107 protein-coding genes (2 of these 107 only partly in view) are annotated in these 115,343 nt (G+C 52.9%); 58 read left to right on the top strand and 49 right to left on the bottom strand.

Going from position 1 to position 115,343, the window contains the following annotated elements; all coding sequences use genetic code 11:
- Positions 1-743: the 5' portion of a citrate synthase gene (locus AC4IE8_RS10375; RefSeq protein ID WP_068994791.1), read on the bottom strand. The gene continues 559 nt to the left of window position 1, outside the view; the window shows 743 of its 1,302 coding nt (coding positions 1-743); its start codon is at positions 741-743; its stop codon lies off the left edge, out of view.
- A 372-nt stretch (positions 744-1,115) separates the two neighbouring features.
- On the bottom strand, positions 1,116-2,474 hold the full coding sequence (locus AC4IE8_RS10370; protein ID WP_068994844.1) for a KamA family radical SAM protein: 1,359 nt from the start codon (positions 2,472-2,474) through the stop codon (positions 1,116-1,118).
- 800 nt (positions 2,475-3,274) lie between these two features.
- On the opposite strand from AC4IE8_RS10370, the gene sucC reads away from it, so the two are divergent.
- From sucC to AC4IE8_RS10345, 5 genes are all read left to right on the top strand, one after another.
- Positions 3,275-4,435: an ADP-forming succinate--CoA ligase subunit beta gene (gene sucC, locus AC4IE8_RS10365; protein ID WP_490790954.1), complete on the top strand. Its 1,161-nt coding sequence runs from the start codon at positions 3,275-3,277 to the stop codon at positions 4,433-4,435.
- A 27-nt stretch (positions 4,436-4,462) separates the two neighbouring features.
- Positions 4,463-5,332: a succinate--CoA ligase subunit alpha gene (sucD, locus tag AC4IE8_RS10360; protein WP_068994789.1), complete on the top strand. Its 870-nt coding sequence runs from the start codon at positions 4,463-4,465 to the stop codon at positions 5,330-5,332.
- A 49-nt stretch (positions 5,333-5,381) separates the two neighbouring features.
- On the top strand, positions 5,382-6,266 hold the full coding sequence (locus tag AC4IE8_RS10355) for a PPK2 family polyphosphate kinase (protein ID WP_490790953.1): 885 nt from the start codon (positions 5,382-5,384) through the stop codon (positions 6,264-6,266).
- A gap of 124 nt (positions 6,267-6,390) precedes the next feature.
- Complete coding sequence (locus AC4IE8_RS10350; protein WP_068994788.1) at positions 6,391-7,161, top strand: hypothetical protein; 771 nt, start codon at positions 6,391-6,393, stop codon at positions 7,159-7,161.
- The gene (locus AC4IE8_RS10345) at positions 7,134-7,358 is read left to right on the top strand and encodes a CPXCG motif-containing cysteine-rich protein (protein WP_490790952.1); all 225 of its coding nucleotides are present in this window, start codon (positions 7,134-7,136) and stop codon (positions 7,356-7,358) included. Before AC4IE8_RS10350 ends, AC4IE8_RS10345 begins: the two co-directional genes overlap by 28 nt.
- A 70-nt stretch (positions 7,359-7,428) precedes the next feature.
- Here the strand turns inward: AC4IE8_RS10345 and AC4IE8_RS10340 are convergent, their stop codons facing one another.
- The gene (locus AC4IE8_RS10340) at positions 7,429-8,217 is read right to left on the bottom strand and encodes a dienelactone hydrolase family protein (protein ID WP_490790951.1); all 789 of its coding nucleotides are present in this window, start codon (positions 8,215-8,217) and stop codon (positions 7,429-7,431) included.
- Between the two features lie 179 nt (positions 8,218-8,396).
- On the opposite strand from AC4IE8_RS10340, the gene AC4IE8_RS10335 reads away from it, so the two are divergent.
- Positions 8,397-9,638 carry a TlpA disulfide reductase family protein gene (locus AC4IE8_RS10335; protein WP_083226217.1) on the top strand — a complete coding sequence of 414 codons (1,242 nt, stop codon included), beginning with the start codon at positions 8,397-8,399 and terminating at the stop codon, positions 9,636-9,638.
- Between the two features lie 146 nt (positions 9,639-9,784).
- On the top strand, positions 9,785-10,534 hold the full coding sequence (locus AC4IE8_RS10330; RefSeq protein ID WP_490790950.1) for a hypothetical protein: 750 nt from the start codon (positions 9,785-9,787) through the stop codon (positions 10,532-10,534).
- 194 nt (positions 10,535-10,728) lie between these two features.
- Here AC4IE8_RS10330 and AC4IE8_RS10325 read toward each other — a convergent pair whose 3' ends face one another.
- The 5 genes from AC4IE8_RS10325 to AC4IE8_RS10305 form a co-directional block, all read right to left on the bottom strand.
- Positions 10,729-11,853: a 6-phosphofructokinase gene (locus tag AC4IE8_RS10325; RefSeq protein ID WP_068994785.1), complete on the bottom strand. Its 1,125-nt coding sequence runs from the start codon at positions 11,851-11,853 to the stop codon at positions 10,729-10,731.
- A gap of 102 nt (positions 11,854-11,955) precedes the next feature.
- Complete coding sequence (locus tag AC4IE8_RS10320) at positions 11,956-12,738, bottom strand: thermonuclease family protein (protein WP_071892824.1); 783 nt, start codon at positions 12,736-12,738, stop codon at positions 11,956-11,958.
- 40 nt (positions 12,739-12,778) lie between these two features.
- Complete coding sequence (gene rpmE, locus AC4IE8_RS10315) at positions 12,779-12,982, bottom strand: 50S ribosomal protein L31 (RefSeq protein WP_068994784.1); 204 nt, start codon at positions 12,980-12,982, stop codon at positions 12,779-12,781.
- 128 nt (positions 12,983-13,110) lie between these two features.
- Complete coding sequence (locus AC4IE8_RS10310) at positions 13,111-13,452, bottom strand: DUF3135 domain-containing protein (protein WP_068994783.1); 342 nt, start codon at positions 13,450-13,452, stop codon at positions 13,111-13,113.
- 170 nt (positions 13,453-13,622) lie between these two features.
- Positions 13,623-13,886: a hypothetical protein gene (locus AC4IE8_RS10305; RefSeq protein WP_068994782.1), complete on the bottom strand. Its 264-nt coding sequence runs from the start codon at positions 13,884-13,886 to the stop codon at positions 13,623-13,625.
- A gap of 93 nt (positions 13,887-13,979) precedes the next feature.
- On the opposite strand from AC4IE8_RS10305, the gene AC4IE8_RS10300 reads away from it, so the two are divergent.
- Positions 13,980-14,435, top strand: a complete 456-nt coding sequence (locus AC4IE8_RS10300; RefSeq protein ID WP_490790949.1) for a hypothetical protein — start codon at positions 13,980-13,982, stop codon at positions 14,433-14,435.
- A 19-nt stretch (positions 14,436-14,454) separates the two neighbouring features.
- Here AC4IE8_RS10300 and AC4IE8_RS10295 read toward each other — a convergent pair whose 3' ends face one another.
- The 4 genes from AC4IE8_RS10295 to uvrD all read right to left on the bottom strand — a co-directional run bounded on the left by AC4IE8_RS10295 (position 14,455) and on the right by uvrD (position 22,049).
- Entirely contained in the window at positions 14,455-17,139 is a 2,685-nt protein-coding gene (locus AC4IE8_RS10295; RefSeq protein ID WP_490790948.1) for an EAL domain-containing protein, read from the bottom strand.
- A gap of 275 nt (positions 17,140-17,414) precedes the next feature.
- Entirely contained in the window at positions 17,415-18,557 is a 1,143-nt protein-coding gene (hemW, locus tag AC4IE8_RS10290; protein WP_490790947.1) for a radical SAM family heme chaperone HemW, read from the bottom strand.
- Between the two features lie 193 nt (positions 18,558-18,750).
- On the bottom strand, positions 18,751-19,836 hold the full coding sequence (locus tag AC4IE8_RS10285) for a TRAP transporter substrate-binding protein (protein WP_068994778.1): 1,086 nt from the start codon (positions 19,834-19,836) through the stop codon (positions 18,751-18,753).
- Positions 19,837-19,892: 56 nt separating this feature from the next.
- Complete coding sequence (uvrD, locus tag AC4IE8_RS10280) at positions 19,893-22,049, bottom strand: DNA helicase II (protein ID WP_490790946.1); 2,157 nt, start codon at positions 22,047-22,049, stop codon at positions 19,893-19,895.
- A 48-nt stretch (positions 22,050-22,097) separates the two neighbouring features.
- Here uvrD and AC4IE8_RS10275 point away from each other — a divergent pair, with 48 nt between their 5' ends.
- Positions 22,098-23,084: a glucokinase gene (locus AC4IE8_RS10275; RefSeq protein WP_068994776.1), complete on the top strand. Its 987-nt coding sequence runs from the start codon at positions 22,098-22,100 to the stop codon at positions 23,082-23,084.
- 82 nt (positions 23,085-23,166) lie between these two features.
- On the opposite strand, the gene AC4IE8_RS10270 is transcribed toward AC4IE8_RS10275, so the two are convergent.
- The gene (locus AC4IE8_RS10270; RefSeq protein WP_068994775.1) at positions 23,167-24,156 is read right to left on the bottom strand and encodes a cytochrome-c peroxidase; all 990 of its coding nucleotides are present in this window, start codon (positions 24,154-24,156) and stop codon (positions 23,167-23,169) included.
- Positions 24,157-24,462: 306 nt separating this feature from the next.
- Positions 24,463-24,897, bottom strand: a complete 435-nt coding sequence (locus AC4IE8_RS10265; RefSeq protein ID WP_068994774.1) for a Fur family transcriptional regulator — start codon at positions 24,895-24,897, stop codon at positions 24,463-24,465.
- 270 nt (positions 24,898-25,167) lie between these two features.
- Between AC4IE8_RS10265 and AC4IE8_RS10260 the strand changes: the two genes are divergently transcribed.
- The 5 genes from AC4IE8_RS10260 to AC4IE8_RS10240 all read left to right on the top strand — a co-directional run bounded on the left by AC4IE8_RS10260 (position 25,168) and on the right by AC4IE8_RS10240 (position 29,337).
- Positions 25,168-25,584, top strand: coding sequence for a rubrerythrin family protein (locus tag AC4IE8_RS10260; RefSeq protein WP_068994839.1), 417 nt, complete (start codon positions 25,168-25,170; stop codon positions 25,582-25,584).
- Between the two features lie 81 nt (positions 25,585-25,665).
- Complete coding sequence (locus tag AC4IE8_RS10255) at positions 25,666-27,009, top strand: heterodisulfide reductase-related iron-sulfur binding cluster (protein ID WP_068994773.1); 1,344 nt, start codon at positions 25,666-25,668, stop codon at positions 27,007-27,009.
- A 122-nt stretch (positions 27,010-27,131) separates the two neighbouring features.
- Complete coding sequence (locus tag AC4IE8_RS10250) at positions 27,132-27,716, top strand: DUF3501 family protein (RefSeq protein WP_068994772.1); 585 nt, start codon at positions 27,132-27,134, stop codon at positions 27,714-27,716.
- Positions 27,717-28,068: 352 nt separating this feature from the next.
- Entirely contained in the window at positions 28,069-28,464 is a 396-nt protein-coding gene (locus AC4IE8_RS10245; RefSeq protein ID WP_083226215.1) for a DUF4398 domain-containing protein, read from the top strand.
- Positions 28,465-28,503: 39 nt separating this feature from the next.
- Positions 28,504-29,337: an OmpA family protein gene (locus tag AC4IE8_RS10240; RefSeq protein ID WP_068994769.1), complete on the top strand. Its 834-nt coding sequence runs from the start codon at positions 28,504-28,506 to the stop codon at positions 29,335-29,337.
- Between the two features lie 506 nt (positions 29,338-29,843).
- Here AC4IE8_RS10240 and AC4IE8_RS10235 read toward each other — a convergent pair.
- The 4 genes from AC4IE8_RS10235 to cysC all read right to left on the bottom strand — a co-directional run bounded on the left by AC4IE8_RS10235 (position 29,844) and on the right by cysC (position 32,748).
- Entirely contained in the window at positions 29,844-30,494 is a 651-nt protein-coding gene (locus AC4IE8_RS10235) for a PEP-CTERM sorting domain-containing protein (protein ID WP_068994768.1), read from the bottom strand.
- Between the two features lie 194 nt (positions 30,495-30,688).
- Positions 30,689-31,711 (bottom strand): AI-2E family transporter, encoded by a 1,023-nt coding sequence (locus AC4IE8_RS10230; RefSeq protein WP_068994767.1) that lies wholly within the window; start codon positions 31,709-31,711, stop codon positions 30,689-30,691.
- A gap of 14 nt (positions 31,712-31,725) precedes the next feature.
- Positions 31,726-32,124 (bottom strand): hypothetical protein, encoded by a 399-nt coding sequence (locus AC4IE8_RS10225; RefSeq protein ID WP_068994766.1) that lies wholly within the window; start codon positions 32,122-32,124, stop codon positions 31,726-31,728.
- A 15-nt stretch (positions 32,125-32,139) separates the two neighbouring features.
- On the bottom strand, positions 32,140-32,748 hold the full coding sequence (gene cysC, locus AC4IE8_RS10220) for an adenylyl-sulfate kinase (RefSeq protein WP_068994765.1): 609 nt from the start codon (positions 32,746-32,748) through the stop codon (positions 32,140-32,142).
- A 247-nt stretch (positions 32,749-32,995) separates the two neighbouring features.
- On the opposite strand from cysC, the gene AC4IE8_RS10215 reads away from it, so the two are divergent.
- Positions 32,996-34,195: a TraB/GumN family protein gene (locus AC4IE8_RS10215; RefSeq protein ID WP_068994764.1), complete on the top strand. Its 1,200-nt coding sequence runs from the start codon at positions 32,996-32,998 to the stop codon at positions 34,193-34,195.
- Between the two features lie 19 nt (positions 34,196-34,214).
- Here the strand turns inward: AC4IE8_RS10215 and AC4IE8_RS10210 are convergent, their stop codons facing one another.
- The 3 genes from AC4IE8_RS10210 to AC4IE8_RS10200 are packed head-to-tail and all read right to left on the bottom strand — an operon-like array spanning position 34,215 to position 36,351.
- Positions 34,215-34,646, bottom strand: a complete 432-nt coding sequence (locus AC4IE8_RS10210) for a GNAT family N-acetyltransferase (protein WP_068994763.1) — start codon at positions 34,644-34,646, stop codon at positions 34,215-34,217.
- A complete protein-coding gene (locus AC4IE8_RS10205; RefSeq protein ID WP_068994762.1) occupies positions 34,643-35,884 on the bottom strand; it encodes a multifunctional CCA addition/repair protein in 1,242 nt (413 codons plus the stop codon). The genes AC4IE8_RS10210 and AC4IE8_RS10205 overlap by 4 nt, the downstream gene beginning before the upstream one ends.
- Positions 35,884-36,351 carry a DUF4124 domain-containing protein gene (locus tag AC4IE8_RS10200; protein WP_068994761.1) on the bottom strand — a complete coding sequence of 156 codons (468 nt, stop codon included), beginning with the start codon at positions 36,349-36,351 and terminating at the stop codon, positions 35,884-35,886. The genes AC4IE8_RS10205 and AC4IE8_RS10200 overlap by 1 nt, the downstream gene beginning before the upstream one ends.
- 427 nt (positions 36,352-36,778) lie before the next feature.
- Between AC4IE8_RS10200 and AC4IE8_RS10195 the strand changes: the two genes are divergently transcribed.
- The gene (locus AC4IE8_RS10195; RefSeq protein WP_068994760.1) at positions 36,779-37,102 is read left to right on the top strand and encodes a PilZ domain-containing protein; all 324 of its coding nucleotides are present in this window, start codon (positions 36,779-36,781) and stop codon (positions 37,100-37,102) included.
- A gap of 139 nt (positions 37,103-37,241) precedes the next feature.
- Here AC4IE8_RS10195 and AC4IE8_RS10190 read toward each other — a convergent pair whose 3' ends face one another.
- Positions 37,242-37,709 (bottom strand): c-type cytochrome, encoded by a 468-nt coding sequence (locus tag AC4IE8_RS10190; RefSeq protein ID WP_068994759.1) that lies wholly within the window; start codon positions 37,707-37,709, stop codon positions 37,242-37,244.
- 124 nt (positions 37,710-37,833) lie between these two features.
- Between AC4IE8_RS10190 and AC4IE8_RS10185 the strand changes: the two genes are divergently transcribed.
- From AC4IE8_RS10185 to AC4IE8_RS10175, 3 genes are all read left to right on the top strand, one after another.
- The gene (locus AC4IE8_RS10185; RefSeq protein ID WP_490790945.1) at positions 37,834-41,688 is read left to right on the top strand and encodes a DUF3683 domain-containing protein; all 3,855 of its coding nucleotides are present in this window, start codon (positions 37,834-37,836) and stop codon (positions 41,686-41,688) included.
- Between the two features lie 379 nt (positions 41,689-42,067).
- Complete coding sequence (ppc, locus tag AC4IE8_RS10180; protein ID WP_490790963.1) at positions 42,068-44,884, top strand: phosphoenolpyruvate carboxylase; 2,817 nt, start codon at positions 42,068-42,070, stop codon at positions 44,882-44,884.
- A 215-nt stretch (positions 44,885-45,099) separates the two neighbouring features.
- Positions 45,100-46,440, top strand: a complete 1,341-nt coding sequence (locus AC4IE8_RS10175; protein ID WP_490790944.1) for a CAP domain-containing protein — start codon at positions 45,100-45,102, stop codon at positions 46,438-46,440.
- A gap of 95 nt (positions 46,441-46,535) precedes the next feature.
- Here the strand turns inward: AC4IE8_RS10175 and AC4IE8_RS10170 are convergent, their stop codons facing one another.
- The 5 genes from AC4IE8_RS10170 to hemE form a co-directional block, all read right to left on the bottom strand.
- Positions 46,536-47,225, bottom strand: coding sequence for a hypothetical protein (locus tag AC4IE8_RS10170; RefSeq protein WP_490790943.1), 690 nt, complete (start codon positions 47,223-47,225; stop codon positions 46,536-46,538).
- Positions 47,226-47,966: 741 nt separating this feature from the next.
- The gene (locus tag AC4IE8_RS10165; protein WP_068994757.1) at positions 47,967-48,404 is read right to left on the bottom strand and encodes a bacteriohemerythrin; all 438 of its coding nucleotides are present in this window, start codon (positions 48,402-48,404) and stop codon (positions 47,967-47,969) included.
- Positions 48,405-48,628: 224 nt separating this feature from the next.
- On the bottom strand, positions 48,629-50,524 hold the full coding sequence (locus AC4IE8_RS10160; protein ID WP_083226211.1) for an ATP-binding protein: 1,896 nt from the start codon (positions 50,522-50,524) through the stop codon (positions 48,629-48,631).
- Between the two features lie 477 nt (positions 50,525-51,001).
- Positions 51,002-51,889, bottom strand: a complete 888-nt coding sequence (locus AC4IE8_RS10155) for an NAD(P)-dependent oxidoreductase (protein WP_068994754.1) — start codon at positions 51,887-51,889, stop codon at positions 51,002-51,004.
- Positions 51,890-51,901: 12 nt separating this feature from the next.
- Positions 51,902-52,966, bottom strand: a complete 1,065-nt coding sequence (gene hemE, locus AC4IE8_RS10150) for a uroporphyrinogen decarboxylase (RefSeq protein WP_490790942.1) — start codon at positions 52,964-52,966, stop codon at positions 51,902-51,904.
- A gap of 101 nt (positions 52,967-53,067) precedes the next feature.
- Between hemE and AC4IE8_RS10145 the strand changes: the two genes are divergently transcribed.
- The 4 genes from AC4IE8_RS10145 to AC4IE8_RS10130 all read left to right on the top strand — a co-directional run bounded on the left by AC4IE8_RS10145 (position 53,068) and on the right by AC4IE8_RS10130 (position 59,688).
- Positions 53,068-54,015: a hypothetical protein gene (locus tag AC4IE8_RS10145; protein WP_068994752.1), complete on the top strand. Its 948-nt coding sequence runs from the start codon at positions 53,068-53,070 to the stop codon at positions 54,013-54,015.
- Positions 54,016-54,144: 129 nt separating this feature from the next.
- Positions 54,145-54,681: a hypothetical protein gene (locus AC4IE8_RS10140; RefSeq protein WP_490790941.1), complete on the top strand. Its 537-nt coding sequence runs from the start codon at positions 54,145-54,147 to the stop codon at positions 54,679-54,681.
- 117 nt (positions 54,682-54,798) lie between these two features.
- Positions 54,799-57,717 (top strand): chemotaxis protein CheB, encoded by a 2,919-nt coding sequence (locus AC4IE8_RS10135; protein WP_490790940.1) that lies wholly within the window; start codon positions 54,799-54,801, stop codon positions 57,715-57,717.
- An 18-nt stretch (positions 57,718-57,735) separates the two neighbouring features.
- Positions 57,736-59,688 (top strand): putative bifunctional diguanylate cyclase/phosphodiesterase, encoded by a 1,953-nt coding sequence (locus AC4IE8_RS10130; RefSeq protein ID WP_490790939.1) that lies wholly within the window; start codon positions 57,736-57,738, stop codon positions 59,686-59,688.
- Positions 59,689-59,777: 89 nt separating this feature from the next.
- Here AC4IE8_RS10130 and AC4IE8_RS10125 read toward each other — a convergent pair whose 3' ends face one another.
- A complete protein-coding gene (locus tag AC4IE8_RS10125) occupies positions 59,778-60,497 on the bottom strand; it encodes an oxygen-binding di-iron domain-containing protein (protein WP_490790938.1) in 720 nt (239 codons plus the stop codon).
- A 281-nt stretch (positions 60,498-60,778) separates the two neighbouring features.
- Between AC4IE8_RS10125 and nfi the strand changes: the two genes are divergently transcribed.
- Positions 60,779-61,468: a deoxyribonuclease V gene (nfi, locus tag AC4IE8_RS10120; RefSeq protein WP_490790937.1), complete on the top strand. Its 690-nt coding sequence runs from the start codon at positions 60,779-60,781 to the stop codon at positions 61,466-61,468.
- Here nfi and AC4IE8_RS10115 read toward each other — a convergent pair.
- The 8 genes from AC4IE8_RS10115 to AC4IE8_RS10080 form a co-directional block, all read right to left on the bottom strand.
- Complete coding sequence (locus AC4IE8_RS10115; protein ID WP_490790936.1) at positions 61,465-61,863, bottom strand: hypothetical protein; 399 nt, start codon at positions 61,861-61,863, stop codon at positions 61,465-61,467. The two genes, nfi and AC4IE8_RS10115, sit on opposite strands and share 4 nt — an antisense overlap.
- A 170-nt stretch (positions 61,864-62,033) precedes the next feature.
- Positions 62,034-63,440, bottom strand: coding sequence for a nitrogen regulation protein NR(I) (glnG, locus tag AC4IE8_RS10110; RefSeq protein WP_490790935.1), 1,407 nt, complete (start codon positions 63,438-63,440; stop codon positions 62,034-62,036).
- Entirely contained in the window at positions 63,433-64,509 is a 1,077-nt protein-coding gene (gene glnL / locus AC4IE8_RS10105; RefSeq protein WP_490790934.1) for a nitrogen regulation protein NR(II), read from the bottom strand. Before glnL ends, glnG begins: the two co-directional genes overlap by 8 nt.
- A gap of 301 nt (positions 64,510-64,810) precedes the next feature.
- Entirely contained in the window at positions 64,811-65,314 is a 504-nt protein-coding gene (locus AC4IE8_RS10100; RefSeq protein WP_490790933.1) for a DUF4124 domain-containing protein, read from the bottom strand.
- 125 nt (positions 65,315-65,439) lie between these two features.
- Positions 65,440-66,846, bottom strand: coding sequence for a glutamate--ammonia ligase (gene glnA, locus AC4IE8_RS10095; protein ID WP_490790932.1), 1,407 nt, complete (start codon positions 66,844-66,846; stop codon positions 65,440-65,442).
- Positions 66,847-67,073: 227 nt separating this feature from the next.
- On the bottom strand, positions 67,074-68,210 hold the full coding sequence (locus AC4IE8_RS10090; protein WP_490790931.1) for a cation diffusion facilitator family transporter: 1,137 nt from the start codon (positions 68,208-68,210) through the stop codon (positions 67,074-67,076).
- 3 nt (positions 68,211-68,213) lie between these two features.
- On the bottom strand, positions 68,214-68,444 hold the full coding sequence (locus AC4IE8_RS10085) for a sulfurtransferase TusA family protein (RefSeq protein ID WP_068994740.1): 231 nt from the start codon (positions 68,442-68,444) through the stop codon (positions 68,214-68,216).
- Positions 68,441-69,484, bottom strand: coding sequence for a tRNA (5-methylaminomethyl-2-thiouridylate)-methyltransferase (locus tag AC4IE8_RS10080; RefSeq protein WP_490790930.1), 1,044 nt, complete (start codon positions 69,482-69,484; stop codon positions 68,441-68,443). The genes AC4IE8_RS10085 and AC4IE8_RS10080 overlap by 4 nt, the downstream gene beginning before the upstream one ends.
- A gap of 206 nt (positions 69,485-69,690) precedes the next feature.
- On the opposite strand from AC4IE8_RS10080, the gene AC4IE8_RS10075 reads away from it, so the two are divergent.
- From AC4IE8_RS10075 to AC4IE8_RS10050, 6 genes are all read left to right on the top strand, one after another.
- On the top strand, positions 69,691-70,140 hold the full coding sequence (locus AC4IE8_RS10075) for a DUF2780 domain-containing protein (RefSeq protein WP_490790929.1): 450 nt from the start codon (positions 69,691-69,693) through the stop codon (positions 70,138-70,140).
- Between the two features lie 210 nt (positions 70,141-70,350).
- Positions 70,351-71,289, top strand: coding sequence for a glycine--tRNA ligase subunit alpha (gene glyQ / locus AC4IE8_RS10070; RefSeq protein WP_068994738.1), 939 nt, complete (start codon positions 70,351-70,353; stop codon positions 71,287-71,289).
- Positions 71,282-73,372 (top strand): glycine--tRNA ligase subunit beta, encoded by a 2,091-nt coding sequence (gene glyS, locus AC4IE8_RS10065; protein WP_490790928.1) that lies wholly within the window; start codon positions 71,282-71,284, stop codon positions 73,370-73,372. Before glyQ ends, glyS begins: the two co-directional genes overlap by 8 nt.
- Positions 73,369-73,704: a MazG nucleotide pyrophosphohydrolase domain-containing protein gene (locus AC4IE8_RS10060; RefSeq protein WP_068994736.1), complete on the top strand. Its 336-nt coding sequence runs from the start codon at positions 73,369-73,371 to the stop codon at positions 73,702-73,704. The genes glyS and AC4IE8_RS10060 overlap by 4 nt, the downstream gene beginning before the upstream one ends.
- A gap of 17 nt (positions 73,705-73,721) precedes the next feature.
- The gene (gene gmhB / locus AC4IE8_RS10055) at positions 73,722-74,273 is read left to right on the top strand and encodes a D-glycero-beta-D-manno-heptose 1,7-bisphosphate 7-phosphatase (protein WP_490790927.1); all 552 of its coding nucleotides are present in this window, start codon (positions 73,722-73,724) and stop codon (positions 74,271-74,273) included.
- The gene (locus tag AC4IE8_RS10050) at positions 74,270-74,992 is read left to right on the top strand and encodes a lysophospholipid acyltransferase family protein (protein ID WP_490790926.1); all 723 of its coding nucleotides are present in this window, start codon (positions 74,270-74,272) and stop codon (positions 74,990-74,992) included. Before gmhB ends, AC4IE8_RS10050 begins: the two co-directional genes overlap by 4 nt.
- A 62-nt stretch (positions 74,993-75,054) precedes the next feature.
- Here the strand turns inward: AC4IE8_RS10050 and gyrB are convergent, their stop codons facing one another.
- From gyrB to dnaA, 4 genes are all read right to left on the bottom strand, one after another.
- Positions 75,055-77,460 carry a DNA topoisomerase (ATP-hydrolyzing) subunit B gene (gene gyrB, locus AC4IE8_RS10045; protein ID WP_068994733.1) on the bottom strand — a complete coding sequence of 802 codons (2,406 nt, stop codon included), beginning with the start codon at positions 77,458-77,460 and terminating at the stop codon, positions 75,055-75,057.
- Positions 77,461-77,537: 77 nt separating this feature from the next.
- Complete coding sequence (recF, locus tag AC4IE8_RS10040; RefSeq protein ID WP_490790925.1) at positions 77,538-78,608, bottom strand: DNA replication/repair protein RecF; 1,071 nt, start codon at positions 78,606-78,608, stop codon at positions 77,538-77,540.
- 29 nt (positions 78,609-78,637) lie between these two features.
- Positions 78,638-79,738, bottom strand: a complete 1,101-nt coding sequence (gene dnaN, locus AC4IE8_RS10035) for a DNA polymerase III subunit beta (RefSeq protein WP_068994731.1) — start codon at positions 79,736-79,738, stop codon at positions 78,638-78,640.
- A 227-nt stretch (positions 79,739-79,965) separates the two neighbouring features.
- Positions 79,966-81,303 carry a chromosomal replication initiator protein DnaA gene (gene dnaA / locus AC4IE8_RS10030; protein WP_068994730.1) on the bottom strand — a complete coding sequence of 446 codons (1,338 nt, stop codon included), beginning with the start codon at positions 81,301-81,303 and terminating at the stop codon, positions 79,966-79,968.
- Positions 81,304-81,568: 265 nt separating this feature from the next.
- On the opposite strand from dnaA, the gene rpmH reads away from it, so the two are divergent.
- From rpmH to AC4IE8_RS10000, 6 genes are all read left to right on the top strand, one after another.
- Complete coding sequence (gene rpmH / locus AC4IE8_RS10025; RefSeq protein ID WP_071892818.1) at positions 81,569-81,703, top strand: 50S ribosomal protein L34; 135 nt, start codon at positions 81,569-81,571, stop codon at positions 81,701-81,703.
- Positions 81,704-81,714: 11 nt separating this feature from the next.
- Positions 81,715-82,077: a ribonuclease P protein component gene (gene rnpA / locus AC4IE8_RS10020; protein ID WP_071892815.1), complete on the top strand. Its 363-nt coding sequence runs from the start codon at positions 81,715-81,717 to the stop codon at positions 82,075-82,077.
- Positions 82,065-82,301 (top strand): membrane protein insertion efficiency factor YidD, encoded by a 237-nt coding sequence (yidD, locus tag AC4IE8_RS10015; protein ID WP_068994729.1) that lies wholly within the window; start codon positions 82,065-82,067, stop codon positions 82,299-82,301. Before rnpA ends, yidD begins: the two co-directional genes overlap by 13 nt.
- Positions 82,294-83,967 (top strand): membrane protein insertase YidC, encoded by a 1,674-nt coding sequence (gene yidC, locus AC4IE8_RS10010; protein ID WP_490790924.1) that lies wholly within the window; start codon positions 82,294-82,296, stop codon positions 83,965-83,967. Before yidD ends, yidC begins: the two co-directional genes overlap by 8 nt.
- A 25-nt stretch (positions 83,968-83,992) precedes the next feature.
- Complete coding sequence (mnmE, locus tag AC4IE8_RS10005; protein WP_490790923.1) at positions 83,993-85,339, top strand: tRNA uridine-5-carboxymethylaminomethyl(34) synthesis GTPase MnmE; 1,347 nt, start codon at positions 83,993-83,995, stop codon at positions 85,337-85,339.
- Between the two features lie 162 nt (positions 85,340-85,501).
- Positions 85,502-85,741: an HP1242/YdcH family protein gene (locus AC4IE8_RS10000; protein ID WP_490790922.1), complete on the top strand. Its 240-nt coding sequence runs from the start codon at positions 85,502-85,504 to the stop codon at positions 85,739-85,741.
- A 22-nt stretch (positions 85,742-85,763) separates the two neighbouring features.
- On the opposite strand, the gene AC4IE8_RS09995 is transcribed toward AC4IE8_RS10000, so the two are convergent.
- The 3 genes from AC4IE8_RS09995 to AC4IE8_RS09985 are packed head-to-tail and all read right to left on the bottom strand — an operon-like array spanning position 85,764 to position 89,627.
- Positions 85,764-87,746 carry a transglutaminase TgpA family protein gene (locus AC4IE8_RS09995; protein WP_490790921.1) on the bottom strand — a complete coding sequence of 661 codons (1,983 nt, stop codon included), beginning with the start codon at positions 87,744-87,746 and terminating at the stop codon, positions 85,764-85,766.
- Entirely contained in the window at positions 87,733-88,701 is a 969-nt protein-coding gene (locus AC4IE8_RS09990) for a DUF58 domain-containing protein (protein ID WP_490790920.1), read from the bottom strand. Before AC4IE8_RS09990 ends, AC4IE8_RS09995 begins: the two co-directional genes overlap by 14 nt.
- 8 nt (positions 88,702-88,709) lie before the next feature.
- Positions 88,710-89,627, bottom strand: coding sequence for an AAA family ATPase (locus AC4IE8_RS09985; protein ID WP_490790919.1), 918 nt, complete (start codon positions 89,625-89,627; stop codon positions 88,710-88,712).
- 350 nt (positions 89,628-89,977) lie between these two features.
- On the opposite strand from AC4IE8_RS09985, the gene mnmG reads away from it, so the two are divergent.
- From mnmG to glmS, 20 genes are all read left to right on the top strand, one after another.
- A complete protein-coding gene (mnmG, locus tag AC4IE8_RS09980) occupies positions 89,978-91,852 on the top strand; it encodes a tRNA uridine-5-carboxymethylaminomethyl(34) synthesis enzyme MnmG (protein WP_490790962.1) in 1,875 nt (624 codons plus the stop codon).
- 2 nt (positions 91,853-91,854) lie between these two features.
- Positions 91,855-92,514: a 16S rRNA (guanine(527)-N(7))-methyltransferase RsmG gene (rsmG, locus tag AC4IE8_RS09975; RefSeq protein WP_068994722.1), complete on the top strand. Its 660-nt coding sequence runs from the start codon at positions 91,855-91,857 to the stop codon at positions 92,512-92,514.
- 100 nt (positions 92,515-92,614) lie between these two features.
- Positions 92,615-93,406, top strand: a complete 792-nt coding sequence (locus tag AC4IE8_RS09970) for a ParA family protein (RefSeq protein WP_068994721.1) — start codon at positions 92,615-92,617, stop codon at positions 93,404-93,406.
- A gap of 164 nt (positions 93,407-93,570) precedes the next feature.
- Positions 93,571-94,482: a ParB/RepB/Spo0J family partition protein gene (locus AC4IE8_RS09965; RefSeq protein ID WP_490790918.1), complete on the top strand. Its 912-nt coding sequence runs from the start codon at positions 93,571-93,573 to the stop codon at positions 94,480-94,482.
- A 737-nt stretch (positions 94,483-95,219) separates the two neighbouring features.
- A complete protein-coding gene (locus AC4IE8_RS09960; protein ID WP_068994719.1) occupies positions 95,220-95,477 on the top strand; it encodes a BufA1 family periplasmic bufferin-type metallophore in 258 nt (85 codons plus the stop codon).
- Positions 95,478-95,497: 20 nt separating this feature from the next.
- Positions 95,498-96,388, top strand: a complete 891-nt coding sequence (bufB, locus tag AC4IE8_RS09955) for an MNIO family bufferin maturase (protein ID WP_490790917.1) — start codon at positions 95,498-95,500, stop codon at positions 96,386-96,388.
- Entirely contained in the window at positions 96,372-97,136 is a 765-nt protein-coding gene (locus tag AC4IE8_RS09950; protein ID WP_490790916.1) for an HvfC/BufC N-terminal domain-containing protein, read from the top strand. The genes bufB and AC4IE8_RS09950 overlap by 17 nt, the downstream gene beginning before the upstream one ends.
- Before the next feature lie 141 nt (positions 97,137-97,277).
- Positions 97,278-97,718 carry a DoxX family protein gene (locus tag AC4IE8_RS09945; RefSeq protein WP_068994716.1) on the top strand — a complete coding sequence of 147 codons (441 nt, stop codon included), beginning with the start codon at positions 97,278-97,280 and terminating at the stop codon, positions 97,716-97,718.
- A gap of 250 nt (positions 97,719-97,968) precedes the next feature.
- On the top strand, positions 97,969-98,349 hold the full coding sequence (locus AC4IE8_RS09940; RefSeq protein WP_068994715.1) for an ATP synthase subunit I: 381 nt from the start codon (positions 97,969-97,971) through the stop codon (positions 98,347-98,349).
- Between the two features lie 11 nt (positions 98,350-98,360).
- Positions 98,361-99,221, top strand: a complete 861-nt coding sequence (atpB, locus tag AC4IE8_RS09935; RefSeq protein WP_068994714.1) for a F0F1 ATP synthase subunit A — start codon at positions 98,361-98,363, stop codon at positions 99,219-99,221.
- 43 nt (positions 99,222-99,264) lie between these two features.
- On the top strand, positions 99,265-99,495 hold the full coding sequence (atpE, locus tag AC4IE8_RS09930; protein ID WP_068994713.1) for a F0F1 ATP synthase subunit C: 231 nt from the start codon (positions 99,265-99,267) through the stop codon (positions 99,493-99,495).
- A gap of 52 nt (positions 99,496-99,547) precedes the next feature.
- On the top strand, positions 99,548-100,018 hold the full coding sequence (locus tag AC4IE8_RS09925; protein WP_068994712.1) for a F0F1 ATP synthase subunit B: 471 nt from the start codon (positions 99,548-99,550) through the stop codon (positions 100,016-100,018).
- A gap of 9 nt (positions 100,019-100,027) precedes the next feature.
- On the top strand, positions 100,028-100,567 hold the full coding sequence (locus AC4IE8_RS09920; RefSeq protein WP_068994711.1) for a F0F1 ATP synthase subunit delta: 540 nt from the start codon (positions 100,028-100,030) through the stop codon (positions 100,565-100,567).
- A 13-nt stretch (positions 100,568-100,580) separates the two neighbouring features.
- Positions 100,581-102,122, top strand: coding sequence for a F0F1 ATP synthase subunit alpha (gene atpA, locus AC4IE8_RS09915; protein WP_490790915.1), 1,542 nt, complete (start codon positions 100,581-100,583; stop codon positions 102,120-102,122).
- 32 nt (positions 102,123-102,154) lie between these two features.
- Positions 102,155-103,015, top strand: coding sequence for a F0F1 ATP synthase subunit gamma (gene atpG / locus AC4IE8_RS09910; protein ID WP_068994709.1), 861 nt, complete (start codon positions 102,155-102,157; stop codon positions 103,013-103,015).
- A 72-nt stretch (positions 103,016-103,087) separates the two neighbouring features.
- The gene (gene atpD, locus AC4IE8_RS09905; RefSeq protein WP_068994708.1) at positions 103,088-104,464 is read left to right on the top strand and encodes a F0F1 ATP synthase subunit beta; all 1,377 of its coding nucleotides are present in this window, start codon (positions 103,088-103,090) and stop codon (positions 104,462-104,464) included.
- 18 nt (positions 104,465-104,482) lie between these two features.
- Positions 104,483-104,911 (top strand): F0F1 ATP synthase subunit epsilon, encoded by a 429-nt coding sequence (locus tag AC4IE8_RS09900; protein ID WP_068994707.1) that lies wholly within the window; start codon positions 104,483-104,485, stop codon positions 104,909-104,911.
- A gap of 52 nt (positions 104,912-104,963) precedes the next feature.
- Positions 104,964-105,452, top strand: a complete 489-nt coding sequence (locus tag AC4IE8_RS09895; RefSeq protein WP_068994706.1) for an FKBP-type peptidyl-prolyl cis-trans isomerase — start codon at positions 104,964-104,966, stop codon at positions 105,450-105,452.
- A 185-nt stretch (positions 105,453-105,637) separates the two neighbouring features.
- Positions 105,638-107,008, top strand: coding sequence for a bifunctional UDP-N-acetylglucosamine diphosphorylase/glucosamine-1-phosphate N-acetyltransferase GlmU (glmU, locus tag AC4IE8_RS09890; protein ID WP_490790914.1), 1,371 nt, complete (start codon positions 105,638-105,640; stop codon positions 107,006-107,008).
- Positions 107,009-107,030: 22 nt separating this feature from the next.
- Positions 107,031-108,857, top strand: coding sequence for a glutamine--fructose-6-phosphate transaminase (isomerizing) (glmS, locus tag AC4IE8_RS09885; protein WP_068994704.1), 1,827 nt, complete (start codon positions 107,031-107,033; stop codon positions 108,855-108,857).
- Positions 108,858-109,171: 314 nt separating this feature from the next.
- Here the strand turns inward: glmS and AC4IE8_RS09880 are convergent, their stop codons facing one another.
- Together AC4IE8_RS09880 and AC4IE8_RS09875 are read right to left on the bottom strand one after the other, a co-directional pair.
- Positions 109,172-110,419 (bottom strand): HDOD domain-containing protein, encoded by a 1,248-nt coding sequence (locus AC4IE8_RS09880; RefSeq protein WP_068994833.1) that lies wholly within the window; start codon positions 110,417-110,419, stop codon positions 109,172-109,174.
- Between the two features lie 29 nt (positions 110,420-110,448).
- Complete coding sequence (locus AC4IE8_RS09875; RefSeq protein ID WP_068994703.1) at positions 110,449-111,417, bottom strand: dihydroorotate dehydrogenase; 969 nt, start codon at positions 111,415-111,417, stop codon at positions 110,449-110,451.
- A gap of 34 nt (positions 111,418-111,451) precedes the next feature.
- On the opposite strand from AC4IE8_RS09875, the gene trmL reads away from it, so the two are divergent.
- The gene (gene trmL / locus AC4IE8_RS09870) at positions 111,452-111,916 is read left to right on the top strand and encodes a tRNA (uridine(34)/cytosine(34)/5-carboxymethylaminomethyluridine(34)-2'-O)-methyltransferase TrmL (RefSeq protein ID WP_490790913.1); all 465 of its coding nucleotides are present in this window, start codon (positions 111,452-111,454) and stop codon (positions 111,914-111,916) included.
- Between the two features lie 195 nt (positions 111,917-112,111).
- Here trmL and AC4IE8_RS09865 read toward each other — a convergent pair whose 3' ends face one another.
- The 4 genes from AC4IE8_RS09865 to AC4IE8_RS09850 form a co-directional block, all read right to left on the bottom strand.
- Positions 112,112-113,122, bottom strand: a complete 1,011-nt coding sequence (locus tag AC4IE8_RS09865; RefSeq protein WP_068994701.1) for an NAD(P)H-dependent glycerol-3-phosphate dehydrogenase — start codon at positions 113,120-113,122, stop codon at positions 112,112-112,114.
- A complete protein-coding gene (gene secB / locus AC4IE8_RS09860) occupies positions 113,122-113,607 on the bottom strand; it encodes a protein-export chaperone SecB (protein ID WP_490790912.1) in 486 nt (161 codons plus the stop codon). The genes AC4IE8_RS09865 and secB overlap by 1 nt, the downstream gene beginning before the upstream one ends.
- 21 nt (positions 113,608-113,628) lie before the next feature.
- Positions 113,629-114,048, bottom strand: a complete 420-nt coding sequence (locus AC4IE8_RS09855) for a rhodanese-like domain-containing protein (protein WP_068994699.1) — start codon at positions 114,046-114,048, stop codon at positions 113,629-113,631.
- 176 nt (positions 114,049-114,224) lie between these two features.
- On the bottom strand, positions 114,225-114,530 hold the full coding sequence (locus tag AC4IE8_RS09850) for an ArsR/SmtB family transcription factor (protein ID WP_068994832.1): 306 nt from the start codon (positions 114,528-114,530) through the stop codon (positions 114,225-114,227).
- A 394-nt stretch (positions 114,531-114,924) separates the two neighbouring features.
- On the opposite strand from AC4IE8_RS09850, the gene gpmI reads away from it, so the two are divergent.
- Positions 114,925-115,343: the beginning of a 2,3-bisphosphoglycerate-independent phosphoglycerate mutase gene (gene gpmI / locus AC4IE8_RS09845; RefSeq protein WP_068994698.1), read on the top strand. 1,135 nt of this gene lie beyond the right edge of the window; 419 of the gene's 1,554 nt are visible here — the first part of the coding sequence; its start codon is at positions 114,925-114,927; its stop codon lies beyond the right edge, outside the window.

Raw genomic sequence — 115,343 nt, 5'->3', positions numbered from 1 at the left:
CTGCCTGCCAGACGTACGGTTGAGGTACTGGCATTCTGCTCGTGATCCGCATGCAGGATGAACAGCAGGTTGAGCGCCTTCTCGGCGATCGGATCCAATTCGTAATCTTCGCAGGGTGTCGCATACATCATGTGCAGCAGATTCGCGCAATAGGAGAGATCATTGCGCGGATACATGATCGGCTCACCGATGTTGTGCTTGTAACTGGCTGCCGCAATGGTCGGCATTTTGGCAATCAGTCGATGTGCCGCAACCTGCCTCTGAACAGGGTCGTTGATATCAAGAGAGTCGTGATAGAACGCGGACAGGGAGCCGACCACCCCAACCATGATCGCCATCGGATGGGCATCATAGTGAAAACCGCCGAAGAAATGCTTCAGCGTTTCATTCAGCATGGTGTGGCGACTGATCAGCTTGTTGAAATCGCCCAGCTCCTGGTGATTTGGCAGTTCACCATTGAGCAGCAGATAAGCGGTCTCCAGAAAATCGCCACCATCGGCAAGTTGCTCGATGGGATAGCCTCGATACTCGAGTATGCCGACCTCACCCTGAATGAAGGTGATCTTACTGTTACAGCTGGCTGTCGACATAAAGCCCGGATCATAGGTGAAAACACCCGCATCCTTATAGAGCGATGAAACATCGATTGCAGGTGGGCCTTGAACCGACTCGCGAACCGGTAATTTGATCGACACGCCGGTCTCATCATTCGTCAAGGTATAAGTTTTCTCATTATCCGCCATGGTGAACTCCGTAAAGTACTGCAACCAACCTGATACACGCCACGATATGCCGTTTTGAGTAAAAAGGCCAGTTACAGCTAAAACAGATGTAACTCTGTGAATTAATTATAAATTTTTCTACCCATGGTAGGGCGGGAGCAGTAATCCTGACTGATGATGGCAGGAGATTCAAGTCCGTAACTGGGGCTATCACACGCCCGCCAGGAGCTTCTATCGCCTACTGCATGCAGAATTGAGATTGCATTAAAATCTCCACACGCCTCATATAATAATTTTATAAGCCCCCAAATTATAGCTTGAAGGCTGGCCGTGCATCATCAGATTATGTAAATGATAACTATTGGGTTTGCACCCAAAACCGAATGCCCGCTTCTAAACAGCGGGCTTACGGAAAAAGCGCGCCGAGTGTTCGTCTGCGGGCTGCAACTGATCAAACCAGGTCGCCTGTTCATCAAACTTGGCAAAAAACGGCTGCTGGACCCAGGAGGGATCCCTGGCCTGGATGAACCGCAGCACAAACACCTTTTGCCCGTTCATCTCGGTTATTCCCTGAATCTCCACCTTGCCTGGATCAGCACTCATACTAGGGCCACGTGCCGTACGACCCAGCCCGGAAACCTTTTGCATCGCCTGTCGGTAGATCTTCCAGGCCTTGTAGAGAGGCACCTCAAAATAGCGCCTGGCTCCGGTATCCCGTTCAACAAATTGATAGTAAGGGATGATCCCGAGTTTGATCTGTTCGTTCCAGAGTTTTACCCAATCATCGTCGCTATCATTGATATGGGCCAGCAGGGGACCCTGACTTCGAATCTCGGCACCGGTTGCACGCAAGCGGCGAATCGCGGCACGGGCGATGTCCGTATCCAGCTCACGCCAATGATTGTAGTGGGCCATGATTGCGACATGCTTACCCGCCAGTACCAGATGGTGCAGCAGCTCGACCAACTCATCCGCATCATCGTCGGTGATGAATCGTTGCGGCCAGAAGGTCAATGCCTTGGTGCCGATTCTTACGGTTTGAATGTGGCTGAAACGGGGATGCAGCAGAGGCTCCAGATAGGTCTTTAACTGACGGCTTTTCATCACCATCGGATCACCACCGGTGACCAGCAGATCGGTGACTTCCGGATGCTCTTCAAGATAGCCGTAGAGCTTGTCGGCTTCGGTGGTCGCCATGCGAAGATTTTTATCACCGACGAACTGGGCCCAGCGAAAGCAGAAACTGCAGTAACTGTGGCAGGTTTGCCCCTGACTGGGAAAAAACAGCACCGTTTCACGATACTTGTGCTGCAGCCCCGGGATCGGCTCACCAGCCGCGTCAGAAGGGACATTGTGCTCAAGCTGGCCGGCAGGATGAGGATTCAACTCCTGACGGATCTCATTCGCCACAAGCTTCAGGGCCTGCTTGTCCATGTCAGAGCGAATCGCCATTGCCATGCGGTTGTAGTGAACGTCCGAAAGCATGCCCTTTTGTGGAAAGGTCAGCTGAAAGATTGGATCATTTGGTACTTGCTGCCAGTCGATGAGCTCTTCGATCACATAAGCATTGACCCGAAACGGCAAAACCGCCGAGACCACCTTCATTTCGAAACGTAACGACTCAGGCAGCTGTTGCAACTCTTTGATCTTGTCTAAATCTCTGGCGGTATAGACCCGGAATTGCTGTTTCGGGACTCCGTCAAAATCGACGGTGTGCAGAGGTGTTCGAGTCAATGGTGACTGTTGCGGCATATTCAGCTCCAGATCTGTCGCTTGTTTAACCTGAGTCTCGCTAGAGATTGTCTTGGTCGTATCAAGCCCCATGCTGAAGCGGCCAACGCCTCTCAGCTTCTTCTATCGGGGGCGGAAACATTTTTTTTTGCTTTATTAGACTAATTTAAACTTCAAAGCCGAAGATCAGCTGAAGGATTCAACCCTAGGGAGTGTAATCGCCACGCCACAGTGGACAGATCCACAGCTCCGAACAGTAATCCAACATTATGACGGCAGCATCTACTTCATGGCCTCAATTCATCCACCCAACCCGAGCTCTCTATTAGCTGGCAATCCGCGATTCCAGTCATCACACGCCGCCAATGAGTACAGGTTCAGTAGGCCTCGCCAATCCACCGTTGTGGACCTTGAGGGGCGCATACCCTAACAAACTATCACCAGCGGAGCAAAACCAGGGATGGCGGAAAATTCGACAAAGTCATCATTTTCATGGAATTTTGTCGATTTCCACCTGATTTTAAAGCATATGCCTTCAATATAAGTATGGATAGATATATATAATACTTGATAAACAAAGCATTAAAAACTATAAATAGAGAGTCAAGCACCTTAAACGATCAATAGTTAATCGGTATACAACAGGTCAACTCAGGACTCGAAACCCACACTTATTGTGCAAAGCACTATAAATTTTTATCGCCACAAGCCATAATTAAACTTATGAGCCCATAAGTATTAAAACGGCACCTTAAAAGGTGCCATATTCTAGCGCTGAAATCGAAAATGTGAGCCACAAGACCATCCACCAAGGCGAATCTATGAATCTACATGAATACCAAGCCAAATCACTGTTTGCCAGCTATGGCATTCCCGTACCCCAGGGGCAGGCTGTATCCAGCCCGAGCGAAGCCCGGGCCGCCGCCCAGGGACTCGGAGGCAATCTCTGGGTCATCAAAGCCCAGGCCCATACCGGTGGGCGCGGAAAAGCCGGCGGCGTAAAGCTGGCCCGCAACCTGGACGAAGTCGAACAGATAGCTGGAGAGATCCTCGGCATGACACTGGTTACCAACCAGACCGGCCCTCAGGGTCTGCCAGTCAACTCGGTTCTCGTGGAGCAGGGCAGTGATATCGACAAAGAGCTCTATCTTGGTGCGCTGCTCGATCGCTCACGCTCGCGTATCGCCTTCATGGCATCCGAGGCGGGCGGTATGAATATCGAAGAGGTTGCCGCCACCACCCCGGAGAAGATTCTGACCACCGTGATCAATCCCTCCACAGGCATGCTGCCCTACCAGTGCCGAAAACTCGCCTTCGGACTGGGCCTTAGCGGAGACCAGATCAAACAGTTCTCGAAGATCATGATGGCGCTCTACCGTCTCTACATCGAAAAGGATATCAGCCTGATCGAGATCAACCCACTGATCATCACCAGCGACGGTAATCTCATGGCACTGGACGCTAAAATCAACCTCGATAGCAACGCACTCTATCGACACCAGGAGCTGGTGGCCCTGCGGGATCTCTCACAGGAGGACGAAAAAGAGGCGGCCGCCGCCCAGCACGATCTCAACTACATCACCTTGGATGGCACGATCGGCTGCATGGTGAATGGCGCCGGACTGGCCATGGCAACCATGGATATGGTCAAACTGCATGGCGGCGAACCTGCCAACTTCCTGGATGTGGGGGGTGGCACCACAGCGGAGCGTGTCACCGAGGCGTTCAAACTGATCCTCTCAGATGAAAAGGTGAAAACCGTCCTGGTGAATATCTTCGGCGGCATCGTTCGCTGCGACCTGATCGCAGAAGGGATCATCACGGCAGCTCGCAGTATCGGAGTAAAGGTTCCCGTGGTGGTCAGACTGGAAGGCACCAACGCCAACCAGGGCCTGGAGATGCTCGCCGCGAGCGGACTCGACTTCATCACCGCCAATGACTTCACCGAGGCTGCCAAAAAGGCCGTCGCGGCTGCCGCCTGAAACCATTCCAGACAGGATCAGATTACGATGAGCATTCTTGTAGACAACAACACCAAAGTCATCTGCCAGGGTTTTACCGGCAAGCAGGGTACTTTTCACTCGGAACAGGCGATCGCCTACGGTACCAATCTGGTCGGTGGCGTAACCCCGGGCAAGGGAGGGCAGAGCCATCTGGATCGTCCGGTATTCGATACCGTCCACGATGCGGTCGCCGAAACCGGTGCAGACGCCAGCATGATCTATGTACCACCCCCTTTTGCTGCAGATGCGATCATCGAAGCGGCCGATGCTGGCATCCGGGTTATCGCCTGTATCACCGAAGGCATTCCGATTCTCGATATGCTGAAGGTCAAAGAGGCACTCAAAAGCTATCCTGCCCGCTTGATCGGCCCCAACTGCCCAGGCATCATCACGCCTGGCGCCTGTAAAATCGGCATCATGCCTGGGGTGATTCATCAACCCGGCAGAGTCGGTGTCATGTCCCGCTCCGGCACCCTGACCTACGAGGCGGTCCATCAGACCACTCAGGCAGGACTTGGCCAGAGTACCTGTGTGGGTCTTGGTGGCGACCCGATCAATGGCACCAGTTTCATCGACTGCCTGAAGCTGTTCGAAGAGGATGAACAGACGGAAGGGATCATCATGGTAGGTGAAATCGGCGGTTCTGCGGAAGAGGAAGCTGCAGACTATATTAAACAACATGTCAGTAAGCCAGTTGTTGCCTATATAGCCGGCGTGACAGCGCCCCCAGGAAAGCGCATGGGTCATGCGGGCGCCATCATCAGTGGCGGCAAAGGTACGGCGGATGCTAAATTCGAGGCGCTGGAATCAGCCGGCGCCCAGGTTGTCCGCTCCCCGGCGGAGATGGGACAACGGATGGCACAACTTCTTGATTGATTAGCGTTAGGGCCTGTTCGCAGGCCCTAACAGTCCCCAGGAGATCCCATTGAGCAGCCCAATCGAAAGTCCTTATCTGGTACCACTGGATGGTGGTTTGAAAATCAAAGATTTGACCACCCAGCCAGCGGATGACGTACCCGGGAAAAAGCGTTGTAAAAAAAATCTCGCCGAAGAGATCGATTATCTGGATGACCTGCAACGCCGTCTCTATGCGGAGGACCGCCGGGCACTTCTGATCATTTTTCAAGCTATGGATGCGGCGGGCAAGGACAGCACAATCCGGGCGGTGATGACCGGTGTCGATCCCAGCGGCTGTCAGGTGTTCTCCTTCAAACAGCCGTCGAAACTTGAGTTGGACCACGATTTTCTCTGGCGCACCACCCGCGCACTGCCCGAACGGGGACGCATCGGCATCTTCAATCGAAGCTACTATGAAGAGACCCTGGTGGTTCGGGTTCACCCCGAATACCTGGAATCCCAACGTATCAATATTCCACCGGAGCTGAACGACCTGTGGCAGCAACGCTTCGCCTCGATCCGCCAATTCGAGCAGCATCTGGCGTTGAACGGCACGGTAATCCTCAAGTTCTGGCTCAATGTCAGCAAGGAGGAGCAACGGATGCGCTTTCTCTCCCGCCTCAACGAGGCGCACAAACATTGGAAGTTTTCCATTAAGGATGTTGAAGAGAGAGCCTATTGGGACGACTACATGAAAGCCTATCATGAGACCCTGGCCGCCACATCCAAGCCCTGGGCGCCCTGGTATGCCATACCGGCAGACAACAAACCCTATATGCGTTGGCAGGTTGCAAAGATTATCCGCAAAACATTGCAATCCATGGCACCTCAATATCCTCAGGTTGATAAGGATGAGTTACAGCAGTTCAACCAGATGCGTCACCTGCTAGAGCATGAGACCTCATCGAACTGAACAACCGGCATCTGGCACATCGGCTATGGCGGAGTTCGATTTGTAGAGTCATAATAGGTTTTAGCGATCGTTTTTTCACGCCACATAACTACAGAGCTGCTGATCAATGGCACCGGCATAAACCATGTACCGACGGATACTCATTTTGATCATCATCGGCCTGGCCGTATCCCTGCCAGCCAATGCGGATCGCCACAAAGAGTCAAGAAGCAATCGACAAAAGGCCGTCACGGTTTGCAACGACTACCGGGTCAAAAACCGCTTACCCTGTTTTGTCTCGCGCAACCGGTGCCCGTTGGGGTTTGAGGTCCTGGAGCGTTTCAACCAGGCACCCGGTGCTGAGTATATGGCCTGTCGCGACTTACGCCATGAGCGCCCGGCGACCCTGCAACAGAAGACAGTAGTCAATGACAAGCGGCAGCGTCTGTTGCAACAGTTTGATCAGCTGGTTGAGCGTGCTATCGAAACTCAGCTTGGGGAAACCGTCAACATACCGGAATCCACCCTCAACAAACTCTCCACCTTTTTCTCCCAGGTCAGCCTGGAAAAGATCACCATTCATCGCAGCCAGGCGATCAGCAAAGGCTGCTTCAACGACTGTCAGAAAATCTACTGCTCGGTCGATGAACCGGTCAACCGCTGGGTTGAGCCGAATAGCAAGCGGATCTCGACCAAACTACTGATTCAGGTGGCTCATGCCGAACGCTGCGAGATCCAGGGAGGCCGGGAGCGATATATCACCAACTGGCTACGCGATCTGCCCGTATCGCTACTCGATAAACTGCGGCAGGAGAGCCGCATTGATGCTTCAAAAATACGCTACGCAAAGTACATCGAGGCGCACGCCAAAAACCGCGCGAAGAGCGTTTGCCGGCGGATGCTCTGCGGCGATTAGGCGCGGCAGCTTTGAACCTGCTCGAAAGCAGAACATACCACTGCCCCTACTGCGGGGAGAAGAATGAGGCTTTGGTTGATCGCAGCATACCTGAGCAGAGCTACATCGAAGACTGTACTGTCTGTTGTCAACCCATCACACTGCAGATTTCCTGTGAGCCTCGGATCAGACTGAGCGCAAAACGGGATGATGAGTAATCATCCCAACTGATTTCGTGCTGCTCTCTTCAGACCAGCCCTCCAAGAGGGCTGATTCAAAAATTACCGACTATCGCTTGTAGATGCTCTTCAGTGCCTTACTCAGAGCCGCCCAGGATTGCTGGTCTGCCTGTTGGTCATAAGCCAGTGGCAGCTCAAACTGCTTGCCAAACTTATCCGCATCAGGATTGGTAAACGAGTGTTTGGCCCCAGGATAGTTAGTGAAGCTGTGTTTCACATTGGCATGGGCCATTTCCGCCATGAAGGCATCGATATGCTCCTGTTTGACAAACGGGTCGTCCGCGCCATTGAATACCAGCACCTCGGCTTTGACCACACCCTTCTCAGCCGGTTCGACCGCCGGTAAACTGCCATGAAAACTGCCCACCAGATCGAGGTCCAGCCCTCGGCGCGCCATCTCCAGGACAATCCCGCCACCAAAGCAGTATCCGATCGCTGAGATATCCTCAGAAGCGACGCTTTTATGGTTCTGCAACAGAGACATGGCCGCCTTGAATCTTTCGGTGGCAACCGCCATATTTTTTTTCACTTCACCTGCGAATTTACCCGCATCCTTTGGGTGGTTGGCCAGTTTACCGTCACCATACATATCCACCGCCAGCGCGGTATACCCCATGCCGGCCAACTGTTTCGCCCGGTTACGGGCATACTCATTGTGACCCCACCACTCGTGCACCACCAGAATACCTGGACGTTTCTCCATCACCGCATCGTCGTAGGCCAGATAACCTTTCATCAGGGTGCCACCAAATCGATACTCCACCGGCTCACCCACCACGGCAGCAGCAGCAGCCAGAGAAAAAGCGTATAGAAAGATTCCGATTATGCTTGGTTTCATTACTCCATCCTCGTTATTGATTCATTTTGCAGGTGAAATCTGAATAAGCCCTGAGCAACCGGTCAGTCGCATACCGCCGATCGATCGATGACCTACACTGTGTGTTTTAATGTTCAAGGCCTCTGATTGGCCAGCGTCAGGGTGGCACTGGCCACAACAAAACCGGTACCATCCGCGACATGAGACTGCTTTTACTTCTACTTACGCTATTCAGTTATAACGCCTACGGGAATGAAATCAACCTGACGGACTCTGAGGGCAACGATATTGCGATCCAGGTTACACCGGCAGACGGTGAGCTGCTGATGATCTGGCTGGTCGATCACGATGAACATCGCCCCCTGTTCGAGAATTTGTTGAACGATATTGCCAAGGCCGGTATCGAGATATGGCGCGTTGATTTGCTGGAAGCCTATTTTCTACCCCGCTCCAGTGAACAGATTCGCACCTTGAATGGCACAGGTGTGGCAGCGATACTCACAACAGCCCACCAGCAGAGTAACAAGCGGATCGTGCTGGCCGCCTATGATCGAATGCCCCTGCCTCTATTGCGAGGTGTGCGCCAGTGGCAATCAGAAGCAGATCAATCCCGTTTGGCCGGGGCGGTTCTCTTCTACCCAAATCTGTTCGGCCCAGCACCGATTGCCGGTGAGCCACCGACACTCGATCCGATCCTGACTGCCACCAACACACCCCTGATGATCTATCAGCCATCCCTGGGCAGCCATCGTTTGCGCATGAATGAGGTGCTGTCCGCACTCTGGCAATCCGGCTCTCCAAGCTATCTCTATCTGGTACCGGAGGTTAGGGACTGGTTCATCATGGATGACGAAGAGCACAAGCCGAGTCAGAAGGATATCGAGGCCACACAACGCATCCCGCAACAGATCAAACAGTTTGCTGCATTGATGGATCACCACCCCAAACCGACAGCACCACTGCCATTACACGCCACCGACACAGAGACCCAAGTCATCCGCTCATTGGTACAGCTCGACAATCCTGCTATCGCTCCCAGTTTCAATCTGGCGGATATTCAGGGAAACAGGCTCGAAAGCAGCGTATTGCAAGGTCGGGTGGGATTGATCAATTTCTGGGCTACCTGGTGTCCACCCTGCGTTGAGGAGATTCCCTCCCTGAACCGTTTGCAAGCGATGTTCAAAGATCGAGACATAGAGATCATCTCTATCGATTTTCGTGAAACACCCGAGGAGATGAGCGATTTTCTACAGCGCATACCGGTCGATTTTCCGGTACTGATGGATCAGAACGGGCAGACCTCTCTCAACTGGCAGGTCTTCAGTTTCCCCAGCTCTTTCATCATCGACCGGAAAGGTCGGATACGCTATTCAGCCAACCGGGCCATCAACTGGGACAGCCAGGAGGTGGTCGACACGCTAAACCTACTGCTCGCTGAGTAACCCCGGGAAACCGGATCAGCATCCCCCTGCCAAAATCCCGCCTATCGGCGGCTGAACTCTACAATGTTCAGAAGCGTGATCAAAATCATATAAGCGAATAAGCTTTTTATTATAAACTTAACTACCTCCCCCTCCTTGATACCCAGATGAGCAGTAGACCCATGGCAACCAGCACAACCAAGAAAAAGGCGGCTCCGAAAGCAAAGAGCAGCGCCACCAGCAAAAAGAAGACTACGGCAAAAAAGAGTGCCTCGACTCAGCCGAGTAAAACCGCCAGCCCGGACAAGCGCACCAAGTCAGCCAACGACAGCCGCGTCCTGCCCGGCCTGATGCAGGGCCTGCAGTCGGTTTTCGACAAGATCCACAAAGACAACCAGATTCGCGAAGATCACCATGAGAAGATCATCGAGGAGTTCAGCGATCGCCTGACCACTGCATTCCAGCAGACCCACGAGGAAGCCGAGGAGCGTGAGAAGCTGCTGCAGGAGCGTCTTGAAGCGATCGAAAAGGAGCAGACCTACAAGATCCAGCGAATCAAACTGTTCTCGCTGCCCGGTACGATGATTGCCATCGCCTCCCTGATCTATCTTTTCTATGTGGTCCATGTGATGGAGAGCTCGATGACCAGCATGTCGGCGGATATGCATCAGATTCAGGGTCATATCGCCGCCATCGGCCAGGACACTTCCAGTATGTCCAGTGGCGTCAACAACATGAACAAAAACATCACCGAACTGAACGGCAACATGTCATCCATGACCAGTCAGGTCAAAGGCATGAATAACAACATGGGGCATCTGAACCGCAATGTGGGCGTGATGACCCACGACGTGGGCAACATGTCTCAGACAGTCAGCCCGGTGATGAACGGAATGCGCAACTTCATGCCGTTTTAGAGGACTGCATAAAACAGAGACTGAGACTACGATCAGGTGATCTGACAGATGAAGGAGCATCGTCTCTGTGTAATCTGGGAGCCAAGCCGGCAAGAGAACACAGCGGTTCAATCAGCGAAATCGCTGACTTAATAACCGGCTTTATGCGGGTCTTCTATTAAAAGTGTCTGACGATCAGCTAGTGCCTGTCGTGGCTACTCATCGCCAAAGGTGGTACCCACCCTTTTGGCACTGATCACCCAGGGATGATCCGGGGGCACCAGCTTTTTGTAGCCCGCCACATCAACCAGCGGTACTGGAACCGCCTGGTCACCTCGGGATGCAACCATCACTCCATACCGCTCTTCCGCGATCAGATCGACACAGGCGGTACCCAGGCGGGTTGCCAGCAACCGGTCGGCGGCGGAGGGTGTTCCCCCACGTTGCAGATAGCCGAGTATCGTCACTCGAGACTCCAGACCGGTCAGCTCCTCCAACTGGCGGGAGAGAGTTACGGTATGGTTGGCGTATTGGGATTCCATCTCACTCAGCTCAGTCTTCAGCTGTTTGCGCAGTTTCTTATCGGTAGCCATCTGCTTTCTCTCCCTCAGACCCTGAACCTCTTCAGCCACCCCCCGGGGAAGTGCGCCCTCTGCCACAGCGACGATACTGAACGGCTTACCGCCGGCGGCACGACCTCTGATCGCCTCGGCAACACTTTCGATGTCGTAGGGAATCTCCGGCAGCAGGATCACATCCGCGCCACCGGCCACCCCCGATCCGAGCGCCAGCCAGCCGGCCCGATGCCCCATGATCTCCACCACAATGATTCGGTGATGGCTATGGGCGGTACTGTGCAATCGATCGATGGCATCGGTGGCGATGCCAAGCGCCGTATCGAATCCGAAGGTGGTATCGGTGTGGGCGACATCGTTGTCGATGGTCTTTGGCAGGGTGATGACATTCAATCCCTTTTCCACCAGCTGCAGGGCATTCTTCTGGGTACCGCCACCGCCGATACAGACCAGGGCATCCAGATGATGGGCATGATAGTTTTCAACGATCACATCAGTCATATCCTGACGCTTGCCGTTGAAATGCATCCGGTGGGGTTTTTCCCGGCTGGTACCGAGGATGGTACCGCCCCGGGTCAGGATCCCAGAGAGTTCACCCCGTTCCAGTTGCATGGTGCGATTCTCTACCAGACCGCGGAAACCGTCACGGATCCCGATCACCTCCATATCGTAGGCGCCCAGAGCCGCCTTACCCACGCCACGGATCGCCGCGTTCAAACCCGGACTATCGCCGCCTGAGGTCAGAATACCGATATGCTTGGTCATGAATGCTCCTGCTAGTCGATTGATTTAGCGTAGTGTACATGCTGGGCAGGATCATGAAAGAGTCAAAATGAATGGGAGAGAGGGCTGGTGTAATGTCTCAGATTAATCCAGCAGGCGTAACGAGCTTGGATGCCGAATCCTCAGACGCTGTTCACCCTTGCGTTTGTAGAGCCAGCCTCTGGCTTCTACATTTCGGCCAACCAGTGCGTGTGGGTCATCGATCTGGAAGGCCTTCCAATCCTTCCGGGTGACGCGCAGTGCCAATCCGCCCTCAAGATTCATCCAGACGGCACTTCGACTCTCCCCAACACGGGTAATTCGTCCTCGAAGATGGTGAAATCCCGCTTCATCACCCTTGAGACCACTCGCTGAGGTTGGAGTGTTTTTCCAAATCCCGAGCTGCTCACGCCTGGCCTGGGATTCTGCTGCAAAATAGCACCGGTTGTTGAGCAGGTTGGGCGGTACGGCGATCGCCCATCCCGCACCCTGACGCAATAATTGCGCTGCGATGCTTTGTCGATTGTTACTAGATAGATGTACCAGCTGCCGACCGTATCGGTCCTGCCTCTCAACCCCGGGGCAGAGCGCCAGGCGTCCGCCGCTCTCCCTGACAAGTCGCTGCAGCAGGGCTTTCGCTGCCTGGCCACCCGGCTCTCCCGGTTTTCCCCAATGGCCCAGCTCCGGGGTATTGATACCGATCAGGCGCAGCTTGTCACCGGATCTCATCAACAGGGTATCGCCATCGATTACCCGCTCAACTGGCTGCAGCCCGGCGTTGCACGGCTGACAGCCGGATGCCTGCACACCAAGCGGCAGCATGCAAAACAGCAGAGCAAACAAAAAGGCCCCGCACTGCGGAGCCTTTTCATTGGTTTGCACGGCCATCGGCTGTCGCGTCGAAACGACGCAGCAGTTGCCCAATAGCTTAGCGGCTGTATTTTTTGCGGAACTTGTCCACTCGGCCAGCGGTATCCACCATCTTCTGCTTACCGGTATAGAAAGGATGACAGGAGGAGCATACCTCGATGTGCATCTCATCCTGGCCCAATGTGGATCGGGTGACAATTTCGTTGCCGCAACTGCATACGACTTTGATTTCCTCGTATTGAGGATGAGTATCCGGTTTCATGACTGACTCACTCGTGAGAAATTAGCAATGATTCTGCCCAAACTGGCAGACAAGGCGCGGAATAATAGGCCAAGATGGGCCATAAGGCAAGTACCCGCACCACTAATACTGCATAAATCCGTTTAAATTCAGCTGGAGCCTAACGGAAACTCCACGATTTTACAGCTGCTGACTCTGTTACGCCCCATTCCGGGCTCTGAGTTGATACTGCGCAGATAACCCAGCATGCCCTTGGGTCCGAGCATGTTGTCCCACATCAACCCTGATATTCGCATGCAGGCGCTAAGGGGAGAGCGGTTTCTGCGCTCCTGGTCGATACGCCACTGCAATCGACGCATCTGCGTTTGGCGCTCATTGGGCAGAGTTGCGATGTAGGTATCAATTGTTTTCTGACGCAGTGCTTCGAATTTCACCGGGTCCCTCTCGGCCAATTTAAGCAAGTGGTCGAAATCTAGATCAGTGTGGCACATAAGGCTCTACTCTGGCGTCTTCACTATTAAAACTAACATACTCTCTGACGAGTGTCTCAGATGATAATTCCTAAAATGCCCTCGATTGCCGTCAGACTTAAACTATCATTACCTTAAGAATCAACCTGTTAGAAGGCCAACCCACGAAACGCCAACATTTTGACCACGGATCATTCCAGGTTTTTGCCCGAAGCCAGATCGATTGCCCCGACAATCTGATCGAGCCGCACCGCCAACGCCTCTCCTGACGGATCCCGAACGATCAGATACTCCGCCTTGTCCCGGGTCACCACATCGATTGGCAGAACCCGGGCCTGAAGATGCTGACCAGATTCATCCCGCCAGCTGAGATCGAGCCGGGTACGGGTCATCACGGCATATTGATAGGATTCATGGAGGCCACAGGCAATGGGCCGATAGGGGTTGTCACTCATAGACTCCACTCACACAAAGGTGGTTGATATTTGCCTAAATACACTGAAGCTATTTAGAATTCGATGGATTTATCTGGATTAGAGCACAGGAACATGCCAAATATACAAAAACAGATCGAAAGCCTGAAGGCTGAAATCACCCGCCTTGAAAAGGAACAACAGAAAGCTGAGCAGCAAGAGAAAGCACTCAAAGAGGTCAGCACAAAAATCTCATCCCTGCTCAAAGAGAGTGGCGTCAGTTTCGAATCCTACATCACTCACCATATCAAAAGGGTCAGCCGCGTCGTCGAGAAACTCGAGGCCGAAAACAGCGCCAAGTCAGCACCTAAGTCGGGGAAAACCAGTAAATCCCGCCGTGTCAGAAAACCCCGCAGAACCAGCAAACCGACCATCACGGTAAAAATACCCGCAGGTCGATACGGCAAACTGCCAAACCAACCGGAAGCGATCTTCGAGGTGAAGGAGAAGGGCCCTCGCCCGAAAATCTTGAAGGCCTATGCGGAAGAGGTGGGGTTGGAAACGTTTCTGGACCAGTGCCGCATGAATTGAGTGGCCGACTGGCCGACTCTCAGTGGATGGTCCCCTGTGACGCGTTTTGTCTGTCACTGCCGCTCAGCGGCATAGGTTGAACCACGCCATACCCTTGCGCGTAGTCCACACCGATATCGATCAACTGCTCGAGAGTCTGGTCATCTTCCACATATTCGGCAATGGTCTTCAGACCCATCAGATGCCCGATTTGGTTGATCGATTCAACCATTGCCCGATCTACTGGATCATTCATCATATTGCGGACAAAACTGCCGTCGATCTTCAGATAGTCGACCGGTAGATGCTTCAAGTAGGCGAAAGAGGACATCCCGGTACCGAAATCGTCCAATGCAAAACGGAATCCCCGGCGTTTTAACAGACTGATGAAGCGGGTCGCCTGATCGAGACGACTGACCACCGCCGTCTCGGTGATTTCAAACGAGATCTTTTCTGCCGGCAAACCGTAGTGGCGCAACTGCTCCAGGATGTACTCATGCAGTGTGGATTCACCCAGGGATTGTCCTGACAGATTGATGGCGCAAAGACTCAACTCCTCAAGACGCTCTCGGTTCTCAGACAACCACTTGAATGCCTCGCCGATCACCCAGCGGTCAACATTGTGCATGATGTTGTAGCGCTCGGCCGCAGGTATGAATGCACCGGGCATGATCATTCTTCCCTCTTCATCCTGCATCCGCACCAAAAGTTCGATATGCTCATCACCAATGGAACTGCTGTTCAACGACATGATCGGTTGTTGCAACAGAGAGAAACGACTTTGATCAATGGCACTCTCGATCTTGGTTACCAGGTGCATCTCACCTTGCTGGCGATTGATCTCTTCATCATAGGGCTGATACACATGGATTCGATTGCGCCCCATGTCCTTCGCCACATAGCAGGCCGCATCCGCTGCGCTGAGTGCATTGTGCGGACTCTCGGTCTTGGGCCCGATGGCGACAATACCGATACTCACACCGGTGGTGAAACTGCGGCCTTCCCATGAGAATCTGAATGCCTTCACCGTGCTGCTGATCAGATTCGCCATCTGTGTCGCCTGTTGCAGGTTACTGTTCTCCATCAGCAAACCAAACTCATCTCCGCCCAGACGGGCTATTACATCGTTCTCCCCGATGGTCCGTTGCAGACGATGGGAGAGTTGGCGCAGCATCATATCTCCCGCCACATGACCACAGGTATCATTGACCAGTTTGAATTGATCAAGATCCATATACAGCAGCACATGTTGCGCATTGTGTTCCTTCGAGTCGGAAAAGGCCTGCCTCAAGCGCTGATCAAAGGCATGCCGGTTGAGCAGATGGGTGAGCGAATCATGGGTGGCCAGAAAGCGCATCTCACGCATCATCGAACGGCTGGATGTGACATCACGAAACACTGTGACCGAACCCTTGAACTGTCGATGCTCCATAATCGGATAGGTTGAATATTCAACCGGAAACAGGGTTTCATTCTGCCGCTGAAAAGACTCATCCCTGACCTTCACAGGATCACCCTGCTCAACCACCCGGCAGTTGAATGACAGACCCGACTCATCGAACATCCGCACCTGGTTATGGATCGGCTTGTTGATCAGCTCCTGTTGGGTATAACCGAGCATCTCTGCCCCGGCCTTGTTGATGAAGGTGCAGTTATCATTTTCATCCACCCCGAAGATGCCTTCACCAGTCGATTCCAATAACATCGAAAGCTGCTTATTGGCCTCTGTGAGCTGTTTCGAAGACTCTTCCAGGGAGTTATGCGCCAGCTGATGGGCCTGACTCCGCTCATGGTTTTCAATCGCGAAGGCGAAGTTGCTGACCATCTCATCGAGCAGATCGTGGATGGTCTGAGTAAAATATTCCGGGCCGTCTGCGTAGAGGGTGAAGGCGGCGATCACATCCTGATTCACCACAATTGGAAACACCGCAACCGACTGACCGCCGCTGGTCTGTGCCAAACGATGCCAGGTGGTCTTCCCCCCATCCGGATCGATCCGGTCTATCACAGAAGCGCATTTCCCGTAGACTGCGGTTGCCAACGGACTATCACCCTCAGGATCGGTCAGGTCGAGATCGAATTTACAGACCTTCAGCCGCTCTTTGGGGATACCGGCACAGGCAACCGGATGCAGCAGCTTTGCATCGATATCCACCTCACCGACCCAGGCGGCAGTAAACCCGCCAAAGTTCACCGCAATCTCACAGGCATGCTCGAACATGACCAATGGCGGTGGATTCCTCAGCACCATCTTACTGGTCTCAGAGAGTGCGGCGTAGACCCGTTTCTGCTGATTGATGGTCTGCTGATAGAGAAAGTTCTCACTGACCAACTGTCGCAATACCCGGCTGACCGGGGCCAGCTTACCCTCCACCGGCAGACGGGTGACGGCCAGATAATTACCTTCCGACAAAGAACGGGCGATCTCTTCGTACCGCTCGAAGAATGATTCCCAACGGCCTTTGATCAAGCGGAATATCACCAGCAGGCCAATCACCAGTGCCCCGCCGATGAGCAGAACACCAAGCTGCACTTCGCTCAGTGATTCTGGAAGATATTGTACCTTGGGGGGTGTCGTGCCGGATTTGATCTGTGCGGTGGATTGGAGTGCGGAGTCGTTTCCATGCAACGACATATCAGCGTAAACCTGCTGGGCATCAGGCATCAGCAGCGTGACAGCCAGAAGTGCTGAAATCGAAACAACAACTTTGAGGAACAGTTGCATTATTCAGCCGCAGCGCACAGGCGCCCAAGCTCCTCCCAAAACCATTGGCTGGAATCTGGTGATTGCACTGACTGGCGGAGACGGCAATCGACCATTCACTGGAACCTATCAATGCAAGGGTTCCACGCTGCTCCCTGCAAAACAGCTCGCGTATCCAGATTAGACGAGAGGTATCTACTGACTCCTGGTGTTGCCACCTAACCCAATCTCATGGGATAGACCTATAAATTTAATATGTTAGCGTACTTTGGTCAAATTATTGTTAAGAAGTCCTTTTAACTTGAGAAAAGTGAGAGCAGATCATTCAGAAATCTATGCCCCAATGAGGAGGGGCATAGCCGCTGCTCAACAGGCTGCATCAAGCCTCGTTCCACGGCCTGCCGCAACGGCGTTTCGATCTGTTGCAAGCCGACTCCCGTGTGGCTCTCAAACAGGTTCAGCTCCACCCCTTCAAGCAGACGCAGCGCATTCATCATGAACTCCACTAGCAGATCCTCCTCAGCAAGCTGCCGCTCACCCTGGATGAAGTCAGCGGTTTTGTCAGCGGCAAGATAGGCATCCGGATGACGCTGTTTCCAGAAGCGCTTCACCCGGCCGTCAGCCAGGCTCAACTTGGCGTGAGCCCCAGCGCCGATACCCAGATAGTCCCCAAACCGCCAGTAGTTCATGTTGTGCCTGCACTCATGCCCCTGGCGTGCATAGGCAGATACTTCGTAGTGGCTGAAGCCGCCATTGGCGAGCTGCTCCATCCCCTGTTGCTGCATCAGCCACAACTGCTCATCATCCGGCACGGCCGGTGGTGCATGATGAAACGGGGTATTGGGTTCCAGGGTTAATTGATAGTAGGAGAGATGCTCACTGCCGAGTTCAATCGCCGCAGCCAGATCCACTTCCGCCATCGCCAGGGTCTGCTCAGGCAGGCCGAACATCAGGTCGATATTGATGTTGTCAAAACCCGCTTTTCTCGCCTGCGCAAAAGCCTCTTTCGCCTCCTGAGGGGAGTGAATTCTGCCCAGCGCCCGCAACATCGAAGCTTGCAGACTCTGAAAGCCCAACGAGAGGCGATTGACCCCGGCCCGCCGGTAACCGGCGAAGGAGCCGGCTTCCACGGCGCCCGGATTGGCTTCCAGGGTGATCTCCATCGACTCGGCAAAGGCGAACCGCTGCTCAATTCCTTGCAGCAACCTGGCAATCGCAGCAGACGAAAACAGACTCGGCGTCCCCCCACCGATGAAAATTGACGAGAGTTGTCTGCCCTCGATGCCTTCAATGTCGATGCTCAAGTCGTGCAGCAAGGCATCCACATAGGCCTGCTCGGGAATAGCCTGCTTGATCCCATGGGAGTTGAAATCGCAATAGGGACATTTGCGCACACACCAGGGGATGTGGACATAGAGTGAAAGGGGAGGGGAGATCACTTTCCACTTACCGACGCTGCTGACAGGTCGTTATTAGGATTTCGTATTTGCCGCGATGAACGCTAATCACCACAAATTGCCGTAAATCGATTGAGACTTCCCTTGCCCCACTGAACTTATAAGCATTTGCGTTAATTTGCGGTGAATTGCATTCATTCGCGGCTAGTGATCGAGCACAAAGCTGTGCACCGGATCAGCCTTTGTCTCTGGCCTTCAGATAGGCGAAATCGGATATCGATCCCCACTCTCTTGAGCCTTTGAGAAAGTTCATATAGGAGTCGTAGACCTTCTTGGCGAAGGCGTCCTTGGCGGCCAGCTCCTCGACCACTTCACTGGAGAACTTGCGCAGGGTGGCCAAGACGTCATCTGGGTAGATACGAATATCGACCTTGTGTTTCTCAACCAGGGTCTTCAGCGCGGCAGGATTGCGCGCCGTGTACTCGGCCAGCATCTCCTGGTTGGCTACCTTACAGGCATTCATCACGATCGACTGCAGATCCTTGGGTAAGGCATTGAACGCCTTCTCGTTGATGATTGCCTCAAGGGTAGTGCCCGGCTCATGAAAGCCCGGAAAGTAGTAGTATTTGGCCGCCTTGAAAAGGCCGAACGCCAGGTCGTTGTACGGGTTCACCCACTCCGTGGCATCGATTGCACCGGACTGCAGCGAGGTGAAGAGCTCGCCACCCGGCAGGTTGACCGGTGTCCCTCCGGCCCGTTTCAGCACCTCTCCGCCCAATCCCGGAATACGCATCTTCAAGCCCTTCAGATCAGCAACGCTGTTGATCTCTTTATTGAACCAGCCTCCCATCTGCATACCGGTATTGCCACCCGGCGCCGGGATCAGGCCAAACGGTTTGTAGAGCTCAGTCCACATCTCCAATCCACCGCCGAAATAGAGCCAGCCGTTCATCTCCTGGGCGGTCAGGCCGAAAGGCACGGTGGAAAAGAACTGCGCGGTTTCACTCTTGCCTTTCCAGTAGTAGGCCGCACCGTGGCCCATCTCAGCGGTTCCACTGGCAACGGCATCAAACACCTCAAAGGCGGGTACCAGCTCTTTGGCGCCATAGACTTTGACATGCATCCGGCCGCCACTCATCTCATTGATGACCTCGGCCAGCTTGTTGGCACCGGTTCCCAGACCGGGAAAGTTCTTCGGCCAGGTGGTCACCATCTTCCATTTGATCTTGGCTTTCGCCTCGGCAACGCTGGCGGTGGAGAGGCCAACACCGGTCGCCAGTGCACCGGCACCAACCTTTGTTATAAATTCACGACGTTTCATGTAACCCTCCGGTCTGTCTGTATTTGCTATTCGATGTAATTCTTCTTAGGCCCGCCCTAGCAGGGTGAAAGGTTGGCGTAGGCCACGACCAGCCACTTGGTACCAACCTCTTCAAAGTTAACCTGCACCCGGGCACTCTGTCCTTGACCCTCTGCGTTCAGCACCACGCCTTCACCAAATTTAGCATGGCATACCCGTTGTCCCAGATTAAACCCGCACTGCTGGGTGGTTTCAAGGTAGGGCGAGTCGCCGTAGATCGGTTGACTGCTTACCGGTCCGGCCCGTACCTCCCTCATCAGTTCAGCGGGGATCTCGCGGATGAATCTGGAGGGCAGGGGATAACTGTCACTGCCATGCAGCCGTCGACTCTCTGCATGACTCAGATAGAGCAGCTTCATCGCCCGGGTGATACCCACATAACAGAGTCTGCGCTCCTCTTCGAGTCGAGTGGGGTCATCCGCCGACATGCTGTGTGGAAACAGCCCCTCTTCCATGCCAACAAGAAAAACCAGTGGAAACTCCAATCCCTTGGCTGAATGGAGGGTCATCAGTTGCACACAATCCTCATACGGATCCCCCTGCGCCTCACCGGCTTCCAGTGCAGCGTGGGAGAGAAAGGCATCCAACTCCTCCAGCTCATCATCCTCACCCCATTCAAATTGACGGGTGGCATTGACCAGCTCTTCCAGATTCTCCTTACGATCAATCCCTTTGCCGTCACGGCTCTTGGCAAAGTGGTCCGGCAGACCACTGGCGTTCAACACCTGATCCACCTTTTCGGCGAGGGTCAGGTCTCTGGTTTCGACCTTCAACTCCTCCAACAGATCGAGAAACTTCTGCAGGGCGGTCGCGGCCCGCTTCGCCATACCGCCACCCTGCACCAGCTCACTGGCAGCCTGCCAGAGAGAACAATCGAACATCCTGGCATGACTGCGCAACGCCTCCATGGTTTTTGCACCGATGCCTCGCGGCGGCATATTCACCGCCCGCTCAAAACCGCTGTCGTCATGGAAGTTACTCAGCAGGCGCAGATAGGCCAGGGCGTCTTTGATCTCCGCCCGTTCGAAAAACCGCAATCCGCCATAGACCCGATAGGGAACCCCGGACTGGATCAACGCCTCTTCAAACAGCCGTGATTGGGCTGTGGTGCGATAGAGAATCGCCACCTCGGTGCGGGCGTGGCCCTCTTCGATGTACTGACGGATTCGCTCCACCACGAATCGGGCCTCATCGATCTCGTTGAAGGCGCCGTAGAGATTGATCGGTTCACCTTCACAATCCTCTGTCCAGAGCTGCTTGCCGAGCCGCGAAGGGTTATTGTTGATCAGCGCATTGGCCGCATTCAGGATATTACCGGTGGAGCGATAGTTCTGCTCCAGGCGCACCAGTTTTGCTGACTGATAGTGGTTCTGGAAACTCTGGATATTCTCCACCCGGGCGCCGCGCCAGCCATAGATCGACTGATCGTCATCCCCTACGATGAACAGATGGCTCTGCTTGCCGGCGAGCAACCTCAACCAGGCATACTGGATGGTGTTGGTGTCCTGAAACTCATCCACCAGCAGATGCTGGAAACGGTTCTGATAGTGTTGCAACAGATCCGCCCGATCCCGCATCAGCTCATGGGCACGCAGCAGCAATTCAGCAAAATCCACCTGGCCTCCCCGCTCGCAGGCGGCCTGATACTCACTGTAGATACGAATCATCTGTCGCTGATAGGGATCCCCGCCATCATCCAGATGCTGGGCACGCAGCCCTTCATCCTTTTTGCCGTTGATAAACCACTGCACCTGCCGCGGCGGCCAGCGTGCCTCATCCAGATCGAGACTCTTCAGCAGACGCTTGATCAGCCGAAACTGATCATCCGAGTCGAGGATCTGGAAATTCTGTGGTAAGCCCGCCTCCTTCCAGTGACCGCGCAGCAGTCGATGGGCAAGACCGTGAAATGTGCCGACCCACATACCGCCGATGGGTTGACCGAGCAGCTCTTCGATACGATTACGCATCTCCTTGGCCGCCTTGTTGGTAAAGGTGACCGCCATGATCGACCAGGGGGTGACCTGTTCTACGCTCAGCAGCCAGGCAATTCGATGGACCAGCACCCGGGTTTTGCCACTGCCGGCGCCAGCCAGCACCAGCAGGCTGCCGACCGGGGCGGTTACTGCTTCCCGTTGCGCATCATTGAGAGGATCGAGTATGGGTGAGACATCCATCCGGGTATGATACGCACCTAAGTAGCTTATTTTCCAGTGAGGTTATAGATGCAGATATTGGCAGGCGATATCGGTGGAACCAATACCCGACTGGCGCTGTTCGATTCCACAGGCACCACGCCAGAGCAAGCGATCATCGAAGCCAGCTATCCGAGCCCGGCCCATCCGACCATCGAATCGATTCTCAAACAGTTTCTCGATCAGCACAATCTCAAACGGATCGAGCGTGCCTGTTTCGGACTCGCCGGACCGGTCATCGATCAGGTCTGCGAAACGACCAACCTGCCCTGGCTGGTCTCCGCCCAGGCGGTGAAACAGCAGTTCGGCTTTGATCAGGTCTGGTTGCTGAATGACCTTGAAGCCAATGCCTGGGGTATCGACACCCTCCATGAGTCCGACATTCACAGCCTCAATACCGGGGCTGCAAATGCTGCTGGCAACCGCTCGATCATCTCTGCCGGCACCGGCCTTGGAGAAGCCGGACTCTATTGGGATGGCAATCATTACCGACCCTTTCCCTCGGAAGGGGGCCACTCGGACTTCAGTGCCAGCTCCTCATTGGAGTATGCGCTCTATGAAAGTCTTGCGCGGCAGTATGGTCATGTCAGCTGGGAGCGCCTCGTCTCAGGACCCGGAATAGAGAGCATCTACGCCTTTCTGCGTCAATATCGATCGGCCACAACACCGGATTGGCTGCAACAGCAGATCAACCGGATCGGTGTGGCGCCAGCGGTTTCCAGGGCCGCCATCGACAAAACAGATCCGATCGCAGCAGAAACCATGGCGCTGTTCATCGAACTCTATGGTCGTGAGGCGAGTAATCATGCATTGAAGATCATGGCTACCGGGGGCGTCTATCTGGGTGGTGGTATTGCACCACAAATACTGCCGCTACTGACTGAGGGTCAGTTCATGCAGGCTTTTCTCGCCAAAGGCCGCATGCAGCACATCGTCACGGCAATGCCGGTGAGGGTCATTCTGAATGATAAGACGGCCCTGAAGGGTGCAGCCCACTTCGCAGCTCTGCAGGATTGATCACCCCGGAATGAGCCACGCACCCAGATGGGTGCGTGGCATGCAGATAGCGGTTCTGTTTGAACCTACCGGCGACTTTTACTTAATCGAAAGGTTTCGGTACCGGAGTATTGTCGGTTGAAGGTGGCAGGATCGGCATCATGAAGGATGGCTGATCCCCGGTCAGGGTCTTGAGAAAAGCCACGATCTGGCCGTTCTCCGCCTCTGTGAACTTACGACCCAGCTGCAACCTACCCATCACATCAACAGCTTCGGCCAGGGTTTGCGCTTCACCATCATGGAAGTAGGGGTAGGTCATCTCCACATTTCTCAAAGTGGGCACTTTGAATTTAAAGCGGTCCGCATCCTTACCGGTCACCGCACTCAGACCCTCTGCCTTGCTATCGGTCTTATAGGCCTCGACCAGACCCATCTTCTGAAATGAGTTGCCGCCAACCGCTTCACCGTTATGGCAGGCGGTGCAACCACTCTCCTTAAACAGCTTGTAGCCTTTCAGCTCCTCATCATTCAGCGCAGCCTTGTCGCCCAACAACCACTTGTCAAAATCCGAGTTGGGGGTCACCAGGGTCTTCTCAAACTCGGCGATCGCCTGGGTCACCTCATCGATGGTGATTTTATCCACGCCAAACACCTTCTTGAACTCCATCATGTATTGAGGGATCGATTCCAGCACCTCAATCGCCAGGGTATGGGTTGCCGCCATCTCGCCCGGATTGGCGATCGGACCACCGGCTTGTGCTTTCAGGTCTGCAGCCCGGCCGTCCCAGAACTGAGCCACGTTCAGGCTGGAGTTTAGGACGGTAGGCGCGTTGATCGGGCCCTGCTGCCAATTATGACCGATCGAGGTTTTAAGGTTATCGGTGCCCCCCATGCTCAGGTTGTGGCATGAATTGCACGAAATAAAGCCCGACTTGGACAGGCGGGGGTCAAAATAGAGTTTCTTGCCCAACTCAACCTGCCCCAGATTAATGCTCTGAACAGGTTTAATCGGTTTGATGGGTTCTTCCACTGCCATAGCATGGCTTGAAATACCTAGCAGCACTGTTGCGATCAGAGAAATTTTAAAGTTCATTTCCTTTTACCTGTAAGGTTCTTGAAGACTGGAACCATCCTCATGGAGTAACTGACTTGATCCGCCTGCTGCTCAACTCAGGCAGCTGCAGGCCATTTGGGAACATATTCGCATTGTTTATTTTTCGACCTGCATGGACTTTTTCGGTGTGACCGGCTCCGGACGACCCTAAAAACCATACAGTGTGGAGGTGAATATTAGAATTAGTCTAAATTTAAAACATTGACTTATGTCAACGTTTCCAACTCAGCGAAGAGAGAAATTCTCTGATCTGTCAGAAGAGGCGGCTGAAAAGGGGGCAATCGCTCAGGACTTGATGTTTTTAACCCGCACCACCAGATCGACAATATCCATGGATGTGCCTTCCGGCAGATCCTGTTCGATGAAGTGGGGTGCCAAACGATCTTTGATATCGATCAGGTCACCAGTATCCACATTGTAGAAGTGGTGGTGGTGGCTGTTGTTTGAATCGTAGAAGGTACGCGAGGCATCGATAAAGATCTCCCTCACCAATCCCTTCCGGGTGAACAATCCCAGGGTGTTGTAAACCGTCGCTTTCGATACCCGGCTGCCAGTCTGCTTGACCAGATCGAAGAGCTGATCTGCAGTGACATGCTGGTTACGCTCGAACAAAACATCCGCAATGATGCGCCGCTGTTTGGTCAGGTTGACCCCATGCGCGATCATCATCTGGGTAGTGTTCCGCTTTTGCGGAGGCTGTTGTTGTTCGTTCAAATCCATCAGATGAGTATAAATTCAATCGGCTGATAATTCTACAGCCCGATATAATTAACATATTTTACATAGGGTTATATTCCGCACAAAGCCATGCTCTGCAATTCATTACACACATTCCTTCTCAAAAACAATTTAATATTAGGTAAAAACTATCATTGCCATTGAAAAGACCATTCGCTTCCAATCATTTTTAGAACTATTCTAAGCATCAGCGAAGAGCCTGCAGGGCTCAACGTGCAATTCCACAATAACCATCATTTCGGAGAACCAGATATGGAACTCAAAGGTAGTAATACTGAGCAAAACCTGAAAGACGCTTTTGCCGGAGAATCCCAAGCCAACCGTCGCTACCTCTACTTCGCTGCCAAAGCCGATGTAGAGGGTTACAACGATGTAGCAGCCCTGTTTCGTTCCACCGCTGAAGGTGAAACCGGCCATGCCCATGGTCATCTTGAGTATCTGGAGCAGTGCGGCGATCCTGCAACCGGTCTGCCGATCGGCCCGACTGGCGACAACCTGAAGGCCGCTGTCGCCGGTGAAACCCACGAATACACTGACATGTATCCAGGTATGGCCAAAACCGCCCGCGATGAGGGTTTCGATGAAGTCGCTGACTGGTTCGAAACTCTGGCCAAAGCCGAGCGTTCTCATGCCAACCGTTACCAGAGAGCACTGGACGAGCTGGACTGAGCACCAGATCAGGCACGGGCAGCGCCCGATTCGGCGGCCTCGGCGAGGGGCCGCCCGGCCTCAATGCAGGAGTAGATACCCATGGCAGCACCTACCGGTCAACGAGAAGGTAATCTGGAAGCCCCGACACGGCATCCAATCGACTGGAAAAACCCCGAATACTACAACGAACAGAGCTTAATGGAAGAGCTGGAACGGGTCTTCGATCTGTGCCATGGCTGTCGACGCTGCGTCAGCCTCTGTCAAAGCTTTCCCAGTCTGTTCGATCTGGTGGATGAATCGGAGACCATGGAGGTCGATGGTGTTGCCAAAGAGGATTACTGGCAGGTGGTGGATCACTGCTACCTGTGTGACCTCTGTTATATGACCAAATGTCCCTATGTACCGCCTCACGAATGGAATATCGACTTTCCACACCTGATGCTGCGGGCGAAAGCGGTGAAGTACAAAAAAGGCGACGTCAAACTGCGCGACCGGCTACTCACCAGCACCGACAACCTGGGCAAACTGGCCGGCATTCCGATTGTCTCCGGCGTGGTCAACCAATTCAACAAAGCGAAGAATTTCCGTGAAATCCTGGATCACGCACTAGGTGTCCACCCCGATGCGAAACTCCCCGAATTTCACAGCAAGCCGCTACGTAAACGCTTGGCTGGGAAAGTTGCCATCGATGCACAGGGCACCCCGGCGGGCACCACCCAAGGTAAAGTCGCCCTGTTCGGCACCTGTTACGGCAACTACAACGAACCCCATGTGGGTGAGGACCTGGTGGCGGTATTCGAACACAACGACATCCCGGTAACCCTGGCTGAAAAAGAGCAATGTTGTGGCATGCCCAAACTCGAATTGGGCCATCTGGACGCGGTAGAGGCCGCTAAGGATGCCAATATTCCGGTACTGGCCAAACTGGTGGATCAGGGTTGGGATATCGTCGCACCGGTACCTTCCTGTGCCCTGATGTTCAAACAGGAGCTGCCGCTGCTGTTTCCCGATGATCCTGACGTCAAAAAAGTCGCCGATGCGGTTTTCGACATCTTCGAGTATCTGATGATCAGACACAAATCGCAGCTACTGAAAACTGACTTCAAACAGGGCCTCGGCAAGGTGGCCTACCATGCCGCCTGCCACCAGCGGGTGCAGAATGTGGGCGCCAAGACAAAAGAGGTGCTAAGCCTGATCCCTGATACCCAGGTCACAGCCATCGAACGCTGCTCCGGCCATGATGGCACCTATGCCGTGAAAAGCGAGTTTCACAAACATGCCATGAAGATAGGCAAGCCGGTGGTCAACCGGGTAAAACAGGCGGAAGCCGACTGTTATGGCAGTGACTGCCCGATGGCGGGCCACCATATCGAAAATGGCCTCAGAGATGGCAGACAGCCACAACATCCGATCAGCCTGATGCGTCAGGCCTATGGTCTATAGAACGAATAAAACGGAGAACAACAAATGGCAAATGAAGGCTATCGCAAGCCGCTAGATCCGCTTAGCGATGAAACCCGTTTATGGAAAAAACCTTTGCACAAGATTGATTTCAGGAGCGCCTCATGACCCAGCTTTCCCATGAAGACCTCTACAGCCTCGAAGAGTATTCCCGTATTCGCCAGGAGTTCAGGACCCGCGTCATAGACCACAAAAAAAGCCGTAGATTACCGATCGGACCTCACGCCGCGCTCTATTTCGAGGATGAGCTGACGATGCAGTATCAGATTCAGGAGATGTTGCGCATCGAACGTATATTTGAACACGATGGCATCCAGGACGAACTGGATGTCTACAATCCTCTGATCCCCGACGGCACCAACTGGAAGGCCACATTCATGATGGAGTATGACGATGTGGAAGAGCGTAAACAGGCGCTGGCAAAACTGATTGGTATCGAAAACGCTATCTGGTTTGCAGTTGAAGGCCATGAAAAGATCCGCCCGATTGCCAATGAGGATCTTGAACGCACAACGGAAGATAAAACTTCAGCGGTCCACTTCATCCGTTTCGAATTGACTGACGGGATGATCGAGAGCCTGAAAAACGGCGCCAAGCTATCCGCCGGAATTGATCATGCAGAGTATAATTATACAATTGATGGGTTGGACTCCACCGTTAAAAACTCACTGATCAGTGACCTGAACTGATCGAATGGCCCATCGGTAGCACATCAGAATCCGATGGGCCACTCCTGTAATCAGCGTGCGGAATCGTTATAAATCGTCAAATTACAGTCTTCAAACCTCTACGATCATTCAGTTCTGAGGTATCCTCACAGATTAACGAAGCTCAGTTTTCTGTCGTAAAGCCAATGCATAAGGGACCCTGCTCGGGACCTAAGACCTCGCTTTAACCAATGCCTGGTTGACGGATCAGACAAAGCCTCGAATAATCGACGCTAAGTGTTTCGTCTCTCTGAGACCGGATGGCTTTTCGGGAGACGGCACCAAGCACACTATAAAATCCACAGTTGCTGGTTCAAACAGAAGGAATAACATCATGCTGAACTCTGTAATACCAAATTGGCGGGCACTCACTCTACCCGCAATCCTTACTATGATGTTCATCGCATTGCCTGGATGCAGCTCAGCGCCAAAACCTGTCGCGGAGATGTCTGCAGCGGAAACCGCTCTGAATGCGGCGGAGAATGAAGATGCCACCAAACATGCACCTGTACGCATGGATCGGGCCAGGCAGAAGATTAAGCAGGCCAAACTCGAATTGGCCAAAGAGAACTACGAATCAGCAAAAAGGCTTGCAGAAGAGGCCCAGGCAGACGCGGAACTGGCCAAGGCCATTTCATCCAAGGCGGAAGCAGACAGAGCCGTAAGCGAACTCGAAAACAGCATCAAGGTGCTGAGAGAAGAGATCATGCGTGCCAGAAAAAGGCAGTGACAGCCCCACACATAATCAGATTCTGATGGAGAACACACCATGTCCCGCATAGCTAACCGTTTGACGATCTTCGCTGCACTCGCCCTGTTACTCATCGCCTGCAGTTCCACTCAGAAAAGCCAAGCCCTGCTGGATGCAGAGCAAGCCTACGCCGAAGCAAAACAGAATGAGGATATACTGCGCCATGCTCCGGCCGAGCTGGAGAGAGCAGAGCAGGCTCTGGCTCGTGCAGCGGTTGCCGACAACGAAGAGGATATGAACTCACTCACCTACGTCGGTACCTCCCGAATCGAGACCGCCCGGGCGATCGCTGCCCGCAAAACGGCCAACAACAGGCTTCTGGAGTTGGGTGAAGTGAAAAACAAGGAGCGCTTGAAAGCAAGGGAGATTGAAATCCAGCTTGAACAGCAGGCCAAGGCCGAAGCGCTTCGTGAAAAGGAGTCTGCGCTGATGGAGCGGGAGCAGGCACTGGCCAAGGCCGAGGCACTGCGTCTTGAGCTTGAAGAGCTGCAGGCCCTGAAGACGGAACGCGGTATGGTCATGACTCTGGGTGACGTACTTTTCTCGTCGGGTAAAACCGATCTGCTTCCCGGCGCCATGAGCACCATCGACAAACTGGCGTCGTTTCTGGGCGAATATCCGGAAAAGACCGTGCTGATCGAGGGCCACACCGACAACGTGGGTACCGAAGAGTACAATCTGGATCTCTCGGAACGACGCGCGCTATCCGTCAAGGAGGCGCTGGTTCAGGTTGGTGTAGACGCCTCCAGAATCGACACCCTAGGACTGGGTGAATCCACACCGATTACCGATAACACGACCGCTGCCGGCCGCTTGAAAAACCGCCGGGTGGAAATCGTCATTCGGGATTGACGTTACGCGCTGCGGACAACTTCGCGGCTGTTTGGGATATCTTCAAATGGTGCAGGGTACACCCGTACCGTTTGCAGATAGAGAGAATCCCGATGGTCGCGAATGATCACCAATCAATGCGGCTTCTCACCAATTACTCAACAGGGCCCGGTGCGTTAGCACTTCGTCATCCCGCATAAGATCTCCTCCCCTATTGCAAGACAAGATAGAGTCATTAAAAGAAATCGGGTTGCTTCCGTATAGCCTGCCTTTTACGAAGCTTTTACGATTTACTGGCCACAATGAAATGCACGCATTTTGCCCTTTTCAGCAAATCGGCAATTGCAGCCAATAGCAATCTCACCCTCTGAGTGGGTAGGGCCCACAATCCAAATGATTGGAACTTATTCCGGAGAATGTTGGCGTAAGAAGCTAAACAGATTAATCAGGATAAAAAAAGCCGCCTGAATAGGCGGCTTAATGTCGTTCTAATGGAGGAGAACTTTCAACTAAAATCGTGTTTCAGACTACTTCTTTTTGCGCGCCAATCTGCCGGCACCGATTCCGATCAGACCCATACCGAGCAGTGCCATGGTACCTGGCTCAGGTACTTTACTGATGCGGAATTTTTGCGAGACGTTGCCATAATGCTCAGCCACACGCACCATCGGAGCTTCGAAGTCCTGGCCGATGTAGATGCCTGTACCTTCAACCAGGGATGCCGGCTCACCTGCAAACAGCGGGCTCCAGAGACTGAAGTCGAGTACGGCATAGTACTGAGTGTTCAGTGAGAAGTTGAAACCGTCATAACCTCCACCGGCAAACGCATCAAAATAGATGTAGTCGCGACTACCACCTACATCTTGCAGCACGGTGAGATCGTCACGGCGTTCAAAACTGACTTCAACCACACTGTCACTTTCCAGTTCAGTGAGGAAGATACGGCCGCCCCAGTTGCCCCGGATCACGTCACCGAAATCGTTACCGGTCCAACGGACTGACCATTCATCATAAGACTCGTTACTCCAGATGTAATAACCTGCTGCATTATTGCGGCTGTTGCCTGGATTGTTGCCGAAATCAGCTACTGTCTCGATGGTGTTGATGGGATAGGCCTGTGCAGCGCTGCTCAGGCAGAGAGCAGCAAACATCAGAACCGAGCTAAGAATTTTCTTCATGTTTTTGAACCTCAGTAAAACCTGTAACCTACGTTTTGCAAGATAGTTAGCAACACTTGTGCCAAGATTTTATCTCATTGATTTGAAGGCACTTTTTTTAGAGGTTTCGACGGTGAAAATTCAGATTGTCAAATAATCCGACACCGGAAAAGAATTAAAAGCTGCATCAGACACTAAGCGAACTGTTCGAGAGATTATCCCAACATTGCCGCATAGCCTCGAGTATCCTGATTGCTATCAAGCACAATTTTCATGGTCATGGTCAATGGCACCGATAGAAACATCCCCACCGGACCCAGAATCCACCCCCAGAAAACCAAAGAGATGAACACAATCAAAGGCGACAACCCAAGCCCCTTACCCATGAAACGAGGTTCGATACCGTTACCGACCACGCTGTTTATGATCAGATAGCCAGCTGCGGCCCACGCCGCCATCTGCGGACCCAGTTGAATCAAGGCCAGCAAAACCGCTGGAACAGCAGCGATGATCGAACCGATGTTGGGGACATAGTTGAAGAGAAATGCCAAGGTACCCCAGAGCAGTGGGTAATCAACCCCGAGCAGTGCCAACAACACCGCAACCAGAACGCCGGTCAGCAAACTGGTGGAGGTTTTGATCACCATATAGCGTTTAATACTCGATGTGATCGCCTCAATTCTGGCCAGGGAGCGCTCGGGACTCTCCGCATGATCCTTAAGCTTGGCCTGAAACGCATTCGCCTCGAACAGCATAAAGATAACCGTAATGAGAATCAGAAAGGCTTGGGTCAGCACATTACCCAAACTGCTCATCAGGCTGCCCGCCAGAGCCATAGCTTTCGCCGGATCGAAATAGGTTGTCAGGGCCTTCAGCTCCAGCTCCACACCCTGCTCACCCAGCCAGCTGACCAGTCGTTGGCTCTGCTGTTTTAGGACCTCCTGGTAGCTTGGCAGATTACTGGTGAAATCGTTCAGCGACCCCCCCACCAACCAGGCCAGCATCAAACCGACGATAATGATCATGCCGACAACCGAGACCATCGCCAAACCACTCGGCACGCCTTTCTCTTTGAGAAAGAAGAGTGGTGGAGCGGCAATCACGGCAATAAACAGAGAGAGCAGAAACGGAATCAGCAGGGTCACTGCTGCTTTCATACCTGCGACAATGACCACAAAGGCAGCAGCAGAGAGTAGAAATCTGGTGGTTGGTGAGAACGGACGGTACTCTTCGATCATGGTTGCCGATCTCCCTATTTAAAAATCGGCACCGGGCTGTAGAGATGCCAGACCTCTCCCTCTTCGTCGTAGCGCCACTCCTGTTTGTCGATCATCTCTTTGAGTACTTGCGAGTCCTGTAACACATATTGAATCACCGCCGTCTGGATCGCCTTATCCTCACCAAGCATGGTTGGCCCCTGTACCACCTCGTAGTGGGTTACGCGGATGTTTTTCGAGACCGGCTTATACTCTTTGTCCTTATGGTCTGGAGGCAGGAAATTATAGGCCTGTTGCCCAGAGGTCCAGCGAATCGATGCCTCATAACTGCGTAGAATGTTCTCCAGGGATTCAGCCCGGGTGTGCTCTCCCAGAGTCTGGCAGGCGGCCAGCTGGATCAGAAATGGAATGAGGAAATAGTGCACTCTGCTCACAATACTGCTCCTGGTCTAAACCACTCGGTTGGGTATGACGCCTCGTAACTCCAATGAGTTGACGATCTCATCGACACAATCGGTCACCTCCCGGTCCGCCGTGCGGATGGTGATCTCCGGTTTGGCCGGGGGCTCATAGGGTGATGAGATACCGGTGAAATCCTTGATCTCACCTGCCCGTGCCCTCTTGTAGAGCCCTTTCACATCCCGCGATTCGCAGACCTCCAGCGGACAATCCACATAGACCTCGATGAAATCCCCATGGGGGAACAGTCCTCGCGCCCTGTCCCGGTCCTCCCGAAAGGGGGAGATGAAGGCGGTTAAGGAAATCACACCGGCATCCACAAACAGCTTTGCCATTTCCGCAATACGCCGGATATTCTCGGTACGATCTGCATCGCTGAATCCCAGATCCCCGCACAGCCCATGGCGTACATTGTCACCATCGAAGACATAGGTCCGACAACCGCGCTGGTAGAGCTCCTCTTCCAGAGCATGGGCCAGAGTGGATTTACCGGAACCGGAAAGGCCGGTGAACCAGAGCAGTTTCGCCCGGTGCTTGTTCATCTGCTCCCGCCGCTCGCGGGTTACTGTGGCTTGATGCCAAACAATATTATTTTGCATCGGAATCCATGATTTCAGATTGGATAAAACCTATCCGTAAGTTGGTAGCAAACTCTACCAGCTTACCTTCAGAGTCAGTAAGTTATCAGAGATCTGACCATTTTGGCAGCGGCAGTGACGAATCCGGCATTTGAGGCCCATCACTTTCAGTAGCCAGAAATCGGACCATTACCTCTGCAATCATACGTCCGTTCATCGGGTAAGGCTGTTACAATGTCGGGTTTTTGAAACGACCCAATCCATTACCATGACAGAAAACGACCGGGAACCTCAGAAGGAACTCCTTCTGGGAGAGAGTAAAATCACCCTACTGGGAACTGCCCACGTCTCTCGGAACAGCGCTGAAAAAGTAGAGGAGCTGCTGCAAACCGGCGACTACGATGCAGTCGCCGTGGAGCTCTGCCCCAGCCGCTTCAATGCACTGATCAACCCTGACGACCTGGCGAAGATGGATCTGTTCAAAGTGGTCAGGCAGGGCCGGGTGATGATGGTGATGGCAAACCTGGCATTGGGCGCCTATCAACAGCGACTGGCCAACCAGTTCGGTATTGCACCGGGCGCCGAACAGAGAGAGGCGATCCGCATCGCCCAGGAGTCAGATAAGCCTCTGCTGCTCATCGACCGGGAGATCAGCACCACGCTGAAGCGGGTTGCCGGTAATCTCTCCTGGTGGAAACGACTGACCCTGTTTGCCGGTCTGCTGACCAGTATCCTCTCCAAAGAGCAGGTCACTGAAGAGGAGATCGAGCATCTGAAAGAGGGCGATATCCTGGAGACCACCTTTGCGGAATTTGCCGAAGACCGACAGGATCTCTATCTGCCTCTGATCGATGAACGGGATCGGTATATGGCGGCAAGACTCAAACAGGAGATAGATCAGGCCGGTCATGAGAATCTGCTGGTGGTGATCGGGGCCGGGCATATGAACGGCATCGCCCGCTATCTGGAAGCCTCAGAACAGCAGACACCAACCACGACCATTGAGCAGCTTGACGAAGAACCCAGGCCCAGTCGCTGGCCAAAGATCATTCCCTGGGCCATCGCACTGCTGGTGGTTAGCGGTTTTATCATCGGTTTCAGCCGCAGTCCGGAGCTGGGCCTGGAACTGATTATGGACTGGGTATTGATCAATGGCGGCCTCTCCGCCCTGGGCGCACTGCTCGCAGCCGCCCATCCATTGACCATCCTGACCGCCTTTCTTGCTGCTCCCCTGACTTCCCTCAACCCGGCGGTAGGTGCCGGTATGGTGACCGCACTGGCCGAGGTGTTTCTGCGCAAACCCACCGTGGCGGACTTCAGTCAGCTTCGGGACGACACCACCACAGCCAAAGGTTGGTGGCACAACCGGGTCTCCCGCACCTTGCTGGTGTTTCTGTTCAGCACCATCGGCTCGGCGGCGGGCACTTATATCGCCGGTTTCAGGATTTTTGACCGTCTGGTCGGTTGAGGAATATTACGCCGCTCACTCAGTCGCTCCCGTTTAGGGATGCGGCGAAGTGAAAACCGGTCTTTGGCATGCTTTCACGCTCGTAAAAACGGTGGGCCAGCTCTCTTTGCAGCCCGGAATCACAATGAATTTGCCGGCAGCCCTGCTGTTCCGCCTCTCTTTTAAGCCAATCCAGTAACGCAGCGCCATTTCCCCGCGAGCGCCTCTCTGCCCGGGTAACGAAATCGTCGATATAGAGAAATCGCCCCCAGGCGAGATTCTCCGAAACCCGATAGCCCGCCAGACAGACCGGACCGGCATCCTCAAGCAGCATGACAAGCCGGTAACCCGACTGCTGCTGATCGAGCACCCGACTGACAAACTCAGATTCCCCGATGTGGGGACGCAATTCCGCCATCACCGGATAACAGAGCTGAATCTCCTGGTTTGTCTCCGCAAGTCTGATCGTCACTGTTGCTGGCACTCCTGTTGTTGTTTAACGCTATTCATGACTGCGGCAATCTTCGTACTTCTGGCCTGTCTCATGGCAACCCCCACCATCGGTCCGATAAGCCCTTTTGGCAACTGTTTCGAATCCACGCTGCAGGCAGCTTGATAGGCACTCATCAGGTCCCTGGCTTGTGGGTAGTCCTGATCTTCAAACCCTTCGCGCCCCTGAAAGTCAGCCTGACAGACCAATAAAAACCACTCCAGGTTCTGAGGCTTCCTGAAGGCATCCAGACCCTCAAGCAGTTTCAGCACGGTTTTCGGCCTCAACTCATAGAGGTGGTGCAGATGGGTATGATAAGTCGCCGCCCGTTGAGCCAGATCCGTAAAGCCGGAGGGGACCTTCAATCTACGGCCCAGGGTCTTGATCAATTCAGCGCCCCTGGCTTCATGGCCATGATGACTGGGCAGTATCTCTTTCGGCGTGGTCGCCTTACCCAGATCGTGAGTCAGGGTGGCGTAGCGAACCTCCACGGCAGAACTCAATCCGCAGGCCTTCTTCAATGCCATCATGGTATGGACGCCGCAATCCACTTCCGGGTGCCATCTGGTGGGTTGCGGCACACCCCACAGGTTATCGATTTCGGGAAGTATCCGGCTAAGCACACCCAGCTCACGAAGGCACTCAAAGAAACGTACCGGGCTTGCCTCAGCCAAAGCCCGACTGACCTCCTGCCAGACCCGTTCGGCGACCAGGTTGTCCAACTCACCAGCTTCTACCATAGCCCGAATCAACTCAACCGTTTGCGGGGCAATGGTGAATGGGGTGTCATTGTAACGCGCCATGAACCTGGCCAGCCGCAACACACGAACCGGGTCGTCTGAGAAGGCGCCGGAGACATGGCGCAACACCCGATTGTTCAGATCCTCAACCCCATCGAAAGGATCGATCAGATTGCCGGCACCATCTTGTGCGATTGCATTGATGGTCAAATCGCGGCGTGCAAGATCCTCCTCCAAGGTCACTCCGGGCTCAGCAACCACCGCGCCAGGCTGATGATCTTGGTGACGGAGTGTACGCGCCAAGGCATACTCTTCATTGGTTTGCGGGTGGAGAAAAACAGGAAAATCCCTGCCCACCTGGCGATAGCCTAAATCGAGCATCTCCGTCGGGGTTGCCCCGACAACCACATAATCTTTTTCTGTGACTAGCCTACCGAGTAATCGGTCCCTGACTGCCCCGCCAACCAGATAGATCTGCATCAATAACCACGTATTTTCTTTAGGCGCTTTTTGGCCTCGTCCAGCTCCCGTTGGGCCTTCTTGACTCGTTCGAAATACTCCGGCCGAATGAAACTCTTACCACCCTGAATATGTTGTCGGTCGTCATCACCGAGCTCTTCCATGGCCGTAAGCTGCTTCTCCGCCTCCTCAACTTCCTCCTCAGCTTTCGTCACACGATCCTTGCGTGCTGTGCTTTTTTCCAGCCGCTTCTCCTGTGCCTCCTCCATTGCCTTGCGGATCGCTCTGTTGCGCTCCATGGTATCGCTGATCGATTCCTCGGATGGACCTGGTTGGATTTCGACTCTTTCAACCTTTTTTGGATCTGCCGGAGGCGAGTCCGTATAGGTGACATTGCCATGCTCATCGACCGTCCGATAGACCTCGGCTGTCAAGGTCAATGGCAGTAGCAACACTACGGTAACCAACGGGTAGAGTTTTTTAACCATAAAGATTCCTTAGGGACTGATCGTTGTTTGACATTGACTGATTAGACATCAGGATAAGACTATTTTCGCACAACAATTAACCCGGCTTCACCTGTTATTAAGCCGGCACTGAAGTTATGATTTACAGAATGCATGGCTTTTTCTCCGGTAGACAACAGCCCCGTATTGGCCGGTCACTTTCAGGCGGCTCCACAGTGAGCCTTAGCAAAGTCATAAAAGCAGGAAAAAAAAGCCTGAATTTGGGCAATTTTGCCACTAATCCGGCCCAAGCCTGATAGATTACTATGCAGGTAATCGGGCTGCTGCCCTGCCAGCGAAAATTGCGCCGGCTCAAGGAAAGTCAACCGACGTCAATGTCCCGCTGACTCAGGTCACCGTTCGGTTGTGATAGAGATTCTCTTGCCGTCACTTATGGGGAGACCATAGCATGAACGACTTTTCAGAAAAGCGCAGCTTCTACCGCATGGCTGTGAACGGACCAGTCAAATTTCGTGTCAACGGTGACAGCACAGTCTCCACCGGCAGTGTCCTCAATCTAAGCAGCAGCGGCCTGCTGATCGCCTCGGAGCAGGAGGTGCCGGTGAACAGCAGCATGACCGTTCAGATTACGCCAAACCAGGCAATCACCCCGCCTTTGACGGCACAAGTGGAGGTGGTACGAAATGAGCCGGATGACGCGGTTGGAAATCGAATCGCCTGTCGAATCATCAAACTCCTGGCGGATGATGAGGCAGGCCCCGGGTTCTCCTGACATCAACCAGGAAGATACCAGGCCAGACTCTTCCTAATCTGAAACTACTTCGTTTCTCTTCTCCAGCCTGGGATACCAGACTCGCGACACAGGCAGGTCAAGCTGATGCTGCCGATGAACACCAGCAGACCGGCCCGGTTCAGTTCTTATATTTTTTATGGCAGGCCTTACAACTCTTGCCGGTCTCTTTCAGTGCTGCCCCCATACTGCCCTTGTCTCCACCCTGAACCGCTTTCTCAAGAGCCTGGGCAGCGCTACCAAAATCCTGGTATTTACTTTCAAAGTCTTCAAAGTCCATCCAGATCTCGGCCAGTGCATCACTTTCATCAGACTCAGAGTCCTCCGGAAAACCATTCATCAGCTTGAATTTGGAGGCATTGGACAACTCCTCGGCGTGGGCGGCAAAGCGCGCCTTATCAAACTCGGTTTTACCCTTCATCATGTCGCCCATGGCTTTCATGTTCCAACTGAAGACATTCATCACGCCCTGTCGATACTCCACCGCCTTCTCCACCTCCCCGGCAACAACTGGAACCGAGTTGTGTAGAAGCAGGAAAGTTGCTGATAATCCTAATGTTCTGGCAATCAGGCTATGTTTACTTTTCATTATTTCACCCCATAGATAGATTGAAGATCGATATTATTGATAAATTCTATAGTTATAAACTTAAGACCCATTGTTTTTTTAGGTTACAATAGGGCGTTTCGCTTCTGGAACTATCCTGCATTCGATGAACAAGCAGCCCACTGCGCGGATTCGAGAAATCCCATATAACTATACCTCCTTCTCTGACCGGGAGATCGTTATCCGGTTCCTCGGTAAACCCATGTGGACCCTGATCGAGGAGTTGAGAGGTACCCGACGCACTGGCCGTTCCGCAAGAATGCTGTTTGAGATTCTGGGTGATATGTGGGTGGTCAGCCGCAACCCCTACCTGCAGGATGACTTGCTGGATAATGAGCAGCGCAGGAAGGCACTGATCGAGGCTTTAAATCATCGATTGGTACAGTTTGAAGCCAGGGCCAACAACAACCAGCAGGCACTGGAACTGCATGCCGCCACCCGCAGCGCCGTTGATCAGTTTGCCCGCCGTTTCGATGATCTGCTCGAACTGCGCCGGCGAACCAAGCGTAACCTGATCGGTCTGACCCGCCCGGATAACATCGACTTCAGCGGTCTGGCCCGGGTATCCCATGCAACAGATGCCACCGACTGGCGTGTGGAGATCCCTTTTGTGGTGATCACCCCGGACCGGGAAGAGGAGGTGGCACCGATCGTCAAGGCCTGTATCGACTCCGGCCTGACCCTGATTCCCCGTGGCGGCGGCACCGGCTACACCGGCAGTGCCGTCCCCCTGGATCCACACAGCGCGGTGATCAACACGGAAAAGCTCGATGGAATCGCCGAGATCGAGTCGAGCAGCCTTCCCGGTGTCGAACAGACGGTACCCACCATCCTGGTCGGCTCCGGCGTGGTGACCCGCCGGGTGTCAGAAAAAGCGGATGCCAAAGGTCTCGCCTTTGCTGTCGATCCCACCTCCCAGGATGCATCAACCATTGGTGGCAATATTGCCATGAATGCCGGCGGCAAAAAGGCGGTGTTATGGGGCACCACCCTCGATAACCTGGCCAGCTGGCGGATGGTCACTCCCCAAGGGGAGTGGCTGGAGATCGAACGGCTCAACCACAACCTGGGCAAGATTCACGATCAGCCGGAAGTCAGCTTCAGACTCACCCGCTACGACAGCAGCGGCAAGAAGCCGCTGGGTGAAGCGCAAACCCTGAGCATGCCCGGTCAGGCCTTCCGCAAAGTGGGGCTGGGAAAGGATGTTACCGATAAGTTTCTCTCCGGCCTGCCCGGCGTGCAGAAAGAGGGCTGTGACGGCCTGATCACCTCGGCCCGGTTTGTTCTGCATCGCATGCCCAAGCAGGTCCGCACCCTCTGTCTCGAGTTTTTTGGCGCCGATATCGGTAATGCGGTCCCGGCAATCGTTGAGCTCACGGATTATCTGAACAAACACGAGGAAGTACTGCTCGCCGGTCTGGAGCATCTGGATGAACGCTATCTGAAAGCGGTCAAGTACTCCACCAAGGCGGCCAGGCATGAACGGCCCAAGATGGTTCTGCTGGCCGACCTGGTCAGCGATAACCTGGCACTGCTGGAGTCCGCCGCCGATGAGGTGGTACGCATGACCCGGGCGCGGGAAGGGGAGGCGTTTATCGCCAGCAGTCCCGAGGCACGGCGCAACTTCTGGCTCGACCGCTCACGCACCGCTGCCATCTCAGCCCATACCAACGCCTTCAAAATCAATGAAGACGTGGTCATTCCTCTGGACAAACTGGCCGACTACAGTCGTGGTATCGAGCGGATCAATATCGAGGAATCGATCCGCAACAAGATTACAATTGCAGATGAAGTCTTGGCCTACCTGGTTGGTGACCACTCACTTCGTAACGCAGATGACGACTTTGAGGCGAGCGATGAGAACCGCTCCATTCTGCAGGCCAAACTCGATCTGGCCAAACAGGCGGTAGAACAGGCAAGAAACCGCTGGCACACCCTATTGAGCCGTATCGAAGCCTCGGCGGAGGAAAATATCGACCTGGTCAACGGCCTCGACAGGTCCCTGATCCGCAAGCATGACCGACTGCTGGATCTGCTGCTGAGACGGGATCTGGTTGTCTCCTACCGGACAGAGATCGCCACCCATCTGGATGAGATCTTCTCCGGCCAGGAGGTCAGGAATCTGCGCCTTGCAATGCGTGAAATCCATACCCGGTTACGCGACTCACGTCTGTTTGTAGCCCTGCACATGCATGCCGGGGATGGCAATGTACATACCAATATCCCAGTCCACTCGGACAACTATGCCATGTTGCAGCAGGCGGACCGGATCGTCGACCGCATCATGGACCTTGCACTCAGCCTGGATGGCGCCATCTCCGGGGAACACGGTATCGGCCTGACAAAGCTGCAGTATATGGAGCAGGAGAAGCTTGAAGCCTTTGCCGAGTACAAACAACAGGTCGATCCTGAAAGCCGCTTCAATCGGGGTAAACTGATCGCCGGAGCCGACCTGGAAATGGCCTACACCCCGTCGCTGCGATTGCTGGAACAGGAGGCGATCATTCTCGAGGAGAGTGAGCTTGGCACCCTCAATGATGAGATCAAGCACTGCCTGCGCTGTGGTAAATGCAAGCCGGTCTGTATGACCCATATCCCCAGGGCCAACCTGCTCTATTCGCCACGTAACAAGATTCTTGCCACCGGCCTGATCATCGAGGCCTTTCTCTATGAAGAGCAGACCCGACGAGGTATCTCCCTGCAACATTTCACCGAAATGAACGATGTTGCCGATCACTGCACTATCTGCCACAAGTGCGAAAGCCCCTGCCCGGTGAATATCGACTTCGGCGATGTCACCACCCTGATGCGCAAGATCCTCATCGACCGGGGTAAAAAACGCTCCAGTCTGGGCGCCAAGGCGGCCATGAGCTTTCTCAACATGACCCATCCGACGGCGATTCGCTGGATGCGCCGGGGCCTGGCTGAGTGGGGTTTCAAAGGTCTCAACCTGGGCCATGCTCTGGCTGCCAGAAGCGGACTTCTGAAGCAGCAGGATCAGCCACCCCATGCAACGACCGGCAACCCCAGGCCGCAAAGCCTGGTCGTGGAGATGCTGCAGAAACCGATCCGAGTCGAACCGCCGAAGCAGACCCTGCGGGACGCCCTCAAACTGGAGGATACCCATTCCGTACCGATCCTGCGCAACCCCGAACGGGTCAGTGAAGAGAGCGATGCCGTGTTCTATTTTCCGGGTTGCGGATCCGAGCGCCTGTTCAGCGAGATCGGTCTCGCCACCCTGGCGATGCTCAACGAGCTGGGTGCGGAAACCGTACTGCCACCCGGTTATCTCTGTTGCGGGTATCCGCAGACCGCTGCAGGTCTACATGCCAGAGGCCGGCGGATCACCACGGAAAACCGGGTACTGTTCCACCGCATCGCCAACACCCTCAACTACATGGACATCAAGACCGTGCTTGTCTCATGTGGCACCTGCATGGATCAGTTGCAGGCTTATCAGTTTGAAAAGATCTTTCCCGGCTGCCGGTTGCTCGATATTCATGAGTATATGATGGAGAAAGGGGTCTGCCTCGACGGTAAGCAGCAGACCGAGTATCTCTATCACGACCCCTGTCATACCCCGATCAAACAGTATAATCCGTTGCAGGTGGTCTCCGGTTTAACCGGCAAGCCGGTGGAGCTTAGCGATCGATGCTGCGGCGAAGCGGGCACCCTGGGCACCAGTCGCCCGGATATTGCCAACCAGTTGCGTTTCCGCAAAACGGAAGAGCTGAATAAAGGCATCCAGGCAATCAACACCAAAACAGCACAGTCGGCGGAGATCAAGCTGCTTACCAGCTGCCCCGCCTGTCAGCAAGGACTCAGCCGCTATACCGACGAGACAGGGCTGAAACCCCGATACCTGGTACTCGAAGTGATCGAGCAGCGACTCGGTGAACAGTGGCAACAGCAGTTCATAGATCAAGTGTTGAAAGACGGGATCGAGATGGTGTTGGTCTGATAGGTAAAAGGCCGCCAATCACTTCGAGTCAATCCCATCTCGGCCAGTTTGGCTGAAATTCAGAAGAAGATATTCCGCGAATAAATGCAAATCGGTATTCGTATGGCCGTTGCATTGCCAATGCATCAATAGGATTTGATCGTATCTTAATTAAAAAAGGCTGAAAGCGTGGCTTAGGATGAAAGTGTTAGAGAAATTCACAACACGCTTTCCTGCATAGCCAGCTTCCCACGATAGGTCAGGATTGAACAGTACCAATCCAAATTTGCGACAGCATTTGCGGACTATCAACAGATTTACCCCCGCTCTTTTGTGGTGTGGCTGGAGCTCAAGCCTGCTAATGTTTACTAAAGGATTCAGCGACAAAGATATACCGACCATGACCGACACTTTTACCAAAGCCTGTGTTAAACATGACAAGAATCTACGTAGCCGTGTGCGTCTGCTAGGTATACTACTGGGTGAGGTTCTGCAGGAACAGGTGGGTAAGGATACCTATACAGTGGTCGAGCGTTTGCGCAAGGGCTACATCAAACTGAATAACCAGCACGATGCTGCCCTCTACGATCGCCTCACCCGGCTGATTCTCTCCCTGCAACCGGAAACCCTCAGTGCCGTTGTCAGGGCTTTCAGTATCTATTTCGTACTGGTGAATATTGCAGAGGAGGCGTTTCTGCATCGCCAACGCAGACGTATCGCCGGCAAGGGCCAGGAGTTATGGCAGGGCTCATTCGACCATACCCTGCGGGCGTTTCATGCACAGGGTATTGAGCCTCAGCAGCTGCAGAGTATTCTCGATGATGCGGCCTACATTCCGGTATTCACGGCGCACCCAACCGAGTCCAAACGGTTGGTGATCATGAACCTGTTGCGCCGGATCTTTCTCACCAGCGAGGATCTGGATGCCCCAAAACGGCGACTTGAGCAACGCGAGGAGACCATTCGTTCACTCAAGACGCAGATTCAGACTCTGTGGAAAACAGAAGAGGTTCGGGCGGTTCGTCCCGAGGTACGCAATGAGATACGTCTGGGTCTTCACTATTTTCAAAGCAGCCTGTTTGACGCAGTACCTCAGGTCTATCGACGGCTTCGGGCCGGTATCGAACGCATCTATGGAGGACAGCCCGACTACCACGGAGTTCAGCTTTCACCCTTCATCCGCTTCGGATCCTGGATCGGTGGCGACCGGGACGGCAACCCCTTCGTTACACCGGAAGTTACCCGTCTGGCCCTGACCCTGCAGCAGCAGACCATCCTGCAGGAGTATATCCGCCGGGTGGACAGCCTGATTGCCGAACTGACTTTCTCCAACCGCTTTTGTAATCCCAACTGGGCCTTTACGGAGAGCCTGAAGTCCGACAACGAAATCTGCAAACAGCTGTTCTGCGACAACCCCCGGCGCTTCGAGGACGAGCCCTACCGGCGCAAGCTCTACATCATGCGTGAGCGATTGCGTCTGAGCATGCCTGCTTTGCCAAGCAAGACGCTTGAGGAGTCCAACCACGTCGGCGCCTATACCGATGAGCAGGCCTTCCAACGGGACCTGAAACTGATCTACAACTCTCTGTTGAGCCATGGTGATGGCGATGCGGCTGAGGGGGCCTTGCAGGAGCTGATACACCTGGCGGAAACCTTTGGTTTTTATCTGATGTCTCTGGACATTCGACAGGAGTCGAAACTGCACAGTGAAGCGGTGGCGGAAATCCTCAAACAGAGCGGCGACGCTGATGACTATCTGCAACTCGAACCCGAACAGAGACTGGCTCTGCTTGACGACAAAATCTGTAATGGACTGGCCAAGCCGTTGCAGCGGGACCGCTTATCGGATGAGACCCGGAAGATGTTGGCGGTATTCGATCTGATTGCGGAAACCCAAACCAGCATCAGCCCAAACGCGATTGGGCAATACGTGATCTCCATGACCCACCAGGCCAGTGACATCATGGAGGTGGCTCTGCTCGGCAGCCTGGCCGGACTGCTCGGCTTGCGACAGGGCAGCTGGTTCTGCCGACTGGAGATCTCTCCCCTGTTTGAAACCATCGACGACCTGAAGCGTTGTGAAGAGATTCTGCAAAGCCTGTTCAACAACCCCTGCTATCAGAATCTGCTGAATGCCAACCATCGACGCCAGGAGATCATGCTCGGTTATTCCGACTCTGCCAAGGATGGGGGCATCATGGCCTCTGCCTGGAATCTCTACCAGACACAGCAGCGGATCATCGACCTCGCAAACCGGGAAAAACTGCGCTGCCGACTGTTTCACGGCCGAGGAGGCACAGTAGGGCGGGGTGGCGGACCAACCCACCAATCGATCCTCGCCCAGCCGAAAAACACCGTCAACGGCGAAATCAAATTTACCGAACAGGGTGAAGTTCTCTCCTACAAGTACAGCAATCAGGAGACCGCCATCTACGAACTGACCATGGGTATCACCGGCCTGTTGAAGGCCAGTCAAGGCCTGGTAACCACAGTCAAGCGGGAGCGAAAGGACTACAGCCAAATCATGCAGGAGATCGCCGCGCTTGGCGAGCAACAGTTCCGAAAACTCACTGAACAGACCCCCGGATTTCTCGATTACTTCTACGAAGCGACCCCGGTCAATGAGATCGGCCTGATGAACATCGGCTCCAGGCCCTCCCATCGGACCAAGGGAAACCGTTCCAAATCCTCGGTAAGAGCGATCGCCTGGGTATTCGGCTGGGGACAGTCGAGGCAGAATCTACCGGGTTGGTATGGCATCGGCAGCGGTCTGGCCAACTGGCGCAAAAACAAGCCTGGCAGACTGAAGCAGCTTCGTACCATGTACCAGGAGTGGCCCTTCTTCCACGCCCTGCTGAATAACGCCCAGATGGCCCTGACCAAGTCGAACATGACCATCGCGCAAAAGTATGCCGATCTCTGTCTGGATAAACCAACCAGCCGAACGATCTTCGACATGATCAAGCGCGAGTACGAACTGACCTGTGCTGAAATTCTGACCATTGCCCAGCTGAATGAACTGCTGGATGACACCCCTGTTCTACAACAATCGATCCGTCGCAGAGACGCCTATCTGGATCCGCTTAATCACATTCAGCTGGAGTTGATCAAACACTACCGCTACAGCGGCCTGAGTGAAGAGCAGCAGGAGCTTTGGCTGACCCCCCTGTTACGCTCGATCAATGCCATCTCCGCCGGCTTACGCAATACCGGCTAGGGCTGAATGCGACTGAAAGTGAACGAATTGGTCGCTGGGTTAAATAGGATCCAAGCTTCCTCAACTCCCACAATTGTGAACAAGCCCAGATTTTAGCCCTGAAACAACCTGTAGATTCCAACGGATTCGCCGACTAATAGTCGTAGGCGCCACCAACTCCGCTATCGGGATTGGAGCTTGGTAGTGCCCTTGGTCTTTAGCTGATGGTTTGTCATATGTTCCGTAAAAATAATACCAAAGCCCTTCTTCTGGCACTGATGCTCAGTCTCACTCTAATCGCCTGTGGCGGTGGTGGATCCGGGGGCGATGATGAGGGGGATTCTCAAACCACAGTCGATGACAACACCCAGGATGATAGCAACGGAGGGGATGACAACAACACCCCGCCGGACGACACCGACACCACGAACCCGGATGAAGGGGACAACACCCCGGTGGAACCGGATCAGCCACCACCGGCCGATGACGTGGTGACACCCCAGCCGGTGAACCAACCACCAGCAGCCTCGATCAGCGGCAGTCAAAGCAGCACATCGGGTGAAACCGTCACTCTGGACGGCTCCGCATCCAGTGATCCTGATGATGACAGCCTCAGCTACCTCTGGACACAGACCGGGGGAGAGGCGATCAATCTGACCAACAATAGCAACCCCACGCTCACTTTCATCGCACCGGAAGTGACACAGAGCAGCAGCTTAAGCTTGCGTTTGACGGTGAATGACGGGGAATACAGCGCCACCGCCGATATCACCATTCAACTCTCACCGGCAGCGGACAACACCGCCCCGGCGGTCACCAGCCGATCCCCCCTGGCCGATGCGGTCGGCGTCTCAACTACCACCCAGGTCAGCGTCAGTTTCGACGAACCCCTGGATGCGACTCTGGTCGATAACCAGAGTCTTCTGGTTACCCAGGCAGGTTCATCGGTAACCGCCAGTGTCAGCTATAACTCGAACAGCGACAGCCTGATCCTGAGTTTCGATAATCCACTGCTTGCCAACACCCTCTATCGGGTAACGCTTGGGACAAATCTGCAGGATCCTTCAGGCAACCAGGTCCCGGTAGCGAGCTGGGAATTCACCACCGGATCGAGCTACAACCTGGGCAGCACCAGCCAGGCAACCATCGATGCCTGCATGGACGAGAATGACAAACTGATGCTGACTCTGGTAAACAATGCCAGAGCGGTCAGCCGGAATTGTGGCGGCACCAATTATAGCGCCGTCGAAGCGATCGCCTGGCACTGCCAACTGGAAACCGCCGCACAGAACCACTCAACCTCCATGGCCGACAATGACTACTTCAGCCATACCGGTCTGGATGACTCAAGTCCGGGGGATAGAATCACAGCTGCGGGTTACATCTGGCGCGCCTATGCCGAAAATATCGCAGCCGGATACAACGATGAGGAGGCGGTGATGACCGCTTGGCTGGAGAGTCCCGGCCACTGCGCCAACATCATGAACACAAGCGTCACTGAAATGGGCGCCGGTGTGGCAGAAAACCCATCGGCACGTTATCGAATCTACTGGACCCAGGACTTTGCGGATCAGTAACGACGCCACGCTTTCAGCAGACCATGTTCGTCACAAACCAGGGATGGTATTCGGGCCTTATAACAGCAGACAACCTATCGTTGTAATCTCCCGGCTCAGGCGTTCTGGCCTTCACGGTCGAGAGAATCCAACACACCCTGCAGGATATCAAACCGCTGTTTCGCCTTTTGCCAGGCTTCGCCTTCAGCCGCTGCGCTAAAGAACTCCTCGCCCTGACGACAGAGTTCAGACAGCTGTGCCGGATCGAACAGGGTGATGGCGGCTTCAAACTCATCCTGTTCCGCACTCAAAAGTACCGGCAGCAGCTCATTTTGAAGAATCAGTGAATCGGGATCGAGCAAGTCGGCCACCAGGGGATGCTCAAGCAACGCATAGTGGGTTTTTCGGGCGGCCTCCTCCTGCTGCAGCTCCTGATGCGCCAGGGTGTCGTTACCTGCCCCTTTCCATACCGCACGCATGATCACCTCGACCAGTTTCGTGATGGCCTGCTTGTTCGGAGTCTGATCATCGGCCAGACGGCAGGCATTTTCGTAGGCTTTATCGAGTCGCTCTTTCAGCTCGAGAATCACATCGCTCTGCTCATGGGGACCCAAAGCCACGGCTTCCCCTACCAGTTTGCGCAGACTATCGATATAGGCCACCAGCTCTTCGTGGTCGAGACGCTGGGCTTCGGTCAGTTGCTCCTGGGTCAGCTGACTCTGTGACGCTCGAAACAGGGGATTGTCATGCTTGCGCATCAAATGACGTTCAAAACGTCCGGGAAGTTCACTAAACAGCAGATTCATATCGGGCCCACCTTCTCGCTACACCAGTCAACCCTGCAGGTAGCAAAATTCTCTCCAGCACGGTGTCAGGATAAATGATACCCCAGCCGGCCAGTAAAAGTAGCCGCAGAGCCGTGGCGCGGTGTAAATAAGCCACACGCCAGTGTTCTGCATCGAATCGGGGTATCCACGGCTCCTCCCTGATCTGTTATTACTTTTTTTGCGGCTGCATCAGGTAAAGAGTAATTGAGCTATTTGTACCATGAAACCCGGCCCAATAGGGAGCACTGGGGCGCATCACCTCACCAATCCATCTGCACCGGCCTATGGCGCTTTGGGGCATCGGCTCGAACAGAATCGCCAGCAGGCACTTTAAACAACTGGTCACATTCTGTGTTAAAACGGATTAAAACCTTGCAGTTCATTGACTTAAGTCAGTTAAAATGGAGCTTGCCGCAATTACCCTAGTGCTCGCAATGTTATTGCTTGTCTCCTGTGAAAAGACACACTTGCTGTTGTCTATTCCTTTAAGGAGCTTTTTGGTCAAGTCAAACTTGGAGGACAAACCATGTTAGGTAGTGATAAAGCAATAGTCGGCGCATTAGCAATCCTGGTGCTGGGTATCATTATCTCAGTAATGATTGGCTAACTGCAGAATAGGGCGGTGGTCAGTCACTGGCCCCGCCCTGCAAAATACCAGACTGTTCTCATAGAACCCGTTAACCGGCCCTAGCCTGACCAACTCACCCTTTCCAGTTTTCTCTATCGAATAAACCGGCCTAAGAACTGGGCTGTCACCATGTCCATAGTTTTGACATGATTATCAAACCAATTGCGCCACTCGATGAAGATAAAGTCGGCCAGGGCTTCCAGATTGAACTCCTTGAGCCATTGAGCCTGTAACGATTCAAGCCGTAACAACACCTGATCATGTTCCCCCTTATGCACCGGATAGGCTGGGAAGCCATGCTCCATCATCATTTTGTTTTCGCGCTCGAAATGTTCCTGGGTATGGTCGATCCAGGCCATAACCGATTGAGTGATCTTTTCAATTTCGGGCTTGGCCTCGAATCCATTGATCAACAGCGTTCCCAACTGGTTGATCAATTCAACCTCTTCCCGATGCACCTGATTCATCACTTCCAGTTCGACAAGCGGTATCTGATCACTGGCTACGATAGGTAGCTGATATTTACTCATGGCGCACCAAAGATCTCTAGCGGTAAAACTGCGCATCATAGAGGATGGTGGAGATTGCAAACATGACATGAATCAAGCAATTAAAATTGTTGACATGATGGTTCACATTCAGCGGTCCGAAAGGGATAAAGACTCCGCCAAGTATCACGATTTGAAACGGGGGATATATGTAGCTTAGGAAGTAATCTATTTTATTTGGTCATTACAATCAATCCCGGCAAGGATTACATCAACATGGTATTGGCAACTCTCTTCTTTTCCGCGTATCCACCACTATAGGCATGGGTCAGAGTCTTTTCCAACTCCTCCATTCCAACTGGCTTGGTCAACAGGTCAGAAAAACCGGCATCGAGAATCGTTTGATGCTGTTCAGGAAAGGCATGTGCTGTGGTCGCAATCAGAATTGGTATTGATCCGCTCTCGGCCCGCAACCGGTTTGCCACATCCATACCACTGATATCGGGCATTTGAATATCCATCAAAACAACATCAAATCGGTTGTTGCGTATTTGTGCCAAGGCTTCATAGCCATTGCTGGCGACAGCATAAGGATTGCCGAGCTTGGCAAGAAATGCGCAAAGCAGCATTCGATTGATTTCGTTATCATCGACAACCAGTACATGAAAGTTTTGGCGCTGTTGTTGCGTGACAGTGGCAGCTCTAGGTGCCTGCAGACAGAAATCATCCTGAGTACAGACTTTCAGTGGCAACTCCAGACTGAAACAGGAACCTTCATTCAATTGACTGCAGACATCCAGTTCACCATCCATTTTTACCACCAGGCTCTTAACGATCGCCAAACCCAGCCCGGCACCTTCCGTTTTACGGGTTTCAAAATTTTCCACTCGGGTGAAATTATCGAAAATCGTACTTATTTCCGTCTCAGCTATACCGACTCCAGTATCCTCGACTTCGAATCTAAGCAATACTTTTTTGCCGTTTGAGTTCAACAATTTTATTGTCAAACTGACACAACCCGACTCGGTATACTTGATCGCGTTGGAAAGCAGATTACTGACAATCTGACGCAAACGGTTTGCATCCCCATACAGCCTGTTATGAATCTGCTTATCGATGCACAGCTTAAGCGCCAGATTCTTTCGCTCAGCATTCGGACCCATGATGGCAAGAACCTCTTCCATTTCCGTATGCAGTGTGAAGGCTTCTTCATTCAAACTGATCTGGCCTGACTCAATCGAGGTGATATCCAGAATGTCATTCACAATATGCAACAGACTTTTTGCTGCTTTGCCGATTTGTGAAACAAATTGATTATGTTTCTGCTCCAGACGCTCTTCCTGCAGCAACTCGGTAAAACCCATAATTCCATTTAACGGTGTACGCAGTTCATGGCTGACATTGGCCAGAAACTGGTTCTTTGCTTCACTCGCCCGCTCAGATCTCTCCTTGGCTTCAATCAACTGGCTTTCAATCTTCTTACCCTGTTCGATCTCGCGGGTCAGTTCCAGATTCTTTTTTGCAATTTCTGCATGAGAATCCCTCACCTCTCCAAGCAGCTTTTCATTGTCCAACCATAGCTGGATATTGTGTTTAACGTTACGACTGTAACTTTTGGCAACCCACAACATAAATACCATATAGATCAGAATCAGGATCAGAACGGTTTCGGCAAGGGCGGTTCCCTGCATAAGCAGCGTTATCAGGGTTGGTGTCAACAAGGAGAAAAGTGTCAGCACATAGTTTTTGAATATCACTGCACGGGTAATGATGCCACCCGCTGTCACACCGCCCAATATGAAGAGCGTCAACATATGATAGGTCTCATCCTCTATCATAAAACCTATCGGACCGATAAACCCCCAGGGTACAACACTGACCAACACCAGTAGGCTGTATATGCGCAGCCATCTGTTTGCATTATTCAGATTGACTCGTTTTTCAAACTGACGGGCAACAAAGAATACCGATGCCGAACAGACAATATTGATAAAAACCCAGGCAGTCAGTAATGGCGTTGAAACCAGGCCCCAGAAAAAATAGATGATTGCTGCAAAAGTCGCAAAACTGCCGATACTGGCTTTTGTTGCAAGCTTGTATGATTCTTTGGCTAATTCCAGATTGAGCTTGTTATTCATCTTCCGTTGAAGTGTAAGTTCCATCTATCTTTAGTCCATACTTTAAATCTAATTCTTATTTTCGATTACCTGCCAAGCTTCAGTCAGATAAATGCTTCAGTGTCTGCTAACACGACTTCCAATCACTCGACTTATGTTATTAGTATCTTCAGCACAGCAGTATGACTGAAAGAGTGAATTGTTGTGTACAACTACAGCTTCACTGCTATGGATTTCACCTGTAAACAGTCGACCGGATTAGTGGTAACAGGCCCTAGATGGTAATGCCTGTCAAGCCAGCAAACAACAGTTTGCATTAAATGGGGTTTTTTTAATCTACGGATGAATACCGAAATAGTAGCCGGTAATAACACAGATAACCTTTCGGTCACTTCAGATCTGTTTCGGAAACTCAAAGGTGAGTGGATTCTGTTTTTTGATTTAACAGCGCTCAGTTAAATCACAGCGCCCAGCAATATGTTGCTACATCGAGAGACTGTCCTGCAGCTTTTTTATCAGGCCCTAACAACCGATATCGGTTTCCGCATCGAAACCCGGATTGATCGCTTCATACAGGGCTGAATAGTCTTCATCACCGTATCCAGCCTGTTGACCACTGTTCAAAATGCTCAGTGTGGCATCGGCCACTTTACCGTTCATACCGGAAGATTCAGCCACCGCTTTAAACAGTCCGATATCCTTGATCAGATGCTTCAGGGGAAAGTTGGCTTTGCTGTAGTCGTGTTCGAGGTACTTCTGCAGTTTTTTATCGAAGGTCGGTGCATAGAGTGCGCTTTCACGCAGTAACTTCATGAAATGTTCAACATCGACACCCTCAGCCCGGATCAAGCCCAGGCTCTGGGCAAACCCGACCGTCAGTGCGGCGATCAGCTGATTCATCGCCAGTTTCATTGCCGCTGCCTGACCGACTCCGCCAACCAGGTCAACCTCCTTACCCAGCCCTCTGAGTAACAACAGACAGTGGTGGTAGACCTCCTCGGAACCACCCGCCATCACGATCAATTCACCACTCATCGCCTCTGGAATACTACCGAGTACCGGCACCTCCAGATAGTCGGCACCTGACTGTTGCACCCGGTCAGCAAGTTCGCGACTCTGATCGGGCGAGATGGTACCCATCTGCAACACCGTCTTACCACCAAGTTGGCTCACGACCTCATCGCAGAACAGCACCGACTCGATTGCCTGGGCATCACTCAATGTCAGCAGGAGGACCTCCGAATCGCTGACCGCATCAGCCAGATCCCCTGTCACGGCAACGCCTTCGGCCTGCGCCGTCTGCAGACGTGATTCTGATCGGTTCCAGGCTTTCACCTCATGACCACGTTGAATCAAACGATGGGCAACCGGCAGCCCCATCAATCCAAGTCCTAGCAGGGTTACTTTCATAATTAAATGGCTCTACTGATGGTAGGGACGACTCAATTCATGAACCGCTTCGACAAACACACCCGCATGTTCAGGGTCGATCTCCGGGTGGATACCATGCCCCAGATTGAAGATATGGCCACTGCCCTGTCCATAACTGGAAAGCACCTTCGCCACCTCCTCACGAATCCGCTCCGGTGAGGCGTAGAGGGTGCATGGGTCCAGATTTCCCTGCAGTGCGACCCGGTCACCCACTCGGCTTCTGGCATCGGCAAGACTCAAAGTCCAGTCGACGCCAAGCCCATCACAGCCGGTGTCAGCCATCTTCTCCAGCCACAGACCGCCACCTTTGGTAAAGAGTATGGTCGGAATCTTGCACCCATCGGCTTGTTTGGTCAGGCCGTCCAGAATCCGCGCCATGTAGTCCAGGGAAAAGCTCTGATAGTGCTGTGGGGTCAGGGCGCCGCCCCAGGTATCGAAGATCATCAACGCCTGGGCACCGGCTTCAACCTGGGCATTCAGATAGGCGGTCACCGCGGTTGCAACCTTCTCCAGCAGGCGATGCATCAGCTCAGGGCGGTCGAACATCATCCCTTTCACTTTGGAGAAGTTCTTGGTGCCGCTCCCCTCGACCATATAGGTGGCCAGTGTCCAGGGGCTGCCACTGAAGCCGATCAAAGGCACTCGGCCATCCAGCTCCCGCCGAATGGTGCTCACCGCATCCATCACATAGCCCAGATCTTCTGCCATATCCGGCAGACCGAGCGCCTCAACAGCCGCTTCATCGGTTACCGGGCGCTCAAACCTGGGGCCCTCCCCCGTGGTGAAGTAGAGGCCCAGGCCCATCGCATCCGGAACGGTCAGAATGTCGGAGAATAGGATCGCCGCATCCAGCGGATAACGATCCAAAGGCTGCAGGGTCACTTCACAGGCCAATTCCGGATTCTTACACAGATCCATGAAACTCCCGGCCTTCGCACGGGTGGCCCGGTATTCAGGCAGATAACGTCCTGCCTGACGCATCATCCACACAGGGGTCATATCCACCGGCTCACGCGCCAAGGCTCTAAGAAAACGGTCATTTTTTAAACTGGTCACGGATTAAGATCCTTTAGCAACATTTTTTTGGTATAAAGAGGTAACCGGCCAACCCGGCAACTAAGTATATCGCGTTCAGCCCAGGAGTGAATCTCAAACCTATGTCTGCAGTAAAACAGATCATACTGGCAAAAAAAGATGCCTTGGCCAGCGCTATCGGCAAGCCCCTCTCCGAATTGGCCAAACAGTGTGCCCAGGTCTGGCAGGATCCGGATGCACTCGACGGAGTACTGCTGGAGCATATCGGCGATATCACCAATTGCGAATTTCTCTATGCCTGGGATCTGGACGGTCGGGAGATCTCATCCCTGGTGATGCCAGATGGTGTGGATAGAGGCTGGCGGGGCAGGGATCTCTCCGAGCGCCCCTATCTGAAGAACAACCTGCCTTTCAAGGGGATCATGCTCTCATCGGTCTACCACAGCCAGTTTTCACATCGCGAGTGTGTCACTGCTCTGCAGGCGGTGCGGCAGAATAAAAATCTGGTCGGCTTCATCGCGGCGGACTTCTCGCTCGACAAACTCAACGCGGAAGAGAACGCCAGCATGGAGCAGCCCCAGTGGCAGCAGTTCAAGGGAGATCCGGCGGTTCGCGGTCAACTGTTTATGCAGCAGAGAGTGCAGAGCCGGCTCGATGAACACATCGATTCAGTGCATGAAACCGTCTACGATCTGATGACCGAACACGGCATCTTTCACTGCAAGATCCACTTCTCCAGCGGGCGCTGCTCATTCTGGGATATGGATGATCCCTACAGCTACCATATTCATGGTGTCGAGGAGATCATCGACCCGGATATCGTGTTGGCCTATCCGCTGCATCCCTACCCTGATCGAGCCAAGGTGAGCCCTGAACAGTTACGTGACGTGTTGCAGGAATTCAAGGCACTGCGCTTCGTCGATGAGACCATCTATCTGCGCAGTGCATCGGTGAATATCATGAACGGCATGCTCGGTCTGACCTTCTCCTGTGACGGTTCGCACTATATGCCGGTGGAGGAGTTTCTCGCTAAGAATCTGAGTTTCTGGTTGGGTACCAACGATATTTAAACTCTCGATCTTTAGCGATTGTTTTTACGATATCCCCCCTTGTTATTACCTGACTTCGCATCTACGTTTCTGTAAGGGTGTGTTAACACAGCATGATTTACCCTGTTAAACAGACAGTTGTCGGGATTTATGTCCAACAAAGGCTCAACCATCTACGAATTGGATGCAGATAACCTGATCTGCCATATCGATGGCGACTGGGACCAGTTTCAGCAGGCAAACACCGGTGAGCATCAAAACTATGAAAACCTGAAAAAGAGACGGGTTCTCGGAAACGAGCTTGAATCCTATGTTCAGGACACCAACACCAAGATGCTACTGCAGACTGTCTTTGCCTATGTGAGACAGACCCAACAGAAAAAAGCGCTTCCCGATCGTTGTGATTCCGCTGACCAGAAACGCTATTTGTCGATGCAGATCGAGCCACTGGCCGATGCGGGCCTGCGGGTCTCCCACACTCAATTGCACAGCGAACCTCTGGAGCCACCGGTGCAGATTTATCCTGTAACCGATCGGAATGCCGAGACCGTATGGCGTTGCAGCATCTGTAACCGTATTGAATCAGATCAAGCATGGCTTGAACCGGACGAAGCCGCACAACTCTGGTGCAAGCACAGCTTCAATGTCAGCTATACGGCCTGTCCGGTCTGTATGAATACGATTTGATGCTGCCCGATAAGTGTAAAAAACGTGTTTAATTGTTACATATCAATAATTAAACTGTTTTAATAAGTATAATTTGCTTGGGATTTAAACCCCAAACCAACCCCCTCAGATAGTGTTATGAATGATAAGAACAGCAGTGATCCAGAGCTTCCGGATGAGTTGGAAACCGAGGTAAAACCAACTCATATCGTAGGAGTCGGTGCCTCAGCAGGAGGGCTGGAAGCAATCGAAGCCTTCTTCAAGGTGATGCCACCGGACAGCGGGGTCTCCTTTGTGGTGATTCAGCACCTCTCTCCGGATCACAAGAGCCTGATGGCGGAACTGCTCTCAAAACGGACCCGGATGCCGGTACACCGGGCACAGGATGGTGAGCTGGTCGAGCCCAATTCGGTCTATTTGATTCCACCAAACAAGAATCTGCGCCTGTTTCACGGACGAATCATTCTGTCGGAGCAGGATCGGGATGCGCGAGGCATCAACTTGCCGATCGATATCTTTTTCCGATCACTGGCAGAGGACCAGGGCGCCAAGGCGATCGCCATCGTGCTCTCCGGCACCGGCAGCGATGGCACCAGTGGCATCCGGGCCATCAAGGAGGAGCTGGGCATGGTGATGGTACAGGTGGAGGAGACCGCCGCTTTTGACGGTATGCCGCGCAGCGCCATCGCCACCGGGCTGGTGGATTACATCCTGCCCCCCAATGAGATGCCGACTCAACTGCTCTCCTATCTGAAGCATCCATTCACCGCCAAGGATGAGTATGCCAGCACCATGCTCAACGATGAGGATGGGGTGACGCGAATCTTCGCCCTGCTCAGGGAGAGCAACAAGATCGATTTCACCTACTACAAACCCACCACCATCATTCGTCGTATCGAACGCCGTATGGCAGTCAATCAGATCCATGATCTGAGTGACTATGTACGCTTTCTCGAAAGCTATCCGGTAGAACTCAACAGTCTGCATAAAGACCTGCTGATCGGTGTCACCAGCTTCTTCAGGGATCCGGAAGCCTTTGACGCTATCGCCAACAAATATCTGCCGCAACTGTTCAAAGAGGCGAAAGAGGATAAACTTCGCATCTGGGTCAGTGGTTGCTCCACCGGTGAAGAGGCCTACAGTCTGGCGATTCTCTGTTGCGAGGTGATGGAGCAACAGAGCCTGGTATTGGATGTGAAGATCTTCGCCACCGATGTGGACCGGGAAGCGATCCTGGCCGCCAGTGCCGGCGTCTTTGCCGAGAGTGCGGTGGCGGATATTGAACCCGGCATGCTCTCCAAGTACTTCTATCGCCGGGATGAAGGTTTCTATATCAGCCGTCAGGTTAGAGAGATGGTGGTGTTCGCCCAGCACAACCTGGTCAAGGATCCCCCCTTTACCAACATCGATCTGATCAGCTGCCGCAATTTGCTGATCTATCTGCAGCCGGTGTTGCAAAAACGGGTTCTCGAACTGTTCAACTTTGCCCTCAATCCGAAAGGCGTACTGTTCCTCGGCAGCAGTGAAACCACCGGTGAGATGGGCGAGTACTTCGATCCGGTCGATCACAAATGGCGAATCTACCAATCCCGAGGCCGACGTCGTCAGTCGGAGCTTTCGGAACCGGCGATCAACTTCGATGCCAAGCGCTGGTATAACAACAACCGCATGTCAGGGCGAGGTATGGCCGCGCGGATGCATGAGGAGGAGCGTCTGCTGGAACGCCTGGTGGAAGGTGTTGCTGGCGACTATCTGCCATTCTGCCTGGTGGTCAGTGAATCTCTGGAACTGATGCATGTGGCCGGTGACGCCAAAGACTATCTTCAATTCACCACCGGAAAGGTGGTCAATGATGTCTCTAAGCTGGTCATCAAGGATCTGGCGATCCCACTCTCTACAGGTCTGCAAAAAGTCTTCAAAAGCAAGGAAGAGCTGATCTATTCCAACATCAATCTGAACCTGGCAGAGAAGCATAAGGTCGTTAATATGCGGCTGAAACCTCTACCGACTAAAAAACGCCAGGTCATGATGGTCGCCGTATTTATCGAAGAGGTTCGTACTTCCACTCAATCCTCCACCTCCTCTTCCGAAACCTATAATGTGGGCAAGGAGGCACAGCAACGTATTATCGACCTGGAGAACGAACTGCAGTTTACCCGGGAGAATCTGCAGGCAACCGTTGAGGAACTTGAGACCTCCAACGAAGAGCTGCAGGCGACCAATGAAGAGTTGCTGGCCAGTAATGAGGAGTTGCAGAGTACCAATGAAGAGTTGCAATCTGTCAACGAAGAACTCTACACGGTCAATTCCGAGTACCAGGGTAAAATCACCGAGCTGACAGAGGTGAATAACGACCTGGACAACCTGCTGTGCAACACCCGTGTTGCCACCCTGTTTTTCGATGAGAATCTGGATATACGCCGTTATACCCCAGAGGCCACACAGCTCTTCCGGGTCATCGATCAGGACATCGGCAGGCCGATCAGTCACCTCTCCCACAGACTGCTCGATGTGGATCTGGTACAACTGGCCAAAGAGGTACTGATCAATGAAACAGGGATTGAAAGGGAAAAGATCAATACGGAGAACGGCGAAGAGTTTTTAATGCGTGTCTTTCCTTATCAGATTGCACCAGATACCTACTCCGGAGTGGTCTTCACCTTTGTCAGCACAAGTGGGTTGAGACAGGCGCAAAACAAGCTGGTCGAACAGGAGCTGAGGATGGAGGCCCTGCTCAAGGTTAGCGACGCCTATGTGCTGATCAATGAACAGGGTGAGATTCAGGAAGTCAATCAGGCCTTGACCGATCTGGTTGGTTACAATGAGAGTGAGCTGATCGATCAAAACATATCGATCCTCATGCCGGAGGATTTCGCCACTCAGCATGACCATTTCATTCAACGATATCTGAAAGAGGGTAACTCAAAAATTATCGGAACAACCCGTGAAGTCCCGGTCAAACGGCAAGACGGAGAGATTATCAATCAACATCTGACCGTAGCGGAAATGGTCATCGGCCAACGACATTGGTTTGTAGGATTACTAAAAGATCAATAAGCGAATCAGTCTGCAACAATGGGTAACGACAACAGCAACAAACCTGGCCATCCAAATCATGAGTATATGCGCGAGAGGGCAGAACAGATCGCTCAAAGACGTCAGCGCATCACTTACGAAAAGAAACTGGCTGACCGGGACAGGTTACTGCAGGATCTGCATGTTCATCAGATCGAATTGGAATTGCAGAACGAAGAGTTACGCCAGTCCCAGGCGAAGTTGGAGTTCACTCATCAACAATATCTCGATCTCTATAACGAAGCCCCGGTTGGTTATGCCAGTCTTGATGACAGTGGCCTGATCATACGTTCCAACCAGATGCTCGCTTCCATGCTGGGCATGGAAAAATACAGCCTCACCGGCAAGGCTTTGGCAGAGTTCATGCTGCCGATTGATCAGAACATATTCCGCAGCCGCTTCAATGCCTTTGTCAAACAGCCTCAAGATAAACATATCGATGTTAGATTCAAAGTTGGCGACAGAGGTACCCATACAAGCAGCTTCATCGGCAGGATTCAGGGCCGGCGGCTGGATAGCGATAATAATTCCGGCAACCAGCACTGGTCTGAAACGATACTTATCGTCATCAGTGACGTTACCGAGATCAAAAAATCTGAAGAGAAAATTCATTACCAGGCATTTCATGATCTGCTTACCGGTATACCGAACCGGGCCTCACTCTATGAACGACTGGAAAACGCGCTCGCCCTTGCCAAGCGACAACACTCCTTTGGCGCCCTGCTGTTTATGGATCTGGATCGTTTCAAAAACATCAACGATTCTCTTGGCCACCACACCGGCGACAAACTGTTGATCGATTTCACCAACCGCATTCAACAGCATACCCGCAAGGAAGATATGCTGTTTCGGATGGGTGGTGATGAATTTGTCATCCTGCTTGCCGAACAGCATCACGACAACAACATCATGGCCGTGATTGCCCAACGCTTCACCGAACATGTCGTTGAAGCAATAAATGAACCGATGATTCTGGGCGGTCACAGTTTTCAGATTACCCTGAGCATTGGCATCAGCATCTTTCCCTTTCAGCGAAAAGACAATCTCAACGATGTAGTACGCCAGGCGGATACCGCCATGTACCAGGCAAAAAAAGAGGGTGGGGCACTGGCCCGCTTTTTTCAGGTCAACATGCAGGAGATGGCCAGACAACGCATGATCCTCGAAGCGGAACTCCGGGTGGCCCTGGTAGAGCAGCAATTCAGTCTCTACTACCAGCCGCAAATGCATACAGACGGTAACATCTATGCTCTGGAAGCCCTGTTACGCTGGAAACACCCTTATCGCGGTATTGTGACTCCGGATAAATTCATCCACATTGCTGAAGATACCAACATGATTGTTGAACTCGGCAATTGGGTTTTGGAGACAGTGGTAAAGCAGATCATTGCATGGCAACAACAAAAACTGTTCGATCCCATGATTCGTTATGCCATCAATATCAGTGCCAAACAGCTTGAGTCCTCCAACTTCTACACTCAGGTGGAGCAGATCATAAAACGTTACAAGCTCGATCCCAAGTGCCTGGTTTTTGAGATCACCGAATCCCTGCTGTTGCCGGATAACAAGGTCGCTACAGACACCCTCAAACAGTTATCGGAATTGAACATCACTTTTTCAGTTGATGATTTCGGTACCGGCTACTCTTCGCTGGCAACAATCGATACCGCGCCGATCGGACAGCTTAAAATCGATCGCAGTTTCATCAGTCAACTTCACTGGTCGGAGGAGCAGGGCTCACCAAAATCGAGCAGCCAATATTCTCTGGTCAATGCCATACTCTCAATGGGTAAGGCATTGGAACTGGAAGTCATTGCCGAAGGTGTGGAAACGGAAGAGCAATTGAAAGTTCTGACACATCTGGGCTGTAAATATCTGCAAGGGTACTATTTCAGCAAACCCATTCCGATTAACCAGATCCCGGAAATTCTGCCCTCAGACGAGGGCGACTGACACGCCGTTTACTGAAACAGACTGCTTACAGTTTGAAAAGAGACTCGCTATAGCACTGTGCCGACAAACAGTTCGCTGCGACTTGATAATCAGGGCAGCTGATAGTTCGCCTGAGTCACCAGATCCACACCACACTCCAGATTCTCGACCCAGGAGATGAACTCGTTGACCACTTTCTTACCGACAAATGCCCGACCATGCTGGGGTACGATCATCTCGATATCGAGTTGACGGACCATGTTGGCCCAGAGTCTGCAGACCTTGTTGGCGTTCATATAGCGACGGTGAAAGCCTTCCATATAGGGCATGATCTCAGAGAGCTTTTTCACCGGTGCATTGAGATCGCCCGGTGGCAGATTAGCGCCCAAATCCCCGGAGAAGAGAATCCGGCTGAGGGGATCATAAAACTGGAAATTGCCTTCCGCATGAAGGAAGTGGGCCGGTAACGCCATCAGGCGGATATTCCCCAACTGCAGATTGGTACCCTCATCCGGAATCGCCACGACCCGGTCAACCAAACGACCAGGGCGGGTGAAATGGGGGATGAAGCGCTCCCACAGGGCAGGCACCACGACCTTACAGTCTGTACCGACCAGCCATTTGTTGACGGAAGCAACGATATCGGGATCCTGGTGCGAGGCCACCACATAATCCAGCTTCTTCACATTCATGTAGTCACTGATCGCCATGAACAGCCTGGAATAGGTCAGTTCACCACCTGGATCGATGAGTGCAGCATGTTGATGATCGTAGATTAGAAACTGATTGGCTTGTACGGCTTCACCAGAAACCAGGTCTCTGAATGCCACGCAGATGTGGCTTCCGTTATTGAATAGCTCAACTGACATAATATTCTTTAGTTTTTCTGTTAAAACTGTACCGCTTGAAGCAGATCCATCCTTGAAATCGATACTGGTGTATCGTCCAGTTTCAAGAAAGCTTAAACATAATACAGTAATTTATTAACCCGGCAACCAGTCAGGTTAGATTCAGTTGTCGGGTAAATAGAAACAATATTAGTTGTTTTCTTGCTCTCTGAACTTCAAGATTAAGCTATTTTTCATATTTTGTAAGCGGAAATTATCAATTGATGGCCCTCAGCCACCCATGGAACCTGGTTCCAAAGGATGCCATAGCCCTGCAGAATCAGCTCAGAAGCCAGATAATCCGAGTTGATCAGTTGACAGAACCGCAACGGGTCGCGGGAGTGGATGTGGGCTTCGAGGCGGCCGGTAAAGTGACCCGTGCAGCCATTGCGATTCTCAATTTTCCCTCCCTGCAACTCGTCGAACAGGCTATTGTACGGATTCCAACCCAATTTCCTTACATACCGGGTCTACTCTCATTTCGTGAAGTACCGGCGATCATGCAGGCCATTGAAAAGCTCAGTTGCCCACCAGATCTACTGCTTTGTGACGGCCAGGGGTTGGCCCATCCGAGACGCTTTGGCCTGGCTTGTCATCTGGGACTGCTGACCGATATCCCTTCGATCGGGATTGCAAAGACCCGCCTCATCGGACGCCATGTCGAATTGCCGGAAAAGAAGGGTAGCTGGGTCCCTTTGATCGATCGGGATGAGGTGATCGGTGCGGTGTTGCGCAGCCGTTCAGGGGTGAAACCGATCTACGTCTCAATCGGTCATCGGATTTCTCTGCAGAGTGCCTTGCGCTATGTGCAGGCCGCCACCACTCGCTACAAACTGCCTGAAACCACTCGGGCGGCCCACCATCTTGCTTCGGTGGACAAGTCTGCCGTTACAGGTAGATCCCGTAGTGGTTAGTCGGAATCCCGCAGATGTTCGATATAACGGGGTCTGTCCTTCATCACCAGCTTGACCCCACCCGCCCAGGCCTGCAGAGGTTCCTGATCTTTGATTTTCAGATCACATCTTGCTCTACCCTGGCTCTCCAAAGGCAACGGAATCATATCCCGGTAGGTGTAGATATTCTCGCCCACGTCCCCCCCTTCGCAGATACAGGGGCATTCGGGTAATGCCGATTCAAGCTCCGCTTCCTCAAAGATGAGCTCACCGGCCTGATACCAGCGGGTGCGTTCCGATGAACCGCTCATGGTCTTGATGATGATCACCCGCGAAAAAGAGATGGTCAGTCTGCCGTCTTCGATTTTAACGGACTCGATTTCGCTGTTCGGCAAATTGATTGTACTGGAATCCATGCTACACCTACGCTTTTGAAACTTGAGAGCAGAACCCAAGTGGGCTGCTTCGGATGCAGCATCTTAACCCCAGTACACGCTACGGACAAAAGTCTGATACCCGGAATTTTCTGGGGATGGATCTGTCACCCCAGCCCGGTGAGGTAGAGGATCACAACTCAAAAACAAGCTCAGCTCTCTTCCATACCAAGCTCTTTGATTTTTCGGGTCAGGGTGTTGCGCCCCCACCCCAGCAGTCTCGCTGCATCCTGTCGTTTACCGGCGGTATGCTCAAGGGCAGTCTCGATCATCACGGTTTCAAAATCGGGTTCCGCTTCATTCAGGATACCTTCACACCCTTCCTGAAGACGCCGTTTCACCCAGCCTCTCAGCAGCTGACGCCAATCATCCTGGGGTGATGTGCTGGTAACGGACTCTTTCAGCTCAGTCGGCAGATCTTCGATATGGATCTCTTGCCCGGACGCCATAACGGTCAACCAGCGGGCGGTATTTTCCAGCTGTCTTACGTTACCAGGCCACTCCAGCTGACTGAGATAGCTTTCCGCCTCCGGTAGCAGGACCTTGTAATCCACCGCCAACTCTTCTGCGGCGGTCTTGAGAAAATAGTTCAGAAGCAACGGTATGTCCTCACGGCGCTGACGCAACGAGGGCAGATGGATACGGATTACATTCAGCCGATGGAACAGATCTTCGCGAAACGCCCCCTCCTTGACCAGTCCCTCCAGATGCTGGTGGGTTGCCGCAATGATCCTTACATCGACCTTGACCGGTTCATGTCCACCAACCCGGTAGAACTCACCGTCGGCCAGTACCCGTAGCAGTCTGGTCTGTAACTCGGCCGGCATGTCGCCGATCTCATCCAGAAACAGGGTGCCGGTATCCGCCTGTTCAAACCGTCCGACCCGTCGGGTCTGGGCACCGGTAAAGGCGCCGCGTTCATGTCCAAACAGCTCCGACTCCATCAGGTCCTTAGGAATCGCTGCCATATTAAGCGCGATAAACGGTCCTTCGGCACGGCTGCTGTGCCGATGCAGCGCGTGGGCAACCAGTTCTTTACCGGTACCCGATTCACCATTGATCAAAACCGTGATGTTGGAACGGGCCAGACGGCCGATCGCCCGAAACACCTCCTGCATCGCAGGCGCTTCACCGATGATCTCTTTACCCCCGTCGCTGGTATCGATTTTCGTCGGCTCTTCCACCGTCAACTGTTGACGGCAGGCTCGACGTATCTGCTGCACGGCCTCATCCACATCGAAGGGCTTAGGCAGGTATTCAAAGGCCCCGCCATGATAGGCGGAGACCGCACTATCCAGATCCGAATGGGCGGTCATGATGATTACCGGCAGGGCGGGATAGCGGGCATGCAGCAACTCCAGCAGCTCCAGACCATCCATGCCCGGCATACGGATATCCGACACAACCACATCGGGCTGGCCTTTATCCAGTGAACTGAGCACGCTGTCGGCGCTCTCAAAACTGGTAACCTCCATCTCCGCCTTTTCCAGGGTTTTTTCCAAAACCCATCGAATCGAGCGATCATCATCTATCACCCATACGCGGCATGCTCTATCCATCTACCTGCTCCAAAGGAAGTAATACTCTAAATACGGTTTCACCAGGCTTACTGGTAAATTCGATCAAACCCTGATGTCGATTGATCAGGGTCTGGGATATGGAAAGACCGAGGCCCATGCCGTTGCTGCCGGAGACCAGCGGGAAAAAGACCCGCTCCTGCAGCTCTGGTGGAATCCCCGGTCCGTTGTCACAGATCTCGATCGAGATCACCAGGCGGTGGCGTATGTTGCCAATGGTGAACTGGCGCAATACCCGACTGGTGATACCCACCACGCCATGGGAGCCGGCCGCTCTGACCCCATTGCGGACGATATTGAGAAATGCCTGAATCAGCTGATCCATATCTCCGGTGAGATCGGGAATACTCGGATCATAATTCTTGATCACATTCAGATTCGGTCCGGTCTCAGCCTGCACCAGACTGCAAACCCGCTCCATGACCTGGTGAATATTGACCGCTTTCAACTCCGGGATCCGGTTTGGTCCCAGCATGGTATCGACCAGATTCTGCAGTCGATCCGCCTCTTCGATGATGATCTGGGTGTATTCGGTCAGGGATTGATCGGGCAGTTCACGCTCCAGCAGTTGCGCTGCGCCACGTAGGCCACCTAATGGATTTTTGATCTCATGGGCCAACCCCTTAACCAGCGCGCGACTGGCCTGATTGCGCGATAGGATCTGCTCTTCCCGGGTGATACGCAGTTGCCGGTCCACCTGCTGAATCTCCACCAGAAACTCACTCACGTACTGACCGGATCGTAGCGGAATCACCGTGCAGTCCACCGTGATCTCGCGACCCTCCTGCAACGCCAGCTGATGCTCTCTCTCGGTGAAGGGTTGCCCGGTTTCCAGAGAGCGGTTCAGATTATTTCTAACAATGCCATTGGAGCAGTAGATCAGCTCAGCCGCATGGTGGCCAACCATCTTCCGCGCACTCACACCAAACAGCATTTCCGCAGCTGAATTGATGAACAGCAGATTGAACTCACGATCAAACAGCAGAATGGCGGTACTCAGGTTTTCGAGCACGCGCCGTTCCATGGAGGGTTTAATGGGTTGAGGATTCATGGCTATTCAACTAGCAAAAACTACACCAACGAATGCAACAACGACCAAATCCACTTTCATCTGCCGCTGCTGCGGGCTAATCATGGCAGAATCCAGGGCAACCGGGGTCCGTACGAAACTGCAGCCAGTGAATCCGATTTGCTGCGACCTGGTCGTCAAGACAGGTTAAGAAAAAAGCAAACCAATATGCACCATTATAGTGCATGGATCATTTCGGATAGAGCGCTTACGGGCAGTAAACCGGCTGTTTTTTAGCTTGCCGGGGGAAATCAAGGGATTCAGAGGGTATCGGAAGCGGCTATCAATTGACGGCGTCTTGGCGCAGATGGAAGGTGGTTGAACCACTCTGTTTTACCATCTCGCCCTCAGCATCGACGATCTCGGCCTTGATGGTATGGGTACCGCGACTGAGTTGCTGCAGAACCAATTGGGTGGTTTTGATCTCCGAGTCGAGCTTTTTACCATCCACATAGAGATGGATGGCATGGCCGTCATAAAGTCGTGGAGAGATGGAGAGACCGACAGAGACGGAATTCTCATTGCTGCGAATCGTCTCATCGTTGGATGGCTGCACGATATCGAACTGCAGATAGTCACCTGTGGCAGCGGCATCCGCTTGCTTGTCGAGTTCATCGACTTTCAAGGATGTCTTTCTCTTCGCATCCTGTACGCGGATTGTATCCGCGCCCGGCTGATAGTTTTCGGAGTAGACAACCTCACCTTCCGGGGTAATCCATTTATAGACGTCCCTGGCGTGCAGTGGCAAAACAACGAATAGCAGAAGAAGCAGGATCAGAATACGCATGTGCCAAGCATAGTCACTCCACAGATAACTAACAAGCGACGGAGTTCGCAAATAAAAAAACACCTTCCAGCTATTTGGAAGGTGTTTCTAATCCGCTGACTGAAGAGTTCAGTCAGATGGCTTGATCAGAGGCTGTAGTAAAGATCGAACTCAACCGGATGGGTGGTCATCCGCATGGTGGTGACATCTTGCATCTTCAGCTCGATATAACCATCGATCAGATCGTCTGTGAAAACACCACCGGCTGTCAGAAAGTCCCGATCCGCATCCAGTGCTTCCAGCGCCATATCCAGACTGTGACATACGGTCGGGATACTGGCCGCCTCTTCAGCCGGCAGATCATAAAGATCCTTGTCCATGGCATCGCCCGGGTGGATTTTGTTCTGAATTCCGTCAAGTCCGGCCATCATCATGGCAGAGAAGGCCAGATAGGGGTTGGCGGTGGGATCAGGGAAACGAACTTCGACACGACGCCCCTTTGGACTGGAGACCCATGGAATACGGATCGAAGCGGAACGGTTACGCGCGGAGTAGGCGAGCATAACCGGAGCTTCAAAGCCCGGTACCAGACGCTTGTAGGAGTTGGTGGAAGCGTTGGTGAAGGCGTTCAGTGCACGGGCATGTTTGATGATGCCGCCAATATAATAGAGTGCGGTTTCAGACAGACCGCCATACTGATCACCGGCGAAAACGTTCTCTCCACCCTTGGCCAGGGACTGATGCACGTGCATACCGGAACCGTTGTCGCCAACGATCGGCTTGGGCATGAAAGTGGCGGTTTTGCCATAGGCATGGGCAACATTCCAGGTGCAGTATTTCTGGATCTGAACCCAGTCTGCACGCTCGACCAGAGTACTGAAACGGGTGCCGATTTCACATTGACCGGCAGTCGCGACCTCGTGATGGTGAACCTCGACCGGTACACCCATCTCCTCCATGGCCAGACACATGGCGCCGCGCAGATCGTGCAGAGAATCCACCGGAGGAACCGGAAAGTAACCGCCTTTCACCCCGGGGCGGTGGCCGATGTTGCCATCTTCATAGACCCGCTCCGAGTTCCACTCCGCCTCTTCAGAATCGATTTTCACCATGGAACCGCTCATATCGACGCGCCAGCGAACATCGTCGAGGACGAAAAACTCAGGCTCAGGTCCGAAGTAAGCGGTATCGGCAATACCGGTCGATGCAAGATAGGCTTCAGCCCGCTTGGCCACGGACCGGGGATCACGCTCATAACCCTGCATGGTAGATGGCTCAAGGATATCGCAGCGCACATTCATGGTGTTTTCGTCGGCGAACGGATCCATCACAGAAGTGGCATCTTCCGGCATCAGAATCATGTCTGACTCATTGATACCTTTCCAGCCGGCGATGGAAGAACCATCGAACATCTTGCCATCAGTGAAAAACTCTTCATTTATCTCACTAATGGGCAAGGTGACGTGCTGCTCCTTACCGTGGGTATCGGTAAACCGCAGATCAACAAATTTCACATCATTGTCTTTGATCATCTTAAAGGCTTTAGAGGCCATCTTATTCTCCAGGGTCTTGGGTTTATGCAATGCCGATCTGTGTCAGCAAATCTTTATTTTCGCGGCCTGGCAACTATACCAGAAGCTCGGCGATACGCATCATGCCGTGAGTTTCAAGCGCCTATAACAGAGCGAATTTCCATGAACAGTCTTGCTTTGGGTCCTTGTACACGCTGCATTGTGCACAAAAATGGTGCGCAAACGTGCCGGTTCGCCCCAATTTAGTGCTAACCAAACCAGACCTGCACAGTTCTAAACACTTCTGAACCGGATAGTGCCTGCTGATAGCGCTGGGTCAGCTGATCGGCTTTATCACTCGACTCGAAACAGTGGGGTGGCAGATAGAGGTCGATATCGATCCGGCCCGACAGATAATGCAGCACCACACGCTTGCGCTGATCGAAGCAATCCATACCCGACCAGTGATCCTGCAGCAGTTTTTCCGCCTCTTCCCGCAGTGGCAGGTTGGCGCAGGATGGCCCAGCCTCATCATCTTCAGGATCGATGTGCACCGTGACATCCTCCAACAGATCGACCCGATCGATCAGACCAAACTGAACCACCTCGGCAATTCTGTGGCCCTCGGATACACTCAACCAGGGGTCGACCTGCACATGAACATCGGCCAAGGCATGACCTGCCAGTTTTCGGGTTCTCAGCATATGCACGTTGTTGACCCCGGAAACACTGGCAATCACCTCACGGATCTCAGCCAGAGACTCCTGTTCAAGCCCCGCATCCGCCAATTCGTGGATCGCCTGCCAACCCAGTTCCCATCCGATCTTCACCACCATCAGGCCGACCAGAACCGCGGCGATGGCATCCAGGTAGGGAAGCCCGAGAATGGTGCCGCCAATACCGACCAGCACCACGATCGATGAGACGGAGTCACTGCGATGGTGCCAGGCATTGGCCTTCAACAGATCGGAGTTGATCAGGTTGGCCAGATGGCGGGTATAGAAAAACAGCGCCTCATTGGCGAGGATGGAGAAGGCCGCCACAAAGAGGGTCAACATCTCCGGCTGCAACAGATCTTCCGGCGAGAAGAGCCGTTCAACCGCATCCCAGATGATGCCGGCACCAACCGTGATTAGAAACCCCCCAAGCACCAGTGTGCCAACGGTTTCGAATCGCCCGTGTCCGTAGGGATGCTCCTCATCCGGCGCCTCATTGGCGTGACGGGCAGCAAAAATCACCAGTGCGTCGGTGAGCAGATCCGAGAGGGAGTGGATGCCATCAGCGATCAGCGACTGGGAGTGTCCCAACCAGCCGAATACGATCTTCAATACCGCCAGCACACTGTTGGTGATCGCACCTACGATTGCCGCTTTTCGGCTGACTTCATAGCGATGATCCCGATTCATGCTCTACTCGCTCACGACTTCCACAACCACGATATACTCCCCGTCATCGGTTCTGGTTTCCACCAGTCGATGGCCATTAATTCTGCTCCAGGCAGGAATATCATTCAACGCTCCCGGATCGGTGCAGATCGCTTCCACCAGGGTACCCGCCGGCAGATCCTCAATGGCATTCTGCACTTTGATCACCGGCATTGGACAGAGCAGCCGGCGACAGTCGATCCGGTGTCGCTTCATATCAGCCAATCTTTCGGGATCTCATGGGGCTTCATGGGATCGACCCGTAACTCACGGGTCTCCCCGGCGAGGTCGGTATAGGCCAGCACCACCTCATCCGCATTACGGCCCTGGCTGTAACGGGCCACCAGTCTGCCGATCAGTTGCACATCCTGATCGGTCACTTCGCCATCGATCAACGCCAGCGGTCCTCCATGACTGACCGTCTTGATATGCGGAAAGCCCTTTCGATACCCCTGCAGAAAATTCGACTCACCCTCTTCACGGGCAATGATCACCTTATAGGCCTTACTGGGTCTCAGGTGGCGACCCACCTTGAGCAGCATGATATCGTCCATCTCATAATCACGGCTGCCCCGGGCCTGCCACAGATCCTTCAACTTCACCGCATACTGCTCATCGGTCAGAAAGCAGCAACCACCGGCCGGTTGGGCATAATCCTCGAGGCCCAGACTGGCCGCCAGAGCCATTTGCGGCTTACGACTGCGGCCGGAGAAATCGAACAGCTGTTGCCGATCCACCCAGCCCTCTCTCTCCGGCAGCGTCTCCGGCAGATTCTTCGCACACAGTGGTCGCAGCAGCAGATCACTGGCACCCGATTCATCGGCAACGATCGGCATCGTCTCCTTGCGTTGAGACATCGGGCGCTGACCGATCACCTCACCGGTAATGATGAAGTCGAAGCCTTTCCGCTCGATCCATTCGTGTGCCTTGCGCACCATGAAAACTTTGCAATCGAGACAGGGATTCAGATTCGCACCATAGCCATGCTTCGGGTTTGTCAGGACCTGCTTGTACTCATCGACGATATCCTCGATGTGCAGCTTCATGCCGAGTTGTTCCGCCACCCAGAGGGCATTGTTTCGTTTCTCTTTTTTCTGGTCCCGTTTGCGAATGGCATGGGTATGCCCTTCAACACAGAAACCGGTGAAGAAGTTGATGCCTTCCACATGAATGCCCTGGTCCTGGATCACCCGGGCCGCCAGCAGCGAGTCGAGACCACCGGAGATCAGTGCAACTGCCTTTCTTTGTCCGCTCATGAGAACTTGTCGATTCTAAAAAGGGTGAATTATACCCGAAACCTGGTTGTTTAGGCTTGATGAACAAGCGTTGGTAGTCAATTCATTGATTGTAATTGCTAGATCTTAAGAAGTTTGCAACATCCTTTTACAAAACATGGGATCTATACCCAGTAGGATGGGAATATAATGGTCCGACCAAATCGATACCTAATAAGGATGGATCTATGAAGACTCTTACCCACACGCTATTAGCCCTCACTCTGCTGTTTTCCACCGCTTCGGTTTTTGCCAATGGATTGCTCGATGCACTGACCAGTCAGCTTGGTGTCAGCAGTGAGCAGGCATCAGGCGGCGCTGGATCGCTGTTTCAGATGGCGCAAAACAACCTCTCCGCAGAGGATTTTTCACAGATCGCCTCCGTGGTGCCCGGCATCGACAAGATGATGGCCAGCGCTCAAACCTCAAGTAAGGAATCCGGCGCCGTGACTGCCGTCGCCTCGATGCTGGGCGGTGACAGCTCGGCCGGCAACCTGGCCAGCCTGGCCTCCACTTTCGGAAACCTGGGCATGGATTCGAACATGGTTGGTCAATTTGTGCCGATCGTTCTCCAATACCTTCAATCCGCGGGAGGTGAAAACATCATGTCAATGATGAAAGGGGCGCTCTCCCTGTAGGCGTAATCGCATCAAAAATCCCGATTCCGCCGGTTTTCCCGGCGGAATCCGGGTAAATTTCGAACCCTCGAACCGCGCCATTCGACGACTGATCCAATCAATTTTCCCCAAATCTCCATTCTGACGCATGCGGACTGCTGCCAAGTTAGCCATCGGCAGGCGGCATCGTTATACTTACGCGGTTTTCATCCACATCAACGGGGCCTCGTTGTGAATCAAGCGGCAGAACCGAAACAGCGAAACATCCAGACTTTTCAGGATCTGATTTTCGCACTACAAGACTATTGGGCAGACCAGGGATGCATCGTGCTTCAACCCTATGATATGGAGATGGGTGCCGGTACCTTCCATACCGCAACCTTTCTCCGTTCCATCGGACCGGAACCCTGGAATGCGGCCTATGTTCAGCCTTCCCGCAGACCCACAGATGGACGTTACGGAGACAATCCCAACCGGTTACAGCACTACTACCAGTACCAGGTGGTGATGAAACCTTCTCCCAAGAATATTCAGGAGCTCTATCTGGGTTCACTGCAGATGCTCGGTCTGGATCTGAGTCTTCATGACATACGTTTTGTCGAGGACAATTGGGAATCCCCCACATTGGGTGCCTGGGGACTGGGCTGGGAGGTATGGCTCAATGGTATGGAAGTAACCCAGTTTACCTACTTCCAACAGGTGGGCGGCCTCGACTGCCGCCCGGTGACCGGTGAGATTACCTATGGCCTGGAACGGATCGCCATGTATCTGCAGGGTGTGGAGAGCATCTATGACCTGGTCTGGACAGAGGGACCTCAAGGTATCGTGACCTATGGCGATGTGTTCCACCAGAATGAGGTTGAGCAGTCCGCCTACAATTTTGAACATGCGGATGTGGATTACCTATTCGGCCAGTTCGATCAGTGCGAAAAAGAGTCGCGCAAACTGATAGAACTGGGTCTGCCCCTACCAGCCTATGAACAGGTACTTCAGGCATCACACACATTTAACCTGCTCGATGCCCGCCATGCCATATCAGTCACAGAAAGACAGCGCTACATCCTTCGAGTAAGAGGCCTGGCGCGCGATGTGGCACAAGCCTACTACGACGCCAGAGAGCGTCTCGGATTTCCCATGCTCGAGTCATCAAAGGAGGCTGCCAATGGCTGATCAAGCAGACCTGTTATTTGAACTGGGTACCGAGGAGCTACCACCCAAGGCCCTTAATCGACTCAGTCAATCTTTAACCGAATCGTTCGTTGCCGGACTCAAACAGGCCAATCTGAACCACGGTGAGGTTGAACCGTTCGCCACACCCCGTCGTCTGGCACTGCTGGTCAGGGATTGCGATGTTCGACAACCCGACAGTGAGATGGAACGTCGCGGACCCGCTGTTCAGGCTGCATTTGACGATTCGGGCAATCCCACCAAAGCCGCCGAGGGTTTCGCCCGCTCCTGTCAGACCACCGTCGATCAGTTGCAACGACAAAAGACCGACAAAGGGGAGTGGCTGAGCTACCGTGTGCATTCAAAAGGCAAACCTGCAGAAGAACTGCTTCCGGAGATCGCAAGCCAGGCACTCAACAAACTGCCTATCCCTAAGCGCATGCGCTGGGGTGATTCAGATGCCCAGTTTGTACGTCCGGTTCATTGGCTGCTGTTTCTACTCGGCGATCAGGTGGTACCCTGTACGCTGCTCGATGCGGACGCTGACCGTTTGACCTATGGTCATCGCTTTCATCATCCCAATGCGATCACCATCTACAACCCTCAGGACTACGCCTCAGTTCTGGAAGACCTGGGCTATGTGATCGCGGATTTCGAAAAACGTAAACAAAAAATCTCGGAATCCGTTCAACAGAGCGCCTCCGAGCTTGGTGGTGTGGCCGATCTGGATTCCGGTCTTCTTGATGAGGTCACGGCACTCAATGAGTGGCCACTGCCGATTACCGCCAGCTTCGAAGAGCGGTTTCTAGCGGTGCCTCAGGAAGCCCTGGTCGCCACCATGAAAGGCAACCAGAAATACTTTCCACTGTTTACCACTGATGGCCAGCTGATGAACCATTTCATCACCATCGCCAATATCGACAGCCCACAACCGGAACTGATCCGAGAGGGTAACGAAAGGGTAATCAGACCGCGCCTGGCGGATGCCATGTTTTTCTGGGAGCAGGATGGTAAAAAACCGCTTGCAGAACATCAGGAATCTCTCAAACATGTGGTCTTTCAGAATCAGCTGGGCAGCATGTACGATAAATCCCAGCGGGTTGCCGAACTGGCACAACGTATTGCTGAGGAAAGTGGTGGAGACAGCGAGCTGGCCTATCGTGCCGGACTGCTGAGCCGCTGCGATCTGATGACCAACATGGTCTACGAATTCCCCGAGATGCAGGGCATCATGGGTCGATATCAGGCTCAGCGTGATGGGGAACCGGATGAGCTGGCTCAGGCGCTGGACGAGTTCTACATGCCGAGATTTTCCGGTGATCAACTGCCGCAGACAGCAACCGGCATTGCCGTCTCATTAGCCGAAAAACTGGATACCCTGGTGGGTATCTTTGGCATCGGCCAGAAGCCTACCGGTGACAAGGATCCATTTGCCCTGCGACGTGCCGCACTCGGCGCATTGCGTATCATACGTGAGCACTCACTTACCTTGGACCTTCCAGCGTTACTCGAGTCAATCGTAGATTCATTAGGCAACAAACTAACCGAGGAGAAGGTAGCCGCGTCCGTTTATCAGTTTATGCTGGAGCGTCTCAAGGGCATCTACAGTGAGCTGGGTATCAGCGTGGATCTGTTTCAATCCGTTGCCGATGTGGCGCCCAAGACCCTGGCCGATTTCGATCAACGGGTGTGGGCCATCGAGGCATTCAGCAAATTGCCGGAGGCGGAAAGTCTGTCAGCGGCAAACAAGCGGATTCGCAACATTCTGAAAAAGAGCAGCGACCCACTGGCGGAAAAAGCGGATCCGGCCCTCTATGAGGATCAGGCCGAGCATCAACTCGCTCAAAAGATGGACGAGCTGGCACCCTTGGCCCAACCGCTTTTCGATAAAGGTGAGTATGCCAAAGGTCTGCAGATTCTGGCGGGGTTGAGAGAACCGGTGGACAGCTTCTTCGATCAGGTGATGGTCATGACCGATGACCAGAAGATCCGAACCAACCGATTGTCGCTACTCTCCCAACTGGAAAGACTGTTTCTCTCTGTGGCAGACATCACCCGTCTGCAGGTACAGGAAAACCAGTCATGAATGAGGACTCCTACCAGCAGATGTTGGCAGCGGTACAGGCATTTCACGACAAACATCGATTTCGTGAAACCGGTGGTGAAGAGATGAACTACCGGGTAGCGCTGATGGCTGAAGAGCTGGGGGAGATCTCCGCCTGTGTCACCAAGGGGAAAGCGAAAAGCGACCTGGCAGAAGAGGTAGCCGATCTGTTGATCTTGGTGATGGGAACTGCCATTGCCCAGAATTTTGACCTCAACAAGGCATTCTGGGAGAAGATGGCGAAGCTCGACAAAAGGAATTCACGAATGATCAATGGACGAGTACGTGTCTCGGAATTTAAAGATGTAGACTGATAGTAAGCACTTACTACATGAAACTAATAATTCTCGACAGGGATGGGGTGATCAATCACGATTCCGACGCTTACATCAAACATCCGGACGAATGGCAGCCGATCGACGGCAGCCTCGATGCCATCGCCAGACTGAGCCGCGCCGGATACCGGGTGTTTGTCGCAACCAATCAGTCAGGTCTGGCTCGAGGTCTGTTCGATATAGAGACATTGAATCGGATTCACGAGAAAATGGTCGATGCGGTGCAACAGGTTGGTGGACATATCGAGGCTATCGTTTTCTGCCCCCACGGACCGGATGAGGGGTGTAACTGCCGCAAACCAGGCACCGGCCTCTATGAGACGATCGCGAAGCGCAGCCAAACCACTTTGAATGATGTACCGATCGTCGGTGATTCTCTGAGGGATCTGCAGGCCGCAGCCAAAATCGGTGCCCAACCCATTCTGGTACGCAGTGGCAATGGCGAGAAAACCATCAAACAACTTTCAGGTAAGCTGGCACAAACACCAATCTACGAAAACCTAAACAGCTACGCCCAACAACTCATCAATGAGATGGACCCCCAATGATCCTGCTTAGATCGATTCTCTATTTCACATTTCTGGTGATGACCACCATCGTCATTGCCACCGTTGGCAGTCTGGTCGCCTGGGCGCTACCACGAAAATATGTTCATTTTTTCGATACCAGTTGGAGCCGTCTCAATCTCTGGGCTCTGAAATTCTTTTGTGGCCTGACCTATCGGGTCACAGGTATGGAGCATCTGCCGGAAAACAACTGCATCATCTTCGCCAAGCATCAATCGGCCTGGGAGACCATTGCCCTGATCAGTGTCATACCCGGCGCCAAATCCTGGGTTTTGAAGCGGGAGTTACTGTTCGTACCATTCTTTGGCTGGATCATGATCTACTTCCGCCCCATCGCCATCGACCGCAAGTCCGGTCGCAAAGCCGTGGAACAGATTATTGAACAGGGTATTGAACGACTCAAATCAGGCAACCACGTATTCGTCTTTCCTGAGGGCACCCGGGTTGCTCCAGGCAGCCGTAAACGCTACGGAATCGGCGGTGCAATTCTGGCTGAGAAATCAGGTTATCCGGTTCTTCCGGTAGCACACAATGCCGGGGTTTTCTGGCGCCGACGGGATCTGCGCAAATACCCAGGGGTGATCGATGTCGTGATCGGTCCGCTCATTGAGACCGCGGGTAAGTCATCCTCCGAAATCAATAAGGAGGCTGAAGAGTGGATCGAATCCACTGTCGACGGTTTACCTAATGAAAGAAGTTAACCTTCTTTAAAACCTATCGTTACAGCGTAAGTGAATACTCACTTACGCTGCTAATATTAGGACTACACATCAAGGTTTTCAACGGTCAGTGCATGGGTCTCGATGAAGTCACGACGGGGTTCGACCTGATCACCCATGAGGGTTGCAAAGATCTGATCTGCAGCCACCGCATCCTCAATACTGACCTGTAGCAGACGCCGGCTGTCTGCATTCATGGTGGTCTCCCACAGCTGTTCCGGATTCATTTCACCCAGACCTTTGTAGCGCTGTACATGCTGTCCGCGCTTGGCGTCATCCATCAACCAATCCAGAGCCTGTTTGAAGCTGCTGACCGGTTGCTCCTTTTCACCTCTTTTGATCACAGCATCGTCACTCAACAGACCGCTGAGCTGACTGCCCAACTCAATGATCTTTCTATATTCAACGCTGTTAAAAAAGTCGAAGGGAATCACTTTTTCAGTACCGATACCATGCACTTTTCTGGTTAACAACAGTCCGGCATCCTCACCATTGTTCTCATCCAGCAGCTCCAATAAGCAGGACTCAGAAATACCCAGATCCGTATTCAATCTCGATTCAAGCTCATTAATCCAGGCCTCGATCCCACTTTTGTTCTCGATCATCTGCTCATCCAGCTTCGGCATATAGATCAGCTTTTCCAACAGATCTCCATCGTAACGAAGCGAAAGGCGACCGATACTGGCCATCACCGCAAGGAATGATCTGGCCATGGTCTCAAGACTTTCACCGGCGAGCGGTGGTGCCCCTGATGTGACAATCAGCGCTGCATTATCCAGGGCGGTTTGCAGGAAGTAGTTATTCAGATCCTGGTCATCCTTCAGATACTGCTCCTGTTTACCCTTCTTCACTTTATAGAGTGGCGGTTGGGCAATATAGACATGACCCCGGTCGATCAACTCCGGCATCTGGCGGTAGAAGAAAGTCAGCAGTAGGGTTCTGATGTGTGCACCATCCACATCGGCATCGGTCATGATGATAATGCGGTGGTATCTCAATTTGTCCGGATTGAACTCCTCCCGACCGATACCACAGCCCAATGCAGTAATCAGAGTTCCGACTTCCGCAGAGGATAGCATCTTGTCGAAGCGTGCCTTCTCAACATTGAGAATCTTACCCTTCAGCGGCAATATCGCCTGAAACTTTCGATCCCTACCCTGCTTGGCAGAGCCCCCGGCTGAGTCACCCTCCACCAGGTAGAGTTCGGAGAGTGCAGGATCTTTCTCCTGACAGTCGGCCAGTTTCCCGGGTAGGCCGGCGATATCCAGCGCACCTTTACGACGGGTCATCTCCCTCGCCTTGCGTGCCGCTTCCCTGGCTCTTGCCGCCTCAATCATTTTACCCGCAATATTCTTGGCATCCCCAGGATTCTCAAGCAGGAAAGAGTTCAAGTTTTCGGTCAAGAGATTCTCGACAATCCCTTTCACCTCAGAAGAGACCAGTTTGTCTTTAGTCTGAGAGGAGAACTTGGGATCCGGAACCTTGACGGACAATACAGCGGTAAGACCCTCCCGGGCATCATCCCCGGATGTATTAACCTTCTGCTTTTTTGATAAGCCTGATTGGTCGATATATTGATTCAGAGTGCGGGTCAGTCCAGCACGAAAACCAGCAAGGTGGGTACCCCCATCCCGTTGAGGGATGTTGTTGGTATAGCAGAAAATACTCTCCTGATAGGACTCATTCCACTGCATGGCAATCTCCACTGCAATGTCATTGCGCTCATCAGTAAAGCTAAACACTCTCTCATGCAGTGGTGATTTGTTGCGATTCAGGTGCTCGACGAAGGCAAGTATTCCGCCAACATACTCAAAGATATCCTCTCTCCCTGTAGACTCTTCCTTCAAGACAATCTTGATTCCAGAGTTCAGAAATGAGAGCTCTCTTAATCTTTTTGCCAAAATATCGTAATGAAATTCGATATTACTGAAAGTTTCGCTGCTCGGCATGAACGTTACGCTGGTACCACTCTTTTGAGTATCACCAACTGAGGCAAGATCTGAGACAGGTACACCATGTTTATAAGTCTGCTCCCAAACCTTCCCCTGCCTTCTGATTTTGAGTTTGAGCTCTTCAGATAGGGCATTGACCACAGAAACACCGACACCGTGCAAACCACCTGAGACTTTGTAGGAGTTGTCATCGAATTTACCACCTGCATGAAGCACAGTCATGATCACTTCTGCAGCGGATCTTTTCTCCTCCGGATGCTCATCAACCGGAATGCCTCGACCGTTATCACTCACCGTAATACTCTGATCAGAGTGTATGGTCACTTTGATCTCATTACAGTAACCTGCGAGTGCCTCGTCAATGGAGTTATCCACCACCTCGAAAACCATATGATGAAGCCCTGTACCATCATCCGTATCACCGATGTACATACCCGGACGCTTTCTGACAGCATCAAGACCCTTCAATACTTTGATATTCGAGGAATCGTAACTCATTAATTTTTCCGTGGAGAAAACCTATATTGGTTAAAAGGGCCTATTATACCTACACTTTCACCCGATATACGACCGATTTAAATCTCTGCAAACTGGCCATGTTCCACGTGGAACATTTTATATTTATCCTCTTCGATGGAGTCACCAATACTTTTTGTCAGATCTGTTATGAAGGTTTGAATCTTTAAGTCTGAGATGGTTTGCAGAATCTGTAAGCACCGGTCTTGATCAAGTTCTGATTGTAAATCGTCTACCAGCAAGATCGGTTTCTCTTCCTTTTTTATCTGTAACAACATTGTCTGAGCAAGCATGAGATTTAAGGCCAGCAGTTTGTTCTGCCCCCTGGAGAAGTAGTTTTTTACACCCCTTTGATCCACGTAAATCTTAACGTCCAGTCGGTGGGGTCCTGCTGAAGTGAATCCCCTCTCACGGTCTGTCCGGGTCAGTTCATCCAAAGCTTCTTCAAAACTGGTTCCTTTTCTCCACCCACTGTAGAGTTCGAGTCTGCATCGGTATCCACTATCCTGGGTAGCCGATAACTCCGTGAGCGCCTGATTCCAATCTTCGAGATAGTTTTTTTGAAGTTGGTTTAACTGATCACCCAATTCAACCAACTGTCTTGTCCAAACTTTCAAATCGTCCCGGTTTCCAGAGAGTGCACGGTTTCTCTGCGAGATAGTCTGATTATATCGCTGAGCCAGCTGAGCATAAAAAGGTTCCACGTGGAACATTCCCCAATTCAGAAGTTTTCTTCTGTGTACTGGCCCCTCTTCTACGATTCGCTGGATGTTGGGAGTGATAATGGTAAGAGGGAGAGATTTTGCCAATTCAGAGAGTTTTGTTATTTTTTTTCTGTCTTTGTGTACTGTGGTGCCCTCTTTTTTCTTACTGAGACCTATCCTGTACTTAGTTCCTGCTTCACTCTGTAACTCTGAAAATATTGTCAGTGCCTCTTCACCTGACTTAATGAGTGTTCTATTTTGACTCTGTCTGAAAGACCTGGTCCGAGCCAATAGATAAATTGATTCTAGAAGTGTGGTTTTACCGGCGCCATTTGCACCGGTAATGATGTTGAGGTTGTCTGATGGAAAAATCTCCGCGTTTGAGATATTGCGGAGATTTTGTATCTTGAGTCTTTGCAGATGCAATGTGTTTAGAGTTGTACGTTTTGCCGTTTCTAGATTCTCATAGGCATGACAACGTATTTACTGTCTTTGTTGTCCTTGCCATAAATCAGGGCACTGCTGTTGGTGTCTTTCAATTCAATGATAATCGTATCCTCTTTTATCGCGGATATAGCGTCGAGGATGTAGCCCACATTGAAACCAATTTTGAGTTCATCTCCCTGATAGTTTACTTCCAGCTCTTCCTCGGATTCCTCTTGCTCTGGGTTGTGCGCTTGTAGTTCAAGTAGATTGTTTGAAAGATGAAATCTTATGCCACGGTACTTTTCATTTGAAAGTATGGATGCTCTTGTGAGGGATTGCTTGATTGAACTCTTTTCGGCTTCGACTTCTTTGTCTGATCCTGTTGGCATGACACGCTGATACTCAGGAAATCTTCCATCGATCAGTTTTGAGGTAAAAACCGTCTTCTCAAAAAGAACCTTGATGTAGCTGTTGCTGAGTTCAACTTTGATGTCATTGTCGTTGTCACCAAGCAGTCGACTGAGTTCGATGACAGCCTTTCTTGGCAGGATAACCTGGAGGTTGGTTTTATCATCGATGGTGTTCAATGACTGACTCATGGCTAGTCGGTGACCATCCGTTGCAACCGTTCTTATGTCACCCCCGGTGAGTTCCAGTAACATGCCATTGAGATAGTAACGAACGTCCTGTTGCGCCATGGCAAATTGGGTATTTTCGATCAGCGTATTGAGTATGGACTCTTTGATTGTGAATACTGTGCTACTGGGTGTCGGTTCGATCACCGGGTAGTCACGAGCCGGTAGAACACTGAGTGAGAAACGGCTTCTACCCGATTGCAATTTGACTTTGTCTTCACTGATATCCAGTGACACTTTTGCTGATTCCGGAAGAGCCTTGCAGATGTCGAGTAGCTTTCTTGCCGGTATCGTGAAGTCAGCATCTCCATCACATTCCGCTTCAGTCTCTGTTTTCAATTCAACTTCCAGATCTGTTGCTGTGAGGTTTAATTGGCCATGGTTAGCATTGACCAGAATGTTTGCCAGTATGGGCAGTGTCTGCCTACGTTCGACAACACCTGCAATCTTCTGTAGTGGTCCAAGCAGGTTTTCTCGTTCGGTGCTGATTTTCATGTTATCCACTCAGTATCTTAATAGTATATTTTTAGATATATAGACCTGTTATTATTATTAGGCCTGTAGATATCTAAGTCTATCTTGTATATCTATTTGTTTTTTAAGAGAAATTCTTGTTTTTTCCCTCTGTGTTGAACGCCTCTAATCCTGCTGAATAAGTGTTAACGGATTGTGGATAACTAAGCTGTATAAATTTTTCGCTTTTTTTAAACATTTTATCCACACTAACTACTCAGTGTTCTTAACAGATTGGAATAATCTTCCGATATTCTCGGGTCACTCTCTCTTAACTCTTTAACCTTTCGGTTGGCATGGATCACTGTCGTGTGATCTCTGCCACCAAAGGCACTGCCTATTTCCGGGAGACTGTGATTGGTCAGCTCTTTTGCCAGAGTCATGGCAATCTGTCTCGGTCTTGCGATCGATCGACTTCGTTTTGAAGAGACCAGATCGGATGTTCTGATCTGAAAATATTCCGCTACCGTCTTTTGAATATTTTCAATGGTAATCTGTTTGTCATGTGCAGCCAGCATATCCCGGAGTGCGTTCTTGGCGAAATCCAAATTGATGTCCCGACCGGTGAAGGTAGCGTTGGCAATCACCCGTCTTAACGCACCCTCCAGTTCACGAATGTTGGATCGGATGCGCTTGCCCATAAAGAAAGCAACTTCGGTGGGTAACTCAGCATTCAGTTGTAGTGCCTTACTCTGCAGGATGGCGACTCTGGTCTCAAGATCCGGCGGTTCAATGGCAACGGTCAGCCCCCAGCCAAATCGTGATTTGAGCCGCTCTTCAAGGCCGGTTACCTCTTTAGGGAAACGGTCGCTGGATAGAATGATCTGCTGCTGGGATTCGAACAGTGCATTGAAGGTGTGAAAGAATTCTTCCTGTGAGCGCTCCTTGCCCGCGAAAAACTGAATATCATCGATCAGCAGAGCATTCACGGAACGGTACTTCTTTTTGAACTGGTCAATGGTGTTGTGCTGAAGTGCCTTGACCATCTCCGCTACGAATCGCTCGGAATGCAGATAGACAACACGGGCCTGTGGATTCTTTTTCAGCATCATGTTGCCAACGGCGTGCATCAGGTGGGTTTTACCGAGACCCACGCCACCATATATAAATAGGGGGTTGTACGCTTTACCTGGATTTTCGCCTATCTGCATGGAGGCGGCACGGGCAATCTGATTGGATTTACCTTCGACAAAGGTATCGAATACAAAGCTCTGGTTGAGATTACTCTGGATCGGTGTTGTATTCTCACCACCCGAGGTGACGGTTATTGGTTGAGGTGGTGTGATCTGCTGTTTCTTCTGTGGCCGGCTTTTTGAACCGATCTCGATTAGGACCTTGGGCGCCTGCCCATTACACACCACATTCAGATGGTTCTGGATCATATCCAGGTAGTGATTGCGGACCCAGTCGAGTACAAAGCGGTTCGGCGCGAGTAGTCGCAGCAGTTTGGCGTCTTCAATGATTTGTAGTGGCCGGATCCAGGTGTTGTATTGCTGTGGTGAGAGTACTTGCTCCAGGTGCTCGGTGCAGCGGTGCCAAAGGTCCAATTTCACTCTCCAGCGAGGGTCTAATATCAGCTTGGTATTTAGAAACAGAAGAATTTCCAGCTTCCAATGACAAGGCCACGTGGAAATGTCGGTAGTGGCTGGAACATGCAAGTCTACTCTGGGTGGCCAGAGTTATCCACAGTTAAAAACGAATTTGTTTTGCCGTTTTACAGCTGTTTTCTATTGACAAGCGATGGTGTTTAGGTCTAGGCTACGCGTCTTTTTTTCGTCCATACTTCATTGGCGGATTTACCGGTAAGCAGCTATGAAAAGAACATTTCAGCCCAGTAATTTAAAACGAGCCCGCACCCATGGTTTTCGTGCGCGCATGGCAACTCGCAATGGCCGTAAAGTGTTGAAGGCGCGTCGCGCCAAAGGTCGTGCCCGTATCGCTCTCTGAGCCAGGGTTCATTGCCAATATCTGAAGGGGCTTTCCCTCGAAGCCGAAGATTACTTAAACCCGACGAATTTCGTCGGGTTTTTAGTGAAGGTCGGCGTTCCAGTGATCGCTTCTTTCTGGTACTGGCCTATCCGAACCAAAGTGCTCATGCTCGCTTAGGCCTGGCGGTAGCAAAAAAACACTGCCGAAAAGCAGTGGACAGAAATCGTATCAAGCGTATCATTCGCGAGAGTTTCCGGCTCAACCAGGCACCATTGGCTGGTTTGGACCTGGTGGTTGTCGCCAGACAGGGCGCAGCACTCGCGGATAATCGAGTTTGTCTCAATTCACTACAGCACCATTGGCATAGGATTGCAGAGCAATGCGCCAAATAATGATCTTTCTGATCAGGCTCTACCAAACTATACTTAGCCCCTTTGTCGGCCAGCACTGCCGTTTCTATCCCAGCTGCTCAGCCTATTCTCTCGAAGCGATTGAGAAACATGGTGGATTGCGCGGTTTATGGCTTGCTCTGAAACGAATTTCACGTTGTCACCCCTGGCATGAAGGTGGGGTTGACCCGGTTCCCGAACCTCAAAAAAAGCAGTTCCATGGATAATCTAAGACTGATTCTCTTCTTTACACTGGCCTTTCTGGGGCTGTTGATCTATCAAGCCTGGCAACAGGATTATGGAGTACCCGCGCAACGGGAAGCTGAGCAGGCGGCCAGGCAGAGCAGTACGCCAGCCGCACCTCAGGGTGGCGAGGATTCCGGAGTACCGACTGCAGCGGTTAAAGCGGATCTGCCCCAGGCGGCGGGCAGTGCGGTTCCCGGTGAACTGCAGAGTGGCCTCAATGGTCAGGTGATCCATGTGGTGACCGATCTGCTGAAGCTGGAGATCTCCACTCAAGGCGGTACGGTCCAGCTGGCTGACCTGCTTGAATATTTCGAGGCACTGGATACCCCTGATCTGAAGGTGGAACTGTTGTCCCCTTCCGGATCCGACCTCTATATCGCCCAATCGGGTCTGATCGGATCAGAGAAAGGCAAAGCTCCGAACCATGAAGCCATCTATCAGAGTGAACAGACAAACTATGAAATGGGTGAGAATCAGGATCAGCTGATTATTCCCATGGTGTGGAAGAGCGATAATGGTGTGACGGTCACCAAACAGTTCACCCTGAATCGCGGCAGTTATCTGATCGATGTGGACTACCTGATCGAAAACCAGTCTGGCGAGAGCTGGGCCGCTCGCGACTATGGCCAGTTACAGCGGGTAGAGCCGGATGGTGATGGTAGTGGTTTCACAACCTATACCTATACCGGTGGTGTCTACTACAACCCGAAGGACAAATACGAGAAGGTCGACTTCGACGATATGGCGAGTAAAAAGCTCGATATCGATACGGATCGGGGCTGGCTGGCGATGATTCAGCACTACTTTCTGAGTGCCTGGATTCCGCCCAAGGATCAGGTTGAGCACTACTACACCAATGCACTGACTGGTGGTAAATATCTGCTTGGCAGCTACTCCCCATCCATTACGGTTGAAAATGGAGAGACCCAAAAGATCAGTCGTCAGCTCTATATCGGTCCAAAACTCCAGGATCAACTGGAACAGATTGCGGAAGGTTTGGAACTGACCGTCGACTACGGTTGGCTTACCGTAATCGCCAAACCGATCTTCTGGTTGTTGAAGAGCATCCACAATATGGTGGGCAACTGGGGTTGGGCGATCATCCTGCTGACGCTTCTGATCAAAGCGGTGTTCTATAAGCTTTCCGAGACCAGTTATAAATCGATGGCCAACATGCGTAAGTTCACGCCCCGGGTGCAGGCGCTGAAAGATCGCTATGGGGATGACAAGCAGCGTTTCCAGCAGGCCATGATGGAGCTGTATAAGACAGAGAAGATCAATCCACTCGGTGGTTGTCTGCCGATTCTGGTTCAGATTCCGGTATTCATCGCCCTCTACTGGGTACTGTTGGAGAGTGTGGAGTTGCGTCATGCACCCTGGATTCTGTGGATCGAGAGTTTGTCGGAGAAGGATCCCTATTTCATTCTGCCGCTGATCATGGGTGTCTCCATGTTCGTCCAGCAGAAACTCAATCCGGCACCACCTGATCCGATGCAGGCGAAGATCATGATGAGTCTGCCGTTTGTGTTTACCATCTTCTTCGCCTTCTTCCCGGCCGGGTTGGTACTCTACTGGGTGGTCAACAATCTGATCTCCATTGCCCAGCAGTGGTACATCACCCGCAAGATTGAGAACGCTGCAACCTAGGGCCTGTTAACAGGCACTGACACTCATGGCAGCGCGGGACACCATTGCCGCAGTCGCAACCCCACCTGGTCGCGGTGGGGTTGGGATTGTGCGGATCAGTGGCGTCCATTGTCCGAAAATTGCGAAATCCCTGATTGGCAGCCTGCCACCCCCGAGAGTGGCCAAACTGGTCGACTTTACCGATCAGCAACAGCAGCTCATCGACCAGGGAATCGCACTCTACTTTCCAGCGCCCCACTCATTCACCGGTGAGGATGTGCTGGAACTCCAGGGTCATGGTGGTCCGGTGGTGATGGATCTGTTGCTCCAGGCGGTTGTACAGGCCGGAGCCAGAATTGCCCATGCGGGTGAGTTCAGTGAGCGGGCCTTTTTGAACGACAAACTCGATCTGGTACAGGCGGAGGCCATAGCCGATCTAATCGATGCCCAGAGTCATGCTGCCGCCCGTCTGGCCAGCCGTACCCTGCAGGGGCACTTTTCCCAACGTATCCACACACTGGTTGAGCAGCTGATTGAGTTGCGGCTCTATGTAGAGGCGGCAATCGACTTCCCGGAAGAGGAGATCGATTTTCTCAATGATGGCCATGTGAGTGAGCGTTTACTCGCGATAATGTCCCAGGTTGAAAAGACATTTCAATCTGCGCAAAGTGGCAGAGTATTGCGTGATGGGCTGACTTTGGTGATCGCCGGTAGACCCAATGCGGGGAAATCGAGTCTCCTCAATGCCTTGGCAGGCAACGAATCGGCGATTGTTACCGAGATCCCGGGCACCACCAGGGATCTGCTCAAGGAGCGTATCACCATTGATGGCATTCCCCTGCACATCATCGATACGGCGGGTCTGCGCGAGAGTGATGATCCGATCGAAGCGGAGGGTGTGCGCCGGGCAAGAGAGCAGATGGCCGATGCTGACAGAGTGCTCTGGGTGTTTGATGATCGAAGCGATCCGGATTCAACGGCGCTGGACAGAAGCACCCTGCCCGAAGGGGTGCCGGTAACCCTGATACGCAACAAGATTGACCTGACCGGAAAATCAGCGGGACTGCATCAGATTGAGGATGGGGTGGAGATTTGTCTGTCTGCCAAACAGGGCGTGGGACTGTCTCTGTTGAATGACCATTTAAAGCAGTGTGCCGGTTATCATGACCAGCATGAAGGGGAGTTCATCGCCCGGCGTCGTCATCTCGATGCGCTGCAGCGGGGCATGCAATATCTCGAGCATGGTCAACAGAGTCTGTTACGGGACCAGGCGGGTGAACTGCTTGCTGAAGATCTCAGAGTTGCCCAGCTTGCCCTCTCGGAGATCACCGGGGAGTTTACGGCAGACGATCTATTGGGCCGGATATTCTCCAGTTTCTGTATTGGCAAATAGGGTTTTCGATATTCGCTGGAGTTTGGCGGGCCGATTGTTCCAGTTCACAGACAACCGGTTGAGGGGGCAAAAAAATCTTAACTTTTTTTGATTCAGTACATTGTTGCCATAGCCAGAGTCGCATTAAGGTGTTGAAATAGAGATTCCGAATAAGAGGAGAGAATGATGCTGGGTGAATCACACGATCTGTTGCATGAATTTCCCGAGTACGCAGAAAAAATTGCGGATCTGCGTAAGAGTAATGAGGTGTTTCACAATTTGATGGATGAGTACGATTGGCTGGATGCCCATATTCGTAATCTGGAGGAGTTGAGTACACCGGTCTCCGATTTTCATATGGAAGAGATGAAAAAAAGGCGTCTGTTACTGAAAGACAAGTTGTACGCCATACTCCACGATTGAGTCGTCGGGTTTAAATATTCGGTCAGGCGCCAGGCTTCTGCCGGCCAGGACGAAATTGTTTGACCTGTTGAAGTAGCTTTTTGGTCTGGCTTTTGTCGGCTTTGGGTCCATATCGCAGTCTGATGTAGAGTGCCGTAATTCTGCTGATGGATGCAGTCAGATCGGGCCGTTCGGCAATCGCCCTTTTCGCGTAGTCCATCGGACCTTCATAGGTTTTCCTGCTGATACCCAGACGGGCGAGTTTTTTACAATATTGGTTGTAGGCAACGATCTCCGGAAGCGGTTGTTTTTTTCCCGACAGCACCAGTCGCAGAGCAACCAGCAGTAGCGGTATTGAGATCAGTCCAGTGGTAATCAGACTCCACTGGAGTGGCGTCAGCGTATCGAAGCCGAAATTACGCATCAGTGAAAACTGGTGCTCCCGGCTGTAACCAATGATCCAGCGTCGCCACTGAATATTGGCATTATCCAGCATATGGGCGAAGCGCCGCAGGCTTGAACCGACCAGCCCCAGTTCATCGAGCTGAAACATTGCCGGCGAACCCTCTGCGCCAAAATCGTTTCTCAGTTGAAAGCGTATGCGTTCCGGCGCAACGGCTGCTGTTGGGTCGACTCGCAACCATCCGCTCTCTTCCAACCAGACTTCCGTCCAGGCGTGGGCATCGTATTGCCGGATGATGTAGTAGTCTCCCAACTCATTGAATTCCCCCCCCTGATAACCCAACACCAGACGGGTGGGTATGCCGGCGATGCGCATCAGTTGAGCAAAGCTGGTTGCATAGTGTTCGCAAAACCCCTCTTGAGTATCGAAAAGAAACTGATCAATGGGGTTGTCCAGATAACGGGGAGGTGTGAGGGTGTAGACAAATGGCTGGCTATTGAAGTGTGCCAATGCAAGATCGACAATTTCTCTGGATGTCGTGGCACTACTGCGCCACCCTTCAACCAACTCGAATTGCCGTTGGGTGACATTGTCCGGCAGCTCCAATGCCCGTTGCAGCATACCGGGTAGAACGACCCTGTTCTGCTGCTCGGTGGTGGAACGAACCTGATAGGTCAATGATTGCCTCACCGGCTCTCTTCTCTGCAGGATAAGATCCTGTGAAAGCCTGAAATTCTGTTTGCTACTGACCGGCAGATCGAGGGCATACAACCAGCGCTTCTGATGTGCTTCGAGAAATACCTCGTAACTGTGTTCGCCATGGGCTTTCAGTTGAATGTGTCGTTCAACCACCTGCTCCTTTCGGTTGAACCAGCTGAGGCCGTCCGTATCCCAGATCACCAGGCCACGCCAATAACGTTGTTCTACCGGTGGTACCTCTCTGTCAAAGCTGACCCGGAAGGCAACCTCCGGTGATTCGATCAGCTCGGCTATCTGCCCTGGTGTTACCCGGTCACTGAGACCGGTGGTTCCACTGCTGCCGATGCCCAGATTCCAAAGGGGTTGGTTCAAACGGGGAAAAATTACAAACAGCACGATGGCTATCGGAATCGCCTGAAGTGTGATTATCGCCGTTCTGACGAAGGGTTCCAGCGTGGTGGCGGATGGCTTGATGCGATTGATCTCAATCAGCAGAGCGGTCAAACAGACCATCACTGAAAACAGATAGAGGGCCATCACCATCGATTGATCAAACAGAAAATGGGTAATGATCACAAAGTAGGAGATGAAGACGGCGACATAGAGATCCTGACGTTTTCGCACCTCCAGTATTTTAAGCATCATCATGACCGTCAGCAGTCCCACACCGGCATCCCGGCCGATCAGAGTATGGTATTGGCTGAAAGTGAGGATCACACCACCTAGGGTTGTCAGTACCAGCAACCATCGACCCGGTTGAAATTGTGGATAGCGAAGCGCTGCGAGACGCCAGATGAACAGTAAGATCAGAAACAGAGAGATTGGAAGCGGAACGTGCAGGGCATGAGGCACAATCGCCAGCCCGGCACAGAGGCTGACCAGCAGATGCTGTCTTGCAGTCAGACTGTGATCAGCGATCTGCATCGGCTATTCCGTATCGGGCCAAAGCGCTGAGGCACTTTTGCATATGAGCGCTTCCCAGACCACAGGCTATGGAGAGACCAGGTATTTTCATCGCATAGGCGTGTCTTAACTCCTCCTGCTGAAGTATGAAACGGCACAACAGACTGAGCCGTCTTTCCGGTTCCTGCTCCGCTATCAAGTCCCAGTCCAGGGTGATCTCCACGTGACGGTCACCACCAAACTGTTTGCTCAACAGACCCTGTTGTCGGGCATAGGCCTTCCAATCGATCTGTTTCGGTGAGTCACCGGTTCGAAAGGTTCGCAGTCCGACAAAGTCATCGCTGCCAACCCCCCGATCACCGCTGTTGCTTTTGGTATAGCTCTCGGTGACAGGCGGTTTACCCCGTTCCGCCGGTTTTGGATAGACCAGACAGTTGAGATCGATTTCGGCATAGGTCCAGGCATGAAACAGACCCAGCGGATAGGTGGTGTGCAGCGTGATCTGCGGCAGTTTGAAAAGACCGCGCTTTTTACTTACCAGAGGGAGATGGATCGGTAGCTGCTCATTGTTTGGAATATCGAGACTGTCACCAAAATTTTTTTTCTGTTTCAGGGTGATCGCAAAACGGTCGAGGTTCGAAGGATTGATCAGTGAGAGGCAGAAATCCGCCGACTCCCCGGCAAACACCGAATCCACATGTTGCGGCTGAAGTCTCAGGCCCAACAGATTACGCCAGGTATGCAGAATGCTGGTGATCCAGATGCCACCAAGAAGAAAGGTCGCCAGGTGGCCAAGATTACTGCCGTAGTTGATCGAGCCGACCAGCATTGCCAACAGTACCACTGCCAGCAGCAGGCCCTGTTTTGTTGGCAGGATATAGATACTCCTCGCCTTGACGGTAACACCGCCCTGGGTATCGGGCTGGGCCTGACGGCGGAACTGCCTAAACCAACGATAGAGTGAGGAGCGGGTCATTGATACGATCAGGGTAGTGGTATTCTGTTCAGCAGATCCTTGACCAGACCATCCCCGGAAACCGACATCTTCTCCCCGGAGGTCTGCAATCGGTGCCCGATGGTTGCCGGCAGTATCGCCTGCAGATCCTCGGGCAACACCAGATCACGATCCTCGAGGAAGGCCCAGGCCCGTGCGGCCTGTAGCATCGCCAACCCGGCTCGGGGTGAGAGGCCGAGTCGGTAGTCGGGCATGTTTCTGGTGTGTGCCAGGATGTCCTGACAATATTCGATCAGGGCATCGGCCACATGTATCTTGGTCACCTGTTGCTGATATTCGGAGAGTCGCTGACCATCGAGCACCACCGGGTGATCCTCCAATGCCGCTCGGCGGTCCCCTCCAGCCAACAGATCACGCTCCGCACTTCGGCCGGGGTAGCCGATGCTGATGCGCATCAAAAAGCGATCGAGCTGGGATTCGGGTAGCGGAAAGGTACCGACCTGATGGCTCGGATTCTGTGTGGCGATGACAAAGAAGGGTTCCGGCAGGTTGTAGGTTGCTCCGTCGGTGGTGACCTGTCGCTCTTCCATGGCTTCGAGCAGGGCGCTCTGAGCCTTGGGTGTGGCCCGATTGATCTCATCGGCGAGCACCACCTGAGCGAAGATCGGTCCGCGGTGAAACTGAAAGTTCTGTTGATTGGTATCGAACACCGAAACCCCGATGATGTCCGAAGGCAGCAGATCACTGGTGAACTGAATCCGCTGATAGTTGAGTCCCAACAGATGTGCCAGGGTATGGGCCAGGGTGGTTTTACCCACACCGGGGACATCCTCGATCAACAGGTGCCCTCTGGCGAGCAGACAGGTCAGAGAGAGTTTCACCACCTCCTGTTTGCCCAGCAGGATATTACCCGCCGCTTTGATTGCCTCAGCTAATTCAGGACCCATGGTTGTTCCTCTTGTTGTATCGGGCTGATTGTAAAGTTTGAAACAGTATCAGCCTACTTGATCGGCAGGCGGCCGCTTCAGGTTTAGAAACGATCGCACATTTGTCAGTTTATGGCTCATTGGATTAGTGTTATCAGGCCCTAAAGATGTCTGTACAAATCGGGAGGAATTTGCGATTCCTGAGCGATAAATGGCTATAGTGAAGCCGATGGCGTTTGATAATCGTCTCATTAGCGGGATGAATCAGTTAAAATGCCGGGTTCGATCGATTAGTTTCAGCTCGCTTGCCGCTGCAGTAGTTCGATGACCGGCTACACAGGCAAGCAGCGAATCCGCGAATAGTTATGACAATGTTGTTTACCGATAAGTTTGATGTGATTGTGGTGGGTGGTGGCCATGCCGGTACCGAAGCGGCCCTTGCGGCGGCGCGGATGGGTGCCCGGACGCTGCTGCTGACCCACAATATCGAAACCCTGGGTCAGATGAGCTGCAACCCGGCGATTGGCGGGATCGGTAAAGGACACCTGGTGAAAGAGGTGGATGCGCTGGGCGGCGCCATGGCCCAGGCAGCCGATCTCGGTGGTATTCAGTTCCGTATTCTCAACTCCCGCAAAGGGGCCGCGGTGAGAGCCACCAGAGCTCAGGCGGACCGGGTGCGATATAAAGCCGCGATTCGTCATCGGCTGGAGAATCAGGCCAATCTTCAACTGTTCCAACAGGCGGTGGACGATCTGCTGGTCGAGCAGGATAGAGTCACCGGGGTGGTGACCCAGATGGGTCTGAAGTTCCGTGCCGATGCGGTGGTACTGACCGTCGGTACCTTTCTCGGTGGCCGGATCCATATCGGGCTTTCCAACTATGAGGGTGGTCGGGCCGGTGATCCTCCCTCGAATGCACTATCGCAGCGTCTTAGGGATCTACCCTTTCGGGTGGAACGGCTGAAGACCGGAACCCCGCCGAGAATTGACGGCCGCACCATTGACTATGCACAACTGCAGGCCCAGCCCGGCGATACTCCGACACCGGTCTTCTCCTTTCTTGGCGAGCGTGATCAGCATCCCCCGCAGGTCAGCTGTCATATCACCCATACCAATCAGCAGACCCATGAAATCATTCGCGGCGGGCTCGCCCGCTCGCCCATGTATGCCGGTGTGATCGAGGGGGTCGGACCCAGATATTGCCCCTCCATCGAGGACAAGATCGTGCGCTTCGCCGACAAGGATTCGCACCAGATCTTTATCGAACCTGAAGGTCTCGATACCCACGAAATCTACCCCAACGGGATCTCCACCAGCCTGCCGTTCGATATCCAGTATCAGCTGGTGCGCTCGATGAAGGGTTTTGAAAACGCCCATATCACCCGTCCCGGCTACGCCATCGAATATGACTTTTTCGATCCGAGAGATTTGACATCCTCGCTGCAGACCAAATACATCGAGGGGCTCTTTTTTGCCGGACAGATCAACGGCACCACCGGCTATGAAGAGGCAGCAGCTCAAGGACTGCTGGCCGGCATCAATGCGGTGCGCTTCAGCAAGCAGCTGGAGCCCTGGTCACCGAGAAGGGATGAGGCCTATCTGGGCGTTCTGGTCGATGATCTGATCACTCAGGGAACTCAGGAGCCCTACCGGATGTTTACCAGCCGGGCTGAGTATCGGCTGCTGCTGAGAGAAGACAATGCGGACCTGCGGCTGACCGAAAGCGGACGCCAGTTGGGGGTTGTCGACGACCAGCGTTGGGAGGTCTTCTGCCGTAAACGGGAGAATATCGAGCGGGAGCAGCAGCGGTTGAAGGATATCTGGCTACGACCCACCGATCTTGATTCGCAGCAGGCGGAGAGCATCCTCGGAGGCAACCTGTCGAAAGAGGCCAGCGCCCACAATCTGCTGGCAAGACCGAATGTCAGCTACCGGCAGCTGATGACCATTCCCAGGCTCGGCCCGGGCCTGCAGGCGCCGCAAGTGGTGGAGCAGCTGGAGGTGCAGGCAAAGTATGCCGGCTATATCGCCCGTCAGCAGGGTGAGATCGAAAAGCAGCGCGCCAACGAATCGGTGCTGCTGCCTGAGGATCTGGACTATAGCAATGTCCGGGGTCTCTCCTCCGAAGTGCGGGAGAAGTTCCAGCGGCACCGGCCCGAGACCTTGGGACATGCGGGCCGGATACCCGGTGTCACCCCTGCGGCCATCTCACTGCTGCTGATCCATCTGAAAAAGCGTTCCGCCTGACCATGGCCGGATTCGACAGAATCGCTTGTGGTAGGCGTCTTGCGGAAGGTGCCGCATTGATGGGCCTGGTGTTGGAGGATGACAAACAGCAACAACTGCTCGACTATCTGGCGTTGATGCATAAATGGAACAAGGCCTTCAATCTGACCGCAGTGCGCGATCCACTGGAGATGGTCTCCAGACATCTGCTCGACAGCCTGGTTGTATTGCCCTACCTGCAGGGAGAGCGCTGTCTCGATATGGGTACAGGCCCAGGTCTGCCGGGCATTCCTCTCGGAATCATGCGCCCGGATATGCAGTTCACCCTGCTCGACAGCAACAGTAAAAAGGTCCGCTTTCTGCGCCAGGTAGTGATGGAGCTGGGGCTGGACCACTGTCTGCCGCTGCACAGTCGACTCGAGGCCTATCGGCCGCAAGCCCCGTATCAAGTGTTGACGGCCCGTGCGGTCACCACCCTTTCCGAGTTGCTTGATGTGAGTCGGCACCTGCGCAATCGCGAGAGTCTGCTGCTGGCGATGAAAGGGCGTAATCCGCAGCAGGAGCTCGGTGAGCTTTCAGCCGATTATGTGTGCCATGTAATGCCCCTGAGTGTGCCCTATACCGACGGGGAGCGCTGTCTGGTCTCCGTCAGAGAGCCTGAGAAGCTGGAAAATCCCCTTTGACCGAGCTTTCAAGGGGCACTTTGCCAAGAAAGTTACCACCTTCGGCGGCTGTGCCGTTATGATAGGCCCTTCCTGCAACTGTGGAATCAAGTAGACCAACATGGGTTACATCATCTCCATTGCCAACCAGAAGGGCGGCGTCGGCAAGACGACCACTACGGTTAATCTGGCCGCCTCCCTGGCCGCCATGAAAAAGCGTGTCCTGCTGGTAGACCTGGATCCCCAGGGCAACGCCAGTATGGGTAGTGGTATCGACAAACACAATCTGGACAACACCAGCTGCGAGCTGTTGCTCGGGGATGCCACCCTGCGAGAAACCCTGATGACCTCCCCTGAAGGGGGGTTCGACGTCATACCCTCGAATGCGGATCTGACCGCGGCCGAAGTGGGATTGATGAACACATCGATGCGGGAAAAGCGTCTTGATATCGCCCTGGCGCCGGCCAAGCAGGACTACGACTATATTCTGGTCGACTGTCCACCTTCACTGAATATGCTGACCCTCAACGCCCTGGTGGCAGCCAATGGGGTGTTGATCCCCATTCAGACGGAGTACTACGCACTGGAAGGGTTGTCGGCACTGATGAATACCGTTGAGCAGATACGCTCCCACCTCAATCGCAATCTGCAGATCGAAGGATTCCTGCGCACCATGCACGACCCTCGAAACAATCTTGCCATTGATGTGTCCGGTCAACTGCTGGCCCATTTCAAAGACGCCGTGTTCAACACCATCATTCCACGCAATGTCAGGGTGGCCGAGGCGCCAAGTCACGGTTTGCCGGTGTTGATCTATGATAAACAATCCCGAGGCGCAACCTCCTATCTGGCTCTGGCCAGTGAGTTGATACGTCGGCATCGCATGCGTCAAAGCGAAGCCCAAATGGTATAACAGAAGTAACTGTTCAGGAGGTCCCTGTTTCTTAGGGCCATCTGAATGGTTACACCCCAGCTTTTGGGGTTTCCAAAGGGGAGAAGTCTTACTCTCCCCTTTGGTCAGTCCTAAAAATCGCACTTTTTAGGGCTGTTCTAAATAGTTATTAACGGAAAAGAGACATGGCGGCAAAGAAAAGAGGATTAGGACGTGGACTGGATGCCCTGTTAGGTGGCATGCAGGCTGACAAGGAAGAGGAAGTTGCAACAACCGAGAGCGGTAAAAGCGGCAGTGGTAAAGAGAGCAAGCGGGACAACCTGTCTCGGCTGCCTGTGGATCTGATTCAACGTGGTCGTTATCAACCGCGGCGTGAGTTCGATCCGGACAGTCTGCGCGAGCTGGCCGACTCGATTGCCGCTCAAGGGGTGATTCAGCCGGTGGTCGTTCGTGCCGTGGAGAATGATCGCTACGAACTGATTGCCGGTGAACGACGCTGGCGGGCCGCCCAGCAGGCGGGATTGGATGAGATCCCCGTGGTGATCAAAGAGGTCACCGAAGAGGCCGCCATGGCGATGGGGCTGATTGAGAATATCCAGCGGGAGGATCTCAATCCATTGGAAGAGGCGAATGCCCTGAGCCGACTGCTGCATGAGTTCGGACTGACCCATCAGGAAGTGGCCAAAGCGGTGGGTAAATCGCGTACCACGGTGACCAACCTTCTGCGTCTGCTGGAGCTCAATGAAGAGGTCAAAGGGCTGGTCGAATCGGGCCGAATCGAAATGGGCCATGCCCGCACCCTGCTCGGATTGAAGGGTGAAGATCAGACCAGAGCGGCCAATCTGGTGGTGAGCCAAGGGTTGTCGGTGCGGGAGACCGAACGCCTGGTGCGACGGATGCAGAATGAGTCTGAAAACCCGAAACCCAAACGTGCCGCCCAGCAGGTCGATCCGGACATCAAACGCCTGGTCACCGATCTGTCGGAAAAGCTGGGTGCCAACGTGGATCTGCAACAGGGTTCCAAGGGTAAAGGCAAACTGGTGATCGGTTACAACAGTCTGGATGAGTTGGAAGGAATCCTGGACCATATAAAATAGTGGTCGAATGCCTAGGGCCTGTTAGCAGGCCTTAAACCAAAACCAATCTTCGGCACTTAACCATTACGTCAGCAGCTCCTGCTGGCCGGGCTTCACTATTGTGGATGATAAGCTTACCCAGCTAATTTGTCGGCCGATTGAACCGACCTACTGGATGTCAAAACACCCATGGCGCTCAGCCATATTCATCATCTTCTTTGTACTTAAGAGTGGAATAGCTGCCGTTTCATCTGTCGTGTGATAGAAAAGTTAGGAAACGGCGAATTGCAAATCACATGAATTGACACACCATGGGTTGTTGGTCTTAACAGCAGCTTGTGGATGAGTTGTCATTTTATCAATGTGTTAGTCCATTCTCTGATCTCCGAAACCGGTCATTGAGTTGTCTGATTGAAAGGGATTACGCCACATAAAGCCCCTATACACTGTGATACTTTCGTTAATATCTATCCCAGCGACAGATGCTATGTTGTAAACAACACAAGCAGATATCTGATCTCTGTTGTGTTACCGCCGTTTATTTGAAAGGTCGGATTGAGGTTTCATGTTTAACCACAATTTCACTGATGAATTAAACGAAGGGATTTGTAAAAAAGAGATGGAAAAGTGAATCCGAAAAAGTGTTGAAGACGTAATTACACACACAAGGGGTTCTTTCTCCATGCTCGATTGAACGAAATGCGGTAATCGCATCACTATCGATTCTTTAAAACAACACTCTCTCGGAGGAGTTAATCATGAAAAAAACGTCCACTTCTGCACTCGTCGCCGGCGCAATTACCACCGCTTTGGCGCTCTCTCCTGTTGGTGTGGCTAACGCAGCTGATACTGAAAAGTGTTTCGGCGTAGCCAAAGCCGGTAAGAACGATTGCGCCGCTGGTCCGGGCACCAGCTGTGCCGGCACCTCTACCACTGACGCACAGGGCAATGCCTGGATGCTGGTACTCAAAGGTACCTGCGAAAAGATCGTCGGTGGCAGCCTGGCTGAAAAATAAGCTGATCTGCTGGACCTGACATGGAAACAATGCAAGCGTCTGGCAGAGCACCCGCGCCGGTACCGATAAGGGCCGGGGCGGGTTTGAAGCCGCAACACTATCAATCCGTGATCGAGGATCAGCCAGACATCGGCTGGTTTGAGATCCATCCCGAAAATTATATGGGTAAGGGTGGACCACCCTTGCGCTACCTTGAAAAGATTCGCCAGGACTATCCCATCTCGCTGCACAGTGTCGGTACCTCCCTTGGCAGTCATCTGCCATTGGATAGGGAGCATCTGCAGCAGTTGAAGAGTCTGGTGGAGAGGTTCGAACCCGGCTTGGTTTCAGAGCATCTCTCCTGGAGCCATGGCTACGAATGGTATACCCACGATCTGATGCCTCTGGTCTATACGGAAGAGAGTCTGCAGGTCATGGTTGAACACATCGAGCAGGTTCAGGAGTATCTGCAGAGGCAGATACTGATCGAGAATCCCTCCAGCTATTTGCAGTTCAAGGCCAGTGAAATGCCAGAGCAGGTATTCTATGTGGAAGCTGCAAAACGTAGCGGCGCCGGTCTGCTGGTAGATGTAAACAATGTTTTTGTTTCCTGCACGAATCATGGCTGGAACATCGATGACTATTTATCAGAGATACCGATCGAGCTGATCGGGGAGATCCACCTCTCAGGACATTCGGTACAACAGGTCGAGGGCCGCACCTTGAGAATCGACGATCACGGATCACCGGTCTGTTCCGAGGTATGGAGTCTCTATCAGGCGTTCATATCCCAGTTCGGTTTGGCGCCAACCCTGATCGAGTGGGACAGCAACATTCCCGAGTTTCCTCAGCTGCTGGAGGAGGTCTCTTCCGCGCAGAGTCTGATCGATGCTGTTGCTGAAACGGAGGTCCGAAATGTCGTTACTGGCTGAGCTGCAAAGAAGCTTTTGTGATGGACTGAGAACCGCCGATGCGCCGGACGGTGCCCTGTTGGAAATGTTGCAGGACGACGATTTGGCATGGCAGAGATTCCAGGTCTACCGTAATAACTTCATTGTCCTCAATGGTGATGCATTGGCGGATATGTTCCCGGTGGTGAAGCGCCTGGTGGGAGATGAGGCTTTTCGTATGCTGGCAACCGCCTATGTACGACAACATCCCCCCAGGGATCGAACGCTGATGTTATATGGCGACCTGTTTGCCGACTTTCTGCAGACGATACCCGAGCTGTCGGGATTGCCCTACCTGACTGATGTGGCCCGTCTGGAGTTTGCCTGGACAGCGGCCTATCACGCGGCGGATGCGTTCCCTCTGCAGCCGGATCAACTACAGAATCTGTCTGAAGAGGCCTTCGCCAAACTTCAGCTTCGTGTCCACCCTTCATTGCAGCTTCTGGCCTCCGATTTTCCCATCCATCGGATCTGGTCAGTCAACCAGTCCGACGATCAGGATGAGCTGATCTCGCTGGATGAGGGAGCCTGCCGGTTGATTGTCGTAAGACCGGACAATGAGGTCCAGGTCAGGGTTGTCTCGGAGGGTGAGTTCGAGTTTGTCAGACAGCTCATGGCCTCGGCGACCATCGGTGAGGCCTTTGAAGCAACGAATCAAACGGATCCGCAATTCGATTTGGGGCAATTTTTCTCCCGTCATCTGTTTGATGGGACGTTTTGTGCCATGTGAGCACAACTCAGCAAGCTCAGATCGATTCGACGATCACCATCCCGCGATGACGGGTGTGTAGAACCGATGGAAGACCGCCTTCTGCACCTGGTGGTTTTTTCAGAGGTTCCCTAACCAATAACGATACTTAGTAGTGACATCATGAATACAATAGTTAACGGCCTGATCTCTCTTTTCGACTTCATTGCAAAGCTGGTTCCTGACTGGCTGATCGCCCTGCTTGCCCGGGGAGCTGTCGCCTATACGTTCTGGAGCTCTGGCCGCACCAAGGTGTCGGGATTTCTCGATATCTCCCAATCAACCTACTTCCTGTTTGAGCATGAGTACAAGGTGCCGCTGATCCCCCATGAGCTGGCCGCCCACCTGGCAACCTATGCGGAGCATCTGTTTCCCATCCTGTTGGTATTCGGTCTGTTCACCCGCTTCGCCGCCCTCTCCCTGCTGGGCATGACAGTAGTGATTCAACTGTTTGTCTATCCGGATGCCTGGAATGTGCATATGTGGTGGGCTATCGCTCTGCTCTATCTGATCCGTCACGGTGCTGGCCAGGCGTCACTCGACCAGTTATTCTTGCGCCGCTAGGAATTGTCTGACTGATAATCGATCACCACCTCGGAGACGCTCACCCCGCTCGCGAGGTGGTTGATCATTTGCAATAACCCTAAGCTGCTGTTTTAAACCAAAAAGCAGCGTTCAAAAGCAAAAAAATAGCCATTTATAGATATTGTCTATTAAAAAATTTATGCATCTATCCTTTGACCTTATATTCCAGACCCCTTATACTCCTCCCTCCTTGCTGGATAGGCTCGTATAGGGGTACCGGGAAACCGGCATGCAGCTTACCGGAAACAGCCAGATTCGCACCATCGTAGTGCTCCAAATAGGAGCATCGATAATCCTCGGTCTGGGTTTGTTGTTTTTCGGTAAAAACGCCGCATTGTCAGGCTTCATTGGCGCTTTTATCGCCGCGACTGCAAATGGCTATTTCGCCTTCAGGTCTTTCGTGCACTATCGTGCGCAGGAGCCGGAAAAAATAGCCGGGCGACTGTTTGGCGCCGAAATCCAGAAGATGGTCATGACCGGTATTTTGTTCGGGTTGACAATTGTCAGCTTCGATTCAGTCAATATCGGTTTATTATTGGGCTGCTATCTGGTCGTACAAGTAGCGGTCCCATTGATAGTGTTGATTTATCAAGACAGACAGCATTCATAGGTACAGGAAATATGGCTGGCGACGCCCTTACCTCTGGTGAGTACATCAAACATCACCTGACCAATCTGACCTTTGGTCAGCATCCCGACGGCAGTTGGGGTATTGCACACAGTGCTGCTGAAGCCAAAGAGATGGGTTTCTGGGCAATTCATGTGGATACCATGTTCTGGTCCATCGGCCTTGCTGTGCTGTTTCTCTACTTCTTTTCAAAAGCGGCAAAAACCGCCACCCAGGGTGTTCCTGGCGGCCTACAGAATTTTGTCGAATGGATTGTCGAGTTCATCGACACCAGCGTGCGGGGGTCCTTCTCTGCGAGAAATTCTCTGGTTGCGCCACTGGCGTTGACCATCTTTGTCTGGATTTTCCTGCAGAACCTGATGGATCTGGTGCCGGTTGATGTCATTCCCGAGCTCGCTAAGCTGCTCGGAATCCACTATATGAAGGTCGTGCCTTCAACCGATCCCAACGCCACTTTTGGAATGGCCATTGGGGTCTTCCTGCTGGTTCTCTTCTACAGTATTAAGATCAAAGGCGTCGGCGGTTTCGCCGGTGAGCTGACTCTGCAGCCCTTCTCTTCAACTAATCCTGTGGTCAATCTGCTGTTCATCCCGGTCAACTTCATTCTTGAGTTTGTCAGCCTGATTGCCAAACCAATCTCTCTCGCCCTGCGTCTGTTCGGTAACATGTACGCTGGCGAGATGATCTTTATTCTGATCGCCATCATGTACAATGCCGGGTTGATTCTCGGTCTGTTCGGTGGCGTTCTACAGCTGGGTTGGGCCATATTCCATATCTTGATCATCACACTGCAGGCGTTCATCTTTATGACCCTGACCATTGTGTACCTGGATATGGCGCACCACGAACACTGATCTTTTTTCTTAACTATCTAGTTCATTAAACGGGAGACCAATAATGGAACAAGCACTGCTGTACATTGCCGGCGCGATCATGATGGGCCTGGGTGCCCTGGGCGCTGCGGTAGGCATCGGCGTTTTGGGTGGCCGCTTTCTCGAGGGCGCTGCTCGTCAACCTGAACTCATCCCCATGTTGCGTACCCAGTTCTTCATCGTCATGGGTCTGGTAGACGCCGTCCCCATGATTGCTGTGGGTCTGGCCATGTACGTATTGTTCGCTGTAGCTTAAGCAGTTTTGAGCGAACTCTCTCTCATCTCGTCCAACGAGAGGTAATTCCGGGATGAACATCAATCTGACTCTTATAGGTCAGCTGCTCTCTTTCGCGGTGTTCGTGTGGTTCACCATGAAGTATGTCTGGACCCCGATCATGGGAGCGCTGGAAACCCGTAAAAAGGAGATCGCCGACGGACTGGCCGCAGCCGAGCGAGGCCAGCACGAACAGGAGCTTGCCAAGGAGCGGGCCAAGGATGTGCTGCATGAAGCCAAGGCACAGGCTGCGGAGATCGTAGCCCAGGCTCAAAAGCGCGCAGCCGAAATCGTCGATGAGTCCAAGGATACAGCTCGCGTAGAAGGCGACCGTATCCTCACCGCTGCACAGTCTGAAATCGAGCAGGAAGCCAATCGCGCACGCGAACAGCTGCGTGAAAAGGTCGGAATGCTTGCTGTGGCCGGTGCTGAAAAGATTCTCAAGAAAGAGATCAGCGCCGACGCACATCAGGACATAGTCGCGGCTTTGGCCGAAGAGATTTAGGGCAGAACTATGGCCGGTGAAGCTACCACAATCGCCCGTCCCTACGCGGAAGCCGTGTTTGCTCATGCCGATGAGCAGAGCAAGCTCGAGCTGTGGCATGAGATGCTGACCTTTCTATCCTCTGTCGTAGAGGATGAAGCGGTTGCCAAAGTTGTCGGCAACCCACTGATCGATCAGCCGGCACTGACCGAGCTGCTGCTGGAAATTGCCGGCGGCCGGGTAACCGATGAAGGCAGTAATCTGATCCGTGTTCTGGTTCAGAACCGCCGTCTTCAGGTGTTACCGGAGATCAATGCACTCTTTGCTGAGCTCAAAGCGGAAAAGGAGAAGGTGATGAATGTCCACGTCACCACTGCTTATGCACTCAAGCCCGCGCAGGAAAAACTTATTGCCGATGCCTTGAAGGCCAAGTTGGGACGCGATATCACCATCACCAGCGACAAGGACACCGACCTGATCGGTGGTGTTCACATCCGCGCCGGGGATATGGTGATCGACGGCTCCGTCCGTGGTCAACTTCAGCAACTGGCTAACGAATTGGGAATCTAAGCGAGAAGCCATCATGCAACTCAATCCATCCGAGATCAGCGAACTGATCAAAAGCAAGATCGAAAAATTCGATCTTAAAACCGAAGCCCGTAACGAGGGTACGATCATCAGCCTGACTGATGGTATTGCCCGCATCCATGGTCTCGAAGATGTCATGTCTTACGAGATGCTGGAGTTCCCGGGTAACACTTACGGTCTGGCGCTTAACCTGGAGCGCGACTCAGTCGGTGCCGTGGTGCTGGGTGATTACAAGCACTTGAGTGAAGGCGATGCAGTAAAATGTACCGGTCGCGTTCTGGAAGTCCCGGTTGGTGAGGGTTTGCTGGGTCGTGTTGTCGACTCCCTGGGTAACCCCATGGACGGCAAAGGCGACATCAAGGCCGACGAGACCTCACCCATCGAGAAAGTTGCTCCAGGCGTAATCGAGCGTAAGTCGGTTGACCAGCCGGTACAGACCGGTATCAAGGCGATCGACGCCATGGTGCCGATCGGTCGTGGTCAGCGTGAGTTGATCATCGGTGACCGTCAGACCGGTAAGTCTGCGGTAGCCATCGATGCGATCATCAATCAGAAGGGCACCGGCGTAAAATGTATCTACGTGGCGGTTGGCCAGAAGAACTCAACCATCGCCCAGGTGGTGCGCAAGCTCGAAGAGCATGACGCCATGGACCACACCATCATCGTGGCAGCCCCGGCGGCGGTCTCTGCAGCGATGCAGTTCATCGCCCCCTACTCCGGCTGTACCATGGGTGAATACTTCCGCGACAAGGGTGAAGATGCGCTGATCATCTACGATGATCTGACCAAGCAGGCCTGGGCTTATCGCCAGGTATCCTTGCTGCTGCGTCGTCCACCAGGTCGTGAGGCCTATCCGGGTGATGTTTTCTATCTGCACTCCCGTCTGCTGGAGCGCGCAGCTCGAGTCAATGCCGCTTATGTGGAGAAGAACACGGGTGGTAAGGTGAAGGGTCAAACCGGTTCTCTGACCGCATTGCCGATCATCGAGACACAGGCTGGCGACGTATCCGCATTCGTACCCACTAACGTAATCTCGATTACCGACGGCCAGATCTTCCTTGAGGCGGATCTGTTCAATGCGGGTATTCGACCTGCGATCAACGCCGGTCTCTCCGTATCCCGTGTGGGTGGCTCTGCTCAAACCAAGATCATCAAGAAGCTGGGTGGCGGTGTTCGTCTGGCCCTGGCCCAATATCGTGAGCTGGCGGCTTTCTCTCAGTTTGCTTCCGATCTTGACGAAGCGACGCGTAAGCAGCTGGAACGTGGTGAGCGTGTCACTGAGTTGATGAAGCAGGCGCAATATTCACCACTCTCCGTATCTGGCATGGGTGTCTCACTGTTTGCCGCCAACGAAGGCTACCTGGATGACGTTGATGCGAACAAAGTTGTGGACTTCGAAGCATCGCTTCAGGGCTATATGAAGAGTAATCAGAAAGAGCTGATGGACAAGATCGATGAAGCCGGCGACTACAATGCCGAGATCGAGCAAGCTCTCCACGATGCTCTGAAAGACTTCAAAGCCAACCATACTTGGTAGACGTCGGGCAATCACGAAATAGGGTTTAAGCTATGGCGGGTGCAAAAGAGATCCGGACACAGATCGGCAGTATCAAGAATACGAGCAAGATCACCAAGGCTATGGAGATGGTGGCCGCTTCCAAGATGCGGAAGGCGCAGAACCGCATGGCGGCGACACGCCCCTATGCTGAAAAGATGCGTAAAGTAATCGGTCACCTTTTTCATGCTCATCCGGAGTACAAGCACACGTTCATGATTGAACGTGAAGTGAAACGGGTTGGCTACATCATCGTCTCTTCAGACCGGGGTCTGTGCGGCGGTCTGAACAACAACCTGTTCCGCAAGCTGGTCAAAGAGTTGAAGGAACACCGGGATGCCGGCACCGAGGTTGAATTTTGCACCATCGGTAATAAGGCATTGGGTTTCTTCGGGCGTTTTGGTGGCAACATCGTCAGTCAGGCAACACATCTGGGTGACATGCCGCACATCGAGGATCTTATCGGTACCGTGAAGGTCATGCTGGATGCCTATGCGGAAGGTAAGATCGACCGTATTTACATCGCCTACAACAGCTTCGTCAATACCATGACGCAGAGTCCCACCTTTGAGCAGCTGGTACCCATTCCATCCACGATGGAAGAGGAACTGAAGCATCACTGGGACTATATTTACGAGCCTGATTCGAAAGAAGTTCTCGACAACCTACTGGGTAGATATGTCGAGTCTCTGGTTTATCAGGCCGTGGTTGAGAATGGCGCCTGTGAGCAGTCGGCACGAATGGTTGCGATGAAATCCGCATCCGACAATGCGAAGAACCTGATTGATGAATTGCAACTGATCTACAACAAGGCCCGTCAGGCAGCGATTACCCAGGAGATCTCCGAGATCGTGGGTGGTGCAGCCGCCGTTTGATGGCAGGATCAGTAACAGAAATTTGTTTTTTATCTTTTTGAGAGTCGCCTCGAGCGGCAAGAGGAACCAGAAATGAGTTCGGGCAAAGTAGTTGAAATCATCGGCGCTGTGGTGGACGTGGAATTTCCCCGTGGCGAGATGCCTAAGGTCTACGAGGCACTGAAGATCGACGAGGCGAACCTCACCCTGGAAGTACAGCAGCAACTGGGTGACGGTGTGGCAAGAGCCATCGCCATGGGTTCGACCGACGGACTTAAGCGCGGTGTCGCAGTAGAGGCCACCGGTGCGCCGATCAGTATTCCTGTGGGTCAGGGCACGCTAGGTCGCATCATGGACGTACTGGGTAATCCTGTTGACGAGGCTGGTGAAGTCAAGGCTGATAAGCTGATGCCGATCCATCGTGAGGCTCCCAAGCTGGAAGACCAGGCGGCTACCACCGAGATTCTCGAAACCGGCATCAAGGTTATCGACCTGATCATGCCGATCGCCAAGGGCGGTAAGATCGGCCTGTTCGGCGGCGCCGGCGTAGGCAAGACCGTAACCCTGATGGAGCTGATTCGTAACATCGCGGTAGAGCACTCCGGCTTCTCGGTATTCGCCGGTGTTGGTGAGCGTACCCGTGAAGGTAACGACTTCTACCACGAGATGGAAGAGGGTGGCGTACTCGATAAAGTGGCCCTGGTTTACGGTCAGATGAATGAGCCCCCGGGCAACCGTCTGCGTGTGGCGCTGACCGGTCTGACCATCGCCGAGAACTTCCGTGACGAAGGTCGTGACGTGTTGATGTTCGTTGACAACATCTATCGTTACACCCTGGCGGGAACCGAGGTCTCCGCGCTGCTGGGTCGTATGCCTTCAGCGGTAGGTTACCAGCCAACCCTGGCTGAGGAGATGGGTGCTCTGCAGGAGCGTATCACCTCCACCAAGACCGGCTCGATCACCTCATTCCAGGCGGTATACGTACCGGCGGATGACTTGACCGATCCCTCACCGGCCACGACCTTCGCCCATCTGGACGCGACTCTGGTACTCTCCCGTCAGATCGCCGAGCTGGGTATCTACCCGGCGGTTGATCCCCTCGATTCCACCTCACGTATTCTTGATCCCAACGTGGTTGGTCAGGAGCACTACAGTGTGGCGCGGAATGTACAGGGAACCCTGCAGCGCTATAAGGAGCTGAAGGATATCATCGCGATTCTGGGTATGGACGAACTCTCCGAAGAGGATAAGCTGGTTGTACAGCGTGCTCGTAAGATCCAGCGTTTTCTCTCTCAGCCTTTCTTCGTCGCTGAAGTATTTACCGGCTCCCCAGGTAAGTACGTCTCTCTGAAAGACACGATTGCCGGTTTCAAGGCCATTGTTGAAGGTGAGTATGATCATCTGCCAGAGCAAGCCTTCTATATGGTGGGCGGTATCGATGAGGCAGCTGAGCAAGGCGGCAAGGGCTAATAGCCCGGGAGATTAAAGATGGCCATGACCATTCATGTGGACATCGTCAGTGCGGAAGGTGAGATCTTCAGCGGTGTAGCTGAAATGGTCTATGCTCCGGCTGTCATGGGTGAGGTGGGTATTGCACCCCGTCATACCCCCCTGGTCACTCAGCTGAAGCCGGGTGAAGTCCGGGTCGATACCGGCAGCGGTAAGGATATACAGCACTTCTATGTCTCAGGTGGCATTCTGGAAATTCAGCCTCATGTGGTAACTGTGCTTGCCGATACCGCGATTCGTGCTGCCGATCTTGATGAAGCTGCAGCCCAGGAAGCCAAGCGACGCGCCGAAGAGGCAATGGCTGATCGCAGTGCCGAGTTTGAATATGCAAAAGCCCAGTCGGAACTTGCCGAGGCAGTCGCCCAGTTACGCGCTATAGAACGCATTCGCAAAGGCAAGCGCGGTTAATCCCTCCTACTTTTAGTGGGTCTGTAGAGACAGACCCACTACCCTATTCATCATGTCAAAAGAGACGATCAAGTCCGGTAAATTTGTATCGCTTGCCTACACGATCCAGGATATGGATGGCAATGTGCTTGAGCAGAGTGACCTACCGGTTAGCTACATCCATGGTGGAGAGACCGAGTTGATTGGTGGTATGGACCAGGCAGTACTCGGCAAAACCCAGGGTGAAGAGGTGACCATGACCGTCCCACCGGAAAGCGGCTTTGGTGATTACGACCCCGATTTAATCATTACCGATCGTATTGAAAATGTTCCTTCCGAACTTCGCCAGCTTGGTACCGAAGTTCAGATGCAGAATGATGCCGGGGACGTAAAAAGTTTTTATGTGACCAAAATCGAAGGCGGTATGCTGACGGTTGATGGTAATCATCCACTGGCTGGCAAGTCGTTGCAGGTGAAAGTTAAAATTCTTGAAGTCAGGGATGCCACCCAGGAAGATCTGATGCAAATGGGTATTCCGGGGCAGTCCCAAACCGTCAATTAATTTGCAAGAGTTATCAAGGAAGATTCCAGAGAAAATCTCTTTTTCGAAGTTTTAAGTTTGGTAAGACTGTTGTAGGCTGGACAATTAATCAGCCTAGGCGTCGTCGTGAGCTGTAATGCGGTTTGTGTAACGACCATCCGGGCCTGAAAAACTGTAAATACTTTTATCATTAAGGGGAGAGAGGGATGCATCTTGGTGCACTGATACTTGCTGCCGGGGAAGGAACGCGTATGCGCTCCAAGCTTCCGAAAGTACTGCATTCATTGGCTGGAAAGCCACTACTTTCCCATGTAATCGAGACCTCGCGTACGATCAACCCGGATGAAATCTCGGTGATCTATGGTCATGGGGGAGAAGAGGTTAAAAACCGTCTGGCAGCCGACGATCTGACCTGGATCGAACAGAAGGAGAGGCTGGGAACCGGCCATGCCGTGATTCAGGCCCTGCCTCATCTTCAGCAGGTGGATCAGGTATTGATTCTCTATGGAGATGTACCCCTGATCAGTGGCCCCACGTTGGTGAGCCTTTTGAGTTGCCTGCATAGCAGTGACCTGGCACTGCTGACGGTGGATCTGCAAGACCCCACAGGTTATGGGCGGATCGTCAGAGATCGTGACGATCGTATTACCCGGATTGTTGAGCAGAAAGACGCCTCTGCACGGGAGCTCGAGATCAGTGAAATCAACACCGGTATCATGGCGGTGAACCGGGTCAAACTGGAGGCCTGGTTATCGCGGATCGACAATAACAATGCACAAAAAGAGTACTATCTGACCGACATCATCGCCCTGGCTGTTGCTGACGGGGGAAACATTCAGGCAGTCCATCCTCACAATGAAGAGGAGGTGATGGGAGTCAACGACCGCAAGCAGCTCGCCTACCTTGAACGCTTTTATCACAGGAACCGGGCCGATGAGTTGATGCAGTCGGGTGTTACCCTCGCCGACCCCGGCAGAATCGATATACGTGGTGAATTGAAGACAGGACAAGATGTGTTCATCGACTGTAACGTCATTACCGAAGGTAGCGTCAGCCTGGCAGAAGGGGTCTCTATCGGGCCTAACGTGGTGCTGAAAAACTGTGTCATTGGTGCAGGGACGGAGATTCTCGCAAACAGTGTGCTGGAGGATTGCGTGGTCGGTAGTGGGTGTCGGATTGGTCCTTTTGCCCGTTTAAGACCGGAAGCACGGCTTGCCGATCACGTTCATGTTGGTAACTTTGTTGAAATCAAAAAGAGTCAGGTCGCAGATGGTAGTAAAATTAACCATCTCAGTTATATCGGTGACTCGGAGATTGGCGCCAAGGTCAACATTGGTGCAGGGACAATCACCTGCAACTATGATGGTGCTAACAAGTTTCGAACGGTGATCGGTGATCGGGCCTTTATCGGTTCCGATACCCAACTGGTTGCACCGGTGACCGTTGGTGAAGGTGCAACCATTGGAGCGGGTTCAACGATTACCAAGGATGCTCCGGCGGAACAACTGACCCTGAGTCGTGCCAAGCAGTTAAGCATCGACAATTGGCTGCGACCAGTCAAGAAAGCGAAAGATTAAGCAAGGAACGGGAGATTTCAATATGTGTGGCATTGTAGGCGGTATCGCACACAGGGATGTTGTACCGGTCCTCATGGAAGGACTGAAGCGCTTGGAATATCGCGGCTATGATTCAGCAGGTGTGGCGGTGCTCGATGAGAAGCAGCATCTGCAAAGGATCCGCTCTGTAGGCAAGGTATCCAGTCTTAAAGGGTTGATCGATCAGGCTGATTTGAGTAGTAAACTGGGCATAGCCCATACCCGTTGGGCTACCCATGGTATGCCATCTGAGCGGAACGCTCACCCGCATATGAGTGGTGAGCAGGTTGCCATAGTGCACAATGGCATCATTGAAAACTACGCCGACCTCAGAGAAGAGCTTTCTGAAAAAGGCTTTGTCTTCACTTCGGAAACTGATACTGAAGTGATCGCACACCTGCTGGCCGATATCATGCAAAGCCACACAGATATTGTCGAGGCGATACGTCAGGCTTCGAACAAACTGATTGGTGCCTATGCCCTGGCTGTGGTCAGCCCGGAAGATCCTGACCAGATGGTAGTGATCCGTGCCGGAAGTCCGTTGGTGATTGGATTGGGCGATGACGAAAATTTCATCGCTTCGGATGTGTTTGCCCTGCTACCGGTTACCCAGCAGTTCATCTTTCTGGAAGAGGGTGATTTGGCCCACATCACCCGCGAAAAAGTGACGATTGCCGATATCCATGGGCAACCGGTCGAGCGCGAAATCCGTACCTCACAGGTATCCGCAGCGAAAGCGGAAAAAGGCCCCTATCGCCACTACATGCTGAAGGAGATTTTTGAGCAACCAGCTGTCATAGCCGAGACGCTCGAGGGGCGGATACACAAAGGTCGTCTGCTGGAAGAGTCTTTCGGGCATGAGGCGAAAGCGTTGCTCGATAAAACCCGCAACGTTCATATCGTAGCCTGTGGGACCAGCTTTCATGCCGGTCTGGTGGCGAGATACTGGCTTGAAGAGATCGGCGTCCACTGCAGTGTCGAAGTGGCCAGCGAATTCCGCTACCGGGAGGTTGTTGTTCCGGACGACACCCTGTTTGTCACCATCTCCCAGTCCGGCGAAACGGCCGATACCCTGGCGGCGCTGAGAGGTTCGGAGTCGAAAGGTTATCTGGGTAGTATGGTGATCTGTAATGTACCGGAAAGCTCACTGGTGCGTGAATCGAATGTTGCCCTGATGACCCGTGCCGGGCCGGAGATCGGGGTAGCCTCGACCAAGGCCTTTACCACCCAGCTGGTTGCTTTGCGACTGTTCACCCTGGCATTGGCCAAACGTCGTGGTATGCCAGAGGAGAGAGAACAAGAACTGGTCAACGAACTGCATGCCCTACCCCGTCAGGTTGAGGTGATCCTTAAACTGAATGACGAGATCAAGCAGATGGCGAATGCCTTTGCGGAGCGCAATCATGCGCTGTTTCTTGGTCGGGGCTGTTTCTATCCAGTTGCGATGGAAGGTGCACTGAAGCTTAAGGAGATATCCTATATCCACGCCGAAGCCTACCCGGCCGGTGAACTGAAACATGGTCCGCTTGCGCTGGTTGATGCAGAAATGCCGGTGATCTGCGCCCTGCCGGACGATCCGTTACTGGAGAAGGTCATCTCAAATTTACAGGAGGTCCGTGCCCGCGGCGGCGAGCTTTTTCTTTTCAGTGACCACAGCGTGAAGATCGGATTGGATCGTTATCAAAACCTGACGCTTTCTGATATCTATCCATCCACATCACCGATTGTCTACAGTATTCCACTGCAACTGCTTGCCTATCACGTTGCGATTTTGAAAGGTACGGATGTGGATCAGCCAAGGAATCTGGCCAAATCGGTCACCGTGGAGTGATCTGGGATTCGTGTTAACAGTCCCTAGTGTGGTGTCACCTATAAACGGCACCAATCAGAGGCCCGTCCATGCCTCAAGACTTGGTGCAGTGCGCCGGAATGACATCACCCTGGTCCGTCGCTGCAACGCCGGAATGTTGCATTGACAGGCACCCCTTAGGGCGAGGCCCTCTCTCAAGCTAGCTTGAATCAGTCATCACGGGTAGTGGGTAGATCCATTTGAGTGACAACGAATCCCCAAACTCGCTGGTGTTTGAAGTTCAGCGACTATCCGGGATTTTGTAGAGCCGGTCTAAATGGGTTTCCTGGGTGCAATCAACCCATCAGCATCGCTTCGGCATGGGCGATTTTTTCGTCGGCTTTATCAAGAATCTTCAAGCTGAGTTTGGGTGTTAATTCACCCAGATTGAGCCGTTCAAAGGCCGGCACCTGATCGAGACTCGGCAGGCTGTTCATGGTGGAGCTGCCGATGAATGTATGCAGCTGTGCAACGATCACAAGGTCGGCATAATCTGCTTCACCTTCAATGTCACGAAGCCAGTTTTCCGCATGTATGGTGACCTCAATCAAGTCTTCGATAAAACCCCAATTCTGCAGGATGACACTGCCGATTCTGCCACGCATATCCGCTATAACCTGATCGAGCTTTTCAGCATCGTTGGCAACTTCGGGAAAGCGTTCGGCATAACTGAGAATCGCTATGTTGCCAATGTCGTGTAGCAGTCCGGCCAGCATGGCATGCTCCGGGTTGAAACGATTGGTGACCTTGGAGAGGATGTAGCAGACGGCGCTGACCTTGACACTGTGTGTCCATAGATCTCGCATGTGATCCCTCAAGATACTGGAGCGGGTATTGAACAGATCGCGCAGCGCAAAGGTGAGCACCAGTTTATGTGTTGTGTCAGCGCCTAGCCGGACAATCGCGGCAGCACAGGAGTCAACCGGTGTGACTCCGGCATACAGCGGGCTGTTTGCCGCACGGATCAGTTTGGTGGTGATGGCGGGATCGGTCTGCACGATTTCCGCCAGTTTACGGGCGTTGGTGTTTTCGTCACGCATTGCCCGGCCAACACGCACCGCAACATCCGGCAGGCTGGGCAGTACCAATTTATCTTCATTGAGATCCGCCAGCAGTGCCTCGGTTAGACTGTTCTCCGCGCTGTCTTTGTCGTAGGGTTTGTCATCCCCATCGATTTCGGTGGCGGTTATCCCCTCCACCTCATCATTGGTTAACCCCTTGATCAGGGCATTGTCCACCATCAGGTATTCAACGGGAGAGATCGCCTCGACACTGTAGCGACGGGGTATCAGACTGGCGATGGGATTTTGCGCTTTAGGTGTGTCAGCGCTGATTTCACTGAATCGTCCATCCTCGGAATGGAGCTCTACCTTGCCTTTAAGCAGATAGAGGCTGAATTCTGTTGTGTCACCCAGTTGCACAATCATCAGACCTTTACCGGCTGAATAGATCTTGAGGGAGCGACTCAGGAGTTCAAGCTGGTCATCCGTCAGATGATGCAGTGGATTTAATTGTTTGAGGATTTCTGGGGATGGATGGCTCATATTCTCACTCTTTGGTCCTTTCGTGATGATCAACAGCCACACTTGCTGGGTTGTGATTGATTCATCTGGAGTGTACCCACCAGCTGATCCACTGAGGAGAGCTGATGGGATTTAAGGTAATCAGTAATACCTGTATTGATCGATTTGCACACCAGTGGATCGTAGAACAGTGCAGTACCGATACCGACAGCACTGGCGCCCGCAATGATGAATTCCAGGGCATCCTCAGCCGTGGTGATGCCACCTTGGCCGATGATCGGGATCTGATGGGTTTTACAGACCTGATAAACCTGATGAACTTTGAGCAGTGCCACAGGTTTGATCGCAGGACCTGACAATCCTCCCTGGTTATTGCCGATGATGGGCATTCTGCTCTCGATGTCGATTGCCATGCCCATCAGGGTGTTGATCACTGAAAAGGCATCACTCCCGGCTTCGATGCACCCCTTTGCATTGGATGCTATATCGGTTTGATTGGGGGAGAGTTTGGTGATCAGCGGTTTATCTGTCGCTTTGCGACAGGTCTCAACCACCCTGGCGGACATCACAGGATCGTTACCGAAGGCCACTCCCCCCTCTTTTACATTCGGACAGGAGATGTTGATCTCAATGGCATCGATGGGTGAGTCATCGAAGCGGCGGGTTACCTCGTAGTACTCCTCCACACTCGATCCTGAGACATTGGCGATGAAGCGGGTTTCGGTAAAGTCCAGGTTGGGCAGTATCTGATTGACCACATGGTCAACCCCGGGGTTTTGCAGTCCGATGGCGTTGAGCATGCCCTGAGGTGTCTCGTAGACCCGGTGGGGTTGATTGCCCAGACGGGCATCCTGGGTTGTTCCTTTGAGGCAGACAGCCCCCACATCCCGATTGCTAAACCCGTTTACCCTTGTGTACTCTTCACCAAATCCGACGCACCCGGAGAGGAGAACAATGGGGCTGTTGAACGTCATACCACAAAAATCGGTATTCAATGTTGGCTGGCTATTGCTGCTCATGAACCTTTATATAATCTTCAGTTAGGAGGGTGGGGTGTTTCATATCGTACTCTTTGAGCCGGAGATCCCACCGAATACAGGTAACATCATACGCCTGTGTGCCAATAGTGGCAGCAAATTGCATTTGATTCACCCCCTGGGTTTCAAGCTGGATGATAAACGTTTAAGGCGGGCAGGTCTCGACTATCATGAATGGGCCGATATTGGGGAATATACTTCGCTTGATGAGTTCCTTGCCGAGGTGAGGCCGAAGCGACTGTTTGCCTGCACAACCAAGGGGCATCGTAGCTATGCTGCCGTTGACTACACTCCTGGCGATGCCCTGCTGTTCGGCCCTGAGAGCCGGGGTCTGCCGGCAGAAGTCCTACAGGCGCTGGATCCCGAGCAGCGCATCCGCATTCCGATGAAGCCTCACAGTCGCAGTCTCAATCTCTCAAATGCGGTGGCATTGATCCTGTATGAAGCCTGGCGGCAGTGTGACTATCTCGGTGGTAAATGATTAATTGGGTCTCAGCACGATTGGCACTTACTTAAGCGCCAAGACACACATTGCATCGAGCGTATCAAAGGTTTTTTGGTGGGGCATGGCCCCACCCTACTGTTGAATTCAGAGTGTAGGGTGGGGCCATGCCCCACCAATGGCTGGTTTAGTCAGCACCATTCGGTCTCAGTATGCCCCGGTTGAGGCGGTAGCTCAGAGCCCCTCTGCCTTCTGGCTTCTGTCCAGCAGGTTGTGGACCGCGGTCTTCGGGCTCAGACCCTCATAGAGTACACGATAGACTTGTTCTGAAATCGGCATCTCGACCTGCAACCGCTGAGCCAGGGCGTAAACCTCTTTGGCGGTATGCACACCCTCAACCTCCTGACCGATTTTCGCCCTCGCGGTCTCGAGCGTCTGGCCCTCGGCCAGGGCAAGCCCCATACGGCGATTGCGGGATTGGTTGTCGGTACAGGTCAGCAGCAGGTCGCCCAATCCGGCCAGCCCCATGAAGGTTTCGGATTTTCCACCGAGTCTCAGCCCCAGGCGCATGATTTCGGTGAGGCCACGGGTGATCAGTGCGGAACGGGTATTGGCGCCAAATCCAAGCCCATCGGCGATACCGGCAGCGATCGCCAGCACGTTTTTACTTGCACCACCTACCTGCACACCGATCATATCGCTGCTGGTATAGGCGCGAAACCATGAGGTATGCAGCCTGTTGGCCAGGCGATCGGCATGTGTCGGATTGGTTGAGGCAACCGTAATCGCTGTCGGCAGTCCTTTGGCCACTTCACCGGCAAAGGTGGGACCTGAGATGACGGCCAGATCCCTGCCAGGCAGATGACTGGCGGCCACTTCGCTGAGCAGCCGCTGACTGCCCGGTTCAAATCCCTTGGTGGCCCAGGCTATTCCTGGATTGCCATCGATCAGTGGTTCAATGGCTTTGATAACGGCGCTGAAGGCGTGGCTGGGTACCGCGATGATCACCTCCGAGGCCTGTGCCAGGGTTTGCTGCAGGTCAGCTTCCGGGGTGAGGGAGGGAGGCAGCGGGTAGCCTGGAAGAAAGTGTCGATTCTCCCGGTCCTCGAGCAGCGCATCGACTTCGGCTTTGAGATGCCCCCAGAGTCGTACTGGCTGTCCCTCGCTACTCAGCAGTATGGCGAGTGCGGTCCCCCAGGAACCGGCACCCAGAACCGCTACGGCTTGTTCCCTGGCACCGCTCATTAATGCTGACTTTGGCTTTCAGCCTCTGTCTCTGCGCGTTTCGCCCGTTCCTGCTGATGTTGAGCGTAGATCATGTCGAAATTGACCGGCTGCAATACCATCTGCGGAAAACTGCCCTTGGTGATCAGGTCAGAGACCACTTCCCTCACATAGGGAAACAGCTGGTTGGGACAGAAGGCGCCGAGCAGGGGCCCCATCTCCTGTTCCGGGAAACCCTTGGCGGTGAAGATTCCGGCCTGTTTGACTTCCGCCAGATAGGCGGTCTGCTCACCCAGCTTGGTGGTGACCGTGACCGTCAGGGTGACCTCAAAAACATCATCGTTGAGTTTGTTGACTTCGGTATTCAGATTGACCGCGGTTTCCGGTTTCCACTCCTGCTGGAAAACAGCCGGAGAGTTGGGGGTTTCAAAAGAGATATCCTTGGTATAGATGCGTTGAACGGCAAATTCTCGGTTCGGCGCGTCTTGCTTGGCTTCTTCGGTCATGTTGGTTTCCTGGTGGTGAGACTACTTTTTCTTGCGTGTGACAGGCAGGTTGTCACTCTGCCAGGCGAGTATACCGCCTTTTAGGTTGAACACCTCAAACCCGGCTTTCTTCAAATGTTGGCAGGCGGCGGATGACTGGGCGCCGGACCGACAGCTGACGATGATCGGTTTGTCCTTATACTTGTTCAACGCCCCGATCTGGCTGGCGAAGCCATTGCTGGGAATATTGATGGCATTGATGATATGGCCTTTATTGAAGTCCGCTGCCGGCCTCACGTCGACCACCACCGCTTCTCGGCTGTTGATCAACTCTGTGGCGGCAGAGGGCCCGACAGCGTTCTTGTCGCTGTGAGAGAGATTGAAGATCAAAAGGCCCGCGACCAGTGAAAAGGACGTGACGAGTACCCAGTGATTCATCGCAAATTCGATGAGTTGTTCCATTCGGCGCCTCATGTGCAGCTGATTGTTCTACAGGGAGCGGAGTTTATACCAGCCAGCAGCAATGGTTAAGGGGTGTGTGGCCAGAGCGGATAAAATTGGCTGTGCAGTGCACAGCCATGGGGTACTTTAACTGATTGTACGGGGCAGCGGCAGGAGGTGGTTTGGCTGCTGAGTGCTCAGGGTGTGTGGGTACAGAAGACTTCCCGCATCATGCCGATCAACTTCAGGGTGCGGAAATCGCTGACCCGATAGTAGACCCGGTTGGCATCCTTGCGCGAAGCGAGAATGCCCTTGTCCCGCAGAATCGCAAGATGCTGCGAGATATTGCTCTGAGAGGTGCCCACCTGCTCGACAATCTCCTGGACGCTGACTTCCTGACCGCCAAGGGTGCATAGAATCTTCAACCTCAGAGGATGTGACATGGCCTTCAGCGAGCGGGAGGCGCGGTCAACATCGTCATCTGTGGCAAACAGATTACTCATGCCGTCAGGTTCATCCAACTCCAGGGGTTGGGCGCTTTTACTGTACTTGTGTTCCATATACGTCCAGCCTTTTATTAGTAACTAATACAATAATACGCTGTTTTTCGTGGCAATGAGAACCCCTTTATTTAATCTGGTTACTTTTTATCCATTTTTTGCTTTCAAGGGCGTTTCATTACCATCTCAAGCCTTACAATTTAAAGGGAATCTCCATTTATCACGCAGTTTGAAAGAAAAACCATCAATCTTTATTTCAGATTGATGAAATGGTACGGGTTTTCTGGTCTGGTCAGGTATTTGGTGATTTAATTGGCGACTTAATGTCAGACAGTTTTTTTAACCACCCTTTATCACCGCTTACCGCGCTAAAAAGTCTTTATTGAAGAGAATCAACATGAGCGACAGACCTAAACCGGTCGTCCTGACCATTCTGGATGGTTGGGGTTATAGTGAAGACACAGAAGTAAATGCCATCACAGAAGCCCGTACTCCGGTTTGGGATCGATTGTGGCGTGAGCATCCACATACCCTGATTACCACGGCGGGGGCTGCCGTGGGGCTGCCGGGTGGCCAGATGGGCAACTCCGAAGTGGGGCATCTCAACCTGGGGGCCGGCCGAGTCGTCTACCAGGAGTTTACCCGGGTCTCCCGCTCAATCCGCACCGGTTCATTCTTCACCAATGAGACTTTGACCACAGCCGTCGATAAGGCTGTCGAGAACGGCAAGACCGTGCATCTGCTCGGTCTGCTCTCTCCCGGCGGGGTGCACAGTCATGAAGAGCACATCCATGCAATGGTCAAACTGGCGGTCGA

This window comes from Candidatus Thiodiazotropha sp. AKAK2 (assembly GCF_058244685.1).
The sequence above is the reverse complement of the archived record's forward strand: the minus strand, read 5'-3'. Positions and strand labels throughout refer to the sequence as shown.

What these genes read in the sequence shown, in the direction of transcription:
- AC4IE8_RS10370 (WP_068994844.1), bottom strand. Translation starts at nt 2,474, where the DNA reads ATGCCGCAACAGTCACCATTGACTCGAACACCTCTGCACACCGTCGAT.
- sucC (WP_490790954.1), top strand. Translation starts at nt 3,275, where the DNA reads ATGAATCTACATGAATACCAAGCCAAATCACTGTTTGCCAGCTATGGC.
- sucD (WP_068994789.1), top strand. Translation starts at nt 4,463, where the DNA reads ATGAGCATTCTTGTAGACAACAACACCAAAGTCATCTGCCAGGGTTTT.
- AC4IE8_RS10350 (WP_068994788.1), top strand. Translation starts at nt 6,391, where the DNA reads ATGTACCGACGGATACTCATTTTGATCATCATCGGCCTGGCCGTATCC.
- AC4IE8_RS10340 (WP_490790951.1), bottom strand. Translation starts at nt 8,217, where the DNA reads ATGAAACCAAGCATAATCGGAATCTTTCTATACGCTTTTTCTCTGGCT.
- AC4IE8_RS10335 (WP_083226217.1), top strand. Translation starts at nt 8,397, where the DNA reads ATGAGACTGCTTTTACTTCTACTTACGCTATTCAGTTATAACGCCTAC.
- AC4IE8_RS10330 (WP_490790950.1), top strand. Translation starts at nt 9,785, where the DNA reads ATGAGCAGTAGACCCATGGCAACCAGCACAACCAAGAAAAAGGCGGCT.
- AC4IE8_RS10325 (WP_068994785.1), bottom strand. Translation starts at nt 11,853, where the DNA reads ATGACCAAGCATATCGGTATTCTGACCTCAGGCGGCGATAGTCCGGGT.
- AC4IE8_RS10320 (WP_071892824.1), bottom strand. Translation starts at nt 12,738, where the DNA reads ATGGCCGTGCAAACCAATGAAAAGGCTCCGCAGTGCGGGGCCTTTTTG.
- rpmE (WP_068994784.1), bottom strand. Translation starts at nt 12,982, where the DNA reads ATGAAACCGGATACTCATCCTCAATACGAGGAAATCAAAGTCGTATGC.
- AC4IE8_RS10310 (WP_068994783.1), bottom strand. Translation starts at nt 13,452, where the DNA reads ATGTGCCACACTGATCTAGATTTCGACCACTTGCTTAAATTGGCCGAG.
- AC4IE8_RS10305 (WP_068994782.1), bottom strand. Translation starts at nt 13,886, where the DNA reads ATGAGTGACAACCCCTATCGGCCCATTGCCTGTGGCCTCCATGAATCC.
- AC4IE8_RS10300 (WP_490790949.1), top strand. Translation starts at nt 13,980, where the DNA reads ATGCCAAATATACAAAAACAGATCGAAAGCCTGAAGGCTGAAATCACC.
- AC4IE8_RS10295 (WP_490790948.1), bottom strand. Translation starts at nt 17,139, where the DNA reads ATGCAACTGTTCCTCAAAGTTGTTGTTTCGATTTCAGCACTTCTGGCT.
- AC4IE8_RS10285 (WP_068994778.1), bottom strand. Translation starts at nt 19,836, where the DNA reads ATGAAACGTCGTGAATTTATAACAAAGGTTGGTGCCGGTGCACTGGCG.
- uvrD (WP_490790946.1), bottom strand. Translation starts at nt 22,049, where the DNA reads ATGGATGTCTCACCCATACTCGATCCTCTCAATGATGCGCAACGGGAA.
- AC4IE8_RS10275 (WP_068994776.1), top strand. Translation starts at nt 22,098, where the DNA reads ATGCAGATATTGGCAGGCGATATCGGTGGAACCAATACCCGACTGGCG.
- AC4IE8_RS10270 (WP_068994775.1), bottom strand. Translation starts at nt 24,156, where the DNA reads ATGAACTTTAAAATTTCTCTGATCGCAACAGTGCTGCTAGGTATTTCA.
- AC4IE8_RS10265 (WP_068994774.1), bottom strand. Translation starts at nt 24,897, where the DNA reads ATGGATTTGAACGAACAACAACAGCCTCCGCAAAAGCGGAACACTACC.
- AC4IE8_RS10260 (WP_068994839.1), top strand. Translation starts at nt 25,168, where the DNA reads ATGGAACTCAAAGGTAGTAATACTGAGCAAAACCTGAAAGACGCTTTT.
- AC4IE8_RS10255 (WP_068994773.1), top strand. Translation starts at nt 25,666, where the DNA reads ATGGCAGCACCTACCGGTCAACGAGAAGGTAATCTGGAAGCCCCGACA.
- AC4IE8_RS10250 (WP_068994772.1), top strand. Translation starts at nt 27,132, where the DNA reads ATGACCCAGCTTTCCCATGAAGACCTCTACAGCCTCGAAGAGTATTCC.
- AC4IE8_RS10245 (WP_083226215.1), top strand. Translation starts at nt 28,069, where the DNA reads ATGCTGAACTCTGTAATACCAAATTGGCGGGCACTCACTCTACCCGCA.
- AC4IE8_RS10240 (WP_068994769.1), top strand. Translation starts at nt 28,504, where the DNA reads ATGTCCCGCATAGCTAACCGTTTGACGATCTTCGCTGCACTCGCCCTG.
- AC4IE8_RS10235 (WP_068994768.1), bottom strand. Translation starts at nt 30,494, where the DNA reads ATGAAGAAAATTCTTAGCTCGGTTCTGATGTTTGCTGCTCTCTGCCTG.
- AC4IE8_RS10230 (WP_068994767.1), bottom strand. Translation starts at nt 31,711, where the DNA reads ATGATCGAAGAGTACCGTCCGTTCTCACCAACCACCAGATTTCTACTC.
- cysC (WP_068994765.1), bottom strand. Translation starts at nt 32,748, where the DNA reads ATGCAAAATAATATTGTTTGGCATCAAGCCACAGTAACCCGCGAGCGG.
- AC4IE8_RS10215 (WP_068994764.1), top strand. Translation starts at nt 32,996, where the DNA reads ATGACAGAAAACGACCGGGAACCTCAGAAGGAACTCCTTCTGGGAGAG.
- AC4IE8_RS10205 (WP_068994762.1), bottom strand. Translation starts at nt 35,884, where the DNA reads ATGCAGATCTATCTGGTTGGCGGGGCAGTCAGGGACCGATTACTCGGT.
- AC4IE8_RS10200 (WP_068994761.1), bottom strand. Translation starts at nt 36,351, where the DNA reads ATGGTTAAAAAACTCTACCCGTTGGTTACCGTAGTGTTGCTACTGCCA.
- AC4IE8_RS10195 (WP_068994760.1), top strand. Translation starts at nt 36,779, where the DNA reads ATGAACGACTTTTCAGAAAAGCGCAGCTTCTACCGCATGGCTGTGAAC.
- AC4IE8_RS10190 (WP_068994759.1), bottom strand. Translation starts at nt 37,709, where the DNA reads ATGAAAAGTAAACATAGCCTGATTGCCAGAACATTAGGATTATCAGCA.
- AC4IE8_RS10185 (WP_490790945.1), top strand. Translation starts at nt 37,834, where the DNA reads ATGAACAAGCAGCCCACTGCGCGGATTCGAGAAATCCCATATAACTAT.
- ppc (WP_490790963.1), top strand. Translation starts at nt 42,068, where the DNA reads ATGACCGACACTTTTACCAAAGCCTGTGTTAAACATGACAAGAATCTA.
- AC4IE8_RS10175 (WP_490790944.1), top strand. Translation starts at nt 45,100, where the DNA reads ATGTTCCGTAAAAATAATACCAAAGCCCTTCTTCTGGCACTGATGCTC.
- AC4IE8_RS10170 (WP_490790943.1), bottom strand. Translation starts at nt 47,225, where the DNA reads ATGAATCTGCTGTTTAGTGAACTTCCCGGACGTTTTGAACGTCATTTG.
- AC4IE8_RS10165 (WP_068994757.1), bottom strand. Translation starts at nt 48,404, where the DNA reads ATGAGTAAATATCAGCTACCTATCGTAGCCAGTGATCAGATACCGCTT.
- AC4IE8_RS10160 (WP_083226211.1), bottom strand. Translation starts at nt 50,524, where the DNA reads ATGGAACTTACACTTCAACGGAAGATGAATAACAAGCTCAATCTGGAA.
- AC4IE8_RS10155 (WP_068994754.1), bottom strand. Translation starts at nt 51,889, where the DNA reads ATGAAAGTAACCCTGCTAGGACTTGGATTGATGGGGCTGCCGGTTGCC.
- AC4IE8_RS10145 (WP_068994752.1), top strand. Translation starts at nt 53,068, where the DNA reads ATGTCTGCAGTAAAACAGATCATACTGGCAAAAAAAGATGCCTTGGCC.
- AC4IE8_RS10140 (WP_490790941.1), top strand. Translation starts at nt 54,145, where the DNA reads ATGTCCAACAAAGGCTCAACCATCTACGAATTGGATGCAGATAACCTG.
- AC4IE8_RS10135 (WP_490790940.1), top strand. Translation starts at nt 54,799, where the DNA reads ATGAATGATAAGAACAGCAGTGATCCAGAGCTTCCGGATGAGTTGGAA.
- AC4IE8_RS10130 (WP_490790939.1), top strand. Translation starts at nt 57,736, where the DNA reads ATGGGTAACGACAACAGCAACAAACCTGGCCATCCAAATCATGAGTAT.
- nfi (WP_490790937.1), top strand. Translation starts at nt 60,779, where the DNA reads ATGGCCCTCAGCCACCCATGGAACCTGGTTCCAAAGGATGCCATAGCC.
- AC4IE8_RS10115 (WP_490790936.1), bottom strand. Translation starts at nt 61,863, where the DNA reads ATGGATTCCAGTACAATCAATTTGCCGAACAGCGAAATCGAGTCCGTT.
- glnG (WP_490790935.1), bottom strand. Translation starts at nt 63,440, where the DNA reads ATGGATAGAGCATGCCGCGTATGGGTGATAGATGATGATCGCTCGATT.
- glnL (WP_490790934.1), bottom strand. Translation starts at nt 64,509, where the DNA reads ATGAATCCTCAACCCATTAAACCCTCCATGGAACGGCGCGTGCTCGAA.
- AC4IE8_RS10100 (WP_490790933.1), bottom strand. Translation starts at nt 65,314, where the DNA reads ATGCGTATTCTGATCCTGCTTCTTCTGCTATTCGTTGTTTTGCCACTG.
- glnA (WP_490790932.1), bottom strand. Translation starts at nt 66,846, where the DNA reads ATGGCCTCTAAAGCCTTTAAGATGATCAAAGACAATGATGTGAAATTT.
- AC4IE8_RS10090 (WP_490790931.1), bottom strand. Translation starts at nt 68,210, where the DNA reads ATGAATCGGGATCATCGCTATGAAGTCAGCCGAAAAGCGGCAATCGTA.
- AC4IE8_RS10085 (WP_068994740.1), bottom strand. Translation starts at nt 68,444, where the DNA reads ATGAAGCGACACCGGATCGACTGTCGCCGGCTGCTCTGTCCAATGCCG.
- AC4IE8_RS10080 (WP_490790930.1), bottom strand. Translation starts at nt 69,484, where the DNA reads ATGAGCGGACAAAGAAAGGCAGTTGCACTGATCTCCGGTGGTCTCGAC.
- AC4IE8_RS10075 (WP_490790929.1), top strand. Translation starts at nt 69,691, where the DNA reads ATGAAGACTCTTACCCACACGCTATTAGCCCTCACTCTGCTGTTTTCC.
- glyS (WP_490790928.1), top strand. Translation starts at nt 71,282, where the DNA reads ATGGCTGATCAAGCAGACCTGTTATTTGAACTGGGTACCGAGGAGCTA.
- AC4IE8_RS10060 (WP_068994736.1), top strand. Translation starts at nt 73,369, where the DNA reads ATGAATGAGGACTCCTACCAGCAGATGTTGGCAGCGGTACAGGCATTT.
- gmhB (WP_490790927.1), top strand. Translation starts at nt 73,722, where the DNA reads ATGAAACTAATAATTCTCGACAGGGATGGGGTGATCAATCACGATTCC.
- AC4IE8_RS10050 (WP_490790926.1), top strand. Translation starts at nt 74,270, where the DNA reads ATGATCCTGCTTAGATCGATTCTCTATTTCACATTTCTGGTGATGACC.
- gyrB (WP_068994733.1), bottom strand. Translation starts at nt 77,460, where the DNA reads ATGAGTTACGATTCCTCGAATATCAAAGTATTGAAGGGTCTTGATGCT.
- dnaN (WP_068994731.1), bottom strand. Translation starts at nt 79,738, where the DNA reads ATGAAAATCAGCACCGAACGAGAAAACCTGCTTGGACCACTACAGAAG.
- rpmH (WP_071892818.1), top strand. Translation starts at nt 81,569, where the DNA reads ATGAAAAGAACATTTCAGCCCAGTAATTTAAAACGAGCCCGCACCCAT.
- yidD (WP_068994729.1), top strand. Translation starts at nt 82,065, where the DNA reads ATGCGCCAAATAATGATCTTTCTGATCAGGCTCTACCAAACTATACTT.
- yidC (WP_490790924.1), top strand. Translation starts at nt 82,294, where the DNA reads ATGGATAATCTAAGACTGATTCTCTTCTTTACACTGGCCTTTCTGGGG.
- mnmE (WP_490790923.1), top strand. Translation starts at nt 83,993, where the DNA reads ATGGCAGCGCGGGACACCATTGCCGCAGTCGCAACCCCACCTGGTCGC.
- AC4IE8_RS10000 (WP_490790922.1), top strand. Translation starts at nt 85,502, where the DNA reads ATGATGCTGGGTGAATCACACGATCTGTTGCATGAATTTCCCGAGTAC.
- AC4IE8_RS09995 (WP_490790921.1), bottom strand. Translation starts at nt 87,746, where the DNA reads ATGCAGATCGCTGATCACAGTCTGACTGCAAGACAGCATCTGCTGGTC.
- AC4IE8_RS09990 (WP_490790920.1), bottom strand. Translation starts at nt 88,701, where the DNA reads ATGACCCGCTCCTCACTCTATCGTTGGTTTAGGCAGTTCCGCCGTCAG.
- AC4IE8_RS09985 (WP_490790919.1), bottom strand. Translation starts at nt 89,627, where the DNA reads ATGGGTCCTGAATTAGCTGAGGCAATCAAAGCGGCGGGTAATATCCTG.
- mnmG (WP_490790962.1), top strand. Translation starts at nt 89,978, where the DNA reads ATGTTGTTTACCGATAAGTTTGATGTGATTGTGGTGGGTGGTGGCCAT.
- rsmG (WP_068994722.1), top strand. Translation starts at nt 91,855, where the DNA reads ATGGCCGGATTCGACAGAATCGCTTGTGGTAGGCGTCTTGCGGAAGGT.
- AC4IE8_RS09970 (WP_068994721.1), top strand. Translation starts at nt 92,615, where the DNA reads ATGGGTTACATCATCTCCATTGCCAACCAGAAGGGCGGCGTCGGCAAG.
- AC4IE8_RS09965 (WP_490790918.1), top strand. Translation starts at nt 93,571, where the DNA reads ATGGCGGCAAAGAAAAGAGGATTAGGACGTGGACTGGATGCCCTGTTA.
- AC4IE8_RS09960 (WP_068994719.1), top strand. Translation starts at nt 95,220, where the DNA reads ATGAAAAAAACGTCCACTTCTGCACTCGTCGCCGGCGCAATTACCACC.
- bufB (WP_490790917.1), top strand. Translation starts at nt 95,498, where the DNA reads ATGGAAACAATGCAAGCGTCTGGCAGAGCACCCGCGCCGGTACCGATA.
- AC4IE8_RS09950 (WP_490790916.1), top strand. Translation starts at nt 96,372, where the DNA reads ATGTCGTTACTGGCTGAGCTGCAAAGAAGCTTTTGTGATGGACTGAGA.
- AC4IE8_RS09945 (WP_068994716.1), top strand. Translation starts at nt 97,278, where the DNA reads ATGAATACAATAGTTAACGGCCTGATCTCTCTTTTCGACTTCATTGCA.
- AC4IE8_RS09940 (WP_068994715.1), top strand. Translation starts at nt 97,969, where the DNA reads ATGCAGCTTACCGGAAACAGCCAGATTCGCACCATCGTAGTGCTCCAA.
- atpB (WP_068994714.1), top strand. Translation starts at nt 98,361, where the DNA reads ATGGCTGGCGACGCCCTTACCTCTGGTGAGTACATCAAACATCACCTG.
- atpE (WP_068994713.1), top strand. Translation starts at nt 99,265, where the DNA reads ATGGAACAAGCACTGCTGTACATTGCCGGCGCGATCATGATGGGCCTG.
- AC4IE8_RS09925 (WP_068994712.1), top strand. Translation starts at nt 99,548, where the DNA reads ATGAACATCAATCTGACTCTTATAGGTCAGCTGCTCTCTTTCGCGGTG.
- AC4IE8_RS09920 (WP_068994711.1), top strand. Translation starts at nt 100,028, where the DNA reads ATGGCCGGTGAAGCTACCACAATCGCCCGTCCCTACGCGGAAGCCGTG.
- atpA (WP_490790915.1), top strand. Translation starts at nt 100,581, where the DNA reads ATGCAACTCAATCCATCCGAGATCAGCGAACTGATCAAAAGCAAGATC.
- atpG (WP_068994709.1), top strand. Translation starts at nt 102,155, where the DNA reads ATGGCGGGTGCAAAAGAGATCCGGACACAGATCGGCAGTATCAAGAAT.
- atpD (WP_068994708.1), top strand. Translation starts at nt 103,088, where the DNA reads ATGAGTTCGGGCAAAGTAGTTGAAATCATCGGCGCTGTGGTGGACGTG.
- AC4IE8_RS09900 (WP_068994707.1), top strand. Translation starts at nt 104,483, where the DNA reads ATGGCCATGACCATTCATGTGGACATCGTCAGTGCGGAAGGTGAGATC.
- AC4IE8_RS09895 (WP_068994706.1), top strand. Translation starts at nt 104,964, where the DNA reads ATGTCAAAAGAGACGATCAAGTCCGGTAAATTTGTATCGCTTGCCTAC.
- glmU (WP_490790914.1), top strand. Translation starts at nt 105,638, where the DNA reads ATGCATCTTGGTGCACTGATACTTGCTGCCGGGGAAGGAACGCGTATG.
- glmS (WP_068994704.1), top strand. Translation starts at nt 107,031, where the DNA reads ATGTGTGGCATTGTAGGCGGTATCGCACACAGGGATGTTGTACCGGTC.
- AC4IE8_RS09880 (WP_068994833.1), bottom strand. Translation starts at nt 110,419, where the DNA reads ATGAGCCATCCATCCCCAGAAATCCTCAAACAATTAAATCCACTGCAT.
- AC4IE8_RS09875 (WP_068994703.1), bottom strand. Translation starts at nt 111,417, where the DNA reads ATGAGCAGCAATAGCCAGCCAACATTGAATACCGATTTTTGTGGTATG.
- AC4IE8_RS09865 (WP_068994701.1), bottom strand. Translation starts at nt 113,122, where the DNA reads ATGAGCGGTGCCAGGGAACAAGCCGTAGCGGTTCTGGGTGCCGGTTCC.
- secB (WP_490790912.1), bottom strand. Translation starts at nt 113,607, where the DNA reads ATGACCGAAGAAGCCAAGCAAGACGCGCCGAACCGAGAATTTGCCGTT.
- AC4IE8_RS09855 (WP_068994699.1), bottom strand. Translation starts at nt 114,048, where the DNA reads ATGGAACAACTCATCGAATTTGCGATGAATCACTGGGTACTCGTCACG.
- AC4IE8_RS09850 (WP_068994832.1), bottom strand. Translation starts at nt 114,530, where the DNA reads ATGAGTAATCTGTTTGCCACAGATGACGATGTTGACCGCGCCTCCCGC.